Source organism: Bacillus cereus group sp. BceL062 (genome assembly GCF_051780025.1).
In the GTDB taxonomy this organism is placed as follows: Bacteria; Bacillota; Bacilli; order Bacillales; family Bacillaceae_G; genus Bacillus_A; species Bacillus_A toyonensis.
On record NZ_JBPWGY010000006.1, the window covers coordinates 1 to 115343 of the forward strand.

Consider the following 115343-nt stretch of genomic DNA (forward strand, 5'->3'; position numbering starts at 1 on the left):
ATTTACAATTAGTTGATGGTCTAGTTTCCTATTGCCTTTTTTAAGCTGTAATACTAGATTTAATAGTTCAAGTACTAAAATACCTACTTGACATCACACCACAGGTCTTTCCAATTTTAGCAAAAAAATAGGGACCTCTAATTAGAGGCCCCCCAAGAAGAGAGAGAAGTAAAAAGGAGTAAATAACATAACAAGCACATATGAGGATTCAAATCATATGATGAACGCTACATTATATATAAGCTATTGCTATATAACACTCAATCTTCTAAACCACGAGCTCTCGACTGGATAACGTCGACAATATTATCCCAGTAAGAAGGGTTCTCTTCCCTTTTCCATCAGCAACTAAACCTATGCAAATTAAAGTGATGATATTTTTCTGCATCATATATTCTTTTTATTTCCTTTTTAGGTCACCCATTAAACACGCATTTAAAAATTCAAAAACCTTCCAAGTAATGTGCATATGCACCACTGCGGTATAGAATTACTCTTTGTTTCTTAACAAAGATGCCATTTTTCTTTCTTGGAATCTTTTCAATCCCAATGCATGTATATAAAGATGGCCTGGAAATTCTTTTATCTTGTTATAGTTCAACTACAGTACTTCTTTGCCTGCCTCACAAATCAGCTTTTGTTACATAAATGATTCCATTGTCTTGATATCAGAATTAACATTAAACAATAGATTCAACCAGATCCTACCTCATTTTTCTCTCCATAAGCCAATGGGAGAAGAAACAAAATTATGGCTGCGGTTATACGAAGAAGCACTCCATATTCATCTATCTCACCAATTTTGTAAAAATAAGCCGTACCTATAACTCCCCCCAATGCCCATCCATAAAAGAAATATCTTAATTTCCATAAAGGTTGCTTGCAGCAGTCAAGAATTTCTTTTATTTCTTTTTTTAATGACTCAATAAATTTCTTCATATTTCATTTCTTCCTCTCTCTCCATTTACCATTTGAGCATAGTACTTATCTCCTGCTCCAGAAACTTCCCTCAAATATGCCATTTTAGCTATGAATTCGAAGAAAAGTCTCTCTCTCCAAAACTACTTAAATTATTTTTAATAATATGAACCTCATAAACTGATTGTTTATTTTGGATGTCAGGTCGTAGCTAATAATCTGTTGATTGTTGGCCACGTAGCAAGACACTTCTTTGTAGCAAAACATTACAAATTTTACTTCATATAGAATCTTTACGGATTCCACTATCTTGAGGTAGATTCACTACATCTAACCCGCACCATTACGTGTAGCCACATTTCACTACACAAATTGAGACTATATCACGCTTTTAAAGAGAAAAATGCCTCCTATTCGAATTTAAGAAACGCTCACCTGCTCACTTGAACCCTACTCATTTTGCCGAATTCCAATATCATTAATAACTTGTTTTTCATAATTAGATTCATAATTGTTTTTTCTGTGAGGATTTTTTAAATTTACAATTTCATCCATAACCATTAGAGCAAGGACAATCATTTGATTATTCATTTTGGTCTCACGTCTTGCTTCTCTCACAGGAGCGTTTGTAACATAACCTTTTTTAGAAGAAAGTCAAGATAAAAAAACAAGCCGAAACTCTTATCAGCTTGTTTTTTCATAAATATAGAATTATGCTGACTCAACGTCTTCTTGAACCTTTTCTCCTTGAGTCACTTCTTCTTCAATTTTTTCTTCTAACACAGTCTCATCCACTGGTTCTTTAACAACTGGTACTAAGTCAGCATTCGTTAAAATAGCTTTGTACATTTTCAATTCTTCCTCATCAATATGACGAAGTACGTAATCAAAGACATATGCATTTAGCTCTTTGCCTTCTAACTTATCAATAGCATTAACAAAGCTAACATAATTCCTTAAACGTTTATTGCTGTCATTCTTAGTAATAGACGGCAATAAAGTCAGAGCTGGAAGATATAACGTTTTATTCTTTAAAAGAACTAAAAGTTTATCAGCAATCTCGTTGTCCTGGTTAGTTGCAAGAACAGCTGACTTTGCTTCATTTGTAGTTGCACTAATTAAATTTTTGAATAACTCAATCGCTTCATCAATCTTCTTCATATAATTCATTTTCAACACCACCTCTCTACAATAACTTATTACAACCTTTCCTTTATTAAAAAATCAATACTAAACATGAACTACAGTTAGGAATTGTCCAAACAAGAATTTGACAATATACATTACTAAAGGTTGTTGTATACGTGTAAGAGAGGTGATAAAAATTGAAAAGTCAAAGAAAAGAATATGAATTTTCAGAAAAGTGGGTAGAATGCTTAAACTGTTCCCAAGAGTACGTAATCGAGTATGTAATTGATGAGCGAGATACAAAAGGTTGCCCCGTTTGTGGTTCTTATGCTCATGAAGATCCAGCAAGTGAATATAGCAATTGGAGCGCTTAAAAAATGATCGAATACATTGAAAACAATAATTCAGATAAACCACAAGTTAATATATATATCGGAGAAGACGAATGGGCGAACTATTCTTTTCAAAACAAGGTTCGATTATTGTATCGACTCAAAAACTCCGACAATTTACTAGCTAAACAATTGGTAAAATCTATTTCTTCATTAATAGAAGAAGAACAAAAGATGAGCGAGATTGATTACGAAGCAACAGTAAAACAATGTGAAGATACGATTGAATGGTTTGAATAAAAAATACGTACCAATATTACTTGATTTTTGAAGCAATTAGACCCTTCTTACCTTCACGTATATGAATAAACCAACAACAAACATCACAGATTTTAAATCCGGGTATAGAAATTATCTATGTTTTCTACAAAGAAAACATAGATATCCCGAAATAACTATTCCCATTTAAGACAACCTATTCCTAACAGACGAATTTAAACTGATTGGAAAGTTCATCAATTGAATCACACAATTATTGCTTGATGCAAATTATTAATTTTAAAATCAACAATAACAAAACAGATACTTCCTCTAAATTTCCCCTCAAACATAGTCTACGGGTAACTACTATTATCCTTTTTATGAACTATTCTAATCCAAGCTTGATTAATTCTTTTATTTTTACATTGCACAGATAAACATTTGTCTTTATATAGTGACGAGAATAAAGCAAAACGCCTTAAGGGCGTACTAAAAGGAGTTCGTACCGAAAAAAGCAGGTGAAGTTTCATGTGCAAACCTTGTCCCATGATGAACTACTGCGACGGATTACAAATTTAGCTCCAGATAAGGAGGTAGTCGCTGCATGACTCCGAATGAAATTGGCATTATCGAAAAGATTTTTGTTAGCATTACTGAGGGTGATAAACCTTTTATGGTTCTCTTTGCGATTATCATGCTATTTGTTATCTTTATGTCCATAAAGGTTATGGGATATGTTCGTAGTGTTAGTGATAGTCACAAGGAACAAATCACCTCTATGAATGAAAACATGAAAGAACAGCGTGAAGACCATTATAAAATGATAGCGGAAGATCGGCTTCGCTCTGACAATCGTGAAAGAGAATTATTCGTAAACTTAGAAAAGAACACCCAACAGCTTGAAGGTATTGCTACAACATTAAAAGAGGTACAATTCAATTTCACTAGCTTAGAAAACAAAGTCACTCAAAACTTTGATTATCTAGAGAAAGAAATTGAAAGTGTTAAGATTAAAGTTAGTAAAAAAGAAAACTACGAGTAATCGTGGTTTTTTATTATGCACAAATTATAAAATGCTTTAATACCAAATGGTTTGCATTCATTTTTCATCCCTTCTGGTATTACATTTTTTTAAGGTAATTAGAATAATAATTCGGGCAACCAATTATATTCATATGAAATTAAATATCTTCTTTTCCAAAATTACCTTGAATATGATCGTGTCCGCAAACTCAACGGCCTGCATTTATACAAAGAATTGTAATACTATATTAAGGATTTAGCTCAAATCCTATAAACAGGTTATACACTATTGTAAGATACGAAAGAAATACATCATCACCAGCATAATTAATCGATATGTAGATTGGAATCATTTAATAGATTCTTAAAAAATCCCCAAATACCTCGTATCTTGAGAAGGTATCATCTGGCATCTACTGTATACACCTGAAATAATTAATATCATTAGATTAACCATAATATGTTTTTAATTGACGTGTTTTCTTTTTATATGATGCTCTTATAGTACCACGTCAAATACACGTCTATATGTTATTTATGCTATGTTGGAACATAAACTTCTTCATCGAATTCAAAAATTTTAGTAACTGCACCAAAATGAGTTTGTTATCCATTACGGTTACATTTTATTTCGAAACCTCAAAGTCACTTCAATACACAAAGTTAATGTGCTTTAAACAAGCAAGTGTTATCAACTGAAAAGTATAAGTCAAATTCCTTTTCTAATTGTTCTTATCCCCACAATTTAATTTCCTTTTGATTAAACCTAGTATTTCTAGGCTGTCATTTCCCTAAATTTATTAACTCAGACGACCGCATCAATAACTATTTAATTAATACTTTTTATCTATTTAAGTAAAATTAATAAAAATGTTAGCGTTAAACACCGACAGCTGATAATCTTGTACCCACTCTATATGAAATCTGTATTTTTTCCACATCTTTCTTACTCTCCATAGCTAATTTATTTCTTATGAGCTCTTCTTGATCAAGTAATCTATTCAATTCAGAACGTTGCTTGTCAGTAAGTTTATCCAAATTCTCATTTATCCATATAGATTGCTTATTAGATAATGGGTGGAATAGACTTTTAAAAACGTGGCAACCACTACACCCCTCTTTACTTGACCAAGGATATGTGCCAAATTTTAAAAATTCTCCTCTAGTTGCAATTTCGTTATAGTTCGTTTTATTTTTTATTTTATATTTTTCAATAAGCTCATTGGCAAGTTCGCTATGCTTACCGTAATCACATTCATAGAAAATACCATCCGGTGCTAAATATCCCGATAACCCATATCTCATTTCTCTCATTTTCCTATTCCCTCTTGTTCTGTTAGTTTATGATTTTTCTACCATTTACGAACTGATGTTCTTATTATATAAAAAATAATAAGAAATTAAAACAAAATTTTGATATTTTTTACCAAATAAATAAAAATTTAAATTTCTTTTCTCTCTTTAATTTTAAGATGTTCTAAAAAAGGGAAAAACTCTATGAATACAAATTTTCTTAATCCTTTTGAAGCATAGTCTTCTTTACTGTGTCCACTATTTTAATTTCACAATAAGTAAAATATTTAAACCTATTACCTAAACATTTTATTACAACACACTCTGTTGGACTTGATTATAAAACACTGTGCTTTCTTCTAGTAAATTAACTTGTTCGCCTAACTTTTCAATTTAATAATTAAGAGGAACAAGCTCTTTTTGATTTTAAAACGTTACATTCTAACTTAGAGTTATACCAGAAATTCACAAACCTTATATTTTCCTCAAAATAAAAGAGAGACGTAAATACGTCTCTTTCTTTCAAGTATAGTTCATTTATAGTGAGGTACATATCAAGAAAGATAAGTCTTATACTCCTATAATAGGACTCAATAATTAAATTTTGAGACTTTCAAAAAGAGTTATGTAATAATTACCCCCCTTCTCTTAGGTACCTCTACTCTCCAAAAAATTCTCTGCTGGTGCAAATCTTGCCTCCAACAGTATGTCATTGATAACAAATCCAATATTGAATTCATCGTTTTCAAAATCTAAATAAATGGGTTTAGCTTTTAATTCTTTTTTAATATAGAGCTCATCCATATCTTCAATATTATCCTCTGTAAGTAAGTGTCTTCGATCTTTATTAGGTTCTAACACTGCTATGCCTATAGATGGAAAATACAAAAGAACATTAATTGAACCCACTTTAACATTTTCTTCGAACATTAAATGATAAAAAGAATTCTTAATGATCTCTATCGCTTCTTGCTTATTCATGACTAATTCCTCCCTCAAGCACTCCATCTTCCTTTATACCACATTTGCTAAAAAGCTAAAAGGTACCTTTTCTTATAAATGCTAAATTGAGCTAACTCACCTTTAAATATTTTAGATAATACTTTACACCCTCATTTCTAATGGTTCAAATTCTTAAAATAAGTTAGTCCAGGAAGGAATTATTGTGCTTAAATTTATTAACGTTTGAGGTGAAAAGTTATAGAAATGACAGATAACGACGATATAACCGTTTTGAATTAAGATTTAAAAATTCTCTTCTTAAAAACTCTCTAAAAAGAAAATACAGAAGAATTGAGTGAATTGAAACTCTTTTTGAGAAAATAAAAAAATATAGGACTGAGATAGAACCTATCTACACGATTAGTTAGCGTAAAATCTTTTATAGTACCGGTAAAGTAAAGAAATAAGACACTTCCTATAAAATCAGTTTCATCTATAAATTAAGAGATACAAAAAGTAAGAGATACAATGATTTCAGAGATGCTGTCTATGTTAGGTATTTGTAGACTTACATAAGGGAGGTGTGGTTGCTTGAAGATTTACCGTGGTAATATAGGGGTAGATTTATCTCTTGAAGAATTCTACAGACTTATAGTAGATGAAGAGAAAATTGATGACTTGCTCAACCTCATATATACATTGGAGATGGATGAAATAATGAACTATAATAGAGATGACATTCAAGCTCTTGAAGAAAGTCTATTCCAAGAAATTGCAGAGTACCAACGCAAACAAAATTCAAATGACTCAACTGCAAAAATGGAGTATATCTTAGCCCACTTAAAAAAATACGAGCGTTAAAGTTCCACAAGATGAATACATTCAATCTCTATTGTTTGAATGTACAGCAAGTTTGAAGTAGATTGGGGTAGAAATAGTCCAGCCCCTAGTTATAATCCCAAAAAATCATTTTTCAAATTACTCCAACAAATACTTTGCCACCTAAGATTAATGTATCTATATAATTATTATTTCTCACCATCAAAATAAAAAGACTCAGGATAAATTTCCTGAGTCTTCTCTTCTAATGGCCTTTGGAAAACTTAATATAAAAGATGTTACTCCATCTGCTGTGCCATGAACAGTTATTCGACCTTTATACAGATTCATTACTTCTTTAGCTATGGTCAAGCCTAAACCAGATCCTTGTTTTGAATTCCCCAAATTTTTCCCACGATAATAACGATCGAAGAGAAAAGGAATCTCTTTTTGATCAATAACAACCCCCGTATTGGTGATAGAAATATATACCATATTATCAGTTCTTTTAGAAATAGTATCTATTTTAACTATATTTGAATTCATTGAATACTTAACAGCATTATCAAGAATTGGATTCATCATTAAGAAAAAATGGTTCCTGTCTATAAATATCTCAACTTCTTCAGAATCATAGTCTGTCTCAAAAATAAAACTCGGATAGGTTTCTTGCTTAAATCTTAACAAGAAATTTACTAAATATTTCACGTCATAGTAATTGGCACTATCAATATTTGGGATTTGTTTCAAACGGGCTAGTTCCAGCGTAGTTGATATAATGGCCGTTCCTCTAATTATATTATCTTCAATAGCATTTAGTTTTTCAGCAACTAGTTTATCATCACTTTTTCCATATATTTTAATAACATCAACAGATTGTTTGATTGCCGTAAGATATGTCTTTATCTCATGCGATACATCTTGCATGGAATTAAGATTGTTTTGGACAAGCTCATGCATCCTGTCTAATACTGCATTAAAACGATGAACAATTTTTGATATTTCTTCTCCATACAAAGGATCTTCAATCCTTGTTTGATAATTATTATCTACTACATTTTCAAAACTTGAATCGATTGCACTTTGTAATGGTTTAAAAATAAATTTTAAACATACTAATACTGACACAACTGAAAAGAAGAAAAACCAAATGAACATATATAAGAAGTTTTCCATGCTATTAACCATTTGCATCTTCAAATTAGGTGTTATATCTTTTTTTATGATTATCGTGTCATAATGACCTTTATGTTTAAAAGAATGTAAAATCTCACCATATGCTTTATTTTTTTCATCAATATAAAAACTATAACTATCTTTATCAGCAGTAGCATCTAGTGATTTCATATGTGCTTTAATAGAATCAAAAAAGGTTGGGACGAATAAGGTCAGTATTTGAGCTTCAAACATACCAAATTTATCATTCTGTTCATACTCAGCTGCATAATGATAATCTTGTGCTCCTTGTTCACCCATGCGAATTTTCATTGATTCACCTGGATAGCTAATCTGCTTAAAGAACTCAGAATCAAGTTCCTGTGATGCACCTATTCCTGAAGAAACTATTTTGTCCTGTATTTTCTCTACCCTGGAAAACATAGATTCAAATTCTCTTTGAGTTGTTAGTTGTAGCTCATTATAAATAGAAAATAAATTGACTGGTATTGCTGAAACAAGAACAAGTATAAGGGTTAATAAAACTACTTGCACACGTAGTTTATCACGTTTCACAAAATTATTGAGAAATTTCCTAATCTTATTTCCCATTAGGTATCACCTCTCGATTCCTGATGCAAGGGTATGATTAATGTAAAAATGTTTTTGCCATCTTCATAACTCTTTACATGAATTTTCCCCTTATATAAATGCATCACTTTTTTGGATATTGTTAAACCCATTCCGAACCCTTTCATTGAATTTTCAATATTCTTCCCTCTGTAATATCTATTAAATAACTGTGGGATTTCCTCTTTTTCAATTTGAATACCCCAATTAATAATATCAATATATACATAGTTTGAATACTTACCTTCTCGAATATGAATGACTATCTCATTACTATGCAATGAATACCTAACTGCATTTTCAATGATAGGATTTAAGGCTAATACAAAATGTTCTTTATTAAAATGAATAATTGGCGAGCTTACATCATATTTACCAATAAAATCAAAATCAGGAAAAACCTTTTTTATATATTGTAGGTAATTCTCAATCATTTCTTTTACATCCCGAGATTTTGCAGCATCCATATAAATTCCCCGGTCTAATTTTGCAAGATCGAGAAATGTAGACATAACTTTTGTAATTTGTTCAATATTATCATCTATTGACTTTAATTTTTGTTCTACAATTAGTTTATTATTTGTTCCGTAAAATCGTAGCACATCAATAGATTGTTTAATTGAGGTTAACTTATTGTTTACCTCATGTGAAACATCCTGCATGGACTCTATATTAACTTCAATATTATTTTGCATTTGCTCGAGAATATCATTGATTTGATGCTGAACATTGCTTATTTCTTTTCCATAACTTTCCTTTATGTCTATTCTAGCCTTGTAATCCTTTTCTTTTAACTCCACAAATGATTTTTCAAGAGCTTTCCCAAAGAAGCGAAATACTAGGCCCAGCCCAAAATAGATAAATATACTTATAGCAATAATGAAATACAATAAGTAAATAAAAAATTCTTTTTGATATTTCTCTATTAGCTTTATAACAATTGGTGTTACGTTTCTTTTTACTATAATTGTTTCATTATTATCTCCATGTTTAAAAGTATGCTTATAAGTCATATAATAAAGGCCGTTTGTTTCATCGTTACGAATTGATATGTTACCTAATTTATTTATTTCTTTTTGATGTCTTTTAACTAAAGTTTCTATTAAAAAGGCTGCAAAGTATTTATCTACACTACTTATTGCTTCTTCGTTTTGTTTAATGTAGAAAGTGTATTCAGTGTTTTTTGCTGCAGATGAAACTTTTATTTCTTCACCTTTCAATAGAATTCCATCAAAAAATTCCTGATGTATCTTATCAACCCCGCCAATTCTCCACGCTTCATTTTCAATCTGAATCACCCTGTACTTGATATGACTAAACGCTTCTTCCCCATTTTTTAAAACAACAGAAACAAAAAATAGTAGCTGAATGGGTATTGTAATTAAGGTAACAGCAATGACTGCCACCGCCATTATCTTCATATGTAATTTATTATTTTTTATCCTTCTAGCAACTAGAGACTTCAAGAACATAACCCTTACCTCGAACTGTTTTGATTATATCAACATCAAGTGAATTTCTTAACCTACGGATATTTACTTCCAGAGTATTTGTTTCTTGAAGTTCTGAAGGATCATATCCCCAAATATTTTTATATAATTCTTCTTTAGAAATAATTTGTCCCTTATGAATGATGAAGTAATGTAATAATTCGAAAAGTTGTTTAGTTAAATGAACATGCTTACCCTCAACAATTACTTTGTGCGTTAATAAATTAATCTCAATATTACCGCATCGAGTAATTCCTCCGTTAGAAATATCGTTACCACAACTTCTTCTTAAAACTGTTCGGATTCTCGCAAGCAACACCGTTAAGTCATATGGTTTTGTTATATAGTCTTCTGCTCCCATATCTAAGCCTTGCATAATATCTAGCGGTTCGCTTCTTGATGTCAGGAGTAAATATGGAATTTTCTTTTTTTGATTCACTAACCTTGCAACTTCAAGGCCATTTGAAATACGAGTATTTAACTCTCCCACTGTTTTCTTTAACATGACATCTAATATCATTAAGTCATAATCATTAGATACAGCAGCATTGACTGCTTCATCACCAGTAGTAAACCAATCAATATGATAATTTTCGCTTCTTAAAATCATTTCAAGTGTGCTACCGATTTCAACTTCATCTTCAAGTAATAATAATCTGTACAATTTTCTCCCTCCCACAGGTCTTTTAAGTGCGAAATGTTTGAAAACAACGCAAAAAATCCCCTGTTAGAAGGCGAAATTAAGCAGTGAATTCATTTATCTTTCCATAATTTTTTTTGTACATAATGCAATTAATGTCTGTAAAAGGTACTACTTACGAGTAACGTTCAATCTTGTAAGTATCGTCCAAATTCCTCATATTATTTTTTAACCTTTATACGTGAAACACTTTTTATAACTACATGTACATTAACTTTTCTGCTTAAATCCTCTTTTAAAACTTGGAGTAATTCTACATTGTGCTTCATTTTCTCACTTTTGTCGTATTCCTAAAATTCTGCCCTACCTATTCAAGATTGAAAGCATACTTATAAATGTTTACACACTTCAATCATCTTTCACGACATATTTGCCACGAATGAATTTAATCCTACATTTAAGTACGTCATCGTATAGAAAAAATCTAATTAATTCAGTATTTCTGCCAATATAATCGATAGCTTTTTCTTATTTACATACCAATCTGAAATAGAAGCAATACTTTCATAATTCATTCTTAGTGAAACACCTAGCATACTCGGCATTTCAACTACCTGTTTTAAATGTTGGTTTAGGTCAAGTTCCATTTTATCTTTCAATTCTTCTGATGTATAGACTTTTATTTCATTTAGTCGAAAAACGTTTTCCTTCCTATTTATATTACATACTATACTCAACTGCCTACACTTTCACTTCGTTTAGAAGAGAAAATTCCTAAATAAAGATTTCTCTGGAATTCTAATTTATTAGACCATCTTCACAGTCCATGCGGTTAGAAACCTTATCGCTTCATTCTTTAATTTGAGACTTTGTCCAAATAATTTTCCATATATTAATGAATTCTAGCTACCTATACTAGCTGTTTATTTTAATGAGAAGATTCCTTCGTTCTTATTAGATTTGAAACCCAGGATACTGTTTAGTTTTTGAAAAAAAGTGTATTTGCATCCGCAATGTTGCAAATAGACGACTGAATCGCAATACTATCCACTTCTTTTTGCAAAATAAACACTTTCTTCATGGCAGAAAGTTTGTGAAAGCATATACCATATGTCAAATCTTTCCCTGTATCTTTGTATACGTTATCCCAAAGAGAATAGAAAGTGATTGAATATAACATGTAAATAGCCAACTATTTTATTAGTTACCAGTGCCTGTGCTTAATTTGGTTAGATACAAAATTTAGATACTTTATTGCGCCTCATTTCTTTCACCTCCATTTCGATATAGGTCTATTATACACCAAACATACATTCGGTATATAGTGCCACTTTATGTATGTGGAAAAATTAATATGGCTCCTGTCATCTCTTGTCCGAAACAAACTCATCTTCTCCTACTTTCTTCGCGTTCTTTGAGGAATGCATAAAAATGGCCCATCAAATAATACCATGGGCCATTTTTATAAAACTTTTTTAATTCTATTTTTCTTAATATAAAGTATTACGCTATTCATTGTACTTCTTTCAGTTTGTTTACTTAAATAATAGTTATACCAAAATTGCTTTTCCTTCTAATGTTCTCCTGATTTTCTCAGCAACCGTGCCCAATGATATCCATATCATCAACTAGTTAAGAAATTCTATCTTGATATCTCTTCGTCCAAAGTCATTCATTCTGTCAGCATCTGTCATATAAATGTCTACTATGTTTCCTTTTATAGCACCACCTCGATCTTCGACAGTGTAAATTCCGTTAATATATGGATAAGAATCACATGTAATTCTTACTCTTGTTCCCATTGGAACCGAGCGATCCATTGCAATCATACCTGGTTGTATTGTCTTACCTGAAGCTGTTATACCTGTAACTCCTGGCTCGTTTAATGTATAAGCAGTACCAATCCCCATAATCGTTCTAGAAACACTAGTATCTTTAGCAGTAGGAGGATCAGATTTGTCTGATGATGTTTTTTCAGGCATCACTGGCCTGGCAGATTCCTTCGCTTCGCGCAATTGCTTAGCTAAATCTGCATTCTCTGCTTGAAGTTTCTGATTCTCTTCTTGAGACTGATGTTTCCCCTCATTAATAGCTTCGTTTTCATTTTTTATTTCTTCTAATTCAATAGAAAGCTGTTCTGTATTAGCTGCAATTTGTTTTTTTTGTTCTTCTAATACTTTGTTGTTTTCATTCGCGGTTTTTAATTCTAGGACAGTTTGTTTATGGTTTTTCTCTAAGGATTTCACTTCTTTGTTTAACTCTTGAATCTCATAAAATTGAAATCCTACACCGCTAGCCACTACGGTTGCTGCCGTGACTTTTAAACAGTTCTGTATTATTTTTCCCTTTTTAATTTTTGTTTTCATTTTGAATCAAGTCCTCTCATTATTATATTTCTGTTGTTACAGTAGTGAGAAGGTTAGAAGTTTTTATAGAGAAGTAAAATAAAAAAGAGCCCTCCTAAAAGAACGGACTCTTTATACATTATTTTTATTCTTTAACTTCAGGAAACTCTTTCTTTTCGAACCACTGATGACGGCAAGCACGCTTTAAGCATGTATACTTAATCCTTGTTTTCCATTCATCTTTATATGCACGAGGATTTTGACACTCCGGGCATGTATTCTCGACGTAACGTTCTTTATATGTATTCCCCTTTGTCTTATGACCTCTTGATTGTGCATTATATGATACGATTTGTTTGTTCTCCATATAAACTACCTCATCCCTATGCAAAATTTGTAACAGTTGTTTTACCTTAAAAATTATTTACACCATAATATAAAATGTCCAAACAGAATATAAGCACTTACACTTGATTTTACAAGTGTTTATTGTAATTTTTTATTATTTTGATATTCTAAAAAATCATAGAGGATTGACAGCCGCTTTCCTTCGAGGGTTTGAACGAGTTTAAAATCATTTTTCACTGCCTCTACATTATAAATATCTCCAATAATGAAACGCTCGATATCTTCCATTATTGTGGCTAATTCCTTATGAGCAGTGCCGAATTTATCTTCAAAGTCTTTTGCAAACAGAATTGGAAATGAAGCATAAATTCGATTAAATTCATTAATCATATAACGATGAATATACAGCATATACTCCTTCATTTCCCGAATTTCTTGTAAACCAATAGATACAGCCCTTGATTCTTGTTCTCTATTAATAGGAGGTAATGGCATTTCACCTACAAACTCTTCCAACTTTTCATCTTTAATGGAAGGAGAAATATACCCCTCAGTTGATTTTTCCCTATCTTCATGCGATAAGATTTTTTTCCCTTCTGCTCTTAACAAGACCTCTTCTAATTTATCTCTCGATTGATAAATCACCGCATCATTCTCTTCTTTGTTGTTTACTAGTAGTTCACCAAATGTTTTTTCAAATATATTTGATTTATCTTTGTTTGACATTTTATTTGCTACTCCCTTGTTATATGAATAAGTATGGTGAATTCGGCTTCTTTCAGTAATATTATTAAAACCTACTACTCTTCCAACTGAACCTTGTCTAAAAATTATAAGCACATGGACATCTTTTTTAGATAGACATTCGCTCTTACATTTATTGTAAAATTATCCCATGGATATAATTACTGGTACAACTTAATTTTCCCATATTATACATAAAAAAACTAATTAAATTAGAATGAAGATTCTATGACATTTTATTTATTTACAAATAAATCTGATTATTATTTATAAAAAGAAAGCCATCATCATAAAGATGCCTGCCCTCTTCATTAATTATTTATTCCCACCACCAAGAAATACTACTAGTAATAGACATCTTAGTTGCAGCCATTGAAAGATTAAACATCATTTTTTTGAGCATTCGTTTTTACCTCCTTAATTGTTTTGTCAAACTGTTTTTCTGTCCGTTCTTTTCTTATGGAAAATATTAAAAGTAGAATAAATACTAAAGTTGAGCTAATAGTTAAAAATATTAAATTCAAATCAGTACCTTTTACATGTGTCATAAACATTGAAGCAGGTAGAACAATTGCCGCAACAAGAGAAATTCCTATCACTATATATTTCTCATATTTAAAACGTATTTTTTCGAAATCAAATTTAAAAGTCCACTCTTGAGAATAAAGAACAAATGCTAATAAAGCATAGCTAAAACCAGATGTAATATCCATTGCATAATTCCTCCAAATATGCTCTTTCAATTCAGAAGGACTAAAAAATCCAAGTGAAGCAAATATGATCATAATTTGAATAATAAGAGGTATAATGACACCTCCTGCAACAGTCACTACAAGTGCCCAAATAATAGAAAGCTTCTCTATAGCAGCTAAATAAAGGAAAGTTATCAGCATTCCTATAATCGGTACTAAATAACCAATACCTTCTTGTTTATTAAAGTAGATGGAGTAATTAATAATACTAGTCAAAAATGAAAGTAGAGAAATTATCGTAATGTTTCGATGGAACCTTAAACAGAATATAGCGCACATAATTGCATAACTGCCAATTCCCAAAATTGTTTGAGATAAAATAAACCAACCCAAGTTTGCTGAATTCAAATTTTTCACCCCTAAGATATAAAAACATATGCATTACACTCTAATAATTTTGCCATACTCCATTTTAAGATACCAATTAACTTTACATAAACATTCAATGAAATCATTGTCATCTTTCTAAACATTCTCACTAATTTATCTTTTCATTTTCCTCTTGGATTTTTCTTATTTCTTGATTGAATAATCTCACTAGATAAATAAAGTAAATATTTTTCATCAAAACGAAATAACGCAGTGGGGGCAATTTTCTCAAAACGCTTCAAATGTATATGTAAAAACAAATACTTAGGATTAATAATTATTTTTTAAAACGTGTATTTATAGCTTTTTTATCTTTTACCATTAAGTAATCCCGGGTTTTAAATCTCTATTTTTCTAAACGACATTCCCAGCCGTTTGCTTTTCTTTCTGGTTTCTTATTTCTAGGCCCTTCCTTGAGTATTCTTATAAAGCTGAATCTCTTTACATAATTTACAAATTGCTGCATTCTCATATTCGCCATTTGTTTCTTACTACACTTATGCAACTAGACCCAACTCCTGATCACAACGAGTGGTATACTTGTAGTTGGTAACATCCTCTTTCAGACCAGTGATAGTAACAACTCTAGATTTGTAACAAACAGCTTGGTATCTAGATGTTACTAATATATAATGATTCTTAACCTTAGAAGGTTTGCGGTATTTTACATCACGAGCAAGATCTCGATTAATTTGTATTACAACACGTTTCTTAGAAGCAGTTCTTTTTCCAACACGTTGCTTATACCTCCTGACGGCATGTTCTGTAATTATCATCTTGAGCTTCCCCTTTCGGTTATACAAAAATATTTTCTATCTAATTGATTTTCTATTAAATTTTCTTCACAACTCTCAATAGAAACGTAAGCAGTTAATTTGAAAACGTCAATAAGTCGGTAAAAAAATAAGACGAGCATTTAAGCCCGTCTTACAAGATGACATTATTCCTTAAGTTCTTTTGTCTTTGACGTTACCTTGTTATCATTTATCAATGTCAGCACTGATGCGATAAATGTAACAACAGCAGCAACTTCTGCTTCACCTAATACAGGTAAAGGTTGATAGCCTTTAGAAGTCAAATACTGATTCAACCAAGCTAGTACAAAGACGATAATTCGAATTAATGCCCCCTTATTATCCATTAAAACATCTTTAAACATATGCAACACCCCAAAAAAGAAGATATGGTACTTAATCACCATAACGAATTACAGAGATTAGAGCCATATCCTACTTTTTCTTCTCCCAACTTAAATCACATTTGCAAAATCATGTCCTTAAGGGAGAGTAAAGAAGTTCTATTATTGTTGCTATTTAGCTTTCACTCATTGGTGCATACAATTATCATAATTTACCTTAACCACATATCCAAGTTCCACAATTTTTAAATCCACTAATTTTCTCAAGGCTAGTAGGAATTTTTAATTGCTCGTAAGCTTCTATTAACTTATAAACTATATCCTCTAATACAGCTTCATCCCCTAATTTGAAATCCCTCTTTCAAACATCTCTTTAGAGTATTAAGCGAGGGATTTCAATGTAGCGGTTGTTAATATTGCTGTTGTTAATAATTTTAGGAAGCCAGGTTAGACCCTTTCATGTTCCTTATAATCATGATTAACTGGTAAATTTAAACTTGTATACATATATAAACCAAACAAGTGACTTACAAACATCTTAACCCTAGTACATTTACCTTTCTCCTTACTTTAGTTAAGGGTATTAACTCTAAAAAAGGGAGCCTCTTTCAAGGAGCTCTTGAACTAATTGGCTAAGACTTAACAATCATTCATGATGTTTGAAAATTGCTCCGGAGTCGTATGCTTAGAAATAGCGCGGATAAGACATGATAAGTTAGGTTGTTGTTTTGCAGCAAACACTGCTTGATCAATTACTTCCATATACCCTTTCCCTTTACACATACAGCAAAATCCTTTCTCCGTAATACCGGTGCTATCACACCATGAACATGAACGATTCTTTAGCATAGCTAACCCTTCCTTTCAAAAAATATATACTGAACGAATGGTCGTAATCCTCACTCTTTTATAGCAGGAATGTATTTTAGTTGACCATTCCGAACTGTCTAACATAGGAAAGTATGAATCTACTTCATTGAGTGTATTATGAATGCGCGTAGAATAAAGATGAGAAACTATTGGTAGGAACAATTTATATGTTTGCTGACTAACAATAACAACAATATCTTTATCCTTTAATTGTTCACCCCTAAATTGAATATAATCAAATCCTCCAAAAACAAAGTTTACATCTATTAAATAGAAATAATCTATTTTTAAAGGTATTGGACTCTCTTATAGGAAGTACTGTATTAAATCAATTTTTAATGTTTTGTGACTGAGTAAAAAAATTTTTATAATCCATAATAAATTTATCTTTCTTTGTTGATATGAAATGGGCCATATCATCTTTTAATCGACAAAACATTCTATTATCAAAACCAAGACTTATTAATTGTAGACATTAATTTTGCAATATTCATTTATTACCCTTCCCCGTTTCGTATTTTGTAACAAGTTCCTGTGCACGCAATAGAATTTCCACATCTTCATACAACTCAAACTGTTTTACGGGGTCCTTTTCATCCTTAGCACGTTTTTCCACCTTTTCAACAAGGCTTCCAAGATTAAAAGTTTTTTCTTGTTTCATAACTTGTTTAGTTAAATATTCATACTCTTCTATTAAGCAGTTGGATATTTGTTCTACAGATTTTTCATGCGATAAAGTTTGTCTATAAGAATTATAAAGGGTCATCGTAAATTGATGGAGCCCTTGTTTTAACTCCGACCGTAACCTTCTCTGATCACTCATATAATCACCTCCACCAATAAATAACCTACTTTAAAATGGTAAATCATCATCACTGATATTTATGTCACCAGTGAACATTTCAAAGTTATTTTGTTGTTGATTACTATTATTATCAAAGGTAAAAAATACAATGTTATTTGCGCGTAATTCCCAGTACGTAGTTTTATCCTTCTTAGAAGATTTCATTTTACCGATTACTTGCACAACAGAACCTTTCTTTTGGTATCTTTGTACCTTTTCACCCATTTTCCCCCAAACAGATACATTAAAGAAATCAGTAGTTTTTTTATCTCCATACCCATCATCTACTGCTACAGCAAAACGACAAACTGTCTTTTCACCATACGTATTACTCTCAGGATCACTAGTTAAGCGACCCGTAATTGTAATAATTTGATGCATAATAAATTACCTCCAACTAATGTTTAATTAATTTGGTAAAAATGTTTCATTTGCCACATAGTCATGAAGCTGTTTTAACAACAGAAATACAGCCGATTTAGTGGAGATTTTACTTTTCTTTAAAATCCTGTATAAAAACTTTACTTCTATTTATGACACGTGAAGATTGCATTTCTTCCCTATTTTTCTCTATAAGTTTATTAAAAGGAGACTGCTGATAGTTTATTTACTATCTTTTTGAAAGAAATACCTACATATTTCTATTAAAATATGATTATCATTAGTAGTGTCATGATTTATGAAAATAGAAGTACTCCTTAAACATTTCATGTTATAGTAAAATGTTTTTAATGAAACAACGTCAAACTGCTTTTATGAGTTGTTAATAAATAACTCCTCTCAAAATGTAAGCACTTAAAAATTAAAAATCAAGGTAAAAAAAGAGCTTTCCCACGTAGTTTTTTCTACACAAGTAAACTCTTTACATTAGGTGTATATAGTATTTTAAATATATCTAATCTGTTAATAGTACGAGTGAGAGAATAATCATAAGTTACCAGAAAGAACAGGTTACAAAATCGCGTAAACCTTACCAACTACTACCAACCTAGCTAGGAATCCTCTTCGACCATTAGTATATCTATCTGTAGTATTATCGTTACATTAGTTACCTAGTACTAATTCATAACCTAGCCAATAAATAATTATTGTATTTCTAGTCTTATAAACCCTTGGGACTAAGTTGCTTAAAAATGTTTTCAACTAATATCAAACTCCTTTTCGTTTTATTAAAAACAAACGACCCAAACGGTATTTTAATCCGTGCTACCGCATAGGCTATGCAGAGCTATAGAACTATAATTTTTTAAAATGACGAACTTGAACCTGTAACTCTGTGTGTGTAAGATAAGCGTTCTAACAGCTAAGCGGAGAAGAAATAATATTTAAAATCATAAGTACTTCTCTTTTATTTTCCGGTATTTACTTTTTATATTTAGATTAAGGGCTCCTACCACTCCCCTAATCTAGTATCGAATACTAGGTTCTTCTTCCTCACAGCGAAGACCATCCTAAAATCTATTAATTTAATCTTAAATATTTTTGCTAGATTATTAATAAAACCCTATGATCAAATAAAGTCAATAATAACTTTTAAATTATCTAAATAAAAAAGCAGACACAACATGTGCCTACTTTTTTGGAAATTAATATCTTGTTAGATTTGCATAAGTTAGAGAAACCCAACCATCATGCACTCTCGCCCATCCACCACTAATATCGTAGATATTCCACGTTTCTCCATTAGGAATAGTACGAATAATATCCCCATCTGTAGAAGATTGTGTACGAACGTTTAGATTTGCAGTAGTTGTAATTTTCCCAATTGGATCACGTTTTCCCGCTAGATTTTCTGGATTTCCATTAGAACTTCCTGCAGGAGTAAACTTAACATAAGCAGGACCTGCTGACACCCACTGGTTTCCTCCAACATTGTATAGACCATTAGATAGTCCCCAAGTTTGATACATTTCACCTTTTTTCACTGTCTTAACAACTCGTGAATCAAAGCTAGCAAATTCCCTTACATTAAGTTCTGGAACAAGAATCTCAACAACACCAATACCATCTGAAGATGGCGGTTGAGTTACTGGTGGTGCTATAGTTGCACCCGTACCAGTAAGTTCAGCTTGGACTGCTGCTAAGAAACTATTCCAGCGCCCTTCATCTAAGATACGGTGTGGACAATTCTTAACTGCTCTAGAATTACCATTTCGAACACCAATCTCTGTCCAACTCTTATGAGTACGCACACGATCAATTCCCCATCCGCGTTCTCGTAACAGTTGAGCGACGAATTTAATTGCTAAACTTTCAGCTTTTTCGTATCTTGGACCACCAGACAACGAGTAACAGATTTCAACACCGATAGATTTTCGGTTTCCATTCCCACTGCCATCTCCACAATGCCAAGCATTACGATTAACTGGAATACCCTGAATAACTTCAATATCATCTACTGCAAAATGAAATGAAACCTCATTGTTATTTCCAATCATGTAATTTATTTCGTTTTTTGCAGGAGCATCATTATATGTATTATGCACTGTAATATACTCTGCGTTCATAGAATAAGGAGCTTTGATTGGATATTTACTTGCAGCCACAAGATTTTGTATAACTGGAATGGCCATAGTCGTACACCTCCGTATAGATTAAAATGCACGACTAAATTAACCACTTCCTATTGTTAGTTCAAGGTTAAACTTAATCTACTTTATTGAGCGCTCCTAAATGAAGAGAACTGATATGTCTATTTTTTTCTGTACCGCACTGTTTTTACCATTTGTCTACTACACTATTTCCAGAAAACAAGGGTAGCCTTTTCCATCTTATATTCTCTTTAATACCAGGCTATTAAGCTAAACCTGCTACTACCTTATCTTCTACCACCTCAAAGGATAGTTTAAAGCCTTCTTCTTCAACTAAATAAGTAGCAAGTTCACTTAGGATATATGCTGTGTATTCGTGCTTGTACTCTACAGACTCTTTAAAACCTAACATATTTGCCTTTTTATAGAAAACAGAAGAAAATAGAATTTCGTAAACCTTAATTCCACTAGGGTCTAAGCAAACTGTTTGACTAGCAGCTCCGTCTTCAATAATTTCGTTAACAACTTCATCAAGGATACTTTTTATTTTTCCCTCAGTAGTCTTAGCAGGTCTTTGTTGTTCTACTTGATTTTTAATATTTGCAGCAAAATCTTCTTTGGTATTCACTTCGGATTGAGCCTTTATGTCTTCTACAAGTTTTTTGAAAGCAGCTTGTTCCTTGATGAAAGCTGCAAGATTAGCCTTTGGTTCTAATTTCATGTAAGGAATCATTACTGAAGAATCCATATCTACTTTCGCTACTTGTTCACGAATTTGTTTAGAAAGTTGTTGAGTTGAAATTTGAGAAGCTAATAAGCTAGCAAGAATTGGTTCTTGTATTGTTTTCTCTTCAGATTCAATTCCTACAATAGATAAGAGTTCTGTCAATAATGGATCAGTGAAAATACGAGAAATTACTTCGTTTATCCCTGCATGAGTTTCATTACCTTGTGGGTGTGAATTTAATACTGTTTTAAATTCTATTACCTCTCTTGGAGATGTTTCTAATAAAGCCTTTGCTACAGATTCAATGTATTCTTTAGCTAATGTTTTTTGCATAGTTAAAAATCCTCCTGTATTGTCTTAGTTTGCTTAGTTATTTGTTACTCGATTTATATAGCGTTCGCTATCTGCAATTTCAAAAATATGAAAATCCACTCTAGTTAAGAGGTGTTCATTAGTGTTTAAGAAATCTTCTTTTGTTTTTAATGTAATGCAATCTAATGTATAATTCCTCTAACTAGAAAACCAGATACGTGAGGAACAACTACATCTGGTACTGCATCCAGAACACTACCTTCTACCGGTCCTAATTCTTCTGTTGTCAATCTGTTCATATTCCTTTTGAATTCTTTAAGACTACAGACTGTATTTTATGAAGTGCATCAGCCCACCTCATCTTACCTCTTATTTTGAGTCGCTTTAAGAGGATTCGACGTTATATTTTTTTGCATGTACAAACAAAACCATTTGAGAACAAAAAGTCAATAGGTCAGAAGAAAATTGTACACTTGTAATTTTCATTAAATCAATAAGACGTTACCCAACGCTTTATTCTGGTAATAATTTAATTTCTCTCACTAACACACGAAAAGGTTCAAATCCATGTGAAACAATAATATCTGTATTTGCCCTTGATTTGAATTTACAATCTCTTTTTAAGGCAAACATTTTCCCACTCGCAATTACAACATCACCTTTTTTCGCACTGAGTTTCTGCCATAAAGTTACTGGTACCACAATTAATAGCTCACCAAAACCATCATTAAGTGTTACATAGACAATATTAGCACCCGCAGTATCACTTAGATTATTCATGTTTACAATACTCTGAATCTGTCCACCACAAACAATTTCCTTCTCCTGCATTCCACTAGATTTTAAATTGTAGGAGAATTCGCTAATATGAGATTTTAGTCTCTTCATTAGTTTTGCTGCTTCTAACACCTCCGTATTAGTGTCTACTAGTACATCTAGTTCGTTATTTACATAAATTTCTTTTAGTATATTTGTCATTTAAAAAATCCTTTATCACATAGTTTTTTGTTTTTTTAATAGATTAGATTATATTTTTATAAAGGAATACAGTAGAATCCACTAAAAATAAAAAAAGACCACTGATTCGATAAGTCAATTCTCATCCAATCAAAACAGGTCCTTTACGCTCTATTACTCTGATTAATAACTTCAAATATGCATTGAAAATTGCGAACAAATGCTAAATATGTCTTAATAATCAAGTATGTAATTACAGTCTACTTACTACATTAGTCAATCCCTCAATCACAGCAAGTTCGTTACTACACTTAATATGTCCCGAAGTACCATATGTTCTTTTACCATTGAAATATTTTCTAACATTCGTTCGTAACTCATTCAGCTTACCCTGCCAATAATAAAGACCTAATACTTCCTATTAGGTAATGATTTCAATTCTGTATAGATAATTAGAAAACCTTCACATACTAAGGATTGGTTAAAATCTTTATTGACAATACAATGCAAAACAATATTGCAATTGTTTCTAAAAACTTGGTATATTCTTCAAGAATTCGCCATACTAATCTTCACACTTAACTTCTCCCTTATGAATTCTTAATATATGTAATGTTGTATAACTAACAAAGTGATTAATTATATCTTTAACCCTACTAGTATTAGGAATACACTAAAATATTTCAGTTAAGTCGAAATTTTTTTCAAATTACTACACATGATTAGTAACTTTTATATTCAACTAGCTTCCTCGTACTCGATTTGTGCTTCTGGCTTTAAGTACATCTTCCGTTGTTCTTGCTTTCTTAAATGTCGTGGAAGGAACATCTTCGTACCGTTTAGCCCAAATGCAATCCTGTTCCAGTCTGTCAAGATAGTTGTTTTTAGCAACTTCGGATTTTGAAGAATGACATTGTATGCTTCACGTAACGTTAAGTCATCAAGATCAATCCCTTGTTCAGTAAGAAAATCAATTGTACTACCACGTTGAGTTAATAAGTCATCTAAACCGTTGTCTGTTAACGCTAACAAAGCTTTGAACTCAGTAAAAGTAAAACGATCTCGTACAATATGTTTATTTGTCGCCATTAAATCGTACTTGGCTAATTTTTCTGCAACCCTTTCTCCTTCTGCACTGTTAATTGTATAAATAGTAATATTAAGGCTTTTCAAAAATAATTCCTCCTAATGTTTTCTTAATGTAGGTAACATAAACAATTGATTTAAAAAATGCTAGTAATTTTATCAAAAGCACCACTTCATTTCAGAAAAAAATTGTAAACTTTAAAAACACAAGAAAAGTAGGAGCTTTAGCCCCTACTTAATTACAAAAACCATATCTCACTTAATTTTCCTATCTTTCAGATAAATGACATTATCGACATATTTCATTCATGTAACAAATAAAAATATATCCTATTTTGTTGAATAAACACTAGATTAACAAAGTTAATATTGTTTTTTAGTGAAAATAACATTTTTGTCATTAAATAACTAAAGTTAGTATTTGTAAAAAAGGTGATTGCAATCGCTATTTGTCCCTTGTATGATAAAACCAAGAAAAACAAACATCATTAAATTTGATTTGTCAATACCTTTTTGAGATATTTCATAGAAATTAACCTAAAAAATATGCTGCGATGTTCGCCACATCGAGCCTAGGACAAAATTTAAAAGTAAGAACACTTACATTTTCGTTTTGAGTCTAAAATTGGAATGCGTAAAATAATATTTCAATTTGTATTTGTTCTATTATGAAAATCTATCATCTTTAATAATACAAAAATACTACTCTTTACCTTTTTAATCTTTTGTCCTTTGCAAACTATTATACTACCAATGAATCTGGAGGCTTTTTTATGTTAAAAAAGAGAATTAATATAAAAGATATACCAAATGAAGAGTTCTACAAACTACCTAAAGTTTTCATTTGGAAAAAACAATATCGTGAGAATTTAAGTATCGGTGCGAAATTACTATACATGTTAATAAGAGATCGATTTAATTTATCTATATATACAACACAAATTTCAGTTGATAACGGAAACGACACGCCTGCCTTCGTAGATGAAAAAGGTGATATTTATTGTATTTTAGATAATCAAGAAATCGAATTCTCATTAAATATTTCAAACAAAACTGTTACGAAGTTCATGGAAGAGCTTATAGCTGAAGAACTTGTATCCACAGAATCAGTAGATGGAGGCGCTAATCGAATCTACTTGAATGAACCCGATCCTAGTGGAGCGTCATTAGCACATTTCCTAGGTGAAAAAGAATACTACAAACATGTTAAGATGCGTAAGAAAAAGAAGAAAGAACCATTAAAAACATTAGAAGAGTGTATAGCTACTGCTATAGATAAATACGGTGTAAAAAAAGTAGATAAGAAAAATTCCAGTACTAGGGAAGGAGAAATTCCAGTACCTAGTGGTGGAAAAAATACACCCCTTAGTGAGGAGAAAACTCCACCCCTAGGGGAGGAAAAAGTACATCCTAATAATATTTATTCTAGTTATCTTGACCTTAGTGAGATTTATCCCAACGAGAATGATACAAACCCAAATAAATCTTCTAAATCAAAAATAGATGAAGAACCAATAGAAGAACTTAAAAATAATATTGTTTTACAAAAAAATAATTATGCCTTATTAAATCCTATCCTTGAACAAGTTGGGATCTGTCCCGATCTAAAGGCAATTAATGTTGTGAAGAAAATACTTGCAGAAGCTGGAATTACAACATTCCACAAGGTAGATGTATTAAATGCAATAGGTAAACATGCTATGAACGTCAAAAAGTATTTATCCCAAGGCGAAGTAATTGAATACGAACCTGCATTTTTCGCTAATAATCTTGTAGACCGTATTAGAGAGAATACTCTTAAGCGTCAAAACGAAGTAAAAAAACTGAAAAAGATAGAAAACCAACAAACCCATGAAACCACTTTTCATTTTTCTTCTTACAATTGGCTTGAAGCAAATTAAAAAAGGGTTCAGTTGCAAAAAACATTTGATAGAAATATAGACCCAATAAAGCCTATTTAATGACAGATTATGACGCACTTCCAAATAACTTATGTATAAACCTAACTTCATTTTAAGTAGATTTCACCTATAAGTTAAGTTGGCTTTCATTACTTGCGTAACTTCAACGCCGTTCAATATACAAGTGGCTATTTCATACATCTTAAATTTCAATTCAGAACATACACATTTCTTAATGAAACAGAGGTCATATTTCACTATATTATTATAATATTTAACTTTAATTATTTATATACTTTTCTCTCCTCTAAACTCATGAATTGCTATAGGAAGAGTTCTTGTTCTATAGCAATTCAACAGTTGAGAAAATAAAAAGACACTTTTTCACAATCTTTAAGTAAAATTCTATATTTTAGACATACGTAAATAGACCTTCTCTTAGTGCATCTTTTATGAATTCACTGGAAGTTGCTCCGTTGATTTATTATTCCTCATTCAATTTTAAATACATTTTTAAAGCCTGCATTTCAAAATTGAACTTTTGTTCTTCATCAGAACAAAATATTATCTTTCCTTTATGTATAATTTGGACCTAAAGAACTGTTGAACTCTTTGATAAATCAACATATCAATATCTATATGAATCATATCTATCAACTCCTGAACTCATAAAACATTTAAAAATCCCTAAAGCTATGTTTCTTAAATATGCTATATCAATAACATTATCTCTCCACTACTTTTTTATTGTTAGGGATTTTCCCCCTTTGTTACATATTCTCCTTAACAAAAAAAATAATTTTAAGAAATTTTTAAAACCTCTTTATAAAAGAACGAATGTTCGTGTATAATAAGAACGAATGTTCTTTTGTTTTTTAAAAGAATTACAATGTACAATTATTTAATCCTACTGAATAGGGTCATCTTAGATGTCGATTTTCACATTTTTTATCATTTTAACCAAGATGACTCCTTCTAAAGAAAGCAACGATAAGGCTTCTAACCGCAAGGACTGTGGAACTAGCCTAATAAATTAGAGTTCGATAGATCTCTTTACTTAGGAATTCCTTCTTCTAAACGAAGTAAAAATGAGATAGTTCAAATCAGCAAGATACTGGCGAAACCATTCGTAGCACAACCATATCCTTAACAAACCTACTTCAAGAAGGAGAAGAACAAATTTTACTTTTTGATAATGTCACGCAAAGAGAACAAGAAATAAAGCTAACGAAAGTAACGGATGAAATACGCACAAAATTTGGAGAAAATAGCATATTAAGAGGAATTTCGTATACAAATAATGCAACAGCAAGATACAGAAACACACTGTTAGGGGGACACAAAGCATGAACAACGCTAATATGCAACAAGGCCTAGGAATGGTAAAATGGGCGCGATTCGCCGGAATTCGTGAAATAATCAAAGAGAAAAATAAAGTAGCATCTCCCATTTTAACCTCTGAAGAAAAAGAACTGATTAAGAACATGCTTTTATGTTCCTTATTGTCCGAAGAAGAAATACTAATTACATATTATGAAGACGGCTATTTACTTACTAACTATATGACCATCATCGATATAGATTCGCTAAATAGCGCTATCATATGTACGGATGCTTTTTATAATAAGTTGACACTACAATTTTCGGATATACTGGATGTAAAATAGAATAGATTTAAACGTTTGTATTGTTATAAAGGAGTGTATAAAATGCAAGGGAATCAGATAAGAAAGAACGCAGCAAGAACAGTTATTCATAATGATATAAATAACTATCCCTATTTAAATATACCTATGATTATCAATGAGAATGATGGAATAATTTACGAGGTTTTAAGCGCTGGTTTTCATAATAATGATGCAGTAGCAATGATAACAACTGACGGTTTCACTACAACTAGGGTAAATACACCAATCGTAACAGTAAAAAACGATGATAGTAGTATCCAAGTATTCCGTTTACCTTTAGAATTGGATTATTGGGTACTTTCATGTATGCGTGCTGCTTCAACAGGAAAAAATCCGTTCCCATGTAAAGTTGCTTTTGGAATCATTGATACTAAATGTCATGTGGAATTCAAGTAAAAAAGGAGTAAATTCATTTGTTCCTTTTATCGTTTTTGGGACAGTTATTTTTCTTAAGTTGATGGGCATGTAGCGGTATCCCTCACTATTATATCGTGTTTGCTGGGAAAACAGATGCTTATAATTCATACTTAAGAAAATGGAAAAAACTCGAAGTCTGAAGCATTAAATAGTAAGTATCAACTATACAATGACATTCATGGTCTATTCAGCGGACTTATGTTTATGGGCTTCTTCGTTGGAATTGCGTTCTTAGCAATGATGGCAAGTTGTCTAATGTTGAAAGTTTTGTCTGGCGCATCAAAAGATAGAACGCGTTATCAAATGCTTCATAAAATCGGTGTTCGTCGGGAATTGTTAACAAAATCGATTTATAAAGAGTTATTCTTCGTATTCCTATTCCCAGCAATTGTGGGTATTACGCACATACTAGTTGGCATGAACATGTTCAGTCCTCTTTTAGTGGATCCATACTATCGAATTTGGTTACCAATTGTTAATTTCATAGTGATTTACTATTTGATTACAGTTCAATTGTACTTCCGAAAGAAAATTAGTGTACAAGGTTTATATATACGAATAATCAATATATTCTGTCCCCATTTATTGGTCATTCTAAATGGGTGCAAAAAATTTCAAAATAATAAATGTCATAGTACTACGACCTGCGAATAATTGATTCTAGTGTAAAAGCTCTACAATTGTATCATTTATTTAAGAACAGACTATTTCAGTAGTCTGTTCTTTCTATTTTTCATACAAAACGGGGTTACTCTTATACAGCATATCGAACTCAGTATTTTTTCGAATATTCGTTTCCTCCTCAGGGGTAAGATCTACTAGTTTCGGATTTTTTTAGCTTATTTCTTGATTTCAATTAATTTCAACATATCTAATGACCATCCACTATTCTCGTTTGTCAAGATTTTTCATATCTCCGTATACTTCCCGAAGTTTTTGCTGCAGTATATCACGGTCCCATAACAGTACATTGGTACTCTTCGCCTGATTTTGTGCCTGTTTCGTGTAATAATTATTTGTGATAACTAAACCCCGACCTAAATTGTAGAACGCAATTCCAGCAATAACCTCTTGTACGGCCTTGTTTGGTACTTTATCACTATACCGCTTTGCCTGTATGCCAATATTTAACCCTTTTCTTCTCGCAATAACATCTATACCATAATCTCCCGAACTACTCGTTACCTCTGTCTTATAGCCCATATTTTGAAATAACTGTGCAACAAACTCTTCAAACTGATATCTATCCATTGCATCTATGACTTCTATTGTTACTGATTCATAATCTTCCACATCAGCTAAGAGATTGGATTCATAATTTTGTAGAATCTGCTCTTCTCCTTGTCATAGAATGGAATAACTCTCTCATCTTCATTTATACAATCAGAAGAGAGTATAAAATAAATAGAAATTAAAAACATGGTGAACATTTTTGATGGTTCAAGACTTTGAACAGATTTTTCTTCAGCATACGGAATATTTAAACCGTAATTTATATCCCGATAAATACCTAGTTGTTGTGAATCATAGCGTATACCAAACCCATTCATTCTCTTTAATTCTATTATCTCAGGTTCTTTTTCTGCATTAGAAAGTTGTATATACTCTATTTTTCTAGACAATTTATCTAGAAAAAGTACATGCTGCAAATCTTCACTTACAAATTCGAAGTCAAACTAAAAATCTGATAATACCTCTCTTGATTTCCGAAGAACATCCTCTTTCTCTTTAAAATATATTTCAATTCTTTCTTCTTTCGACAATTTATCTGGCTTTTTCCGTTTAAAAAATCCCCACACCCCCCTGCACAGTTTACATATACGCTAATACTTAATATGTATTATAAACGTTGAGATAAATGCTCTGCTATACAAATTAATTCAGGATGTAGTAAAGAGTACTGTATAAAACGCAAACAAAATAACCCCTACTAAAAATGAGAAGAGGTTGAAAGTATTGGCGTTAAATGAAAATAAAATTTTCCTTTTCACACTGGAAAAATGAGACTAAGGTGATTGAAAATATAAACTTTATTTAACATAAACTCTTCCTTCTTCAGTAAGTTTGATATTCAAGATAAAAACTTATATACGAACCTGAACTATTGTCCTTTTACAAATTCTTTTATTACAGATGCCACTTTTCCAATGATCTTCCGTATGTTATTTTGCAAACCACATTCTCTAAAGCCTTCCATTCTGCGGTAACAAATTCATATTTTTTATATAAAAAATGGAAAAAATAATATATAATTCTATTTATCTTTATATTGCGTTTTTAATTTAAAACTTATAGAGAAATGGCGGTGATTGATTTTATGTTTAATATTTCAAAGGGTGCGATGATAGATACAATAAACAATATGATTTACAACATTGCTCTTTATGTCTTTGTATTTATTATTTGCATGTGGATTTTAGTATGTATTGTTCGATTATTTGTAAGGGGATTATCTAGAGTAATACCAATAACGTATACACCTCCGTTGCAATCTAAAGAAAATGGAAAAAGAAAACAAAATAAAAAAAGGAGTGCGTCTTATAGAGTTCAATCAGTTGGAAAGAAAGCAAATACAAATAAAGTTGTAAATTCTGATTTGGATGATGAAGATGATTTTAACGACTACTATGACGACTACAGTTCCTCTAGCTATTATAACTCTTCTAATAGTTCAAGTTCTGAAAGTTCATATAGTAACTCCAATTATAACAGCACTTCTAGTTACAAAAATGAAGATTCCTCTAGGTATGATAGTCCTTCTTATAATTCTAGTTATAATAGTAACTCAGATGAAAATGATTACTAATAATATACTAACTTGCATGATAGTGCACAATCTATTTGTCATAAGAATGCACACAGCCATGTATTCAAAATATATTAAATTGCAACAATCATTTTGATTAGGAATCTTATCCATAACATTAAACTTAAGATGGTTCCATACGGAGAAAGGCGCCTTTGGTGTCTTTTCTTTGTAAGGATCAGTACCAAGCTTCTAATATATTACGTAAGAACTTGACGTTATTTTAAATCGCTCAAAAAATAGACAATGATTTTCACTTCCAACTTCACAAAACAATTTTCCCTTTTTGATTTGTACTATTTGACGATGTTCATGCAAATTGAATCAGTCTATCCACTAAACAAGAAATAATTCTCCAAGAGCTGAATATATCACTCAATAAAGCAATTTTTCATATAATTGATTTCTTGTTTCATCTAAACCTATATCCTTAGACTTCTACGCTTGAAGTATCCTTTACGGATAAAACATTCCTTCACTACTACGTCAATTAAATCTTTTCTTGCTGCAGTAGTTTTTCTAATTCATGAAGAAATGTATGAGTTTTCTCAACATCCTTTAAGGTATCCTCTAGGTTCTCATTTGCTACAAAATCTCTAATAGAATGGTTAAAAACCATTAACCTACCATATTTTTGCTCTATTTCTTTAAACCACACTTCTTTTTCCAAACGCTTAAAATTTTTACGAATGACTTTTTCCCTTTTTGAAGGGATGGACATAAAGAGTCCTCCTAATACATCACCGATTACATCTCCCATGTGAAACCCCCCTTTTTTATATTTTAACATTTAGAAAAAAACGATATATAGTAACATTTCCAATACACTTCAAATAATGGTTCGTTACCAATTAGAGTGAACGGTAGAACTTGCGTTATTGTTTTTTTCTTATCTCGACAGAATACGACATCACCATTTACCTTAATTTGGTATAATCATCTGTGGAATTTTACAATTTTTCAAAATGGAGGAATTAAACATGTTCAAAAAGTTGAGTACCATTGCATTAGGAAGTGCTTTAGCGATGAGTCTAGTTGCTTGTAATGATTCGTCAAACAAAACTTCTACAGAAAAGAAAGATGAACAAAAACAAGAGGCTAAGAAAGAAGCAAAACAAGACCAAAAACAAGAAACGAAAAAGGACGATAAAAAGAAGATAACGGTTGCCGATGTGGATACCATCAAAACTGGTGATCCTGTAACTGGTGAAGGCGGAGATAAATACGAGGATCTAGTTGCTAAATATGGCGAACCTGACATCAAATCTGATTCTACAAGTAAAAATATAAAAACGTATACTGCTAGTTGGAGTAAAAATGCAAAAGGTGGCACAGGAGCTAATTTCACCGTTAGTTTCATTGAAAAAGATGGTCAAAAGTTAGCAGTAAGTAAAACTCAAATAGGGATGGAATAAATCCTAGTCATAGAAATCATGGTTATGAGGAAAATCCTAAATCGTGATAAAACAAGCACTCGAATGGGTGCTTGTTTTATCATTTGAAAGTAATGAATCACTAGAAATCCCCACTTATTAACAAATGATTTATTCTTCTTACATTTACGACCATACAAAAAACATGTAGTACCCTGTATTTTACGTACTGGAAAAGCAAATCCATAGATACATCCTTTTCAACTTGATATGCTCTGTTCTCATAATATAATTCCATACTAGATATCTCTGTTTTAGATTCTTTATAAATAGCTTGATCCTTTTAATGATTAGATATTAAATCCCGTTTATTCTCATAAAGTTGTAATGGCGCAACCCCCATTCAACTTATTTATATATATTTTTAGGTTTAGTAAGCAAAAATAACAATTAAAAATAGATTCAAATTGAAAGAGGGGATCTAAATTATGTTTAAAAATGAGGAAGAGCTGCAAAAAGCTTTTGAAGCAGCAAAGGCGACCTTAGCAATTGAGGGATTGACTGTTACAAAGGAAATGGAGAAAGTCATAAAAGATAAGTTACGGGGAAAGATTACTATGGAGGAATTAATTAGTTTAGCAGATGCTATTGCCAGATGTAAATAAATAATCTTTTACTTCAAAATCTGTAACCTTGAAACCAGCTTTACATAAAAATAGTAAAAAACCATTTTGAAAGGAAATTTAACAACATGGTTTTTTACTTTAAAAATGAGATTTTCAGTTGCTACAAAATTGTAATAAGCACTTACTGTAAATTTGCTAATTGAACCTGGGAAAACACAGTAACAATTTTACAAACGATAAGATTTTGAAATTCCTCGTACCTCCCATTATTCATCAAAATTCATATCCCTTCAACGTTGCTATTCTGGATAATATTTCTTTCTTAACACATTTAGTTCTTCACCTAATTTTTCTACATCTGGTTTCCAATACAAAGAAACAATCGTTACTTGTTTTAAAGGAATCAGTCTTTCTGTTTTAACCAATTGATTTAATCTAGAACGAGTTATATTTAGTAACTCTAGTACCTCGGCAGACGTCAAAATATATTCATTTACAAATTGTTTAACATCTTCTCTTGTTCCTAATTCATGCATAATACGTCACCTACTTTTATAATCTGTTTTTTATCATTTCCGTAATCAAACTCTTTAGAACTAGATATTGAAAAAGAGCTTAAACCAGCTCTTTGGAATTCTAAGTGGATTCCAATTGCAGAAAATGGTGGCGGAGATTACCTTTGCATTGATACAGATCCATCTGAAGTTGGATTTTCAGGACAAGTTTTATACTATTACCATGACTGGGGAAGGCGTGCTATTGAGACAAAGAATATTTTTGCATTCATCGAAATTTGTTTAAAAGAAGAGAATTATGAATAAATGTACCTAAAGTAATGTGTGCTTTAGGTACATAAGAAAGGACATTACATATTAATTATACAAAATATGTAATGTCCTTTAATTTATTTTAGCCTTTTCATTTTAGGTCTTGAAAATTATAAATTCACACAATCTTTTTAAATACCATTTTATCCTAGTAAACAATCAACTTTTACAGATGGTACTTGATGCAATTTAATATTCAGATGAATAAGTTAGCAAGAGTTTAATTATGCCTCCCTTTTTTATATCATGTTCCGGCTATGTAAGATGTTCTGGGTCTTAAACATAATATAAAAAGGATCAAGAAAATGACCCTTTTTATTATTTTAAAACTTAGTTTGTAATGAAAAATTTGGTTTAAAAGAAATTTGTAATATACATTCGATAGTTGGTGAAGTAACAATTTATGTATGTCGAACAATTAAGATGGCTTACTACCATCCCTTGTCCGAAGCCAATTCACCTCCCAACTACTCACTTCGCGTTCCTTGAGGAAGGCGTCTTCTTGACAAAAATGATAAAATGAAGAGATGGGTACTTTATTTAGTCCGTAAGCCAAATATTCTAAACTATTTATACCCCTGTAAATCTTTTTTAATTACATCCCAGAGTGAATTATCTAGGCGTATCGGTTTACCCTCTTCGTCCCATTTTATTTTTCCTGTTCCCAATTCATAATTCATTCCCGTCCATGTGTCTTCACGGAATGCATAGAATGATTTATGCCAACCTTTTTGGTTGAAGATAGAAATAAGATCTTGCATGTATTGGCTAGCTCCTGGAACAGTACGGTTAATTCCAAACTCCTCTGCAATAATTCGATTAGATGGTACATGGTTTTTCTTAGACCATTGTTGGATTGGCTTCAAAAATTTCTCTAATCCTTGTTTATTCCACATTACAGGTTTCTCTAAATCTCCTACTTTTACTAATCCTGGATATTGATATTCCTTGTTTTGTTTTTCACCTTGGCTCGTTAATTCATATGGTTCATACATATGAAATGCGTATAGTGTTTTTTTATCATTTACTGGTTTTAAATATTTAAAGGCCCATGGAGTAGCATATAAACCCGAATCTAAAATAACCGGTGTTTCTTGGTCTACTTCACGTATGGAATTAATCACCTTTTGATAGAATCTGTTTAAATCCGCTGTCGTTCCCTTCACTTTTGCATACCATTTCTCGTAATCTTCCGTCCAAAAATCATTATATCTATTATTTTTAGCTGTTTCTGGATGTGGTTCATTTATAATATTATAACCAACCACCGCGGGGTGATCTTTTAGTTCGAGAGCAAGGTCCTTCCAAAATTGACTTGCTTGTTCTTGATACTTCTCTTCTTCCCATATTCTGTCGTCATTCTTGTTATTATTAAATTGACGCCATCGATCACCAGGTAAAGATAACATTGTAAGGACAACTTTCATTCCTTGCGATTGGGCAGCATCTAAATCCGCTTTTAATTTTTCTAGATCCTCCTTTACTAATCCCTGATAGTTATCTGCATTACCTATCAGAAAATCCTTTCCGGAAGTATCTGGTTTATCCTCAAATAGAAAATCTTTATCTTTTGCCCATTTATCAGGTGCTAAACGAACATATTCAACATTTGCTTCTCTTGCACTTTTATAGTTTTCAGGTAATGACGTACTATTCATGAAATTAGTACCCTTCCTTTTTGAATCCCAATAACTAATTTTTGAATCGCTCTTGTGATAAGTATCAGCTCTTACATTCATTTCCTGTACTCCAAAACTCATCATGCCTAATAACGCAACAATTGGCAAAAATTTTTTCACAACTTTTCCTTCTTTCTCTTTATATTTTTCACACATAACATACCTTTGTTTTGTTACAGGAATATGGCAATTTTCCAAAAATAAATTTTAAGTTTATAAGGTGGTAGTTCATTCATAAAAAAGAAAGAGACAATTAGAACGTTGCTTCATTTAAAAAAACAAAAAAGGAATCCTTGACGGATTCCTTTTTTTTGCAATGCACTCTTTTTCAATTGGTACATTTTGCACCTACGTTTAGTAGACCTCATAATTCCTATAAAATAAATAAGATTAAACAAAATTTACTGCATGCATTTTCATAAAAGTATATGAATCTAGAAATTAATACTACTAGGTTCACTTACAAAAGATTTGTGTTCTTTCACTAAGAATAAAACATCATACTCCTTTAAAATTTTACAAATATAATTAAGTATTTTTTAAACTCTCTCTTGAACATTCTATTAGTTGTTCCATAGCAATCTTTTGCGCATGTTCCTCACTATCTATCAAAGTCAATCCTTGTGATATATAACTCCAAAATTCATATCCACAATCCTCCATCCACCTATAAGCTTCTGTTGTATATAGACCATCCTTTCTTTTAATGATTTGAACCTTATAGTTTTTACTTGGAGAAAAAAACTCTTGTATAACCCGTTCCATTTATGCAATATCCTCCTAAAATAAGCGCTAGGCTTTTTCACCTAACCCTACTAATATATTTATCCATGTTTAATCAATCTCATACGGAAATCTTCATCTGCACTATAAAGTTGTAACGTATTTAAATCATAATTTTGTACCTGATATCTAAAACTCTCAGTTCTTTGAGCCTTATGACCGTTCTCAAGGTGAAAGTTATACTTTTGACCAAGTGTTCCTATCACAAACGGAGATAATAGTGCCCCTAAATTAATACCCATATAGAAAATACTGAAACCTGAATCACGACGAGTATCTGATTCACTATATAAATCACCAACAATACTAGATACATTCGGTTTTAATAACCCTGTTCCAAGTAATAAAAATACCATTGAGATAAATAACGTGCTAACCGTTCCTGGTAGAGCTAATATGAGATGACCGATCATAATTAAAACGCCACCCCAAAATATTGTTCTGCTTGAACCTAATAGGCGATCTGCAATCCACCCACCAATAATTCCAGACATGTAAACTAACGAACCATAGATAGCCATAATGGATGCAGCTGTAGCATGATCCATCCCTAGGCCACCTTTTGAAATGGAATAATACATATAGTAAAGTGATATTGCTCTCATTCCATAGTAAGAAAATCGCTCCCAAAATTCTGTAAAGAATAAAGTAAATAGTCCTTTGGGATGTCCAAAGAAACCATTTTGCGGAACAGTGCGAATGATATCGCTTTTGTTAAGCTTCTCCATACAAATGTACTCTTAATATACAGATATAGTGATTCTAATTAAGTATATACCAAAAATTAGAAAATTTAAACAAATATACATTTGTTTAATAATTAGATTTTTAAGAAAAAACAAACTATGTATTGTTTTTAATGATACTTCCATGTAAATTAATTAATATAGATATATTAATTAAAACGCTAATACTGTATAAATATAAATACAAATGTAGGAGGATTTATATATTGTCAATGAAAGCCGTTGCGATAGAAGAAATTTATCAAGAAATATTGGATGGAAAAAGGAAACGATTCCCTCCGAATACTTGGAAAGAAGATATGGATAATAAACAGGCCCGCAGAGTAATCACATATTTATTACATAGTATTTTAAAATGGAATAAGGAAGACATCAGAAAAAAGTGGAACACTCAATTACTTGTAAAATATAAACTACGAGGCTTACTCAAACATAGATACGAAAGTAGTCCTTTTAAAGCGATAAATGATTTATATCCAAGTGAGTTTAAAGAATGGGAGTTTGGTATGACTCCTTTAAATTTTTGGACGAAAGAAAAGGCATTAACCATTTTGAAATGGCTGATTGAAGAAAAAGAAAAGTTATCAAAAGAAAAGCTCTTACGGGTATATGGTAAAAGATGGTTAGAACGAAAGAAACTCGGTGCCCCCCTGGCGATGTATTGGAATAGCAGTCCTTTTGCAATGATTAACGATCTGTACCCCAGTCGTTTTAAAGAATGGGAATTTCTTATGACGCCCAATAACTTCTGGACAAAAGAAAAAGCATTAGAAGCATTGAAATGGACTATTGAAGAAAAAGAAAAATTAACTCCCGAACAATTACTGATTGTATACAATATAAAGTGGCTAAAGACTCACAGATTAGCGTCTACATGTCAATTAATGTGGGGGAATAGTCCATTTAAAATGATTAATGACTTATATCAAGGACGTTTTAAAGAATGGGAATTTAAAGTTACGCCTGTTGGCTTTTGGTCTAGAAGTAAAGCATTAGAAGCATTAAGGTGGACTATTGAAGAGAAAGAAAAACTAAACGAGAAACAGCTATTAAAAGTATTTAATCAAAGATGGCTGATAAAACAAAAGTTATGGACACCCTTAAAACGCTATTGGAAAGGAAGCCCTTATGAAATGCTTGTTGCTTTGTATCCAAATCGTTTCTCAAAAAGCATGTTAAAAGGGTATTTTAATAATTAAAAAGGAAGTTAAACATAAGTTTTTATAGCTTGCTGCCATCTCATTTGTAGAAAAGTCAGGGGGTACTTTTATTTTCCCTTTTTTTCTTAAACATGTTTACTATTTATAAATTAAATGTTGGTTTTACAAAACATACAAAATGTTAAACTTACAAAAGCCATTGATATCATGCGTAAATGCTGATATCAATGGCTTTTGGTATAGATATGTAGTAATCATTCTTTTAAATTATTAAAAGGCATAAACTCAGTTTTACTTTTTCCAAGTAATCTGTTCTTAAATTTATCTTTCTTGTCCATCTGTTTGATTGGCTTGGAACTCCATTTTTAATGCAATACTATCCCCTTGGAACACGTTTTGATCTGTGCCGTTGTCTTCAAATATAAACTTTATCCAAAACCAATCCATTTTCCCAGGTTTTAATCCCCCTGTTTCAGTCCACTTTGGATGAAATACTTTTTTGGAGGCAATCTCTGGGCTTTGTAATTTTAGTTCTGCAAGAGTTGTCTCGTATACAGGGCTTTTTTCAGGATCCCAATCCCAAAGAAATTGTACTTTAATATGTTTACCGAAATCTTCTGTAGTGTTATTTTGTTTTAAATCGTTTACAGTATAGTCTATTTTCATCATGAGATCTTTAATATCTAATGTACCACTATTTATTAAATTGAATTTCTTTAATATTTTGTCCCCAGGTTTTAAATTTTCTAAGTTAAGTGAAGTAGTTGGTTGCATAGCTAAATCCAATGTACCTGCAGCAAATGAATTATTTGTCACCACTTGATCGCTAAAATATGCATATGTTCCCCCACCAATTAAAGATAAACCAAGAGCGGCTGAAACCACTCCAACACCTAATTTTTTTTTCAATGACATTTTTTGTTCCTCCCATATCATTTTTATAATCTTTCTCCCTAGTCAACCGAAAAGGTTCCCGTAATACAGATATACCATGAATTGTGAAAATTTTATATTAAAAGAAGAAAATTCCTTATTGAGAAAATTATGTTATTATCTATCTCCTGTAAATGAAACGCCTCAAAAATAGAAATGCTAGATTTATAATTATCAAAACCTTTGCCAAAAACAATTTAATATTAACTGCCCTTTATAATTAGAATTATTTATTTCTTCAGGAGTATTTCAACACTTCAAAAGATACCATTTCCTGAACTGTTATAATATTCAAACATTAAAATTAAATATGTTGAGATTTGCTATATAATGAAATCAAGCCATATGTAAGATGGTTTCCATGTTACGAGTAATGAGATAGTTTGATTCACCTTTTATACATTGGCTGAAAAAGAACTTGTAGGGATTCCTACAAGTTCTTTTTGTTTTTCATTTTAAATAACCTACAATAGATCTTTAAAAGAAAATAAATATCTTAATTGAGGAAGTTTGTTATTGTGCCGTCTTCAACATGTTTTTTGAACTCTTTCCTATTAACCTTATTTGTTTGATACACTCTCTATACGGTGTTCAGCTGGGATACATGTAATTTTGACTTATAATTTGTATTTTATCTCCATTATCGTGTAACAAAAAGGTATTTTAATAATACTGTTGCGGATTATTTTTGATACCGTATTTTGTTACAGTAAATTCAACAGTTAGGATATTTCATATTTCCAAATAAAAAATGTAACAAAACACAACAAAAACAATATATTTTGTAACATTAGTTGGCGTGTTATAATGAATTATCGTTAACTTTAAGAGAACAAAATTTACATATAGGAGGAGTTTAAGTGAACTTATCTCATGAAAAAAAACTAAAATTGATGATGCATACTGTTACTTTATTATCTTTCATCATTCTCATTTTTTTTAGCATTACAATTTTTTATATACCCTTAATTTTTTATTTCATATTCAAATCAAAAGAACTTCGTATAATTGCTATTGAAACAGCTGTTTATCAGCTATTCACTTGGATAATTGTATTGATTTGGAATAATTTTGTAATGAGAATTTTAATGTTTTCTATGTTCCATTCCGATATGAATGCAAGTAATATGTCAATGATATTGTGGACAGCCCCATTTTATATAATCCTAATTATTTTATTAGTTTTCGGGCCTCTTAAAGGAATTTTACATGTATTAAAAGGAAAAGATTTCCATTATCCTGTTATCTCTAAATGGATTAGCAAGTAAAAAATCAATAACGAAGATTCCAGTAAATTATGGATTCTTCGTTATTTTGTATTTAGTATCTATTTATGAACTATAAACTCATATTTTGTGTTTTAATTCTAGTTGTGTTTATAATTAAGCTATTTTAATGAATTTGAAAGAATGACCTCTGCGTTTTCAATATATATTAGATTGCTACAAATATTAATTTTATAAGATAGAAGAAACCCAGACTCTTTGAAGAAGTTTAATCAAAATGTGTGGGTTTTCATTTTAGAATCCGTAATTTTTTATAAAAAAGATTAATCATTTTTCTGTGATCTTTCCTCCATTACAACGCCGTATCTTCATTTCTAGCTGACAGTTACTATTGACGAGTTATCTATCACTCTTTATTTTATATATACTTTTCTTTAACTTAGGCTTCTTATGTAATCTTACTCTGGTTCCATTAATATCAAAATCAATCTTTACTTCCTCCAAAGACTTCATTTTCTCCTTATTTTCTTTTTCTATTCTATCTCTTTCTTCTTTTCTCTTAGTCGCTTTGGGGCCAATTACGAATAAAATCAAGAAAATACTTACCATTACAATAAACGTAGTCACTAGTACCCCCCCCCCCCCTTTGCCAAAATCTCGTACAACAAAAACCTTTTTAATTTATTCCTCCTTCCCCTTATATAAACCAAGATTATAAATGTCGCAGTAAGGCCGGTACTAACAATGTCATTACAAATATAAAAATCGAACTATATCTCAAACTTGAACTCCATTTTCCATATTTGGGATGTTCAAATTTCTTATAAAGCATACCTAATGCTAGAGATATTAAAAACATTAATACAGCTGTCCCTAAAATTATAGAAGTAATTAAGCCCACCATATTACTCATAAAGGTTTGAAAATCAAAAGAACGTGTTGTCAACATTAACACTGGTAGAATCCTTATTAATAGAATGAGAATAAACGAACCTACTCCAAAATATATAGATCTTTTTTTCCACTTTATATGTTTAAACCATAAAGAAGCTCCAAAAACTAATAATGAAATTAAAATTACTACAGAAAGAATAAGGAAAATAACATCAAAAAATGCAGGCACACTCGCATGAACTGCACCATCTACTTTATTTCCCCCATCTTTTATTACATCACTGCCGCCATTAAACAAAGAACCAAGCCAGTCTACAATCCAATCAGTCATCCACGAAATATCGAATGGTAAATCTTCGGTTTTTGTTTGCGCAGGAGCAACTGAGTTGAAAATTTTCAAATTCTCCTCCCCCTTCATTAAAAATTCCCCCCTCTACTTTAAGTATATAAATTTCCTTAACCAAAACTAAGAAAGTATTAAATCATCCTTGATTAAATAGAAGAACCACACTTATGAATAGAAATTTCATTTGTTATATTTGTACACTCGCGTTTTGACAACTATCCGTTGCATTTAGCTTTGTCCCTATTTTGAAATAAGTAAAAAAGTACCCATCCAATTGTGATACACATAATAATTGGATGGGTACTTCATTACACATTCTTTATTCTATTTTTATTGATATAGACGAGGTTTATACATTTCATGGTGATACAAACTATAGTACCCAATTAAATAATTTTTAAATATTACTACGTAATTCAATCGATTTAAGAAAATAAAATTTCACAAACCTTTGATGATAGCTTCTTGGTTTATCGAATAGAACATATGTATAAAAAACGCAGCATAATATCGGTTTTTCTAACCTTGTAAACGACTTAATATATATCTTTGCGTATTTATGTCTTGGCGTTTTAATGCCGTTACTAATTCTCGATAAACATCTGATACAGGTAATGGTTCTCCATATATATCAAATAATCTTATACCGAACTTACTTAAAATCCGTATATTATTAAGATTCCTACTCTCTTGTGTATAACTAATAATATGGCGTAAATTAATCCCAAAACTTATCATAAACTAATGCTCCCTCTTCAATGTAAATAGATATGGATATACTTCTATTTATTTTCGAGGAATCCCTTGAAGCTTAATAAGCCCTATATATTTCTCAATACCATAACAGTATAAGCCTCTCTTTTTCTACTATAGTGCTACGCCACCTCTTATAAGAAGTATTCAATAGACAACAGTTAATAAAACAAAAAAAGCATTAACGAAACTTGTATTGTCTTAACTATACTTTTTCAAATTTAAAAGCATGGACATCATTAATATACAGAATATTCTGTATATTAATGAAAAAAATCGTAGTTAAATTTAATGTATCTATTTCCTGTTATTATCAGAATAAGCCTTTACAGAGAAATGGGGGATATTATGACTGTTCAAGAAAAAAGTAATAAGCAATTGATGGAATTATTACATGAATGGTATGAAGAAATTCGTTTATATCATGTAAAAGAAGCAAAACAGACATATCTACAAGTAAAAGAACGTTTAAAGGAAATAGAAACAGACCAATATGTATCATTCTATTATTCCCTACTGAATTTTAGATATAAAGTCTTGGTAGATGGAATGAGTATTACAAAAGATTCTTTTAATCAAATAGAAAAACTCCCTAATATCAAAGAGGAATTTTCATTTTTAGCTTACTATTATTATTTCTTTAAAGCAGTCCACTCTACAATTTTAGCAAATTATACTGAAGCGAAAACACACTATGAAAAGGCAGAAGAACTTTTAATTGATATACCTGATGAAGTAGAAAAGGCCGAGTTTGAGTATAGATTTTCAACTTACTGTTATCAATCTTATCAACCATTTGAAGCGATTCAACATGTAGTAAAAGCCAAAGAAATATACCGGAATCATGGAGGCTATGAAATTAATATTGCTTTATGCGACAATGTATATGGACTGGCTTGTATAGATTTAAGAGAATTTGAAAGAGCGGAAGAATGTCTCAATACGGTTATTGATGTTTTTAAGAAGTATGATGAAGAACAATTATTATTACGAGTACGATCCAATTTAGGCTGGTTATATAACATTCAAGATTTATATCCATTGGCGATTAGACAGAGTTCTGAAATTATAAATACTATACCGAACCATTTTAAAGCATTATTTGTCTTAGCAAGAGCATATTATAAATTAGAAGGCGTTGAAACAGCAAAAGCATATATCAAGCAAGGAATAAAGTATACAAATGAATCAGGAAATGAGGAATATAAGCATCGTTTCGCAGTTTTAAATGAACTAATCACAGAACTACCTAGAATTAAATTAGAAAAAGTAGTTACTGATGCAATTTCTTATTTTGAAAAAGAGGACATGTGGGATTGTGTAAAAGAATATGCAGAGATTTTAGCACTCCAATTTTACGAGGCAAATAATCATGTTAAAGCGAGCAAATATTTCTATATTAGTAATAATGCTGATAAGAAACATTTGAGAAAAGGAGCGTTAAAGTAATGAAAAAAATAAAAAAAGCGTTATTGAGTATGGTAGTAGTAAGTGCATTAGCATGTAGCATGATTAGTTTAAATGTATCACAAAACTCTTCGTTTAATGGTGGAGATACGCCAGCACCAACAAAACCGATTGTCTCTAGTGGGGTATCTATTGATTAACGAAATACATTTTTCTTGCTTTGGAAATCAGAAAATTCAGCCTCTTAATCCTTAAAAAATGTTGAATAAAATGGATAAAATATCGAACCCCTAGTCCGGAACATATTTGTTTCGGACTATTCACGTTCTTCTTTCAACTTTTCTATATAATTAGTTGATTGAGAAAAAGCACTGTTAAAATCTTCAGCAATGCTTTACGATTAGACGTAATATGATAATGAACGTCTAATTTTTTCTACTCATGAGTTCTGTAGACACATATATTTTTATTTTAACTTCAAGATACGCTCTATTTCCTTCAGACTTAACTTACTTGCTTTTGCAATAGTTTCAAGCGGTACACCAATTTCATGTATCCCTCGAATCATTTGCATCTTACCTTGCTCAATACCTTTTTCCATACCCTCTTGTTCTGCATTCGCTAGCTTTGCTTGTTCATCTAGAAGTAGTTTCTCTCGAGCTTCATATGCTGTTCGGAAAGAGGAATCATGGCTCATGTTTTCCCCATCTCCTTTTTCAAAATAAAGAGTACACCAATTCTTAAAACAACTTTTATGGCTGCTTTAATGAATTAGTGTCCTCTAGTTTTTTAGCCAGACTATATCTTATTTCTTTTTATTTCCAAAAATTAAAATTTTCAAAAACACCCCTACACATTTTTAACTTTTAATTAACTTGAAACATGTATTTTTTATAATTTTTATGCACCGATAAAATAAGCCCCATCATTATCATATTTGAAAATAGCGAACTCCCTCCATATGATAAAAAAGGTAGTGCAATTCCTTTTACTGGCATTATCCCAACAATCATACCAATGTTTTGGAAGATTTGTAGTGTTAAAACACTACTTGTCCCAGCACATAATAATGTACCAAACAGATTCTCTGCTGAATAAGCAATTATAGTTATTCGATATATAAGAAGTAACAAGACCAATACAACGATAGCTGCTATTATAAATCCACCTTCTTCAGCGATAGTAGCAAAAATAAAATCAGTATGTTTTTCAGGAATATATACACTACCTTGACCTAACCCTTTTCCATGTAATTCACCACTTCCAACAGCTAAAAGAGATTGTTGCGTTTGATATCCTTGATCTGCATTTTCAGCTGGATTTAGCCAACCTATAATGCGTGATTGTTGGTGCGGTTTTAACCTAGTAACTAATTCTTTAAAGAAAAAATCTGGATATTTTACATATATAAATATTAATGTAGATAATATAGTTACCGGGATGACTGTACAAAATGCAATTAATTTCTTTTGAATCCCTGACATAAATAAAATACATGCAATAGATGCTGCGTATAAGAACACCATACCTGTATCTGGTTGACTGTATACTAAAGCAATAGGAGGAATTGAAACTAACATAATTTTTCCGACCAATATGAAATCAGTTTTATATGTCCGAATCAAATATTTGGCGTTATGATTCACTACTAAATTGGCGACAAATATAATTAGTGCAATTTTGAAAAACTCCGACGGTTGAATTTGACCGATAACAGGAAATTGAAACCATCTTTTTGCTCCTAATTTAACGGGAGTAAAGGTTGACTCCGGTAGTATTTTTAATATAACAATTGCCACAGAACCAACAATATACAATGCCCAAGATAACTTTTGCCATTGATCCCAATCAATACTTGCAACAAATATTAACAGTACAAAACCAATTATATAGTTCCTACCTTGCTGCAATGCAAAGTTTGTGCTTCCATACTGACCAGTTTGTTGACTACTATAAATTGCAGCGGTACTAATAATACAAAACATACATAAAATTAAAATTAGTTTTGTATCTAGACTCCTTAATAATACTATTATTTTACTCATGAAACCCTCCTGTAGTACTCAATAAATTCCACGCTCCATAATAATTACTAGTACCCTTTTTATAAGATTTTTTGTTATTCAAATAAAAATTACATTATTATGTTATAACGCGAAATTTTATTTTATCTAAACTTTCTCTTAAGGTTTCACTTTAAATAGTTAAAGTAATAATAAGTAAATCTTAATTTTTCCTAAACTAAAATGAACAAGCCCTTTTTATCCCGAATTACTTTTCTTCTTTAAAACTTCCTCATTTCCTTTCGTTCCAAAGAACTTTTTAAAAGCAAAATCAATACGTAAATTTACTAATTTAGTGGACATGGATTTTCTCTCCCTGTCTATATCATTTCTTATTGTACATAAAAAAAGGTAGTACATTTAAACAGGCTCTTACGTTACCTCACATAAGAGCCTGCCTACATTGACAAAAAATTAATGGTTCTGAGCAAAAACAATTGCAAGTGACATCGTTTTTGTCCAGAACCTTTATTTTCAGCTATTCTTTTTCTGGCCAAATTTTCGCATTTGGTTCTAATAACCACTTGTGTTCTTCCTCCATGATGCGATCATTCCATGGATTATTCTCAAGATGTCGAATCATCCAACAAAAATACATTGCATATCCAGGTGCCGTTGCTTGCGGGTGGTCTAGCTCACCTGGAATTGTAATAAAACTATTATGTACAACGCGATAAGCATCCTCACCTACCATCGCACATCCAAATCCCTGTGGCTTGTTAAAGCGATAATAATATACCTCCGGTTGATCATGGTGATGCGGTGGGTAACTCGACCATCGTCCTGGATAAGAAATAACTTCTCCTACTACCATGTTAGAATATGCTGCATTATTATAGTCAAAAATTGTACGAATTACACGTTGCGCTGTTCCCTCCCATACTCCATCTCCAGCTACAACACTTTGACACTCATTTGGAGTATACAACTTTGACGCAAATTCTTGGTCATTATCTGTTTTTTGGACAAGCACTTCACTATCTGAAAGAGCAGTAATTGTAACCTTCACATTTTTAGCCACATGTAAACACCAAGGGTTTTCTTCAAAAACAGACTGCCTTTGAATAACTTTTTCCATTCCATCCCACTCTAAACGTATTGCCCCTTCTAGTAAAAGTACTGCCGTTTCATTCTTATTATCAAATAGCAACTCTTCTTTTCCATTAGACATCTTATATATGCCTATATCCATTAACATATCACTGCATTGACCGTTCATTTCTGTTAATACATTATACCCTTCATTTAATTCAGCTAATTTTCCTAACACGGCTTTCTCCCCCTTTTAATTAATGGCTACTCTATCATTCTCTATCTTTGTCAGCTAACTAAATTATGAGTTCCTTCTATTATTTAATGAAGAAAGCTTTTCTGGTTATGCTTTGTTTTCACTTCCGAATATACGCATATGATTTTTAACGTTTTCGTATGCGGCCCTAATAACATCCTGGTGGTATGTAAAGTAATCTGAATACGGAGTATTTAGAACGGCAGTGTTAACCGCAGCAATTACATTCTGAAACGTCGCTGTTGCTACATTAATTTTTCGAACACCATGTTGAATACATTGCTTAAAATTCTCTGGGCTAATGCCAGATCCACCATGTAATACGAGTGGAATACGAACTACCTCATTAATTTCTTGCAAGCGGTCTAATCGTAAATCAGGATTTCCATTGTACATACCATGCGCATTTCCAATTGCAACAGCTAACGCATCTACGTCCGTTTCTTCTGCAAATCGTTTTGCTTCTGTAGTGCTTGTCAGCAACATCTCAATATCTTCTGATCCGTCCTCACTACCACCAACTCTGCCAATCTCAGCCTCTACCGTCGCACCGTACTGTTTCGCAAGTTCTACAATTTCTTTTGTCTTTTGTATATTTTCCTCTAACGGATAGTGAGAGCCATCAAACATAACCGAACTAAAACCAATTTCTAATGTCTCTTGAATCTTTTCAAATGTCATACCGTGATCAAAGTGAACTGCTACTGGGACAGTCGCTTTTTTCGCCGCAGCTACCATCAAAGGACCAATCATATGAATTGGCGAATGATTCAAACGAACTTCCGCAATTTGTAGAATAAGCGGTGAACTTAACTCTTCAGCTGCTTTAATAGCTCCCATTACCATTTCCATATTAGCGACACTAAAAGCTCCAACCCCATAATTCTCTTGATTTGCTTTAATTAAAATATCTTTCATTTGAACTAATGGCATTACATACTCCCCTATTTCAATATTATTTATTAAATGTAAAACCAACCGTCACCTCTTTTTACCCCTTTTGTAAGAAGACATGTTGATTACCATACCATTTACTTAGGGATAATCTTAAAATGCTTAAATTACAGACCTGCTTTTTCTTGAATAAATTTTCGGGCTTTTAATGCGTATTCAAAAGGATTCGCTAAAGCTGGGTCTTGCTCTGCTTCTACCACAAACCACCCCTTATATTCAGAGTTTGCAAGAATAGTAAACACTTCATCAAATACAATTACGCCATCCCCGGGAACTGTAAATGCACCATTCTTCACTGCCTGTAAGAAGCTTAAATCTTTTTCCTTCACAGCATCTACTACTTCCTGGCGAATATCTTTTAAATGTACATGTTTAATACGAGGTAAATATTTTTTCAAAACATAAAGCGGCTCTTCTCCTGAAAAAACTAGATGACCTGTATCAAAAAGCAGTGATACAAGCTTTGGATCAGTCATATCCATTAACTTTTCAATTTCTGCCGTTGTTTGAACACCCGTACCCATATGATGATGGTATACAATATGTAGCCCCTTTTCCTGAGCTAATTTACCGAGGTGATGTAACCCATCCGCGAGTTTATCCCACTCTTCTTCTGTAAAAATAGGCTTGTTTTGAAATAGCGGTACATCCATTAAACCTTGAATACTATGCCCTTGCTCTGATACAACGATGACTTTTGCACCCATTTCATGCAAGAAATCTCTATGTTTAATAAATGCTTGTACCGTCTCTTCAAGCGGCTTCGTTGTCAAGAACATACTAAACCATGCGCTAGCAATCTCCAGGTTTCGTAATTCCAATGATTTTTTCAATACAACTGTATTTCTCGGATATTTATTACCTACTTCACTTCCATTAAATCCAGCTAGTGCCATCTCACTAATACATTGTTCAAACGTATTTTCTGCTCCTAACTCTGGCATATCATCATTTGTCCAAGCAATTGGTGCAATTCCAAGTTTAATCGTGTTTTCTTTGAACATCCCCTTGTCTCTCCTCTTCGCTAAATGTTATAGAGTTTCGCTAAATTCTCCTATCTGTTCGTTAAAAAGAGAGCTCCCTAAACAATATGCATGTAGATAAACAGCTCTCTTTGTGCCCTAATCTAATAAGATCTTGCCTTTTGCAAGTTACTTACTTTACTCTCATACGCTGCTTGTACACTTGGACTATTAGATACTTCTGCAACACCTACATGCCACCATGAATCGTATCCATTTGTCATTGTTTTTGGTAATACTTTAATATCAATCAATGTAGAAACTGTTTGTTTTTTCGCATCTATAAGCGCTTCCTGTAATTGTTCTATCGATGTAACGCGATACGTTTTTACGCCATATCCAGCCGCGCTAGCTGCAAAATCAATTTTCATAATTGCCCCGTCTAATTTACGAGTTTGCTGGTTTCGGTAGCGAAACTCTGTTCCAAAGCTCCCCATTCCGTTGCCCATTTGTAAGTTATTAATGCAGCCAAATCCAGAGTTATCAAACAATAAGACGTTAATTTTTTTGTTTTCTTGAAGACTTGTGACAAGCTCAGAATGAAGCATTTGGTAACTGCCATCCCCTACCATTGCATATACTTCCTTCGATGGTTCAGCTAGCTTTGCACCCAGTGCGCCAGCAACCTCATAACCCATGCAAGAGTAACCATACTCCATGTGATAGGTATTAGGTTTATTTGCTGCCCACATTCTTTGTAAATCACCCGGAAGACTTCCTGCCGCACCAACGATAATTGCATCTTCATCAAGTAATGTATTGATTTGTCCAATGACTGCGGTCTGTGTTAATTGTGTACCAAGTGCGTCTACATACTCATTTAAATTCTCATCGAAATGACCTTCAACTTCTGGTTTAAAATCTTGATCTGTAAAGCAAACATTATGTAGACGTGCTAATTCTTTTTCCCACGCCTCTTTTGCATCATCAATTTCTACTGTGTAACTAGATTGATACTCAATTGCTTGCAGTTCATCTATTAGGGCAAGAAGTGCTTCTTTTGCATCTGCTATCATCTTTAATGCATCAAGCTTATTCGCATGGAATTCTGAAATGTTGATATTTAAAAACTCAACCTCTTTATTTTGGAACAATTGCTTAGATGCCGTTGTAAAATCAGTAAATCTCGTCCCGATTCCAATAACAACATCCGCTTCCTTTGCAATTGTATTAGCTGCTAAATTCCCAGTTACCCCAATGCCGCCAAGATTATATGGATGATTGCTTTCTATCGCGCTTTTCCCAGCTTGCGTTTCTCCAAATGGAATGCGGAATGCCTCAGCAAACTGTTTCAGTTCCTCTGCCGCTTCTGCGTACCGTACACCACCACCGCAAATCATAATTGGCTTTTTCTTTTTCTTAATCATTTCCACCGCATCCGCTACACTGGCTTTTGTAGGTAGACGACGTTCAATACGATGAACACGCTTTTGGAAGAAGTAACTTGGAAAATCCCAAGCTTCCCCTTGGACATCTTGTGGTAAACAAATTGTTACAGCTCCTGTATCTGCCGGATTCGTTAAAACACGCATGGTTTGAATCATAGCTGTCATCAATTGTTCAGGACGGTTCACCCGGTCCCAATACTTACTTACCGCACGAAAAGCATCATTCGTAGAAATAGATAAGTCATGCGTTTGTTCAATTTGTTGAAGAACAGGATCAGGCTGCCTCGTTGCAAATACATCACCTGGAAGTAGTAAAACGGGAATATTATTTGCAGAAGCTGTTGCAGCAGAAGTAATCATATTTGCTGATCCAGGACCAACAGAAGAAGTACATGCCATAATTTGTTTTCTATGTTTTTGTTTTGCAAAGGCCATCGCAGCATTTGCCATTCCTTGTTCATTTCTCCCTTGATATACTTCTAATTCCCCTGCGTCTTCTTCTAAAGCTTGACCTAGGCCAACTACATTTCCATGACCAAAAATCGTAAAGATTCCCTTAATAAACTTTTGTTGCTTTCCATCAAACTCTACGTATTGCTGATTCAAAAATTTCACCAAAGCTTGCGCCGTTGTCATTCTAACAGTTTGCATATTGTTTGCTCCTTTCTATCTCTATCAGTCATTCTGCATATGAAAAAGGAGTATCAGGAATTTGATAGACTCCTAATACTTCCTTCTTATGTTTTACTACTTCTGTTACTTTCGCTTACAAGCAACTAGGAGATTCTACTTCTCTCTTAATGATTACTTTTCCCAACGAGATGTAAGCATTTTCTTTCTTGTATAAAACTCAACGCCGTCAGTACCATTCGCATGAAGATCACCATAGAAAGAGTCTTTCCAGCCAGAGAACGGGAAGAATGCCATTGGCGCTGGTACCCCAACATTCACACCTAACATGCCTGATTCAATTGTTTCACGGAATTGACGTACACTTGCCCCGCTATCCGTATAGATGCAAGCTCCATTTGCAAAGCGAGACTCATTCGCAATTTCAATCGCTTCATCTAATGATTTCACACGAACAATTGATAAAACAGGAGCAAAAATCTCATCTTGCCAGATTTTCATTTCTTTTGTAACATGGTCAAAAATTGTTGGACCAACGAAGTAACCAGCTCCTTTTACAGCTGTATCTTCGCGTCCATCACGAACTAATGTAGCACCCTGCTCTACACCTGAATCGATGTAACCAATTGTGCGCTCTTTATGGTTATCACGAATAACTGGTCCTAAAAATACATCTTCATCAAGACCATTTCCGATTACAATTTTATTTGCTTCTTCTACGAGTCTTCCAACTAATTGATCTGCAATTTCTTCTTCTACTGTAACAACAGAAGCAGCCATACAACGCTCACCAGCTGAACCAAATGCAGCACTAATAATTTGCTTTGTTGCTAGTTCAAGATTTGCATCATTTAATACAATGGAATGGTTTTTCGCACCTGCTAATGCTTGAACGCGTTTTAAGTTTTCTGTTCCTTTTTTGTATACATATTCTGCAACTGGCTGGGAACCTACAAATGAGATCGCCTTCACTAATTTGTGTTCAAGAAGACCGTTTACTACATCGTGAGCGCCATTTACTATATTTAATACACCTTTAGGTAAACCAGCTTCTTCAGCTAATTCAGCTAATTTTGCTGCTAGAAGTGGTGTACGCTCTGAAGGTTTTAACACAAATGTATTACCGCAAGCAATTGCAAGTGGGAACATCCAGCATGGAACCATCATTGGGAAGTTAAAAGGTGTAATCCCGCCTATAACACCAATTGGGTAACGATACATACCAGACTCAATACCTGTCGCAATATCAGGAAGCTGTTTTCCCATCATTAATGTAGGTGCACCCGCTGCAAACTCTACGCACTCAATACCACGAAGAACTTCACCGTAAGCTTCGTTATAACTTTTTCCGTTTTCAATCGTAATAAGTTTCGCTAACTCTTCCCAGTTATCTACTAATAATTGTTGATATTTAAATAGAATACGAGCACGTTTTGGCACAGCGGTTTTAGACCAAGATTTAAACGCTTCATTCGCTGCTTGTACAGCTTGTTCAACATCTAATTTTGTTGAAAGTGGTACTTGAGCGATTACTTCTCCTGTTGCAGGATTATATACGGCTTCCATCTTCGTTGAAGAAGATTCTACCCATTCGCCGCCAATGTAGTTTTTTACAATTTGTGCTATTTGTACTGTCATATTCATTCTCTCCCTTTTATGTAATGTAGAAGCGTACATAAGATACGCACTTACTTGATTACTCATTTATGATGTTTCTATACAATTTCCTCAGCCGTTTCCATGAATGCAGAAATCTCTGTCCTTGTTGGCATTGCATCCGAACAGCTATGTTTAGAAATAACGATTGAAGCAGAAGCGCCACCTAATCGCATCGCTTGAGGAATCTCAAGCCCTTGCATTAGGCCATAAATAAACGCAGAAGCATACGAGTCACCAGCGCCAAACGTCTTTAATACCTTTGTTTTAAAGATACCGCCTCGGTGTGATTGACCGTCTCTCGTATAAGCGATTGAACCATCCCCGCCGTGCTTAATTACGACGATTTTCGCATGATGAGAAAACCATCTTTCAGCCGTAACTTGGTCATTAGATTGTTCATAGTTTAATAGTTTTTCCATCATATCGAACTCTTCACGCGTTCCAATAATGACATCAGATTTTTCAGCCGCTAGATTGTAATACACAGCCGTTTCAGCTTCTGACTGCCATGTATACGGGCGGTAATCAACATCAAAAAATACGACTACATCATGCTTACGCGCATATTCTAGCGCTAAAAATACCGCCTCGCGAGAAGGACTTTTCGCTAAAGCTGTTCCTGAAATTAAGAGAGCTTTTGATTGTTTAATATAGTCCTCAGAAACTTCTGTTGGATCAAGATTTAAATCTGCGACATTGTCGCGGTACATTAAAATACTGCAATCTTCAGGGCTTTTAATTTCTGTGAAAGCTAAACCTGTCACTGCACCAGTGCAATCAATACATATCTGATCCGTATTAATATTGTTATCCTTTAAGTATCCTGTAATAAAGCGGCCCATTTGATCATCGGACACTTTACCGATAAATCCTGTTTGTAAGCCAAGACGCGCCGCACCAATCGCAATATTCGCAGGAGATCCCCCCACATACTTAGTAAATGTTCTTGTTTCTTCCATAGGACGTTGTGTTTCATTGGCATTTAAATCAACGCATAAACGTCCAACTGCAATTAGATCTAATGGACAATCTTCTTTAAAAATAAGTGGATTCATTGTTACTACCTCCCGTGCATTATGTAAAGGTAAATGATATGGTTAAAAAATTTTTATGACCATACGATTCACTACTCTTTAATTTTCTAGAAGTAAGCGCTCTCTTTATTGATTTAATGCAGGCTGTTTATGTTCAATTTGAACAGGTTTTCCTGTTAGTAATGATTCCTTCGCAGCCTTCGCAATTCGTTCTGCTTGTAGCCCATCATTACCACTGCAAATAACAGCTTGTCCTTCTATAATTGACTTTGTAAATTGTGTTACTTCTTCAATGTAAGCCTGTGTATAGCGCTCTAAGAAGAAATAAAGCGGCTTATCTTTTACAACACCTTCTGTTTTTGACACTTGCACAGTTGTTGGGCAACAATTATCAGCAGCGACCGCTCCTTTTTCACCAAACACCTCAAGACGCTGGTCATATCCATAAACAGCTTGGCGGCTATTATCAATTACCCCTAAAGCTCCATTCGCAAATTTCAATGTGACAATTGCTGTATCAACATCATTTACTTCCTGAATGGATGGATCAATTAATGTTGTACCATATGCAAATACTTCGACAACTTCACTATTCATCACATACCTAGCCATATCAAAATCATGTATCATCATATCCATAAACAATCCACCTGAAGAACGAACATATTCTATACTTGGCGGTTGTGGATCTCTAGACGTAATTTTTAAAATATGTGGGTGTCCCACTTCTCCTTGTTGAATAAGATCATAGACTTTTCTGAAGTTAGGATCGAAACGGCGGTTAAAACCTACTTGAAGAGATACTCCTTGTTCTTTTACTACTTCTAATGCATCTAATGTTTCTTCTACCGAGAAACTAACTGGCTTTTCGCAGAAAATATGTTTTTTCGCAAGAGCCGCTTCTTTAATAATTTGCGCATGTGTATTTGTTGGTGAACATATAAAGACAGCATCAATTTCTGGATCTGCTAATAAATCCTGATAGTTAGTTGTCAGAGTGGAAATCCCTTTATCCTCAGCCCACTTTTCTAAATGACTAATCACTACATCTGAAACCGCTTTAATTTTTACTTGTGGCATAAGCTGCAAATTATCAACATGCAGTTTCCCAATTCGTCCAGCACCAATAATCCCAATCGTTACAACATTCATATGATTTCTCCCTCTTTATTTAAATTTAAGAAACAAAATGGAAGTCTATAAGGTTTAGCACATCAAATTTAGTTAAGCGCTTTCCCTATTTTTCTTCATTATACACACTTGATTCTAAATTGAAAACATTTTTATTTTTTTGAATACTTTTCTTTTCATCCGAATTTCAAATTTCGTAAGTAAACGTACTACATCCATATACAAAGTAATAATTAGAAACAAATAATCAAAAATCTACAAATATATTCTTTTAAAATACTGATATAACAAAGAATACTAAGCCTTTTAAATAGTAAACTCCCATCTATAAGGTATTCCCTTCTTTTCATACTCACAATTATTTTAGTGTCCGATAAGTAAATAGATTGCCCCCTATGAAAGAAAGTTGTAAATTGTCAAAAAATTTCATTGACGACCTCATAATGTAAGCGTATACTTTTTTTATCAAAAAGAATTAAGCGCTTAACCAAAAATAATTTATCGGTGGTGGGAGAATGAACGCAATTGGTTCAAACAAAACATTTATGGACAAGATTGGTATCCCTTCTAATTTAACTTGGGGATACATAGGGATTATTGTTTTTATGATTGGGGATGGTTTAGAACAAGGATGGTTATCCCCTTATCTCGTTGAGAATGGCTTAACGCTAGAACACGCTGCTTTTCTGTTTACGATTTACGGAATTACTGTATCTGCTTCTTCCTGGTTTTCGGGGGTATTTGTACAAATGTGGGGACCAAGAAAAGTAATGACGTTTGGTTTAGTATCATTCATTTTAGGCTCCATTGGGTTCATCGGTATAGGAATTCAACATATGAATTATCCCGTTATATTACTTTGCTACGCTCTACGAGGATTTGGTTATCCCTTATTTGCTTATTCTTTCTTAGTTTGGGTATCTTACAGTACTCCTCAACAAATGCTTTCAAGAGCAGTTGGTTGGTTCTGGTTCGTATTCCAGCTTGGACTTAGTGTTATCGGGGCCTTCTATTCTAGCTATATGGTTCCTAAAATCGGGGAAATCGCTACTTTATGGAGCGCCTTAATTTTTGTTGTCGTCGGGGGATTATTCTCAATTGTTGTAAATAAGGACAAATTTAAAGCACAAACCGTAAGCTATAACAAATCAAGTGAATTACTAAAAGGCATTACCATCGCATTTGAAAATCCTAAAGTTGGTATAGGTGGTATTGTCAAAATTATAAATTCAGCCGCTCAGTTTGGATTTGTTGTTTTCCTGCCTACTTATATGATGAAATATAATTTTACGATGACTGAATGGCTACAAATTTGGGGTACTCTCTTCTTTGTAAATATGGTGTTCAATATTATTTTTGGTATTGTTGGTGACAAATTTGGTTGGGTAAATACGATTAAATGGTTCGGAGGAGTCGGTTGCGGAATTGTAACTCTTGCACTCTATTATGTACCACAAATGGTAGGACATAATTATTGGGCAATATTATTTGTTGCCTGTTGCTATGGAGCAACACTTGCCGGTTATGTACCTCTTACAGCTTTAGTACCATCTTTAGCTCCTGAAAATAAAGGAGCCGCGATGTCTGTCTTAAATTTAGGTTCAGGATTATCAGCTTTCGTTGGACCATTAGTAGTAACTGCTTTCATCAGTCCATTAGGTGTAGGCGGCGTAATGTGGATCTTTGCTGGCTTGTACTTCTTTGGCGCATTTTTAACTCATTTCCTTACTATTCCAAAGGAAAATGAGATGAAACAGGATTTAAATACGAAAAGCGGAGAGCAATTCTCAGTATAAACTCTAAATAAAAAGAAGGTCATCATAACTGCACATGGTTACGATGACCTTCTTTTCGTTACATTCAAGTAGGCTATTAAAAAAGTTTTCATGTAATATCCTTTACTGAGGACCTCTCTACTAACTGAGGAATAATTGTAATTTTTTGCTTAGCATGTTCTTTCATTTCCATCGTTTTTAAGAGTTGTTCAAACGTACAGGCTGCCATTTGTGTAATTGGCTGTTCAATTGTTGTTAACCCTGGATCTGCAATCTCAGCATAAATAGTATTATCAAATCCGATAATTGATAAATCTTCAGGAATTGAAAGCCCTTGTTTTCTTGCTTCATTCATAAGGCATATAGCAATTAAATCTGTACAAGCAAAAACAGCGGTAGGTCTGTTAGGCAAACTAAGTAATTCTTTACTAGCACGTTTACTATCTTCCACAGTAGAATAGCAACTAATGATAGCATCATCATCTAACGAAATACCTGAATCCGTAAGAGCTTGTTTGAAACCATTCAATCTCCCTAAGCTACTTTTTCTATCCTTCTCCATCATAATCGTTAAAGATGTATGGCCTTTCTGCGTTAGATAACTTCCAACTAGATAGCCTCCCCTCATATCATCAGTTGTCACAACATGAGTCGTGATGGAAGGATGATCAACGGTAAATAATACAAGTGGTAAATCTCGATTCACGATTTTTTTTACAAGTTTATAATCATTTAGCTCCGTTGCAATAATTATGCCATCTACTTGCTTTTTAAATAATAAATCAATGTATTCATGCTCACGTTTTGTTTGATGGTCTGTACTACATAAAATGAGTGTATACCCTGATTCTCGTGCACTATTTTCAAAAGCTCTTGCTACTTCAGCAAAAAAAGGGTTTGAGATATCTGGGACAAGTACCCCAATCGTATATGTTTTTTTACCTGTTAACGCTGCTGCTACACTACTTGGTTGGTAATCTAATTCATCCATTACTTTATTTACTTTGTTTATTGTTTTTTCACTAATACGCCCAGTTTGATTAATTACCTTGGATACAGTCGCTATTGATACACCTGCTTTTTCCGCAACATCATAAATTGTTGGTTTCACTTTGATTGTCCCCTCTTAATCATCTTTTTCTATATTTTATCATAAATATATTTTGCTTCTTGGTATACTCAAGGAAATCTTTTGAAATTTGTAGGTACTTCTATCTTTAGGAGTAGTTCCTCTTATTTAGGTAAAACCTTGTTTCAAGTGGATATTTCAACTTATAAACATACCCCTGTCTGAAAGGCTTTTTACAAGCAGCATTTTTCTATCTTTATGTTATCAATTTAAGATCCTTTAGCCTATTCTTTCTAACTTTAGGCTAAAGCTATCTTATTAGTTTAATAGGCATAAGGCTTTTTCCTCTTATCCTATATTTCTTATCACCCAATCTATCCATTTTCACGAATCACATATTATGGATACACGTATGCATTTTCTCTACCCTTTGCGTCATATTTCTTTCTTTTAATACTTCATCTACACGAAGTTGAATTATATCGCCACCTCGCTAAGGCCGATTTCGAACGAAGGGTTAGTTAAAAAAATACCTAGCCAACCATTATTTAAATCATGGCAGAAATTATCAAGCCACTTCTTCATCTTGTTATTTTTGATTTTACACGTTGTTATAAAGCAAAGAACTTCACCGGTAAGTTCCGTTAGGGATTATTAATACAACATAAAAGGAAAGTTTTTTAACTACCCCATTCACCTCTTAATATAGTATTTCGTTATTTCGATGACTTATTATAAATTATATTTCAAAAGAGATCAAATAATAGGTACAATAAAGTTAACGATGGATCTTCATGTTGATTTTTAAATTAGGGGATGAAAAAATGACAGATGAACTATATAAAACTAAAGCTGAAGTCCATAGTCATGGGCTAGAAGCTATTGGAAAGAGCCTTAGAGAAATTAATAATAATCAATCTCTTACTGGGGCGCACAAATCCGGTGCTGGTGATGCGTGGGAGACTTGGTTTGGTAAAGAAAAAGATAGCGATAGCGAACCAGATATGCGTAGTGCTGGTGTTGAATTAAAAGCCACCCCAATCAAAGAGAATAAAAATGGTACGTTAAGCGCAAAAGAGCGATTAGTTTTAAATATTATCAACTATATGGAAGTAGTAAAAGAACCATTTGAAACAAGCCACTTCTTACACAAAAACAACAGTATTGAACTTGCTTTTTATAGATGGAAACCTGAAACAAATAAGGATGACTTCATTATTACAGATGTTGCTTTATATGAAATGATGAAAAATCCTGTAGACTTCGCCATCATCAAACAAGATTGGCATATCATCGACGATTATATTAAGCAAGGACGAGCACATGAATTGTCTGAGCGTCTCACTACGTATCTATCTCCGTGTACGAAAGGAAAAACAGCCGCAGAATCTTTTCGAGATCAACCTTTTTCCGATATTCAAGCAAAACAAAGGGCATACTCTTTAAAAGGTGGGTATATGACCTATTTATACAGGACTTATGTATTAGGAAGAAAGCCTTCGCCAGCTATTGTTACTAATCCATTAGACCTGCAAAATCAATCGTTATTGGACATCATACTCGACAAGATAGAACCATATATTGGTAGAAAACGTGCTGATTTAGCTAGGGAATTTAATGTTAAAGATAATACGAAATCAACTAATCCAGAAATCATAAAGCATATGCTGGGTATTAAAGGTGCGAAAAAGGATGATTTTGGTCAAGAAATTACGAAAGCTAATATTAAACCTAAGACCGTGGTTGTCTATAAGGGGAAGAAGGAGCTCAAAGAAGAATTTAAAATTTTAGAATACAAATTTGATGAAGTTATCGAAGAAACATGGAAAGAATCGGAATTAAGAGAGTTTCTGCAAGATACTAAATTTTTGATAGTTGTTTTTGAAAACGATGGAGACGTTTTAACGCTTAAAGGTGCGAAATTTTGGGAAATGCCTGATGAAGATATTGAAACTTCAGTTCATAAAGTTTGGGAAGATACAATTCATAAGATTAAAACAGGTGTTGAGATTAAATGGACTCCCAAAAAAAGAACGACAAAATTTATCAATTCTTCTTTGCAGGATAAGTTGTTCAGTAAACTGTCAGCTAGCGAAACAGCATATTATGAAGGTAGTCCGTACTCTGACAAATTACCCGCAAAAATTAAATGGATTAATCGTCCGGATGATCAAACAGATTTATATTCTGACTACTACATGACTAAACAAGCATGGTGGTTAAACAAAGTATATATTTATAATCAGATAGCTGATTTGTTTGATTCTGAATAAACATCTCAAAGAGTCCTAATCATCAATAATTTAGTTCCAAATACTTCTTGTTCAGCACCACATTATCGGCGCTATCTTTTGCAGACCAAACTGTATTAGGTCCTGCAAAAATGGTACTGGCAACAGGAATACATCCAGGGGAATTGAAAGATATGGTTTGTTTTCCAGACAGAACGACTATAGAAGCTGTCGCAACATTAGAGGAAAAAGACTTAAGAACAGCCATCTTAAAAAAAACAATAAAGTTATTTAATTTTAAAACCAAAAACATGCATAACCCCGTTCTAAATTTAGGACGGGGTTAAAATATAGTTGCTTAATTTCGATATAAGATACTTCACTGTACTTAAAAGTAGAACAAAAAAGCGTTTGAAAATCTAAGTTTTTTTCAAAAATAGCGCCGATTGTTGAATATCATTCTTCTATTGAATAGTATCGTTGAACTGCGTAATACCTACTGATAATACTTAGAGTGTGATCATGGCCATGTATGCACCCTATTCTAGGAATAACCTGTAGAAGATGTATTCACTAAATTAAGCAGTACTATTGTACGAAAATAGTTCATTAATAAACTATTTAACAAAAATTAGTTACAATTTGCTTTTTTAATAAAATCTACCACTTCCTGAATTTTTGCTACTAGTTTTTTGGGCCTATAGCTCGAATTCCACCTCTCCCCAATATTCTTAGATATTTCCACTTTCTTCTGGACCATTTTATCCTGTATTTTATTTATTATTTCTTTCCTTAAATTTTCACTCTCTTCCTCTCTTTTATCTTTACATTTAGCACACCTATAATAAGTGTATGAAGAACAGTTCTTACACTTAACTCTTTGTGAAATAACTTCGTTTAGATCATTTTTGTCTAATTCATACATATCACTAAAATACACTTGAAAACCAATGTCGTTTTTGAACTTACCGTGAATCTCCTTTAGTGGAGCTACACTTACTTTTGAGTGGTTTTCACTCTTAATACCTTTAAGTTTGAGAACCTTTAGCATTAGACCTTTGGGTACATAATTCTCTATTTCTTTGCCGTCAGTTTCCCATAGCATAATATTTTCATTTTGATCAGCCTCATTTATAATTCTTTGAATACCTTCTTTCTTATTTTTATCATTTCTATTATCCTTATCAAATACTACTATTGCATACTGACTGAAGTTTATTATTTTAACTAATTCATCTACTCGCGATTCACTTAAACCTATACTATGATTTTTTATGTTAGATCCACCATACATTGCAAATGAATAATGAATATCCTCTTCCAATACTCCCTTATAACCCAATTTATTAATCCAGTTTCTTATATAGTAAATATCACTGGGTCCCTCTACCCAAATTGTAAGGTTACTCAATAATAAATGTGATGCTTTGACACCTAAATCATCTAAAATCTCATATCTATCTTTTTCCGTTATACCAGTTTGTATGGATGATATTCCTTGTTTATTTCGCATGACTCTTGCAATTGACCACTTACTATAATTTTTATCTAATAAAATGTGTGAATGAGTAGTAATAATCGTTTGAAAATATGAAAATTCACCTTCTAATATCCTATATAGGTTTGCTAATGCGCGTGCATGTAAATTAGTTTCTGGTTCCTCTATCAAAATAATTAAATCTTTTTTTTGTACTTTAGAATAAAAACAAAGAGTTAATAACATAAGTGCTTGTGCTACGCCAGAACCCATATTTTTCAGCTCATAATTATGCTGACCAGATGGAGTTTCAACTATAATCTTACTAATATCATCCCTTATGCTATAAAATTGCATTTTCTCACCAAACAAAATGTTCATCCATCTATCGAATTTGTCCAAAAACTCCTGCGTTATACTGTAATCATCATTATGAAATAGCCAATCTAACATATTAAAAGTAGTATTTCCATCAAATTTGTTAGAGTTATTTTTATTATTCATTTGATAAGGATTTCTATCGGTTGTTAAGTATGTTATTGATTGCAGAATCCTTTTAATAAAAAGGAAAGTTATTAAATTATTTTTATTCTGGAATTTTTTTGGTACGGAACAATTTTTCAGGTAACTTTTAGACATAAAATAATCTGTCTTATTTTTATCATGTACTATTGAAATCCACCGATATTGTATCTTTTTGGTAGACTTATACTCAATAAGCATATCTGCTTTAACGATATTATTTGCATCGAATTGCCATCGTTTATCTCTGGTGACAACCAAGCCTTTCCACCTTGTGTCTGTTTCAGAGTTAATGAAAACTCCAGTATATAATTCTGTTAATTCAAGCAAATACCTTAATAAGTTTGATTTACCAACATTATTAGGGCCTATAATTACAAAATGATTATCTATATCAATTTCGATGCCAGCATGATCAAACGACATCCAATTATCCAATTTGATTTTTTTAATTTTCATACTATTAAGTGCCAAAAAATCCCCTCTATATCCACTGTATTTTAACCATTTTAGTGTAAGCTGCTCCCAGATTCATTTATAGATTGATACTTCTGGTTATGAATTATTAAACTAAGATAAATAGTTATAAACCTTGCTAAACAGAAGAATTAGGTTCTGGTGCAAAAACTATAAGATTTATGTAACTAATCTCTGAAACTTGGACATACTGATACTAGTACTCTAAAAAGGACGTGATCAGTATGGAAAAGCAAAACCTATTCAAGTGGAAACATTATCAGCCTGAACTAATCTTATTAACAGTAAGGTGGTACCTACGATACAATTTGAGTTTCCGTAACCTGGTGGAAATGATGGAGGAAAGAGGATTATCCATTTCTCACACAACGATTATGCGCTGGGTTCATCAATATGGACCTCAATTAGAAGAGAAGGTACGACATCATCTAAAATCAACCAATGATTCATGGAGAGTCGATGAAACCTATATTAAAGTAAAAGGGCAATGGATGTATTTATATCGTGCCGTTGATTCAAAAGGGAATACCATTGATTTTCATCTAAGTAAATCAAGAGATAAACAAGCCGCCAAGTTCTTTTTCAAGAAAGCCCTGGCTTTTTCGTACGTTTCTAAACCTCGCGTGATAACAGTAGATAAGAACCCTGCCTATCCTGTAGCAATTCAAGCGTTGAAAGAAGAAAAACATATGCCTGAAGGCATCAAGCTAAGACAAGTTAGATATCTCAATAATATAGTGGAACAAGATCATCGTTTTATTAAGAAACGTGTGCGTTCTATGTTAGGGTTCAAGTCTTTTGGCACAGCTACATCCATTCTTGCAGGAGTAGAAGCTATGCATATGATTAAAAAAGAACAGATTGATTTACGGGATCAGTCTGTTCAAAATCAGAAAGAATTCATCCATCAATTGTTTGGGCTAACAGCATAAAATACAATTCTGCTCGAAATATATGCGCTATATTCTCTTTTATTTTATCTTTGCACCAGAACCAAAAAAACATCAATATAAAGCCTTGATATTTTCTTGACGCCTTGTGCTTTAAGCTGTGGTGTTGCCGCTAGTACTATCGACCCACTTCGATTCACATCACCCACTACGGTAAGTTTTGTATATCGTGAGTCTAATCCTCTTTTGATGCAACTGACTGACGCATAGAAGCTTCGCAAGTCTTCTGTTGTCAATAGTTTGTAAACTAGTTGTTTATTATTTGATTTGTACATTAAAGATTCTTTAACTGTTTCGGGAGTACTATTTCCTTTACACAAGAACTCAAAAAAGACTAAGTGATGATAGATCATCACTTAGTCTTCTTAAGTTTGAACGATTGCATAACATTTGGCACTTCTTCAGAAATGATTTTCTGCAAGTCACTCAATTGTTTTTCATTTCCTGGTTGCATTAATTCTGCGGACGGATCCATTGGTGTAATGAAAAAGTAAAGATACTCTGGCGATTGGTCCAAGAAATACATCCCTACTTCTTTATTCTTGTTAATGGTTTCAGTTATATCTCCTACATTCGTTTCTTTTAGAATAGTAACAATAGGTGAACTTAATCCTTTACCCAGATCGTATACAAGTGTAAATGATTCTTCCTTATCTTGTGCTGGTTGTTCTTTTCGGATGCTAATATGTTGTTTCCAATGCTCCGGTAAATCAATTTCAAATCCATATTTACCATTAGAATATGGTTCATTTTCAGAAGAAGGATGTTTTGTTGTAATCTCAGCTTGCGTGTTTGTAGGTTCATTTTCTTCTTTCTTATTTACTTCGTTATTTTGAGCAGATGTGTTTTTTTCATTACTTTTTTTAGGTATTTCTATATCTGTTAACTCAGATATTAATCTCTTTTTCGAACCCTCTAACATATATGTTTGGATTTTCCCTATCCCTTTTGCATAATAATGTAGGAATTTAGTATCTGAGTCTTTGTTTTGTTGCGTAATTTCGATACAATCCTCAAAATCTCCAGCCGGAGTTGAAATCTTCTTTTTTGTACCAGAAACCCAAAATTGGAATTCTTTAGATTTTATTTGCCATTGTATATAATCGGTGTTAATTTCCATGTCTCCGGCTTTCGACATCAACACTTTGTTTGTAGCTTCAACTCCACTATCAACACATACGGGATCGATTGATTTATCATCGAAATAACTGCACCGGTCTTTATACACCCTATTCCATTCTCCACTTTTTTCAACATTAGTTACTTTATCAATTTGTTTTATTCCTTCTTTACCATTTTCAGGTTTATAAGTACTGATTGTAATTATAGTTCCAACTGATTGCGGTATGTACTCTTTTACATTAATTTCTTTGACTTGTTCTTTAGTCACAACATTTTTTGAATCACATGCTGTTAATAACAATGCTATTAATATTAGTGCCGCTCCCTTTTTCATTAGTAGCATTACCTCCTGTGTGAAATAGCAATCTGGATTTCTTCGCATCACTTATCTTTTTTATTCTTCTTCACTTTATCAAGCTTTTCATAAAGTCTCTTTGTCTATGCTTTTAATGCTGCTAACTTTTCCTCAAAGTCCTTTTTCTTTTAGCTCTTTCTTGTTTTTGTAACTCTAAATCTTCTAATAGTGGAATGGTTTTAAATTCTTTTATTTCACCATTATCATCTTCATTTCTAAAATAAAATAGGCTCTCTCATATCTCTATAAATATATATTTGACGATTACTGTTGTCCCATGCTTACTTCTTCGTAAATTAATCCTATGCTTAGAATCACAAACAACAACATAATCATAATTATAGTTTATCAATCAGTGGATACTTCGTTATATAATATTTCTACGATTGATTATTCAGCTTCATTCTACAGTTTTACCTTACTTTAAAATTTGTCTTTTTATTTCCTAAATAATTCCCCGTACATATTTCAATAGAATTTCAATAATTTGCAACTTAAGCATTACTAGCTAAGTATCATACACCTCTATGATGACTAAAATGCCATTCAAAATACTTTGCATTATTCGAATTCCAATTTAAGCAAGACTTCCCTTCAATATTAGCGATATATTTATTTACTGATTGAGGTAACTGCTCTGTTTCTACGAGACTAACAATTTCCCCATCTAAAATAGATATATATCCTCTTTCAAATAATTCATCACAGCCAAACTTACACATAGGAATAGCAACATGTTCTATATCTAGCTTCTCTTCTAGAGTACACAACGCCCTTTTTTTAATATGAGCTGCTACAAGTAAATCTATCGGGAATTCTTCCCCACAAATCTCGCATCTACATGTCTTTTTATTAGCAAACAAATAACCTCGTAATATCCCTTGCTCTTTTCTTGCTTTACCTTTAATTTCACTATCCAAAGAAGCACTATGCTCCAGACCACTTATCACATCTTTTATATTCTGCTTTATTTCCTCTTTTGTGCTTGTTGGTGTATAGAGAGCACTATGGAAATCAAATGCCTCCATAATTATGTTACTCTTTTCTTGATCTAACACTCTAAAACCCTGTATTAAATTTCCTTCTCCATAATTTAACAATCTATTGAAAATACTTAAACTAATAGATTGATTCTTTACTTCATCTAAAAAATAAATATATTCCCAGCTTTCGCCATTCTCTGTCTCTCCCCATAGATGCTTTGCTAACTCTAGATTATGCATTTTATATGTAATCGTAGCAGAAACAAAAATTTGTTTATTAGCTGAAAAGAGCGCGACATCTCCTCTTTGAATCTTATCCCACTGTTTTATCTTCTGTGGGCTTTGAGTTATACCCCAATCACGAATAAGTCCATTTTTATAAATTTGAGATAAAACTTCAAAATCTTTTTGTTTCAAAAAAGATTTAATGGTAGTAATTTCAATTCCATTGTGCATTGTAGATTGATAATTAATTTGAGCTATTTTATTTATTCCTTTTTCTTAAAATCATTTAAAGCAGTTTTCATGATTTCTATATGATTATTCATTTTTATGGAGATTATCTATCTTTCCGTATAACCCATAAAGTTTACGCTGCAACATATCTCGGTCCCATAACAACACGTTGGTACCCTTCGCCTGATTTTGTGCTTGTTTTGTATAAAAATTATTTGTAATGACCATCCCTTGGTCTAAATTGTAATAAGCGATTCCAGCAATCACCTCTTGCACTGCTTTATTAGGGACCTTATCACTATATCTCTTTGCTTGAATTCCAATAGACAATCCTTTTCTTCTAGCAATGACATCAATGCCGTAGTCTCCTGAACTACTAGTAACCTCTGTTTTATAGCCCATATCTTGAAACAGCTGTGCTACAAATTCTTCAAACTGGTATCCATCCATTTGATCAATTCTTTCAAGTGTCACAGATTGTATATTTTCATCCTCAGCTAATAAATAAGATTCATAATCTTGCAACGTTTGCTCTTCACCCTCTTGTATTAACATGTTATATAGATTTTCATACAAATCTTGATATGTACCATTTACAGTGAGTTTGTCATTTTTTATTAAGAAGCACATGAAATTTGCTACATCTTCACGATTCTCTACCATTGCAAAATCTAAAGTATGGAACTTCTGTAAGCAACCCGTTAAGGTCATATCACCAACATTCTCGAAATGAACTCCATTATGTTGAAGGAAGGTTACTGAGAAATCATGTATTGCTAGCTTTACAACTTGTTCTCGTACAAAAACACCTACTAAAAATTCATCTCCCTCAAGATACTTTCTTTTTATAAGAAATTGGATGAAAGTTTCAATTTCTTCATCTATATTAAGCGTTTGATCTAAAATGTCATCTAAATATGTTGCATACATATCAGGCTTTACTTTCTTTTTATAAAATCGTTCGAATAGCGTTTGAATGGCAGGTGTAATTAAAAGAGCCTGTTCCCAAGGTTCCATCTGCTTTAGTTGCATCTGATCTAAAGTGGTCAAATACGTTCTTATATTTGATACAAACTCTTCATGACAGGAGTTATAGTGATATTCACCAAGTGACATATATCCCCCTTTTATGCGAAGTGAACGTTTTGTAAGGTTTGCCATCCAAGGTTCTTCAGGTAAGCGATATTCTTTATCCGAAGTGAAATTTTTACGGCTTGCCACATACAATTTATTATCCATAAAGACATAGAATTCTTCATTTATATGTCGAAAATCGAATACTTCAAAAAGTGTATGTGGTTGTGATTTCAACTCACTAATCCAATCGACAACCGCTTGCGGCATACCCCCACTATCCTCATCCTGACACGCAATCCCCTCAGGGTTTTCAATCATTTCAAGTTTTGTCATCAATGATCCTGTGTGAATAAAGAATGCATATTGAATTCTATCTATTAGATCATAGGGTAAGGAATTTGGTATTTTTACATTGTAAATTGAAAGAGCCCCGTTCTCATATGAATGAGCTTTACTTAATAATAAAGCTTCTTGCATGTCTTCTGAGTAATATTCCATTTTTAAAGCGTATTGAATAACTACATTCCAAAGTTCCCCTAAATTCTCTAGGGAAATGTATTCGATTTTGTGGTCAGATGGTACAAATGCGATATTCACGGCTTCGTTTCCGATTAAAAACTCTAAAGATGGAAGCTTTTCTTTATCCCATTTAATATCATTTGTTTTTAGATAATAAAGGATATCCTTACTGTCGTAGTTAATAAACAGTGTATTGTTATAAAAAGTTCTGAATTCACATGTTCTACTAAAAATCTCCATACACAAGTCCATATGATGAAGTACTTCCCGTACAATTTGTTGTTGTATGCTAGTATCCGTTGTTATCGATAGTTCTTCTATATCCGATTGACAAGGTATAACACATACTTCGTTATATCCATAATCTCGAATATTCAACTCGATTATTCGAGTTACTAAAATAATTATTTCTGGATTTTCTGTAGGTTCAAATGCTTCGTAGTTACAACCTATATATAATATTTCGTTCCTAAACCCTTTTATACACAAATCTATTTTGTGTGTATCTACATAATATCCGATATCTTGATGAAGGGAGAAAGGGATATACTCTTTCAATTCAAATAATAACCTAGTCAATGTCAATCTATTATCTTTCAAACGGTTCTGTTTCTTCAAAGCTCTTTCCCTTTTTTCCTCTAACCCATCAATGATAGATTTTAGTTCAGTAATTCTTGCCTCTTGTCTTGTTGCTTTTTCGTCTTCAATTAAACAATTAACTAGAAACTGATAGATGTTCTTTAATTCCTCGTGCTTTTCTAAATAACTAAACTCGGACGTTTCCTTATTATAAAAGGGAATGACAATCTCTTTCTTATCTACATACTCTACAGTATGTCTAAAATATAGAGAAATCACATACATGGTGGACATTGTTGTTGGTTCGATGCTTTTAGCGCACTCTTCTGGTTTATACTGATCTTCAAGACTAAAATATGAAAACCGTTCTATACCTATTTCACGTGAATCATAGCTTATACCTAATGCATCTAAATTGTTTAAAGCTAATATCTCAGGCTCTTTGTTGGTGTTAGCTAGTTGGACAAAGGCTATTTTTCTAGACTGTCGATCAATACATAGAGCATGTTGTAGATTTTCACTTACATATTCAAAATCGAAATAAAAATTAGAAATCAGCTTTCGCGCTTCTTGCAACATCTCCTCTTTCTTTCTTGCGAATCTCGTGAATTTATCTTCGTTTGGAAGTTTATCTTGCTTTTTTCGTTTAAAAAATCCCAACATAAAACATCACCACCTTCTTTATAACTTGTTATAAGCTCATACCTTATATGTATTATATATGTTAATGAGACAGCTCTACTATACATAATTTCATCGCATAATTAATTCTATAAACATATAAAAGAGGTTCTGGTGCAAAAATAAAATAAAAGAGAATAAAGCGCATATATTCCTAACGGAATCGTATCTTATGCTGCAAGTCCAAACAATTGATGGATGAATTCTTTCTGATTTTGGACAAACTGGTCCTGTAAATCAATCTGTTCTTTTTTAATCATATGCATGGCTTCTACTCCCGAAAGAATGGATGTAGCTGTGTCAAAAGATTTAAACCCTAGCATAGAACGAATTCGCTTCTTTATAAAGCGATGATCTTGTTCTACTATGTTATTCAAGTACTTTTGTTGTCTAAGTTGCATACCATCAGGTATGCTTTTTTCTTTTTTCAACTGTTCAATTGCTATAGGATAAGCTGGATTCTTATCGACTGTTATAACACGAGGCTTTGAGACATGAAAAGACTGCAAAGCTTTCTTGAAAAAGCGCTTTGCAGCCTTCTGATTTCTTGTTTTGCTTAGGCAAAAATCGATTGTGTTTCCTTTCGAATCAACAGCACGATACAGGTACATTCATTGCTCTTTTACTTTGATATATGTTTCATCGACTCTCCAAGAGTCATTTGTATGTTTGAGGTAACGTCGAATCCGTTTGTCCAATTCAGGACCATACTGATGAACCCAACGCATAATCGTTGTATGAGAAATGGATAAACCTCGTTCCTCCATCATTTCCACCAAATCACGAAAACTGAGGCTGTACCGTAGGTACCATCTCACGGTTAATAAAATAATATCAGGCTGATAATGTTTCCATTTGAATTCTACTGGTTTTTTCATACCGATACACGTCCTTTTTAGTTTAGTAGTATCAGTATGTCCAAGTTTACTAGATTTCTTGCACCAGAATCGATTTTAGGTACTGGTAATTAAATAACCATAAAGAGCAATACTAAATTCATCACTAGTATTGCTCTTTATTTTTTTTACAGCAAGTTTAATAGTTGTAATGTTTCATATTTTCAAATACAAACATCTCCGAAAAACAACGTCTGAAAAAAATGTATCTCTATGACCTATTTTTACAGTGAAAAGGTTTTATTAAGAAAATAAATTACCTCACAAGGTTCATACTTTCATACCTCCCGTGAATACAAAACTTGATTAAGCCTATCTATAAGTACCTGAGTTAGCATTATTTATCTCTTGAGGGACACCATATCAAAACATTGTACCTTTGAAACGAAAAGTCTGTTACATCTTTAAGCTTTGATTATTTTTATATAGTTTCTCTAACAATCTACTTCCTAAACGGAATTTTATTTTTTTCTTTAAACATAATGGTAAGGGTAGTATCCCTAGTTTTTTTGAATTTGAAAATAAACAATCATCTATTTGTCGCAACTTATGAATCAAGATATCTACTTTTTCTCTTTCTTTTTCAATCCTTTTTGCATCTACCATACTTTGATTATCAATTATGACGATAGGTGAATAAAAATTTAAATACAGATTTTCATTAGGAAACTCTTTTAATCGAATTTGATACTTGTCATCGAATCTATCTATAGATATATCTGTCTCATTATGAATAATTATAGAAATAGACTTAAGTTTTTTATTTAGTTCTTTCCACTTCCGCACAGAATCTTTATGTATTAAATAATTATTATATTTATCTATATTTTTCTTATAGGTAGTCACGCGCCCTCTCATCTTAGGAGCTCCAAACATTATTGCACTCACCGTTCTATGTGTTCCATCAATAACGGTAAAATAAACGTCATCATCTAGGTAATAATCGAATTCAGGGGGATTCCTTGTCATTTCATTTTCATAAAAATCGTGTTGGTATTGGAGACCATTGGTTATAAGGCTATCTAAATTTTCCATGATTTTTTTCCTTTGTATTCCAGTACGTCGTGAAAATACAGAAAAGAACAATGTGTAAATTGATTTTTTATAGGGAGTCACATCCGTACCAATCCCTATAATTTTATTTACATCAACACAAACAGTTTTTTTACTTTCACTTACTTTATCATAATAAAACTCATAATCACTCTTGCTTTGCATCACGCGATCTTTCATCAATTCTATATGTTCGTTTGAAATACCGTGCTTATTCATTTCTAAAATCCAATTTCTAATTTCAGACTCCATACTTTTTCACCTTTCCTTATTTAGTGTCCCGCCAACGTACTAACATAAAACCTACGCCTGGGAAAAGATGTATCTCTATGACCTATTTTTACAAGTATCTCGGCTGAACCCCATTTTGGCATTTGAACCAAAAATGGATTTTTTGAAACAAAAAGGACCAATTTGTAAAAAATTGGTCCCAGAAATTATTTGAAACGAATTTGAAGGTTTAATTTCATTAATAGGTTATTACCATCTTTATAAACATATCCAAAATCATGTTTTGAACGTGAAGCGGCTTCAAACCTTGTGTTTTTTAACAGATAATCTTGGAATTCATTTCTGTTATAAACGTGGTAGCAAACTAGTTCTCCATCCTTTTTGACAACAATATATCCTCCGTTAGCATCATAGATACCATGCCAGATTTCGTTTGGTTTCATTCCTAATGCTACATCTACTAAAAAGTTTTTCATTTTATAACGATAAAATGGATGTGTATTTGTTGTATCAAATCTGCAAGGATTTATATGTTCAATATGTTGCATCATATCTTCCATTGAGGAACTACATTCTCTTTTATAGTAATATTTCAGTAGTTCTGAAATAACAAATGGGAAGGAACTATCCATCATCTGTAAGTTAGATTTAAAAATATTATTTTCTAGTTTATCACATTCAAGTTGGTATCCCATTTTTTCTAGTTCTATGATTCTTTCGTAAGTACTACTATAGGTATTATTAATTCTTGCTATTTCCTCATCTGATAACGGAGCTTGTCCTGTAAATTTAAATGTAAAATTTGTAGCTCCTGATGCATTTAAAAGTGTTGCAGCACTGCCTAATTTTGATTTAATACTAAATCCTAGTTCAGGTTCAAATCCAGTTACTAAATCATGAACAACAAGAGTTATATCACGCTTTTTGTCTGAGCTTTCACTCATTTTAGAAATATAAATTGATTGTAAAAATCTTTCAACATCAAGACTTACAGGAAATGATCTTCCCTGACCTTCTTGTATATCTTTTAAAAGTTGTAAAGATTTATTTTTAAATTCTTCAACAGATAATTCTAAAAGCGTTTCGCTTGTATCTCCATGTACAATGCGGATTTTAAAGTCTTCAGGACAATCAATTGTCTCCTCATAGAGGTATTCATAATTAGTTAATTTTTTATTTAGAAGTTCAGAACGTAAAATTTTAATTAAAGGATAATAAATACTTTCCATCTTATTTAAATCTGAATCAGCAGCATATAATTTACCGTCTGCTAATAACTTTAAAACTGTATAAACTTCGCTCCATTCGCCCCTGTTAAGTGTAACCAATCCAATCTCCCCCGAATTATCACTAGAAGTTTGTTGCTCTGAAATCTCCATATTTTCATGGTCAATTCCTTCTAGAGTTCTATTTTTAAGTAACCTTTGGATCACTTCTTTTCCTGTTGCTTGAACTGCTGGTACAGCAACCGAATTTCCAAATTGTTTATAAGCCTGGGTATCAGAAACCCTTATTTCAAATTTGTCTGGAAATCCTTGCAAACGAGCCCATTCCCTTGGTGTCATACGTCTAATTCCTTCTTTATTAATTTCACCTTTTATATGGGTAACAGGGGTAAGGTCCTTTAATCTTTTGTCTACAATAAGATTTCGTTCTCTTCCCATACCACCAGTCACGATTGCGTTTGCTATACTTTCATCATCAATGACTTCATATCCAAATCCATTTCCAGCAGATGCATGTCTGAAACGATGGTTCCTAAGCGTTTCAAGTAGAGATTCTGATAAATAATACTTAGATGAAACTACATTTTCTTCCCTAACATCAATGAACGATGTTTTATAGTTCAAAGGAGTTGGGTACTTAAATTCATTAATATTTAGGTCTCTTCTAAATCCAACAATATATACCCTATCTCGCTTTTGAGGAACTCCAAAGTCAGCAGCATTAACTATTTCTGGATCAGGAACAAAATAACCTAAATCTTCCCTTAATGTATTTAAAATAACATTTATAGTTCTACCTCTATCATGACTTAACAACCCTTTTACGTTTTCTAAGAAAAAGGCTTTAGGTCTTTTTTCTCGTAGAATACGAGCAATTTCAAAAAATAAAGTTCCTCTTGTGTCATCAAATCCACCACGTTTTCCAGCTATAGAAAACGCTTGGCATGGAAACCCACCTACTAACACATCATGGTCGGGGATAGACTGTTCATTTATTTGTGTTATATCTCCAAATGGAACCTCACCATAGTTAAATTGGTATGATTGCTTTGCAAAAGAATCTATTTCAGAAGAAAAAACACATTTTCCTCCTAAATTTTCGAACGCAATTCTAGTTCCACCAATTCCAGCAAATAAATCGATGAATGTAAACTTAGGATTTTCTACATTTGGGAATGGTATATCCCAAATAATATTATTTAAATCAATATTATCTGGGATATATTTTAAAGCTACATCTGCATAGTAATCAGCAGCAGGATGTCCGTATGTTTGTAAATAATGTGTTATATACGATAACTTATCATCTTTATGATGTTTAGTAATATATAAATTTAAACTCTCCGCAATTTCTGAATATCTCATAACTACCACCTTAGTATTGTGTTTTGCATAAAGAAATTATATCATCTTCATAACTAATTTACGAAAATAACTACAAAGAAAATATAACCAAGGTATTATGGATGTTTTTACAAAGTCCCCAAAATAGTGGAATTAGCTTAATTCATTAGATATTTATACATCATGTTAAAAATACAACTAAACCAAATTTGAAACATGGCAACAAACTTTTATATATTTTTACACTTTTTTGGTTATTCCCCTTATTCGAGGGGATGGGCAAGCATACCCATTATTAAAATTAAGATGGTTCAAGTCGGAGGAAAGCACCTTATGGTGTCTTTTTTGGTTCTGGTGCAAAAAATACCCGATAGAAACATAGAATGTCAATTCCCTTTAAATTGCTAGCTTATGAAGCTATTCCAAACAATTTATGAATAAATTCTTTTTGATTTTGGACAGACTTTTCCCTTTGGAGAGTCTGTCCTTTTTTAATCATGTGCATAGCCTCTATCCCTGCAATAATTCGTTTAGCAGTTCGCAAGGACTTTAACCCAAGCATCGGGCGAATTCGTTTTTTAATGAAGCGATGATCCTGCTCTACGATATTGTTGAGATATTTCACTTGTCTTAGTTTGATGCCTTTCTTCTTTTAACTCTTAGATAGCGATGGGATAAGCTGGATTCTTGTCTACAGTTATTACACGAGGCTTAGAAACATGCGAAAAAGCCAAGGCTTTCTTAAAAAAGCGCTTGGCTGCTTGGTTCTCCCTTGATTCACTTAGATAAAAATCAATGGTATTCCCTTCTGAATCAACGGCACGATACAGATACAGCCATTGACCTTTGACTTTCACATAGGTTTCATCGACTCTCCAGGAAAATCATTGGTTGACTGAAGATGACGCCGTACTCGTTCATCTAATTCAGGTCCGTATTGATGTACCCAACGCATGACGGTTGTATGAGCAATAGATAGTCCGCGTTCTTCCATCGTTTCCACCAAATCACGAAAACTGAGGCTGTACCGTAGGTACCATCTCACGGTTAATAAAATAATATCAGGCTGATAATGTTTCCATTTGAATTCTACTGGTTTTTTCATACCGATACACGTCCTTTTTAGTTTAGTAGTATCAGTATGTCCAAGTTTACTAGATTTCTTGCACCAGAATCCTTTCTGCTCTAAATAGTGATATTCAAACAGAGGCAGTTAGTATATTAGAATCTATAAACATCCAAAATACTACTCTATCAGAAGTAGCTTCTACTACTTCACCGAACTCACTATAACTTTAAATAAAAGATAACCACCCGTGAGAACAAGTGGTTATCTTTTATTTAAACTAATTTTCTTTCCTAGACTCCTATACTACGTCCTGACATACATAATATTCTTAATAAATTACTAAAAACGCTCCCCAGAATAAACCTTCAACTATTCAACAGCCACCACCTCCGCTTGTTCCTCACAATCTATTAAAGACAGCCCTTGCGACATAGAACTCCAAAACTCATATCCACAATCCTCCATCCACCTATAAACTTCCGTTGTATACAAACCATCTTTTCGTTTTATTATTTGAGCTTTATATTGTTTACTTGGTGAAAAATATTCTCTCACAACTTTTCCCACATAAATTTCCTCCTAATAAAAGAACTGCTATCCCAAAGACAGCAGCTTCTTTAAATCGTTATAATTAAATATATAATAAAAATAAAAAACCGCTACAGTAAGCGGTTCTCATTCTTCTACCTCTATTCCCAGCTTATAAGCAAGCTCACACAAAGCTTTATTCCTCTTCCTATAGTAATCCGGCTGAGACATATTCAATAACCTACATATTTTTACCCAACTAGGATTCTCTTCCCTAGATAAGCTAACTCAATAAGCTGCTTATCCCACGAATTCAGCTTCTCTACACCTTTTCGTATTTCTTGAATATAGTTGACTCGTTCTAAAACCGTTTCACGCATGCCGATCATCTTACCATTTTGTACACGCTCTATATCTCTTTATTCTTTACTTGATAAAAATAAGTGATATTTTTCAAAGCTTGAAGTACATTCTTCTTTGTTAAGGGCAGGTAGGACAATATCCAACATACTCTCACTCTCACCATTTTCAAAAATGTATCCATTTTGTATAGATGTTAGCAAATTTGTTAGCACTTTTTATATTTCTTCCATTACACTTAGAAATAACATTTTCATTTATTTCATTACTTTCATATTTTTCTACATTTATACTAAAATTAATACTAGGACTCACTTATAGTAATAAAAACCCTTTATTTTTCAAATCATAATTATATAAGATTTTCTTTTGTTAATAAAATAAATTAAGATTTATTTAAAGGTCTTTATTAGTAAATAAATTAATCATTCCATCCTCTGAAACAATTACAATTAAACAATTATGCCCCTGTTTTTTACATCGATTTAAATATCTTAATGCCGAATTATAGCGTGCACCTCTTGCAATGTCCCCTACTTCGGTAGATGCTTCTCCATCTAGAATTACACCTATTGCATGACATTCCCCCTCAGGACTTAACAAAATAGCGCCATCTATAGATGTAAAATTTTTCGCGAATTCTACTGGAAACTGCTTATTATCTTGAAATAAAAACGCTTGATTAGATAATCTTCTTGTTTCTTTTTTTGCATGATCGGTAATAACTACCATCGTACCATGTTCTTGCTTTCTTGCCGCTTCTACAATCCTCCAAGTTACATCCGAAGAATATTCTTTAAAAATCGTATTAAATTTAGAATTATATTCATCTTGAGTAATAGGTGAATTAGGTAACCTTGGAACTCCATAAGAAACATTCATAATTCTTTTACCTATAGGCTGCTCCAAGTTCCATTTACCATGACTTTTAAATTTGATACAAAAATTATCATCCGTTAGGTCACTTTTAAAAACTTCACCAATCCCAAATATTTCATAACCATTGCAGAGTATATATAGATTCCCCCCTGATATCTCTAATAATTTCCTAATGGCATTAACTTTAAAAATTGACAATTCTATTGCTTTATCTAATATAAATTTCTTCTTTAACTTAATGTCCTTATTGGAACAAAAAAGTAATTGTCCATTATTCTCAGTACCTTCATACTTCAAAAGCGAAATACTATTAATAATCTCAAATAAATCAGTATCATTCCTCTTAACATCTTCTCCTAATGGTTTTACAAAATAACTTTCTAATGTTTTTCGGCCTTCCTCAACTAACTTTCTATTGATATAATCAGAGTTTTCTAGCAGAGAAATACTATTCAACGAATCAATAACTTTTTCTAGAAAAGGACTTTGATAAGAATTAAAAATTTTCTTATCAAATTCAGCTAACAATACTCGATACCCATCATTTTTATGTACTATCTCAATTGCCTTATATAAGTATTCATTCGAATCTTTTCTAGTTGACTTTATATAATCAATTATTACCTCTTCAATTTTCTTATAGAGTACTGGGACTTTTATAGTAAATTCATTTTTTGAGTCCTCTTGCATATTAATATGTTGATTTTTTAAAACAATATCAATTTGCTGAGAATATTTATTTGAAACAATACTTATTTTATTAAAATTTATTCTAGAACCATTCGATTTGTCGTTACTTGTAGAAATAGAAGCAATAATAATAGCTGGATTACATGGTAAAGAAATATCTCTACACAAGGATTTCATTGCTTTCTGAGGAACTTCTAACAAAGAATTATCAAATTTAGCATTTACCAAATTTAAATTATACATAAACATTCCACCTCCTAACAAAAATAATATTAGCAAGCCTAATATTATTTTCATTCCTTTTCTTTATGTTAATCTATTACAGTTTCATTAATCAGTTGAATACAACCCATTTATTACTTTATTCAATTTTCCATATAATATTGCTATCTATTAAATACCTACGTTTAAATAGTAAATAAGCTGTTAACACTAGCAACCAACTTTGATTTACATCCCTATTACCAAATAAAACTTATTTTCAAACCCATAATGTATAACCTACTTTCAATTCTAAATTACGCCTCAAATCATATCATATAAATATACAGAACAGAAGCAAATACCTTTATTATCCAGTATGTTTAGAATGAATTTAAACTTCACAAAAGAGCGTATGCTCGTATACAAATTACACGAGTCGGGAGAATTATCATAGAAAATTAAAATTAGGTACACCGCAGATACTAAGGCGGAGACATGGTGAAGCGGCAACCGTTCGACAGTATGCCGAAGCAATTCGCTAGAATCGGTAACATAATAGGTGGGAATACGATACCTAAACCAATTGTTTCAGATGCTATGAAGGAATAACTTGAATGTGGACTTATCCATTCCCAACAAACTCATGAGAAAATATTTACTTCACACTTTCGTGATGGAATAGTCCACAACATGTACATAAATGTATTACATATTGAACCGATGACGCGTACTTTATACTGTACAAACGCTTTCGGTTTGAATACTGATTTTACATTTAATGAATTAGTGAATATAAATTAAATTAAAAAAGCCGTCATTTGACAGTTCTTATTTTTACTTAACTTCATACCACCAATTACGTTTATCTAGATAGTCAGTGAATCCTTTTAATTGAGCATCACTAGTTGGATCAGTTACAGGGTAAATGTACCCATCACTTTTAAGATTTAAGTTACCAGTCATCTTAAGTGAATTTAAAGCTCCTACTACATCTTCTAAATTTTCTTTTCCGATTCCCCCTACCTCTACAACATTACGTTTTTGATTAGGTGGTTGGCTACTTCCAACTGTTTGTCTAGTTAAAGCAAAAACGATAGAATTAGCGATTTTATCAACATCCCATTTAGCCATATCAACATCATTATCGATGAATCCTAATTAGATAAGAATAGCTGGTGCTTTAGTTTCAGCTAATACATGTAATCTATTTTCACCGTAACGTCTTTCTTTCGCACTACGATTTTTCCAACCAATATCTTTAGCTAATTGTGCGAATGCTTTAACCGCTTAGTCCTTTTGATTCCAATAACACACTTCTACACCGTCAGCTGTTCCGTTGTACGCATTTAAGTGGAATGAAATAACAAGATCAATATCATGCGAATTACAGTTACGAACGATGTTATTTAAATTTTGCACTTGAGTTCTACCAGTCTCGTCTGTGTCATCGTAAACTGTATGCCCTAAGGTTCTTAATTTAACTGCAACTGCATCTTTAACCTGTCGATCCACTACATGTTCTTTTCTACTTCCACAATTTGCACCTTGTACGATACTATTGTGACCACCATGTAAACTATATTTACCCATTACTGAACATCTCCTTTGTTATTCTCATTTTCAAAGTTTGTTTCATGATCTGACCAAATACCTAAAGCAATACCAACAGATAATAAATAAGGTGCTAGTTCATCTAAGAAACTCTTAGCTTCTAGCACACCAAACTTTGTAAGCAGAAATCCAAGCAAAGAAAAAACGCAACCCATGTTTTCCAGTTGCGGAATCGTTTTTTTATATTATCTTTTGACATATTACATGCCACCTTTCATTAGTAATTCTAATAAACCTGCTAAAATTGCCCCAATGATGATGCGGAGAATCCATGTAGTATTGGCACTAATTTTATCTAGAAACTTATTTATATTTACAATATCCTTTTCGTTGACAGTGGTACGTGTTTCTAAGTTGCATATCCTTTTGATGTGACTTAATTTGTTGGACCTCTTGCTTTAAATCTTGAATTTCTTGCATTGGTTCAGCTCCTTTCAAAATAAAAAGAGAGACGATTGTCCGCCTCTCTTTGGGTTAATCTATAATTCTTCGCTTGGTATCAAACGTTTAACGGTAACTTTCCCTTCATGCAAGGTCTCCCAAAATGAATCAAGTTTCCCCTCGGCACCTTCATATATACCCCAATCACAAGATTGGTCGTTAACACTTTTATTACTATAATAGTACCTCGCCATTTCCTTAACTACCTCGTAGCGTTGAAACATACTTAAATCCATCCAACTCATATCTACGCTTATAGAATCATCAACATTTTCAATTTCCACTTCGTAAATATATTTCTTTTCGTACTCTTTTTTATATTTATTCGCGCTTTCTAAATCTGTTACTAAATAAACTGATTTTATACGAGAAGGTAGTACTGAAAATTCTTCAACTCTAACCTCCTCAAATATCTTTTCTTTCAAATAAAGTGCATAACCATCGTAATTACCTTTAAAGAAGTCTTCGTTGCATACAGTTTCTCCATACGTAGACCTTAATATCATACCCTTTTCTAATTTTTCATTTGAAACATGATAGAAAACTTTCAAACTATTCCCCTCCCATAAATAATATCAGGAATATCCTATCATGTTTTCATTCATTATATCTAATTATTATGTTGTTGGATTATTATTTTCTCCTTCAGCTAGTGGTGTAACTGGATCTGTCGGTTGATCTGGTTCTTTCGGTTCTTCTTTAATTAGAACAACTTCAAACTTTTGATAAATGTTACTGCCAATTAAAACAGTAGTTACACATGAACTATTTAGTTGTGCATTTAAAAATTTGATATCGAAATCAGCTTCTACAGGAATTTCAACAGACTGTCCATTTTTTAGTGAGACTTTTACTTTTTTAACAGCGTTGTCAACAATCTCATCGATAACTACAATTCTTTTAACGTCTAGTCGAGAGATAATTAGATAATCAAGAGGGTCCTTATAATCTATCCCACCCAATTTATAGGTAACACCCTTATGTGCCGTATGTATATTATCTAAATAAAAATCCTAATTTCTCATTTACAACACCAAGAAATTAGGATTTGATTACTACCAAATGCAAGCTAGATAAAATAAGATTGGACTTTGATGTATAATTGTTTTTATACTCAAAAAATCAATCGACATTAGAATCACCGGTTTTTTACATGTTTGTTACCTATTCATTGCAGATAAACTTAGCGATAAAATTCTAAAATTATTACCTTATACGACTATAGTCGACGGTATTATTCTCGCAAGGTCTCTTTCAATATCTCGGCAATTAGCAACACAAATTACCAACAGGATACAATGCAGAAGTTCTTAGAATTCTTACTTGTCCAACATCAGCTCCCAGTGGATCGGTAAAGCTTCCATTCGGCTCTGGAAGCAATTCCACTCCTAAGATACTCAATGGAGTGTCTTCCGGTAAACCAATATTTTCAAGTAAAGTTACTATCTCGCTTTGTTGCCAAAGTGTATGTCCTTGTATAGGGGCTTGTAAGTTTTGGCTTGCTTGACGATTTATAGCATAAGAAATATTTCCTGCACTCTGAATGTTAACACCTGTCATTTTCTGGATTTCCCTTACTTCTCTCCTCGAAAGTATTCGACCTAATCTCTTATCTAATTCAACATTTCTCATGGTACTACCGTCGGCCTGGTTGATTTGAGCATACAATACATACCAAATTTGAGTATTGGGCGGCAAGGCTTGAATGTTAGTTCCTTGTTGAAAGGCTTGTGCGTACGCCGCAGAAGCAAGAATTCCACTTTTTACGCGAAGCACATTACACCGTAGTGGAGGGCATGGATGTTGGACACCATCAAGCACAACAGGTGATCCAAACCTTGCTTGTGCTGTGCTCCAAAAGGGACTGATAGGTGTGCCTCTGTCATGCCCAACGCGAATTTCATACGTGTAAAAGCCAAATAATTCAGGTGAATCCGGATAAGTTCCTGGTGGTAAAGGTACCAGGTAATGGCGATCCGAGTCTTGCGCAGGTATAAGGCGCTGCATTGCAGTCATTCCAGCAAAGTCATCTGCCTGACCTGGAGATATAACTCGTATCAATTCAGGATTAAGCGACCATTGCTCATAGCCAGATGGTTCCGATAATGCCTGATAACGTTGTAACAACATCGGGTCGGCTGTCTTCGTAAGCACTCGAACAAAGTAGGCATCACGGTTGTCTATAGGGGCTTCCTCAAATTCTAGCCAAAGCATTTTTCGCCTTTCACCGGTACTAGCGTACCCTTCACCAATAGTATATGGACTAAGCGCTATTCCTGCCGAAATCACTTTTGGTATCTGCCTTGGTGGAATTGCAATTGGCAGATGATTTTGATATTCCCCTTCGAATGTATCTCCATTTTCAAACAGAACTGTTAAAAAGTATTCAACCTGAACTTCATAGGGTTTTTCATCCGTTCCAAGTGGTGGTTGGAATGCATCAATAAAAACAAAATGACTACTATCTCGATTCGGACTTTCTTCTTCTGCAATTAGCGGCGTCACAGCGTGCATCATCCTGACCTCTCCAACCAAATGCCTAGATTCGCTATACGAGTTGCCGTTAAGATGTATCTGCCTTTCAACTTTAAAAGTGAGGCCTGCAAAACCCTTCCATGTCCAGTCCCGATTGATTTCCCAATGAAGTACATTAATCCATTGATTAGCAAGTTCACTCGGCTCCATTAAAACCAAACTGCTGTTGTTTGCTGGTAAATAGTGTTTCAAGCCCTTTGAACAACCGAATATGCCCCGTTCGCCCGGCGGCATTAATAGAGTCGTATCATTTGCAACTAATCCAACTGCACCCGCAAGCCGCTGGACTAGAACCGGCAGAGATTGGTTTTGCAGGACTACAGCCGTAGGTTGGGTTTCCTGTTCTAAATTTGTTGGTTGCAAAAAAATAGAACGGATGATATCCTGCGGTGCTTGAGGTAATAGAAAATCGACTTCGGATGTGGCTAATTTATGCAACGTAATAGTTGAAATAGCTCCTAACCTGGAACGTTCGTTTCCAAAGTAGTCATAATTTTCTTCTCCTTCTGCCCTTAACTCTATTTTTACATCCCTTGCAGTTGGTATTGGTAAAGATCCGTCTGGATTCGGAGATGTTTGTACGCTTATATCAATATCTGACAGTAAAGCACAATCCGTAAATTTCAAATCCAACTCATACGGGCTGTTCAAATCTGCGGGAAATAATCGGGTTGTTTTGTACCACTCCACATACCCCTCATTGTCTTTTTCCAATTGATAAGGATCAAAATCAGGTACCTTCACCAAAACCCGAATGGATAAGATTGGCGTATCAATATCCGTCACTGAGGGGTCGGTAACATCGGAAACGCCAGGAACTCTGTTGCCTTTCTGGATAGCTAATAACTCCGCATAAACATTGGGATAAGCAGTATACAAAGCCTGCGGCAAGTCTATCCTAGGTCTGCTAATCGTGTAATGGTCCAGTGTCGCATTTTGCGGATTAGGATCTTGTTCGGGCCATCTTACCGGACCAGGTTGTACAAATCTTTTGAAATGAACATTACATACAGACGATTCGCCAGGTATTAACTGCTGATCATCAAGGACTGGACCTCCATTGGTTGTGTCTACCATACGTACCCGGAATTCGTATTTTTTTCCATATAGAAGTGGAACTTCATTCGCATCTTCCGATTGGTAGTATAAAGGTTTTACACGTTCTCTTCCCATTATCAAAAGCATATCATCAGGATCGGTTACTACCAACGAACTCCCTTTCCAACGGGTAAAATAGGATGGGAGCCAAAACTGTTCTTGAATAGTGGATGGGAAAACTTCAGTTCTTGATTCCCAAGTCATAGCACCAAAGTTTATACCTGCAAAAAGGAACTGATTGGTAGTCACTTTGCTTAATGAATGCCAATCAGTTTCTCCTGCTTCCCTCACATCTATACGGTAGCCAACTACACCCATTGGAGCTTCAGCTGGCACACTCATAGTTTCGGGTTCACAACCAATTTGACGATTTTGAGCAATCAGAATATCTTCATCATCCCAGGCTAGTTGAATCCCTTCTTCTCGAATGGGTGCTGGGCCGTTTCCTTCTTCCTCCAAATGGTTCCGGTATTTTGCTTGACCGCCGTGAACAATTTTTGCGAAACCATCATTGAAACGGCTTGCTTCCAGAAAGGCTTCATCGAAATTTCCGGGAAGCACTGTTATCGTCGGATCATCCACTACTGGGAACAGTACAGGCGTAAATAACTGCCGACTAACATCCGATTGGAGCGCAGGTATTCGGGTTCCAAACACCTTCAAAAAGCCAGCGGTATTTGTAAAGTTTCCGTAATCACTTGAAGTATCAAGGCTAATGAACAACCAGCCACCATTTTTAAGCAAATCGGTTGGATTGACTTGTACATTTAATTCATAAACTATTCCTATTTCCCGTGCGAGTCTTGGCTGGCGTAAGGCAAAAGACAACACTTCAGACCAACTTACCGAATCATCAATCAGCTTTGGTGTGGGAGGCTTTTTCGGCATACAATTCACTAAACAGGCATAGGTATCATCAGTAGATGCCAGCTTAGTTTTTGGTGTGACAAAAGCGAATGAGTTTGTATATGTACTCATCAGATGTTTTCGTACCATGAACTCCTGTCCTCGATCGGGAACTACTTTTTCTTTGATATTAAATTGAGCCGCCAACCCGTTGAAGAGTACATGACGATTTGCTGGCAAGGATGGCGTTAGGATTTCAGTCGTGTCCACCTCGCTAAAGCCCGGCATTTGTCCCCAATTTTTGGAGATAAATGCTTTAAAAACCAAGTTGCATTCCGCAAATGGGGGACCAAAATCCGCCCCAAATCCAAGCGGATTAAACGGGTTTCCATTCGGCATAACCAAAAGATGAACTGATAAAGTATTTGTTTTCGCATCCCATCGTTGAAGGTAGGGAGCAAGAGTTAATTTAAAAGGAATAGTTGCCATAATATTCTCCTTTACAGTTTTAACGTTGCTTGATACGGGTAAGAAACATTAATATCAATAACAAGAAATATGGAAACATTGATAGCAGCTTCACCATAAGCTTCAATTTCCCCAGCACCAAAATTATATACGCCATTTAAATCGGCGGATATATCGACATTCACTATATTTTTAACTTCTACTTTTGCCTCACACTTTACTAAAAAACCAACCTTTGCACTGTTATTTTCAACAGCGAAAACAATGCCGGCTGCTGCATATGCTTCAGCGTCAAAAGGTCCGATTTTTCCTCCTACGCCATAACCTACATATCCATCAACTTTAAGGGATTTCATGCTGTCCTTATTAAGATCTGGAAAAAATGGGACATTTGAACTGAAACCCACCTCTATATCACCACCATAAGTTATGAAATGAATTTTGCCGATTTTGCCTTGCAATTCCGCACCGAATTTTGTTTCAAAAGTTGTCTTCAATACCTTCGTATTTGGATCGAATATTTGCGAATCAACCCCAGCATTTCCAAATAGTTGTAAACTAAGATTTTCTCCTAAAGGTTTTTTAATAAGATTATCTGTTCTGAACTCCGTTTTTATCTTTACTTCATGATTAGCATTCGTCATTCCCAAATCAATATCATCCACATTTTCAGGGCTCCCCATCCCTGGTAAGAAACTAAGTGCATCTTGTATTTCCGGTTTAAGAAGGGACTGAACGTTTACCAATTTAGCTTGTCGAGTAGTTCCCGCACGTAAGCTAAAACGTGTGCCTGAAAACTTAGAGATACCGAGTAGACTAGTCCAAATAAAGAAGTTGTCTAGTTCGACACTCCAGTCATCGAAGTTTAAATCAATCTTTAGTTGCGATTGGTCGTACTCTATTGCAATCTGGTCGGACCCATCTTGTACCACCACCAAAGGGGCTCGAAGATTATTCAAATTTACGGGTGTATTCAGTTGAAATTTCCCTGTACCAGGCTGAATGAGTAACTTGTAATTAGTAGTGGGAAATTCGACTGCATTGGCAATCGGCGGAAAAACACCTTTGCTGGTTAGCATAGCAAAGGGATCTGCAAAGGCTGGTTTCAAGTTTGATGATATTTCGTTTGTGCCAGGTACAATAACCGGGCGGCGGTACAGAAACGCCTGCGAACCAGTATTCTGCATAAAGCCGTAGTCGAAGCGTGGCTGAGGCGCAAACAAATCAACAGGATCAGCAAAGCGATACGATCCGACGGGTCCATCAACGATCATCACATTACCTGAAGGTGGAAGCCATTTGTTTTCTATAAACAACGGCGTTCCTCTGGATACATCAGCGGTAACGGCTTCCTGTGGATCGGCAGTGTTTCCAGGTGCTGCCATTTTAATTACCGACCATGAGCCGTTGTTAGGTAAAGCAGGCTGCCCCCTAACTATTCCAATAAAATTAGGTGTGCCTCCATTATCTGCAACATCCACTTCAAATCGAGTTGCTCTGAACCTCAATCCAGAGTTACCTACGTTGAGCATGGTATCAATAGGGCCACCAATCGCACCTTGGTCGACAATCAGTTTTTGCAAAGCAGCTACTGAAAGTTCGATTGGAAGATTCGTCTTAGGATCAGGTTTAGGTTCTAACTGTATGAATCCCAGTATACCTTGGGAGAAAGTACTTCCATCCACCTGCCCATCAAGTTGAACATTAGCATCGAAATAAACAGGGGCCAATTCTATGTCGTTACCATTAGCAGGATCGTTGAACTTAATAATATTATCTGAGGCGGGGCGGATATTTTTTAAATCGAAGCAGCCTCTAAAAATTCCAGGACTAAATTGATAAGGATTATTAGGTATTTGCTTTGTTCTAAAATCAAATATACCTGCCTGCGTCGATTGCCAACCACTATCCTTGCGTATCATCCCGCCTCCACTTCTTCTTTCAATGACAACAGAGCGGGTTACGTTAGAACCCCAAGGGTATATTTTCGATATAAATTTCACTACCTCGAAAGCAGTACGACCTACCATTATTTTAAACTGCACTTTGCCAATGGAAGCTAATCCCTCTGGATTATCCCATTCGCTGAAATTGGATTCTCCATAGCCAGAAAGATTAAATCGGGTAACAGGTACGAATGGAGCGCAACCTGTATGCGAAAACTCATTATTAAATTGGGATTCAACGGACCCATCTGATTGATAGGTTGCGCCAAGCACACTAATACCCAACTCAGTACCCGTGAATAATTCGTATCCATTGAGTGTTTGCGCCATAAAACCTTCAAATCCCGGTGACCGATTATCATCCTTTCTTGGTCTCGGATTACCGGACTCCGCCATTAAGTTAATTTGAATGCCTCCTTGCATCCCTTTTTGCGGGAAGGCTGGCTGCACAATGTCTAACGAATCTGCGTTGCGAGAAGCATTATTTTGCGGTGAAAGTTGAAAAATGGTTTTCAAACCAAATGAAAGCGTCGTCAGTGCGGTAGCAGGGCTTCCATCCGTGAAACTTTTTTGAATTTGCCGAACCACAACATCAGGAATGATAGGGGCTAATTCTTGATTAAATCCTATAAGTCGTGTCGGCCCTCCGTCTGTCGCCGAGCCTAAATTTTCAGGAAACCAACCTAAAGCAGTATTTTGGTCTTCCGGCAACGTTCGTACAGGCTCCCACTGCACCTGCGGCACAGTGAAAGCATGAACCGCACTTAATGGGGTATTTACCGCCATTTCCTTGACCACAAAAGCTTTGTTCAATGACACTTCACTAGCGAATACTGTAGTGGCAAGCAAAGTATCTCTTCCCCTCATAAGCGAAGGACTTATCGAAACGCCAATCAAATCCATATTGGTGGAAACATCTAACAGTTTCCAACCCGACAATATTTCTTCAACTTGGTCAAACAAACCATCAATTTGATTTTTTTCCTCTCTTCGTTTCCCCTTTATTGCGTTTTCTTCTATTTTTTCAAGCGTTTCTTCATCTAACTGAACTGGAAGTGAATTGATAGTGGGCTTTTGGGACTGTTTGATGCCCACACCCAAAAACAAGGACAGATCGCCTTTGAAAGTGACGACTGGCTTGTCCGGTTGCTCCCAACTTGTTTGAGCAAAAACTTTCGAGGAAAATGTCCTCGGTCTGTCAATATTCCACCCTCCTTGAAGATTGCTGACATAAGGATCGGGAAGGATTGGCTTCCATTGGAGTAATCCGTGTAATAAGGTTATTCGTCCTTTTTCAATGCTGTTATGATTTGTTGCAGTCAATATACCTTCCAATACTAAGTCGGTTGGTTGAGAAACGACCATTAGGGCATTTTCCAAGGCAAGGGGTTTAAAAGGTTTTTTTAGGGCGCCTTCGTTGCCGAGCAGAGCGTTAATCTTAATTTCTGCCTTCTTATCCTGGAAGATAACCCATCCTTTCAGATCTTGCATAGTAATATGTGAACCTTCCGCAAATACTGGACGATCCGGTTGGATTTGTCCCATACAACTTACAAGCAGAGTTTCACCTTCAATTGCATGACAATAATAAATCAAAGGAAACACGTCTTGATAATTCAGCAATAGCGGAATACGGGCATGATTTTCTGATGAAATTTGCCAACATGAAAAATCCTGTTTGATTTTATTCGTAGAAGCAACATCAATAGTAGTCTTTTCACTGTACAGAAATAATGCTTGTGGATAAAGTAGAAGCAAAGTATCATGTAGTATTGCATTGGGTTGTTGCTCATCTGACCCAATCCATTTTGTTGATAATTCCGATGATAATTGTAGTCCCCACCCGCCATTATTTTCTGGTTCACCAAGCGTGGCAGGATTACTTACCCTAACAACGGGCAATGCCCAGAAGGCTTTTTTGATATCCGCTTTACCCTTAGCATCAAAAATACGACTTTGCGAAAAATCTGTAACCCATGTGGTTGGCTCAATTTCACAAGGTATAAAAATATGATTTAGTCCATGCGGATATTCTGCAGGCAAGGTAAAGTTTGAGAATTTTAATTTATTTCCATAACCCGTGAAATCCCCTTCAGTCGAGGTAATACCTTTCAGTTTACCGTTTTCCCACTCAAATGTAACTTCATTAGGATATTGAAAATCAATACTTTGCGCTGCCTTGCAGCCTTCAAAAGAAGCATTGTTTTTTTCTGATTGCACTAACTGGATTGTTAGTTTTCCTGTAAAGCTTCCTTCAAAATCCAAATATTGATCATTCCATTTATTCTTATTTGCTAAGGAAAAATCTCCTCCTTTGATATTAAAACCAAGATATTCATTATCACCTGCGTCATTCGTAAACAACTTACCTAATATCCAAATATACCCAGAATCCAAACTAACGGTTTGGGTACTCTCAAAAGTATCTAACCAGAGATATTCCTTTGCTTTTGAAAACAAAAAGTAAGGGATACTTCCATTTTGAGAACGAACTGTTAATTTGTCTTCGTAGTAATAAAAGTCAAACCATATAGAACGACCCTCCTCGGACAAAAATGGACCGATTTGTTCATCTCGTTTTTGATTCCATCTTATTTCGTCGAACGTCTGAATTGGATTGAACGGCAATCGAATATCTTCCATCTGTACTCCAACCACAGGTACTATATCTTCACCTTCAATTCGCCGAATGAGATAATTATCTTCTTTGTATAATTCCGATACTGCATACTTCCTAAACTCCTCAATTTTCGAATTTGAAGGAGTAAATTCTAATTCAGTAGCTTGTAGCATTAACGCTGATATATTTTGCCGATTATTACGCAAGTTGTAACCAAGTATTCGCCGAATGGTTTCCAGATACTCCTCATCCTCTGGCGAAAGTGATGACAAATTAGATGTTAGTTCAGCTAGTTTTCGGGCTATATTTTCTATCTTCATTTTTTTCTCCTTATTAAAAATATTTAATACGCATAATACAGTTTCACATATAAATTGTAATCTCCGCGCAACCATCCAACGAATTATTTCGTTGATGCGATATTCACCATTACTTAACTGTCTGAACTGTTTGACTCACGTTTACTATATTGAGCATATACAATGCAATAGCCAAGGGGTGTTATACTATTATTATTTCATTTTTTCGTATGAATTATTCAAAAATCCATAAGTTCCCCCTTGATATATACATATTTTTGTAGCAAGCTAATTTATAGTAGCTATCGAGAAAATAGATGAATTCAACGTTATCTGTTCCAAGTAGGCTAGGTGTCGGTCCGGAAAGGTCAAATAAGGTTACCACAGAACCAGATATAGATCCAAAGACGCCTTTTCCCATGAATCATATAATCAGATGCAATTAGCTTCACATTATTTTCACATACATATGAAGATGATTTCCCTTTTGGTGAATTAGGATTCACCTATGTATAACCAACTTTTCGGGTCCTGGTTACTGTAGATGTAACCTACGTCATTTAAGGCTTTTTCCAAGAATTTTCCCCTTATCCCATCCACATATGCTCGATATCATTTCCTCAGGCTTGGTCAGCTCATCTAAAATGGCCTTAACCATGTGCATTAGTTTTCACTTTCATTTAAGTTTACCCCATGCCCATCAAGAAAAAATTTTGAAATAACCCCAAAACGAAAATTTTATATCTCAACAGTTATTTATGAGAACTCAGCTCATTTTTTCTGATTTTAGGGTATTTTATTTTTTAGCTTGATGGCAATGTAGAGGGATTCCCGATTTTATAGTTCTTGTGTTTACTACCTACAGCAATACCCTTTTTGAGGTTTAGGTTAATGTGGTATATAATTATCAAAAATTCTAAGGAGTTATATATATGGTTAATATAAAAGTAATAGCTGAGGTTTTAAGGATAGGGTTACAAATTGGTTTATTTTCAAAAACTGAAGTAATTGAGTGGGCTGACCATACAATTGAAACATTAGATAGTCCTTCTAATGAAATTATAGAAGTTTCTTTATCCAGTAACGATAAGTTAGTTGATATTGTATCTAAATTAAAAAACATAAAAGGAACGTATGATAAAAAATTACCCGTAAAAATTATACTGGGACTGTTATGGAAGGAATTTACGATAAATGAAGAAAATGTATTGAAAATACAACCATATATATCTGATTTGATACATAATAATTGCTGTGAGGGATTCGATTATGTAGATGAACAGCTGTATAATTTTGATGAGGAAGTTAAATTAGCCGCAGATAATATATATGGAAATCTAGAAGATATTAGTCAAGAAATAAAAAGCTTTTTATCTCCCTATGAAGATTATAGTTTGTTCTTTCATTTCGAGAATACTCGAAAATATTAATTTGGTGGAAATTAGATTTTCACTAGATAGTGCGAATCAATTACAATCAGTAAAAACAGACCCTTATATAGATTTTAATTTTACTGATTGTAATTATCTTATATATACATATAATTGATTAGCTGTGACATGGTATGCATGCTTTACTTTTACTGCTGTGTACTTTGTATTAATAGGTTGAATTCATAATGTAGTAGATAAATATAACTATACAAAAAAATCTACCTAAATAAAAAATTTCACCACTCTCTACACCCTCCTATAATTCACCGAAAAACACCCCATGTATCCCCTTTTATTCTGAATTCGTACTTAGGATTTATTATCATACATTCCCTTTTATAATGGTGCCATGCTTTAAGGGAAGCCGTTTTTTAAAGATTGCTTCATTAGCCATTAATTATATCCAATACATTCAATCCATGAGCCAAGTAATCTAGCTCACCAGTTAAGTTGCATATAGGGCTAAAAATTCAGCTTTATCGCCTATTAGAATTTTATGGTACTTCTTTCATTTTTTCTCTAACCATTAGTGCACAAGCCCCTCTCCAAAATCTAAGATAATTATTTTTTTGATACAAGTTATAAATCGTCAATTTCAACTATATAGTTGAGAAGGAATGCATAAAAAAGGAGGAGGAAAATGATGAAATTTCAAGCAATATTACCATCATTAAAAAATTCTTGTTTTATCTTGATACTTTCATTAAGTATGTTAATTTTTACAATTCCAACACCAACTTTTGCACAATCCAATAACAATGTTACATCTGGAACAGATTACTATGTATCTCCGGCAGGAAGTGACCTCAACCCCGGCACATTAAATCAACCTTTCGCTACCATTCAAAAAGCTGCTAACGTCGCCACAGAAGGAAGCACAATCTACATAAGAGGCGGAATTTATAACCAAAAAGTACATGTAACTCATTCAGGATCCTCAGGAGCACCGATTACTTTTCAAAATTACCAGAATGAAAAGGTAATTCTCGATGGTTCTAAAGTCAAGTTAGAGGATGATGGATTATTTACCATAGAAGATAAAAATTATATTCAGGTAAAAGGATTAGAATTTCGCAATTTAAAATCAATGAAAGTTAACGAAACCCCTATTGGTATTTATATTACCGGAACAGGGAGTAATATCGAGATTAGAAATAATTATATCCATCACATTGAAACGAATGGTAACGCACATGGTATTGCTGTATATAGAACTTCATCTTATGCACAAAATAATTTAAATCATATTGTCTTAGATAATAACGAAGTAGCAAATTTAAAATTAGGACTTAGTGAAGCAATTGCTGTGAATGGGAATGTAGATTCTTTTGAAGTTACCAATAACAAGGTACATGATAACAACATCGGGATTGTTCTGATTGGACATGAAGGAGTATCTCCAGTAGCTGCTTTAGATCAAGCACGAAGTCGAGTTGTTCGTAACAATATCGTTCATCATAATTCATCTTTCAATAATACTCGTTATAATGAATATTCAACTGATGGTATTTATGTGGATGGTGGGAAGGAAATTATCATTGAGCAAAATCAAAGCTATGAAAACGACCTTGGTATTGAAGTAGCCAGCGAACATGCAGGGAAAAGTGCAAGTCAAATTACTGTTAGGGACAATACTATCTCCAATAATATAATGAGCGGTATTGCAATTGGTGGATATGACAACCAGCAAGGAAATGCCGAAAATAACACGATCACGAACAATATTATTTATAAAAATGACATAAAAGATCAAGAGAGTGGACAAATCGAATTAAATTATGATACCCGCAATAATGTAATTACCAATAACCATATCTATGCAAGTAATAGCCGTATTTTTATTAGCAATAATTTTAATAAAAACGCCGGAAACAAACTTGATTTCAATCATTACTATGGTGATTTCGATCAAAGTAATGGTTTGTGGCAATGGAAAAGAAAAACGTATAAAGGATTTTCCTCTTATCAAGCAAGTATGAATCAAGAAGGAAATGAACAACATAGTGAATTTAACAAATCCCCCCTTCATTCGAAGTAAACTTAAAATAAAACAAATCTACTAAAATACTTTATCTTCACCCAGTACCTCTCCCATAAAAAAATTATACAAAAATAAAAAATTGTAGTTTCGTTTTCTTTGAAGCTACAACTTTTCCATACGCATAAAAACATAGGCCTTACACTTTACATACAACTCTTTTCCCACAATAGAAAAAAGTACAATGTGTGATAAACCTCCTTTAGAGTGATATGGAATTGATGATAAAAAATAACGATTTCCCAATAACTTTTTCCTCCTTAAACAAAAAAGACAAACATCCGCCATGTTTCTGCGTAGGTTTGTCCTTTTGCAATCTGATTTTTTAGTATTGGATTACTTTAATTATATTACATAATTGACATACAAAATAAATACACTGATTATAAATATCTAATTAATAATTTAAAAACTACTTTTTCTCAATAATATCAATTGATACTTTATTATTATTAGTATAGATCTTTGCAAATTCAGTAGCATTACTAATAGGATTAATAGGTTTGTTATCTATTAAAATATCACTAAATGTAGCCCTATATTGGGTATTTACTTTAATATTTTTCGTTTGACTATCATCTTTTACTGCAATTGTAGATAACGCTTTCCAATTGTTAACTTTACTAATATTAGTATTCTTGATTTCAGAAATTAATCTTCCTGTATAGCCTTTTCCGTTTGTTCCCCAGTAGGTTGCCCTAGTGTTGCCATTTAAGTTTTTATAAATCGTAAGTTGGACTTCAGTTCCTGGTTTAAAGCCATTCAAGTTCGTAAACTCATCTTTCCCCTCAATATAAATAGGGTATTTATCTTCACCTACTTTCATATAGGGTTTCCAAACATTATATGTTTCACTATACAAAAATCCAATATCTGATTCCACCGGACCAGAAAAACCAGAATAAATATAAAGTTCGCCACCTTTCGCTTTAAGTGTTCCATTACTATTTTTGATTTCTGGTAATGTTACTTTGGTAGTTAAAACTGAACCTGTACTATTTAAGATTGCTCGGCCACCAATCCCTTTTTTAATTGGTTCCGCTTGGAGTGCCTTTACATATGAATGCGTTTTCATTTTATCGGCATTTACTTGAGTTATACCAATCCCCCCCAATCCACTAATTACCATTCCACTTACTAACGCAAAACCCATTATTTTTCTAAACTTTTTCACGATAAATCCTCCTCTTAACTTTATATATTACAATCCAAATATATCATACATTTTATTCCATGGGATTATATAACATTTTTATAAAATTTATACTTATTATTAAGAAAATTCGATCTTTAATCAAGTTTTTTGTTCAATAAAAATGTATTATTAACAAAATAGAACCGCATTCAACTAAACTTCTTTAATAATAAAGTCCATTTCAATTGAAATGGACTTTATTATTAAAGAAAACTTCTAATCAATTTTCCTATTACCAAATTTAGGAATAACTTTTTAACTATAATACTTCATGTTAAGGCAAATAGCTACTACAGAGCTTCCGATAAACCCTATTACAACATAACATGTGTCTTCCTCGGTTTCTTATTATTTAGCAAACTTATTGTGTAAATATTTCACATGTTTCTTTTCAATAATCTTATTGATAATGTTCACTCGCAATATAGTTTGATAGATATGTTTGATCTCTTCTTCCGTTAGTTTTACATTGGCATAGGATTCAATACATATTTTTAGATTGTTATAATATAAAACATGTTCACATTTAGAGCGAATATTCATTTTATTCGGACTTTAATTCAAGGTAGAATGCTACAATAGAGATACGAGGCAGCTCTTGCTTCACTATCCATTTGATCGCTTTCATATTTTTATAGTTTTGTCGAAATGGATTTTGAAAGGAGTGTTTCTTTCTAAAAATATATTGTGTCCACCTTGCTGCCCAAATGATCCTGAAGGTCATAGTAACGTAAAAATCATCTAATGTTTCCGACAGTACCATCAATTCCCAATCCTATTCTCACACCAGCAGAGGTAGAAAAATCTCTGCAAAGTCCTAAAGCTTTTTATGTTAAAGATTAATATAAAAAAGAGGACAAGAAAACTCTGCCATTACGATTTTCTCCCACTTCTCTACTTATCAAGTAACACAATGCAGGTAGAAAAGTATACATTTCTACTTTTCTACCTGCGCGTAGTTTGCAAAAAATCTTTACCAGAACCACCATTAGCTCATTTACATGATTATCGATATAGGAATTAGTTTTAAGCGTTAGATAATACAAATTCCATTTGCTGACTCTGTGTTTTAAATCCTAGTTTTTCGTAGAATCGTATAGCCTTCTTGTTAAATTCTAAAACATTTAATTCTACACTTGTTGCTTGTATTTCTTTAGCATACTCAAATGCTTTTTGAACTAATATTTCTCCTATTCCTGTTCCTCGACAGATTTCACTTACACCAATATTGCGTATAAAGAGAACTTTTCGTTCAACTAACTTAGGATTTTCGGATGGTTCTTTAATATCTAAGATTATGTAAGCAAGAATCTCTTTATCATTGTCCTCTACTACAAATATCTCAATGGTTGTATCGTTAAGCCATGTTTCGTATGCATTGCGATCCAAAGAAACTGAAGTTTTAGCATATATATCTGGTCTTCCTTCTATATGTAACTGCTGGACTTGTTTGTTTATATTTGATATCTCCCCAAAATCTTTTGAGGTAGCTAGTCTTACTGTAAAAGGTAAAACTTCATTAGACATCAGTACATTCCTCCTAATGTTTTATTGAAAATATACTTTTTTCAGTGGGTTTAACATAACGCATCATTATCGGTAGCAAGGGCAAGTTAGAATCCTACTCTCTCAAGGGAATTTCCTTGTTGTCACCAAAACTTCCACCACGAATTTTTCTTCTGCTTCGCAGCAACAACCTCATCCCGAAATTCCTGCATCTCACGTAGTGTTTTCATCAGAGTTTCATCCCACGCTTCTACGCTCTCTTTGATTTCCTCATTACTTTGCTTCGCCTACTCGCTTAATCATTCTTCCATCGCTACCATACCCTGATTCATCTCTTGCACCATAACACTGTATTGTTGATAAAGCTACTGCTGGATGTGGAATGGGATTAAGTCCGTTTCTTCGGATTCATCTGACTCCACATTTTGATTGGTGATTTCAAATCAATGCGCAATCATCTTCGCTACCTTCTCAAACGTCATGCCCTTTGTATTGACGTCTACCACGATTATCCTTCTTTACGGTGAATTTGTCTCGTTGCAAAACTTCCATGTACTTTCTAAGGGTGCTATCACTTATTCTTAGTCGTTTGTATACTTCAATAGCAGAATAAACAATCTCGTCCGTCATACCGTAACAACACCTCCTAGTGACACTATTCCATGATGGTTATAAATTTCCTGCAAATAAAAATAGCCCTGCAAACACAGAGCTATTTTCTTTGTATAACCTTCTTTTTATCTTTTAGTTATTGGTATAATGCTATCATATAAAAAGTGTGTGGTATCCCCTCGCTATCAAGTTTACAATACATTTTTCCTCAGAACGAAAATAACAACTAATTAGACACTTCGGCGCTACTTCAGAATCCTAAATTGATTGACATGCGACATTACCTATAAGAGACTTAATACTCCAACATACTCACAGTTTTATATCTCGAAGGAATAGAGTCCCTCTCGTTGATATGTATATCCAAATAAATTAAAATACAGATTACAAAAGGGGTACTTGTTGTTAAAAAAGTTATGGCAACAGTTTTAGGTTTGTTAATTGTAGCAAGTGGGTGCAGCTCAAAAGTTTATGATGAGCAAGTTGATTCAGGTAAAAAGGCAATAGAAAAAGGTGAATATGCAGATGCTGTTAACTCTTTCGAAAAAGCTGCAAAGGATAAATCAACAGATGAAATTCAGAAATACATTCGATTAGCAAATGATATGAAAGACAGTGCTACTGCATTAAAAGAAGAAAAATATGAAGTGGCAATTGCAAATGCTGAAAAAGTTACGAAAGAAAAAGCGGATGATAAAATATTCAAATCTGCAAAAGAACAAGCAGATAAAATCATCAAAACGGCTAAGAGTTCTCAAGAGCAAACAGAATCAACAAATAAAGAAATTCAATCGGGGAAAGATTTATTAAGCCAACAAAAATATGATGAAGCCTATCAAGCTTTCAAAACAATAGCTGATAGAAAAGAATCACCACAACTTGTAAGTGAAGCAACAACATTAATGAATGAAGCAATTACAGCGAAGAAACAACATGAAGATGAACAGAAAAAGGTAAGAAAAGAGAAAGCAGAAAAAGAACAAGCTGCGCAAGAAAAGAAAAAAGCGGAACAAGAACAACAAAAAACAAAAGAAGAAACTAAGAAACAGCAAGAGACAGTCGCAGATACAGGTGAAATAACTAAACACGAAGCTGAAGAACTTGTACGACGACAATTTAATTTCTCAGCAGATCTAGTAGTACAATATAATAACGACGATGAGAATGGTAATTTTGTTATCCAAGTGTATGAAGATCATCCCGATCATACGGCTACATTAGGATGGTTTGCTGTAAATCCAAAGACGAAAAAAGTTACTAAAATGCAATTATAATATTGAACAAAGAGAAACATTCGAATAAAAGACTTCTATTCCTTTACAGTGAAATAGAGGTCTTTTTCATTACAATGTGAATATTGTCAACTCATGTGCTCCCTCCCCCTTTCTATTGTCCCTGATTCCACTTGGTATTCCTCGAGGTCTCGATTTAGGTATATGACCTAGAAAAAGGAATTTTTCTTGTCTATACAAATTTAATTTTGATTTTTTTACAAGTTTTATTTGGATGGTGATTTACCTTACAAGATGGAATAACTCAACAGGTGATGATAATGATCATTTTGAAAAGTAACATTGGAGAATTATTAAAAAGCAATGCACTAAAAGGAAAGTGGATTGCACAGCAATTAAATATAAGCCCGAATCAAATAAGTAATTATGTAACTGGCAAGTCTTATCCTCCAGTAGACAGAGCATTTGAGTTAGCAAAAATATTCGATTGTAGAGTCGATGATTTATACGAGGTACAAAAAAAGACCCTGCTGATTAATTACTAGCAGGGTTTAGCACGTATTGAGGTAACGGATGTCCCTCAATGGATTCCATATACATTTCAGCCAATCTTGATCCATCGATTAGCTGCACATTCAGTTCTTCAGCATAGTGCTTCGCATTTTTTGAAAAACCACCTGTTGATACTACATAACCGCCTTTTGCCCCTTTTTTCGCGATGTTACTATGCACCAGAGCAATTGCTTTATAGGACATGTCGCTACACAAACACTTCACTTGGCCAAGATATAATTCACCGTTTACCGTATGTTCAAAGTCCACACCATAATCACCTGTGGCTACTGTAACTAATGCAGAACCACCATAATACTTTTCAATTACATCAGCAACAAATACTTCAAATTCCAATGGTGTTTGACGTATAAATACTGATGAGCACTTTTCATTTTCTAACGGCTTCATAAATCGATAATAAAGCCCCATTGCTAAAGTACGTTTAAACTCTTCATCTTTATTAAAACGCGCGATGAGCTGGTATAAATGACGGTCTTTTCTTCTTTTGTAGACATACCATGAAATGTAAAGTACTCCTGTTATGATTAGAAAAACATATAACATAGACACACCTCCATAGAGATAGTGTTTCTTACAAAAGTTACTTTTATCAATAAACTTTATGTAAAATTCCTTTTCGATATCTGATATACTAAATCTTGAATTTACAGTACATAGGGGGATAAAAATGGCAAAGTCAGCAAATGAGAACGAAGAAAAAAAACGCCGAGGGTGCGGATGCTTTGGGTGTTTAGGCATTATTATTTTATTAATTATTTTAATAGGTTCTTGTGCTAAAGGTTCAGATGATGATAAAACTGAAAAAGCTACTACTGTTACGAAGCAAGAGGAAGCAAAAAAAGCAACGGAAGTAAAAGAAGAAGAGAAAAAGAAAGAAGAAACTGAGCAAAAAAAACAGCAAGAACTTCAGAAGCAACAAGAAGAACAAAAGAAACAAGAAGCTGAACAAAAAAGACAACAAGAACTTCAGAAGCAACAAGAAGAACAGCAAAAACAACAAGAGTTAAAGAAACAACAAGAGCAACAAAATCAAAATAAACAAAAAGAAGCAATTCCTCAGCAAAAAACAAATCAAGCATCAGAACAAAATGGCACTTGTAATATTAAAGGTAATAAAAATAGTAAAGGCGAAAAGATTTATCATATGCCTGGTCAACAGTTTTATGATAAAACGAATGCTGAAGAAATGTTTTGTTCAGCAGCTGAAGCACAAGCTGCAGGATATAGAGCATCAAAAAGATAGCACTAAAAAACCGTCTCTATTTGAGATGGTTTTTTCTATTCACTTCTTCCCTCCTCACTATCTACACAAACTCCATATTACTGTCAAATCATGCCTCCCACTCTTCACATAACATGTACTAAAAAGAAGGTACATGCTTAATATGTCAAACTATTATTAAAATCGGTCACATAAGTGCTACCGGAAGAAGCGTAAAAAATGCGACTTTGAATGTCATTGTGGGCCTCTCTACCAAACCTATACATCAGGCCTTTATTCCGTAATACGAACACGGACTTCATTCAAGTTTCTGCACTTAATCAAACAGACGAACCGCAAACTGTAACTATAGCGGTACAGCATTACCAAAATACTTGCGATCGTGACGTATCCCCTTCTTATGGATGTTTTTGCTGAGAACTAGTTAACGACGGAGGTTCGGACGATGAAGTACGCAATGGTGACGACTCCGGGCGATCCTTTTACACCAGCCGACCCTGGATTTCCCGTCAAAATAAACACATGGGGCATTAACTTTGTGGGGGTGATTCAGCAAGGAAATACAGTGCTTCACCTGGAATTTGCAAGGTATCCAGATGATCCACACATTCCAGGTGTCCCCCTTTAACCTATAAAAAATAAGAGCTGTCCAATTAAGGACTGCTCTTATTTTACTTCACATACACAAAAGCTTCATTTGCTGTTACATAATATGTTTTTCCTTTACTATTGTGAACTTTATATTGTATTGAACTATCTACACTTACTTTCGCATCAATAGTAAACCCTAAAGCTGCATCTACAAAAACAGCCACTTCTTTATCCTGCCAAGATAGAGCATTGTAGAAACGTAGATTGTTAACTTTAGAAACAATGCGCTTTCCAACAATCGAAGAATCCACTGTGCTTTTCTTATCGAGTAGCAACAGATACTTCCGAAAGATATGAACTAAATCGTAGTAGGGGTTATATTCACAGCTGTAATTTTACAAGTTGAAATAGCAAACCTAACGGTTGTAGTTGGATTTATAGGTAATGTCCCTAGTACTATACCAAGTCCTGTTTGTTCCACGCTAAAATCTGCTGCAATAGAACCATTACTTGCTAAAAGACTTACTGTAGATCCGATAAACGCATCCAGTAATTGTCTAATTGGTCGTTCACGACATTCACACTCGCATCCTACATCGACGGGTGGAAGTAATGTTATAGGTGGTCCTGGTAGTAAAAAGCCTACCCCTGTTACATCAGAAATATTAACCACGAAGGTTGTGGTGCCATCTGTAACTGTAACTAAAAAATCATTCACGGAAGTGATAGTAAATAGAAAGAAAAGTGGGGGCGTGTTGGGTGTGTCTGCAATAGTGCCAAGAATCACAGTTTCTCCAATAAGTTGTTGTAAGACACTTTGCATAGGGAAAACACAACAATCACAAAGACAACCTTCAGCTGCTCCTGTCGGACCCGTCATCCCTGTTGGACCCGTTCCTCCCGTTGGGCCCGTTCCTCCCGTTGGGCCTGTCTCTCCTGTTGGACCCGTTCCTCCTGTTGGGCCCGTTCCTCCCGTTGGGCCTGTCTCTCCTGTTGGGCCCGTTCCTCCCGTTGGGCCTGTCTCTCCTGTTGGACCCGTGGGACCGGTTGGTAAAGTAAATGGTGGGATTGGGGGAAGTGTAGGGCCAATTAAATTTGGATTTAATGCATTAGCTTGAAGTATCCCATTTATTTTTTGTATTTCATTTTTATCAAACACATAACTACCTCCTATGAGTGTACTTCACTGTAGTAATACAGTTATCTTACATATACATAAACTTCATTTATCGTAATATAATATGTTTTCCCTATACTATTGTGCACCTTAAATTGTAGTGAATCGTCCACATTTAACTTCCCATCAATTGTCTCACACAGCTCAACATGAACGAATCTTGCATTTGCTGCCGGACCTGTGCCCCATGCTCGATATTTTATAGATACTATTTGAACCTTTTTATCCCAATAAACTGCATAGTGAACAAATGCTGACCGAAAAAAAGAGCATGCTCCAGGGATAAGCAAGAACAAAAAAAGATGTCCTAGTAACACCCCTAAGACATCTCCTTCATTTTATTTATCTTATACATAACTTATCTAAATCTTTAGACCCTATACAGCTCTAACAATTAAACAAACATTAAATATATCTTCTACCTAAAACATAGTATTATCATTAGCTGTCTCACTTGGAATCTCTTGAATTACATCCCAGTGCTCGACAATCTTTCCATCTTTTACACGAAATATATCCACTATAGCAACTCCCTTATCTTGAGAATTAGTACGAGAATGTACATGAAGAGCAACTGTATCTCCTTCTACTACTACACGTTTGATCTCTGCAGAGGAATTAGGATTTTTAACAAAATCCTCCTTAAAGAAATCCATGAAGGCTTTTCGTCCATCAGCAACAAAAGGATTATGTTGTTTATAATCTTCACTTACATATTTAGGAATAATATCGATATTATGTTTATTAAAAACTTCATTATAGAAATCAACTACCATCTTTTTATTCTTTTCATTTTCTGTCGCTTCTTTTGATACTGAGGCAACATTCTCACTCTTTATTGAGTTAGCTTTGTTATTACCGGTGGAAGCTTGAAATATCAAAGTCGACACAATTCCTAAAATAAACACAGAAATAATTATTACTATTAAATTTTTCTCTAATTTCATATATACCTACCTCTTTTACTTAAATAAGTTTTCTTCTATAAAAAGCTTGAAGAAGGAGAAACCTTCCCCAAAATGTAATGTCAGGAAAATTTTTTTATCGTTTTCCGACAGAAGACTCCTTCCTCAAAAATGTGAAGGTGTGAAACACCAATTTTAGGTGGGAGATGAATGTCGGTTGGCATAAGCCAACATGTTTGCTATCATTTACTTGTACAGATTGCTCTTCGAAAACTGAAGATATGAGGTTGGTTGCAGAAAAACGTTGCAACCGTAAAATCTTCAACGTTCTATCGCCCCATGCTTGCCGAAGTTGCGAAAACCAAGCTAAAGTAGGGAGTGTGGTGCGTCAACGTACAAGATACTTATGTTCTCACCGTAGGGACTACGGGTAGAGCCTGCTAAGATAACCGGTGGATACATCGGTGTTCGCAGGAATCTCCCACTTCAAAAAGTCCGTAAGGACGTTAAGTGGTGAGTAGTTCAACCTAACACTACTCCTTATACAAGATATGTTAGTAACAATTAACTCTACCTTAATACCTCATTAACAGTTGCACTGTCCACAATTTGAATAAACTTCTTAACCTTATCGTTCTCATCAAATTCATAAAGATGACAAAAATCTGCTATGAACGATTTCCCTGTAGCTGTATATGTTCCACTATATTTTCCATAAACGATAACAGTATTGTTATTAAATGCATAAATTTCATCTTTAGCGCTATAATTATCCCATTCCGTGCCAAGGCGTTCATGTACATTTTTCACTACTTCATCTGGACCTATATAAGTACCTGCATATGGAAACCCAGCAGCTTCTGTCCAAGATACATTTTCACTTAAATACGTTTTGAACGCATCCAATTTTCCTTCGCCAGTTAACACATACGTTTCATGTAATAGTTTTTGATATTTATTCATTGCATTAGCCCCAAGGCATTTCTTTTGTTACAACTTTTGCACTTAATTCTAATACACCTTTATTTGCATAACCTGGATATGCTGCTTCAAGTTTCGCTACAAAATCTTTTGAAGTTTTACTTTCCTCAGAAGCTTGAACCGCAGTTCTTAGGTAATCCATAGTTGCAGTAAGTGCCTGATTATTTAAAGATTTTTCAATTGATCCATGGCTAGGTACAATTATGTCAGCATGTAATGCTTGTAATACTTTCAAGTTTTCAATCCATGCCTCCATTGCCGCTTTTGAGCTAGTATCCGCTAAGAATACATGTATTTCGTTAAATACATCAATACCACCAATTAATAATTTTAGCTCTTTATTAAATAAGCTAGTTCTGTAATGATCTAAGCCTACTAGTTCAAATGTTAACCCTTGAAAATCAATAGCTTTTTCTTTAAACACTTGAGGTAATACTACGTTACTTGGTGCGTTTTCTCCTAGGGCGTCTTTCCAAACTTTTAATTTACCTAAGACAGAATGAACAATATGTTCAACAGTAGACTCTGTAGCATACGCTATTGCTTCTGGGTAAGCTGCTTTAATACTTTCTAATCCAAAGTAGTAATCAGGATCCCCATGAATGAGAAAGATTTTATCTAAAGATAAATCGTTTTTTTTCAGATACTCAACAATTTCTTTCGAATCAGACTGAGTAAATTTTGAGTTTATTAACAATGCATGTCCCGATTTCTCAACTAAGCTTGCAGTGACCATAAAACTTTTTTCGTCTGAACTAAACATCGTCAATTTCACATCTTTTTGATTTGTATCGATTGTTTTAAACATAGAATGTTATTCTCCTTTTGTTAAAGTTATTTACTAGTTAACATATTTTTATCTTGTTCCGACAGAAGCTCCCTCTTCAATTTACCTGAAAGTGTGATAGCATCAGCAAATAGGCGAGAGATGAATGTCGGTTTGCGTAAGCTAACATGTTTGCTACTATAGCTGATAGTAAAATTAAAATTGGACTCTTTTTAAAAATAAATTGAAACCGACTGTTATAAAAAGGTTTCAGTCCATCCAATTCTAGTCTTTTTTAAAACGTTAAATGTTATATACTGTAACTTAAAATTCATTAATATAAATTTTTAAAACGCGCTTCAATTTTATCTGGCGTCATTACCCCACCACCAATAGGAATAATTTGATTCTCCTTTTGTAAAAGTAATGAAGGATAACTATTAACACCAAGCTGTCGAACTTTATTGAAATCATTTTGGACATCTATTAGTGTTTCTTGAGCGTTTAAACGCTCTAGCACTTGTTCAGGGTCCAAACCATGCTCAATTGCGATCTTACGATATGTTTCAGGATCACTTAGACTTTGTCCCTCAAAATAAAACGCTTTTTGCATAGCCGAAGTGAATTCTAATAAACGGTCTGGCGCTAATGAGCGTAATGCCGAAAAACCAATTGCAGCATCTTTCGAATTCATTTTAAAAGTACCTTCTTCCACCAATTTTTGATATGAAGGACCAAATTCTGCACCTGTAAGTTGATTAATTCTTTTATTTCCCTCTTCTATATATGAGAAGTTTTTCATTGGTAAATTATCTAAAAATAACCCTCCACATAAAACTGTTAATGGTACTTCAGTGTGTTTTTTGTAAAATCCTTTAATACTTTCTGAAAAGCCATAGCACCATCCACAATATGCGTCCCATACGTAAATAAGGTTATCTTGTTTCGTCTCCATTTAAATCTCCTACCTTTATTTTTATTATCCAGCTCAGCTAACTTTTTGGTTTATATAAGTACATCTTTTTATACCTTGTTCTTTTTGAGATACCTTACTATATTCCCCAAAAACTAATATTTCCAAAGAAAGATTAACCAAGGTTTTTAACAAAAGATAACGTTGCACATTATTGCCCAGTATTAGAAATTACTAAAGTTAGGATTATGCATTAATTTGAATGCATTAGTAACTTTCTACACCGGGTGGCAACGTGTGTACCACCATTCTTAATTAAATATATAAATCATATTTTTATTTTAAGCAGTTATTAGTTGTAACTAGATTGATTACAGCTTTATGTAACCATTCTAGTTACAACTAATATAGAAGTCAATTCTTTTTTTCCGAAAACATTAAATTTCTATCCTAATGTTTCCAGAATTCTAGCATAAAAAACTTTCTTCTTGTTCTTAAATCTTTCAAAAAACTTAGTAGAGCCCTTAAAAAATATATGCTACTGCGTTGATAAGAAGCTATGTTATCCATTACCCCTGTATTTTCTACAGGGTCTTTATTGATTAGTTTTATTTTTAAATCGTTTATCACCAGCAATAAATTCCCAAAAAAGCTTTTTGTTACATTTTTTAAGTATTCCATGCCGAACATGATGGTTAACAACATATAAATAGTGTTAACTATCTTAATTGAATATTAGTAATAGTAAGTCAAAATATTATCAATTTACTATATATTACATATGCGTAAAAATAATAACATAAGATTTTTCAAATCTTTCACCTAATAAAGATTTGAAATTAGCTCTTCATTACTCTCCTTACTGTTAATATGCCTGGAAAAAGGACCCCATAGGGTTCTTTTTCTGTTCATAATATAAAATCTTATGTTATGAACAGAAAAAAGAAGAGGGATCTCTCTCCTCTTCACCAATAAAATTGAACATATTTAAAATTAAGGAAGGGTATACATTCATCAAGAGATGAAAGGAACAATAATAGTTCATCTAGTGAATTATAACATAAATCCCCCCTAACAATAGATAATATTAACATTTATGGGATATTTGTGACACAATTATTAAATATCTTAATATAACGAATAAAGGATAAGTGATCCGACAGATAGGTGGATTTTATCCTTTATAAACTCTAAGCTCATTTGCAACTCTACTCTTCTAAAAACATACCAATACTAAAATTAATTATTTGGATAATATTATAGTGGAGATGGAGATCTAATTGCCTGAAAGCTTGTCATAAAACTACTGGAAGAACTTGCTGGAAATACTCGGCCATTATCAAGTGCCAAAATGAAAACTTCTACCCTGTCTTTTGCTTTTAATTGAATAATGGTATTTACCTCTATGATTAAGGTCCCCATTCCTGACACAAAAAGTTCATTATTTGTCGCTACAAGAATATCATTTACATGAATACTTAATATTACTAAGCTATTTTTGGTTAAATTTTCAGGGTTAAAGGCTGCATTTGCGCTAACAGTATATACGCCTCCTGATTTTGGAACAAACGTTGATGGTAATTCATATTCCTTCTTTAAGTCAAACTGTACATTCATAAACATAAGTTTTAAAGGGAACGATGCAAAAACCGGCTGAATGAAGCTTGCTAGAGCCCTAAAGCCAGATGCTTTTGTACTGTCTGCCATAAAAATCACCTCCTCTTTATTTTCATAGTATTCACTACTTTACTTATTGATTGATATTAAAACCTATTATTTGCTTTTTAATTAGTAGTTTCATGTTCAATCAATCTAAAAAACCAGTGATTTCAGTACGTATGCATGAAATCACTAGTTTTTTTGTAGGTTATCTAGCATTCTATTTTACAGATTATAAAAAGGTATGAACTTAGTTTTACTTTTTAAAGATGAACCTTCCTAATAAAAAATCACATATTAACAAACTATACACCTGAATGTGATTATTTGTTAATAGAGTTATCTATTTCATTTAACAGAATTAGTATCTCTTTTACCACATGTTGATCAAATTCTTGTTCTCTATCTTCATCATGTGTTCCTTTATTTAAATAATTCCATTCTAATGAATGCATATTATTTTTTGCTAAAATAGTATCTAATAAAGAAATTAATATTAACCACCCTTTATAATCGGAATTTTTTATTTATTTATACTTATTTTTATGTATTAAAAGGTACACCTTTAGGGAGTATAACTAAGCTACTAAAATCCCCATTTCAAAAGGTATAAATAATATTTTTGATACACTGTAAAAGTTATGTATACCTTTTGATCTTTTCTAATAATGTATCATTTACATCTACTATTGAATAATACCCCACAATTCCGTCAAAACTATAAATAACCAAGTCTCCAATTCCCCTGGAGCTGAGCAGTTAGTTCAATCTAACTGCTCTTTTTCTTTTTATCGTCACCTTTCCATTGCACATCCATATGTTGTATAGAGATATCTCCTTTTAAATTGTCATTGATGCCTCTTTCAATTCCTAATACACATGTTAAAAAGAGCACTTTACAAAAGTGCTCTTTTTACTTTGCCAGCCACTGAACCTATAATAAAGTGAGATTTTAACTTATGAATAACTTACGGAATCCTTTTCAATAATACGAATAGATTGGTAACAGCCAATCTGTATCCATAATGAATCTCTGATTTTCTTGAATTTTCCCTGAGGCAAGGTAGCTATTTTTTAGCTACCTTCTTGTATGAACTTCAAACATATGCACATACTATTAACGGAATGCTTGAATCATTGTCATTGAAAATGTTCAGCACTTCCGCTCCTTAAGAGAACAGTCCACGCAACTGTTCTCTTTTTTATTTTATTTTTCTATAAATATCAAATGAAAAAGCATAAATATCTCCTCAACGATCAATAGCATTGCAACATTCTCAACGTTTCCTCAACAATTTTTCAATATTTTTTATGGACAATAGCACACTTTCTCAGCAGTTTTAATATCTTAATATTAAATACTGCAAGGAGGTATTGAAAATGACTTGGTTTATTATCTTAGGATTTTTGCTTATTTTAAGTATATGCGGTTTTCATGCACATAGTATTCATATCATTTTCAAAATAGGTTCAGATACAAAAGCTGTGCCAAGTTGGTCTTTTGTTAATAGAATAAACTTCCAAACATTTAAAGAATTATTGAACTACCCCCACTTTCACTACATTTAGAAGTGGGGGATTCCTAAGTAAAGAGTTCTATCGAACTCTAATTTATTAGGCTATCTCCGCAGTCCTTGCGGTTAGAAGCCTTATCGCTTCATTCTTTAGATTGATACTTGCGTTAATATCCCTATCATGATGTGTACTACAAGAAGGGCAGTCCCATTTACGTAGGTTTAGATTTTTAACGTCTTTGTTTTGATATCCACAACAAGAACATAATTGGCTTGAAGCAAATGTTTTCGATACGACAATGACTTGTTTGCCGTACCATTTTGCTTTATATTCCAACATGGTTCGAAACTGTGACCATGATACCTCACTAATTGCTTTTGCTAACTTATGATTTTTTAACATATTCGATACTTGCAAATCCTCTATACCGATAACATCGTGGTTTTTGATGATTTCAATCGAGATTTTGTCCAAGTAATCTTTTCTAGCATTCGTCATGTATTCATGAATTCTAGCTACTTTTACTCGTTGTTTATTCCATCGAGAAGATCCTTTCATTCTTCTAGAAAGAACACGCTGTGCTTTTGCCAACTTCTCTTCTAATGATCGAAAAAACTTCGGGTTTTTATAGGTTGTTCCATCTGACAAAATGGCGAAATCTTTTAGTCCCACATCCATTCCAATGTAAGAATGTGTTTTCGGAAGTTCTTGCATTTCTGTTTCGACTAACAATGACACAAAGTATCTGCCAGAAGGGTTCCGTCTAACTGTAGCATTTACAATACGTCCCGTTATTTCACGACTTTTAGCAAATCGAATAAGACCTAGTTTTGGCAATTTTATTTTGTTTCCTACTACGGAAATGTTTTCATTTGTTTGTTTTGTGGTGTAAGATTGTACGTTGTTCTTCTTAGATTTGAAACGCGGGGCGCTGTTTTGTTTTTTGAAAAAGCGTGTATAAGCATCCGCAAGGTTGCGAACAGACGACTGAATCGCAATACTATCCACTTCTTTTAGCCAAACAAACTCTTTCTTCATGGCAGGAAGTTTGGCAGAGCATGTACCATATGCCAGACCTTTTCCTGTTTCTCTGTATGCATTATCCCATAGAGATAGGAAGTGATTGAATACAAAACGAGAACAGCCAATCGTTTTATTGATTAGGGTCGCTTGTGCTTTATTTGGATAGATACGCAATTTATATGCTTTATTGATCATCATTCGGTTCACCCCCATTTCGATATGTGTCTATCATACAACAAACATACATTCGATAGGTAGTGAAATAACAGTTTATGTATGTCGAACAATTAAGATGGCTTCCTGCCATCCCTTGTTCGAAGCCAATTCATCTCCCACTTACTCACTTCGCGTTCCTTGAGGAAGGAGTCTTCTTGGCTAAAATGATAAAAAGACCGAATAAGGATAAACTCAAAAGCCTTACAATAGGAGAACTTGTTATTCCTTTAAGTTTCTTTAACAGATTATTTAGCAAAACATTAATTTTTCTATTCCTATTCTTTTATTCCCAATACTTAAACTAAACGCAATATGAGATGAGTTAATGGATAAAAGTTGCTAAGCGTAGCAAACAACCAACCGACTATTATGAACTGGAACCAAAAAGTTAAACACAAACTTAAGTGCCATTTTAATGTGAGTCCGGTATTGTACTGGACTCATTCCTTTTAACCTCGCCTTAATTCTTTTGTGATTATAAAAATTTATATATTTATCTAACTTAATTATATAATGTTATATACTTCGAATTCTTTAAGCTAAATTACTTTCGCTCAGATGTGTTCTGTAATTTCTTCTCTTTTTGAACTAAGGCCTTTAACTTTTTTAAATAATTAATTTCCATACGTAAACGTTCATTTTCTTCTTCTAATGCTTCTATATCCCCTTCAATAGTTGCATTACTTAACTTAGATTTTGTATTTTCCATAGCTGGACCCCCTTTCTTCTTTTCATATAGGAAATCCACGCCTTTTAAATAAAATATTTCCTTCCACCTACGAACCAATAAACTCCTTAACAAAAACTGTTTATTTATTTCATTTATCGTCATTCTATTTCTAAAAATTTCAGATACATCCTTTGAAAAGTCCTCTTTGTATTCATTCCATATTTATCTCTCGCAAATAAATCGTAGTACATCTTATATCCAACACATTTATAGGTCTTAATGGTATTTTTAACAAAAGCTTCTTAAATTTAAATAGACATACCACTTTAATCTGTCAACTCCATCTATATTTATAAATATGAAACACCTAATATATTTGACATTTCAATGACTTATAACAGGAAAATATATACATCCAATGAATCCTGATGTATCTTTGCTTTGTAAGTCATAGTTAGTTGGCCAACTTTCAATGCAATTTAACAATAAAAAGTAAGGGGGACCTAAAATGAATCAAGTATTAAAGAAAAGTAAGAAAAAAATGATGTATCTATTTGGTTCACTTCTAATTTCTCTATCAATGTTTTCAACTACAAGCTTTGCAGCTACAGAAGGTGCTGTAAAAAGTGTTACAAATAGTAACTATACCGGGATTGCAGCTGATATAAATCTACCAAAGTCAGTTGTTGTTAAGGATGGATATGTAAATTGGTATTTAGGTATTGGAGCATCTAAAGTTGAAGGTGGTATTTCAAAAACACCAAGTGGATATAAAGTATTTCTTAATTCAGGATATAATGAATCAGGTCAAAACAGTAAGTATTGGAATACACAGTATGATACATCAATTAAAGATGGGGATCGAGTAAATCTTAAATTAGTTAATAACGGAAATGGTACAGTTACTATGTATGTAAATGGAAGCCCTAGATACGCAAATCAGCCTGTATATGGTACATTTTCTCAATACGAACCAGTAAAAATGGTTCAGGGTGTTGAAGATACTGGACGTAATTCTTTTAGCCAAGCTAGCTTTTCAAACGTCCTTCTAAGAGCAGATACATCTGGATCTACCTATAAAAATTGGAACAGTTCAATTTCTTCTTCATTTTCCAGACACGATACTTATGGTAACAATTTCACAGTATATTCACAAGTACCATTAAGCGCAAGTTTACGTTAAGTATGCTATTTGCATAATAATGTTTTTGAGAAAAAAGTAGCTGTACTTTTGTGCAGCTACTTTTTATATGCAATAAATCAGTAATAGATATTCGAGCTGCAATAAATGCCCCTTTTATACTTTGGCTTCCTCGAATTTAATAACACTTTATCGCGTGCCCTATCATTAAACTTAACGTATCGAGATTAACCTTCTACTTACTTCAATATGTTTTACCATTATTGGATTATACCTTCTAACGATTAAGATAACCACAATATGTACACGCATTAGGAAATAAGAATCATAATATAGAGCGTTGCCACCTAATTGTATGTTGTATCAAAGAAGACAAGCCTTTCAAACATGATTTTCTTATTAAAAAGCATAGGTTCTAAAAATCTTTTTAAAATACGGTATGTAATCAACTTTATAAATCCCATGAAAAAACACATAATTTTTGATAAAGGAAGTGAAGTACTTGTTACCGTGCCAAGGTACGTGCAATCAATATGTAGATTTTGAGGTTTTAATTACAGCTCCTGAAGAATATATAATTAATGATACGAATTACACCGTTGCCGTTACATGGAATACAGAGCGATTCAAATGTACATTTGAACCATGCACACTGCAAACACCGAACCCTTGCCTACTACAAACCAATTCACCAGATGCTTCCTATCCAGTACACAGTGTTCGTATATATGGCGTACTATTTCTCCTGTTCAAAATCAATATGGACAAGGACCAGCAGCTTTTTCTAAATGGCACAAATTATCCATTAATGAGATTGTTTTTTACACAACTGATTCTAATTGCTGCTTTAATTTTAGTGGGTTTAAACTTAAGAGTTTAACAGTCACACCACAAGATGAAAATACATTTATCTTAAATGGAACCCTTTCTCTTTCACCTAATCAACCCGTAGCATTGCTAGGAAACAAAACAACCAATGAAATCAATATTATTGATACAGCACAACAACTATCCACAGGAACGATTTCCATCAACAATCCAGCAGACGCTACATTTACACCTGATGGGCAATTCATCTATATTGCTCAGCCGGAACAATATACAGTTACAATTCTTAACTCCGTTGACTATACCGTAAATACAGTAATAACAGTTGGAAAATCACCTATAAGCATTGCAATATAAAAACTCTACCAAATCACTAAAGGAATCTCCTTTCCCCTATCGAATTATTATAGAGGAAAGGAGATGTATGCATGGAAATCCTAGGACTAGATACCCGCGCATTAGCGACGTTAGGTGCACTTGAATACACAAATCGTCGCAATAAATTAATAGACGACTCAGAGAATAGCATATACGAGTGTAAAGAAATGAAAGAAATACTTCAATCACTTCCTAAAGAGAAACGGATTGAGGTTCTTGAGAATCAAGCATACTTTGAAGCAGTGGCAAAGATGATTGAACAAAACAATTTAATTCTTTTAGAACAGATGAAAGCTTTACAACTAATTCAGAAATAATAAACTAATGATTAATTAATTTTACATATATTCCTATAATAAATGTACCTTTATCTATACAACCAGCCCCTACTTTTCAGGGGATTTTGATAAGTTCTATTGAAAATAAATACGTAGACCTTATTTAATTACACTTCTTTGAAATGTACAGAAATTATATGAGCAATATTTTCTTATCTACACAGTAATTCTTACAAAATGAAATTATTATATATAAATAAAAAAGTTCCTTACTTTATAAAAGGAACTTTTTTTGCATATTATTAACCTACAAACCTAAAATTTCTACAATCCGACGAGCTTTAGCATTTCCAATATAATAATATACTTCTAATCCTTTTCTTTCTGTATGGAGTACAGTTCTTCTCAATTTTGATAATTGCTGTGAAACAGTAGATTGAGGGAGCCTTATTATTTCCGTTAACTGTGTAACATTGTATTTTTTATGATGCATTAATTCATTTACAATTTGTAATCTTACTGGATGAGCCATAACCTTTAACAAATCTACATTCTCTTCCGAAATTTCTTTTATATCCCAATCATTTTTTAATGCTATCATTTCACATTCCCCTTTATTATTTATTTCTATTTTCCTATTATCCTTATACATAGTACTTATAGATGAATACCTTTTATCCTGTTGAGAAAATATTTCTTATCTGCTTTGTAGCCTAAATAAGAGATTATTTTTACAAAAATAACAATAATAAATACTATTTAAACCAAAATTAAACCGAATTTAATTAACAGAATATTCCGTCTTATATTGAAAAATGCTGTTTGATAGATTTTAATAGAGGAAAACTCTGCTATGATACTAATTGCTATATAGTATCTATGGAGAGGATGAGACTGAACAATGAATGTTCAATTAAAGGGACACGAACAAATAAATCATTTATTAAATGAATGGTATCAGGAAATTAGAGCCAGACATGTAGATGCCGCTCAATTACTGAAACAAGAAATTGAAAATAAAATCCAAGATATAGAAGAAAATCAAACCATACTATTATACTACTCACTTCTTGATTTTAGACACCAATATCTAGTTGATAGTTTAAGTATTTCTAAAGATAGTTTTAAACAATGTGATGCTTACGAGACTCCTACAGATGACTTCCTTTCATACTATTATCACTTCTTTAAAGCAATACATTCGAATGTTACGGGTAATCATAGTCTTGCAAGAATACATTTTGATAAAGCTGAAAGTTTATTATCAACAATACCTGACGAAATTGAATACGCTGAATTCCATTATGAATTGGCTGTTTTCTACTGTCATACACATAAATCGATCTTATGTATTAATCATGTTATGAAAGCTAAAGATATCTTTTCAAAACACATGGGATATGAATTAAAAGTTGCTTTTTGCAATAACTTATACGGGCTGGCATGTACTCATTTAAGAGAGTGGGAATTAGCCGAAGAACATTATATTTCAGCGATGGATGCATTCCAAAAAGAAAATTTAGAATACAATATTTTAATTGTCCGTCACAATCTAGGATTTATGTATGCTACACAAAACCTTTCTGAGTTAGCATTACGATATTTATCTGAAGTTAATCAAAAACTACCAAGTGATTATAAAGCTTTATTTATTGAGGCAAGAGAACATTATAAATTAGGAGAAAACCAATTAGCTCAAGAGCTAATTGAAAAGGGACTACAACTTTCCACTCAGTTATGTATTGAAGGTTATATACATCACTTTAATATTTTAGAAAAAATGAACCTTAATAGTTGTGCAAGTGATGTAGAAAAAGCCATTTTAGAAGGAATTTCTTATTTTGAACGCGAAGAACTATATGAGTATATAAATGAATATACTGAAAAATTAGCAACCCAATTTTATAAAGAAAATAATCATGTAAAAGCAAGCTATTACTTTTATGAAGCTAGCAAAGCCAGTGAAAAAAAGTTTAAAAAAGGAGCATTAAAATGAGAAAATTAGCGGTTAGCTTACTTGGTATCTTAATTGTTGTCACAGTAACTTTTGGATCGAGTTCTTCAACAGGTACTCAAAGTACGGTAAATATTATCAAATATTCACATGGACATACTGGATAAGAAAAGGAAGGATTACACCTTCCTTTTCCTTGTATATTCCCTTTATAAGCCCATTAAAATTGTGGATATCAAAACAAAGACATTAAAAATCTAAACCTGCGTAAATGGGACTGCCCTTCTTGTCGTACTCACCATGATAGGGATATTAACGCAAGTATTAATCTAAAGAATAAAGCGATAAGGCTTCTAACCGCAAGGACTGCGGAGATAGCCTAATAAATTAGAGTTCGATAGAACTCTTTACTTAGGAATCCCCCTCTTCTAAATGAAGTGAAAGTGGGGATAGTTCAATAGTCTAAGTATGAATTATAAAGTATGTTCGTTTAAAATTGTCACAATATAATTTTATATTAGACGTTTTTAATTACTCGTGAAACATTTGCAAACGTTTTAACCGTTATTTATAAGATAAATACCCCCTCTAAATATAAGATTTACTTATTTTAGATTCTTTCTCTCATAGTCATAATGTCGAATAAAGTCGAATTTTTATATTTTTTCTTTATTTTCTGGTTGTAAACGTTTTATTTTCATGTTACCATCTTAATCAAACATTAGATGGTAATAAAACTTAAAGTATTTCTTTCCCTTAGAGACATATAAACGTTCGGTAATACCATGAAAATAAGGCCAAAGAAATATGAGTTACCTGATAAAAGATTTAATAGGATTTTTACCACCTTAATTTTCTGTTAATTCAGAATGTACAACTTTAACATTTTGTCCCTAAACAAAATTTAAATTTAAGTGTGGTAAACTCAAAAAGCTAAATCACCCACCCAAATTAATAAATGATATATCCTATTATATCTAGCGATCAGTCATGAGAAATAGATTTCTTCCTAAGAAAACTTAGCCCATTAATATAAAGTGTCTGAATTTTTATCTTTATTACCATCTATTGTTGATAACATATTTACCAACTATAAAAAAGAACCTATTGAAGGTTCTTTTTTAATATAATCATTAGCATTTCAATTATTGATAATCATTGGTGATAAATAAATTATGGATGAAGCGCTCGTGCCATCGCATCAAAATAATTCTGACTGGCACGCTGACTCACTTCGGCTTCAGGCACAAGTACTTCAAAGCAGTGGAAGCAGCCTGGATAGAGATGAAATTCAACATCTACTCCTGCTTGTGCAAGTCGTGTTACATATTCAATGATTTCATCTCGGAATAAATCGAGTTGACCTACACATGTATAAGTTGGCGGTAGTCCCGCTAAGTTGTCTGCTCTCGAAGGTACGGCATAGGGAGATGGTTCGTTAGTATCGTTCTCCTTGCCCAAGTACATACCCCAAGCCGTCAAATTGTTTGCTCTATTCCATGTTGCGTTGTCTTCTATAATCTCGTAGC

General features: G+C 33.2%; 95 protein-coding genes and 21 pseudogenes (1 of these 116 running past the window's edge). 34 read left to right on the forward strand and 82 right to left on the reverse strand.

The window, feature by feature from the left end:
* Positions 1-693: 693 nt before the first annotated feature.
* The 3 genes from ACS2MN_RS15175 to ACS2MN_RS15185 form a co-directional block, all read right to left on the reverse strand.
* Positions 694-939, reverse strand: a complete 246-nt coding sequence (locus ACS2MN_RS15175; protein ID WP_098000095.1) for a hypothetical protein — start codon at positions 937-939, stop codon at positions 694-696.
* Between the two features lie 429 nt (positions 940-1368).
* Positions 1369-1509 carry a hypothetical protein gene (locus tag ACS2MN_RS15180; protein WP_176546839.1) on the reverse strand — a complete coding sequence of 47 codons (141 nt, stop codon included), beginning with the start codon at positions 1507-1509 and terminating at the stop codon, positions 1369-1371.
* A gap of 120 nt (positions 1510-1629) precedes the next feature.
* Entirely contained in the window at positions 1630-2088 is a 459-nt protein-coding gene (locus ACS2MN_RS15185; protein WP_198130970.1) for a hypothetical protein, read from the reverse strand.
* A gap of 155 nt (positions 2089-2243) precedes the next feature.
* Here ACS2MN_RS15185 and ACS2MN_RS15190 point away from each other — a divergent pair, with 155 nt between their 5' ends.
* From ACS2MN_RS15190 to ACS2MN_RS15200, 3 genes are all read left to right on the forward strand, one after another.
* Positions 2244-2420 carry a hypothetical protein gene (locus ACS2MN_RS15190; RefSeq protein WP_000842045.1) on the forward strand — a complete coding sequence of 59 codons (177 nt, stop codon included), beginning with the start codon at positions 2244-2246 and terminating at the stop codon, positions 2418-2420.
* Positions 2421-2423: 3 nt separating this feature from the next.
* On the forward strand, positions 2424-2678 hold the full coding sequence (locus ACS2MN_RS15195; RefSeq protein ID WP_098000093.1) for a hypothetical protein: 255 nt from the start codon (positions 2424-2426) through the stop codon (positions 2676-2678).
* Between the two features lie 565 nt (positions 2679-3243).
* Positions 3244-3681 (forward strand): hypothetical protein, encoded by a 438-nt coding sequence (locus ACS2MN_RS15200; protein WP_097881409.1) that lies wholly within the window; start codon positions 3244-3246, stop codon positions 3679-3681.
* A gap of 860 nt (positions 3682-4541) precedes the next feature.
* Here the strand turns inward: ACS2MN_RS15200 and ACS2MN_RS15205 are convergent.
* A complete protein-coding gene (locus ACS2MN_RS15205) occupies positions 4542-4976 on the reverse strand; it encodes a hypothetical protein (RefSeq protein ID WP_001208833.1) in 435 nt (144 codons plus the stop codon).
* Between the two features lie 627 nt (positions 4977-5603).
* Entirely contained in the window at positions 5604-5936 is a 333-nt protein-coding gene (locus tag ACS2MN_RS15210; protein WP_001041141.1) for a hypothetical protein, read from the reverse strand.
* A gap of 552 nt (positions 5937-6488) precedes the next feature.
* On the opposite strand from ACS2MN_RS15210, the gene ACS2MN_RS15215 reads away from it, so the two are divergent.
* A complete protein-coding gene (locus ACS2MN_RS15215) occupies positions 6489-6758 on the forward strand; it encodes a hypothetical protein (protein WP_198130808.1) in 270 nt (89 codons plus the stop codon).
* A 195-nt stretch (positions 6759-6953) separates the two neighbouring features.
* On the opposite strand, the gene ACS2MN_RS15220 is transcribed toward ACS2MN_RS15215, so the two are convergent.
* From ACS2MN_RS15220 to ACS2MN_RS15310, 19 genes and pseudogenes are all read right to left on the reverse strand, one after another.
* Positions 6954-8483, reverse strand: coding sequence for a sensor histidine kinase (locus tag ACS2MN_RS15220; RefSeq protein WP_098806132.1), 1530 nt, complete (start codon positions 8481-8483; stop codon positions 6954-6956).
* Positions 8483-9973 (reverse strand): sensor histidine kinase, encoded by a 1491-nt coding sequence (locus ACS2MN_RS15225; protein WP_346994593.1) that lies wholly within the window; start codon positions 9971-9973, stop codon positions 8483-8485. The genes ACS2MN_RS15220 and ACS2MN_RS15225 overlap by 1 nt, the downstream gene beginning before the upstream one ends.
* On the reverse strand, positions 9948-10655 hold the full coding sequence (locus tag ACS2MN_RS15230; RefSeq protein ID WP_098806134.1) for a response regulator transcription factor: 708 nt from the start codon (positions 10653-10655) through the stop codon (positions 9948-9950). Before ACS2MN_RS15230 ends, ACS2MN_RS15225 begins: the two co-directional genes overlap by 26 nt.
* 464 nt (positions 10656-11119) lie before the next feature.
* Complete coding sequence (locus ACS2MN_RS15235) at positions 11120-11368, reverse strand: hypothetical protein (protein ID WP_346994594.1); 249 nt, start codon at positions 11366-11368, stop codon at positions 11120-11122.
* Positions 11369-11578: 210 nt separating this feature from the next.
* Positions 11579-11842, reverse strand: a pseudogene (locus ACS2MN_RS15240) (hypothetical protein); the annotation flags it as partial.
* A gap of 417 nt (positions 11843-12259) precedes the next feature.
* Positions 12260-12931: a 3D domain-containing protein gene (locus ACS2MN_RS15245; protein WP_327906910.1), complete on the reverse strand. Its 672-nt coding sequence runs from the start codon at positions 12929-12931 to the stop codon at positions 12260-12262.
* Positions 12932-13121: 190 nt separating this feature from the next.
* A complete protein-coding gene (locus ACS2MN_RS15250) occupies positions 13122-13343 on the reverse strand; it encodes a hypothetical protein (RefSeq protein ID WP_000428645.1) in 222 nt (73 codons plus the stop codon).
* 119 nt (positions 13344-13462) lie between these two features.
* Positions 13463-14164, reverse strand: a complete 702-nt coding sequence (locus ACS2MN_RS15255) for a hypothetical protein (RefSeq protein ID WP_346994595.1) — start codon at positions 14162-14164, stop codon at positions 13463-13465.
* A 284-nt stretch (positions 14165-14448) separates the two neighbouring features.
* Positions 14449-15177, reverse strand: a complete 729-nt coding sequence (locus ACS2MN_RS15260) for a hypothetical protein (protein WP_225989755.1) — start codon at positions 15175-15177, stop codon at positions 14449-14451.
* Positions 15178-15686: 509 nt separating this feature from the next.
* Positions 15687-15965 (reverse strand): hypothetical protein, encoded by a 279-nt coding sequence (locus tag ACS2MN_RS15265; protein WP_098806138.1) that lies wholly within the window; start codon positions 15963-15965, stop codon positions 15687-15689.
* A gap of 164 nt (positions 15966-16129) precedes the next feature.
* Positions 16130-16330, reverse strand: a complete 201-nt coding sequence (locus ACS2MN_RS15270; protein ID WP_227069120.1) for a phage holin — start codon at positions 16328-16330, stop codon at positions 16130-16132.
* 636 nt (positions 16331-16966) lie between these two features.
* Complete coding sequence (locus ACS2MN_RS15275; RefSeq protein WP_000916955.1) at positions 16967-17176, reverse strand: hypothetical protein; 210 nt, start codon at positions 17174-17176, stop codon at positions 16967-16969.
* Between the two features lie 15 nt (positions 17177-17191).
* Positions 17192-17359, reverse strand: coding sequence for a hypothetical protein (locus tag ACS2MN_RS15280; RefSeq protein ID WP_346994596.1), 168 nt, complete (start codon positions 17357-17359; stop codon positions 17192-17194).
* A 328-nt stretch (positions 17360-17687) separates the two neighbouring features.
* On the reverse strand, positions 17688-18020 hold the full coding sequence (locus tag ACS2MN_RS15285) for a hypothetical protein (RefSeq protein WP_098820951.1): 333 nt from the start codon (positions 18018-18020) through the stop codon (positions 17688-17690).
* A 30-nt stretch (positions 18021-18050) separates the two neighbouring features.
* Positions 18051-18422, reverse strand: a complete 372-nt coding sequence (locus tag ACS2MN_RS15290; protein ID WP_346994597.1) for a single-stranded DNA-binding protein — start codon at positions 18420-18422, stop codon at positions 18051-18053.
* A gap of 1205 nt (positions 18423-19627) precedes the next feature.
* Positions 19628-20614 carry an N-acetylmuramoyl-L-alanine amidase gene (locus ACS2MN_RS15295; protein ID WP_098806142.1) on the reverse strand — a complete coding sequence of 329 codons (987 nt, stop codon included), beginning with the start codon at positions 20612-20614 and terminating at the stop codon, positions 19628-19630.
* Positions 20615-20837: 223 nt separating this feature from the next.
* Positions 20838-21632 carry a hypothetical protein gene (locus ACS2MN_RS15300; protein ID WP_001172955.1) on the reverse strand — a complete coding sequence of 265 codons (795 nt, stop codon included), beginning with the start codon at positions 21630-21632 and terminating at the stop codon, positions 20838-20840.
* 492 nt (positions 21633-22124) lie between these two features.
* Positions 22125-22589, reverse strand: a complete 465-nt coding sequence (locus tag ACS2MN_RS15305) for a DNA-binding protein (protein ID WP_098806144.1) — start codon at positions 22587-22589, stop codon at positions 22125-22127.
* Positions 22590-23306: 717 nt separating this feature from the next.
* Entirely contained in the window at positions 23307-23741 is a 435-nt protein-coding gene (locus ACS2MN_RS15310) for an ArsC/Spx/MgsR family protein (RefSeq protein WP_000838805.1), read from the reverse strand.
* Positions 23742-24427: 686 nt separating this feature from the next.
* Here ACS2MN_RS15310 and ACS2MN_RS15315 point away from each other — a divergent pair.
* A complete protein-coding gene (locus tag ACS2MN_RS15315; protein ID WP_098806145.1) occupies positions 24428-25555 on the forward strand; it encodes a replication initiator protein A in 1128 nt (375 codons plus the stop codon).
* 484 nt (positions 25556-26039) lie between these two features.
* On the opposite strand, the pseudogene mntA reads toward ACS2MN_RS15315, so the two are convergent.
* A pseudogene (mntA, locus tag ACS2MN_RS15320) lies at positions 26040-26285 on the reverse strand (type VII toxin-antitoxin system MntA family adenylyltransferase antitoxin); the annotation flags it as partial.
* Between the two features lie 371 nt (positions 26286-26656).
* Here mntA and ACS2MN_RS15325 point away from each other — a divergent pair.
* The 4 genes and pseudogenes from ACS2MN_RS15325 to ACS2MN_RS15340 all read left to right on the forward strand — a co-directional run.
* A pseudogene (locus tag ACS2MN_RS15325) lies at positions 26657-26905 on the forward strand (DNA repair protein); the annotation flags it as partial.
* Positions 26902-27222: a YolD-like family protein gene (locus ACS2MN_RS15330; protein WP_346994598.1), complete on the forward strand. Its 321-nt coding sequence runs from the start codon at positions 26902-26904 to the stop codon at positions 27220-27222. The pseudogene ACS2MN_RS15325 and the gene ACS2MN_RS15330, both read left to right, overlap by 4 nt.
* 42 nt (positions 27223-27264) lie before the next feature.
* Positions 27265-27639, forward strand: a complete 375-nt coding sequence (locus tag ACS2MN_RS15335) for a hypothetical protein (RefSeq protein WP_098000087.1) — start codon at positions 27265-27267, stop codon at positions 27637-27639.
* Positions 27640-27734: 95 nt separating this feature from the next.
* Positions 27735-28179, forward strand: a pseudogene (locus tag ACS2MN_RS15340) (ABC transporter permease); the annotation flags it as partial.
* 366 nt (positions 28180-28545) lie between these two features.
* Here the strand turns inward: ACS2MN_RS15340 and ACS2MN_RS15345 are convergent.
* Positions 28546-28911 carry a restriction endonuclease gene (locus ACS2MN_RS15345; protein ID WP_346994599.1) on the reverse strand — a complete coding sequence of 122 codons (366 nt, stop codon included), beginning with the start codon at positions 28909-28911 and terminating at the stop codon, positions 28546-28548.
* A 47-nt stretch (positions 28912-28958) separates the two neighbouring features.
* A complete protein-coding gene (locus ACS2MN_RS15350; protein ID WP_346994600.1) occupies positions 28959-29309 on the reverse strand; it encodes a hypothetical protein in 351 nt (116 codons plus the stop codon).
* Positions 29310-29965: 656 nt separating this feature from the next.
* Here ACS2MN_RS15350 and ACS2MN_RS15355 point away from each other — a divergent pair.
* Positions 29966-30466, forward strand: coding sequence for a hypothetical protein (locus ACS2MN_RS15355; RefSeq protein WP_232353611.1), 501 nt, complete (start codon positions 29966-29968; stop codon positions 30464-30466).
* Between the two features lie 490 nt (positions 30467-30956).
* Here the strand turns inward: ACS2MN_RS15355 and ACS2MN_RS15360 are convergent, their stop codons facing one another.
* Positions 30957-31226, reverse strand: coding sequence for a hypothetical protein (locus ACS2MN_RS15360; protein ID WP_098147094.1), 270 nt, complete (start codon positions 31224-31226; stop codon positions 30957-30959).
* 220 nt (positions 31227-31446) lie between these two features.
* Here ACS2MN_RS15360 and ACS2MN_RS15365 point away from each other — a divergent pair, with 220 nt between their 5' ends.
* Both ACS2MN_RS15365 and ACS2MN_RS15370 read left to right on the forward strand, forming a co-directional pair.
* The gene (locus tag ACS2MN_RS15365; RefSeq protein ID WP_098147092.1) at positions 31447-31881 is read left to right on the forward strand and encodes a hypothetical protein; all 435 of its coding nucleotides are present in this window, start codon (positions 31447-31449) and stop codon (positions 31879-31881) included.
* 446 nt (positions 31882-32327) lie between these two features.
* Positions 32328-32504: an antitoxin VbhA family protein gene (locus tag ACS2MN_RS15370; protein WP_179862561.1), complete on the forward strand. Its 177-nt coding sequence runs from the start codon at positions 32328-32330 to the stop codon at positions 32502-32504.
* Positions 32505-32764: 260 nt separating this feature from the next.
* Here the strand turns inward: ACS2MN_RS15370 and ACS2MN_RS15375 are convergent, their stop codons facing one another.
* Complete coding sequence (locus tag ACS2MN_RS15375) at positions 32765-33001, reverse strand: DNA-binding protein (RefSeq protein ID WP_098147091.1); 237 nt, start codon at positions 32999-33001, stop codon at positions 32765-32767.
* Positions 33002-33049: 48 nt separating this feature from the next.
* Between ACS2MN_RS15375 and ACS2MN_RS15380 the strand changes: the two are divergent.
* Positions 33050-33286 (forward strand): annotated as a pseudogene (locus ACS2MN_RS15380) (SMI1/KNR4 family protein); the annotation flags it as partial.
* Between the two features lie 572 nt (positions 33287-33858).
* Here ACS2MN_RS15380 and ACS2MN_RS15385 read toward each other — a convergent pair.
* The 3 genes and pseudogenes from ACS2MN_RS15385 to ACS2MN_RS15395 form a co-directional block, all read right to left on the reverse strand.
* Positions 33859-35127 (reverse strand): glycoside hydrolase family 5 protein, encoded by a 1269-nt coding sequence (locus tag ACS2MN_RS15385; protein ID WP_346994601.1) that lies wholly within the window; start codon positions 35125-35127, stop codon positions 33859-33861.
* A 372-nt stretch (positions 35128-35499) separates the two neighbouring features.
* A complete protein-coding gene (locus ACS2MN_RS15390; protein ID WP_098147088.1) occupies positions 35500-35736 on the reverse strand; it encodes a hypothetical protein in 237 nt (78 codons plus the stop codon).
* Positions 35737-35912: 176 nt separating this feature from the next.
* Positions 35913-36482 (reverse strand): annotated as a pseudogene (locus ACS2MN_RS15395) (peptide MFS transporter); the annotation flags it as partial.
* Between the two features lie 224 nt (positions 36483-36706).
* On the opposite strand from ACS2MN_RS15395, the gene ACS2MN_RS15400 reads away from it, so the two are divergent.
* Positions 36707-37699, forward strand: a complete 993-nt coding sequence (locus ACS2MN_RS15400) for a DUF4046 domain-containing protein (RefSeq protein ID WP_000061878.1) — start codon at positions 36707-36709, stop codon at positions 37697-37699.
* Between the two features lie 282 nt (positions 37700-37981).
* Here ACS2MN_RS15400 and ACS2MN_RS15405 read toward each other — a convergent pair whose 3' ends face one another.
* The gene (locus ACS2MN_RS15405) at positions 37982-38575 is read right to left on the reverse strand and encodes a TasA family protein (protein ID WP_346994602.1); all 594 of its coding nucleotides are present in this window, start codon (positions 38573-38575) and stop codon (positions 37982-37984) included.
* A gap of 878 nt (positions 38576-39453) precedes the next feature.
* Here ACS2MN_RS15405 and ACS2MN_RS15410 point away from each other — a divergent pair.
* Positions 39454-39861 carry a hypothetical protein gene (locus ACS2MN_RS15410; protein ID WP_061530375.1) on the forward strand — a complete coding sequence of 136 codons (408 nt, stop codon included), beginning with the start codon at positions 39454-39456 and terminating at the stop codon, positions 39859-39861.
* Positions 39862-40218: 357 nt separating this feature from the next.
* On the opposite strand, the gene ACS2MN_RS15415 is transcribed toward ACS2MN_RS15410, so the two are convergent.
* The 3 genes from ACS2MN_RS15415 to ACS2MN_RS15425 form a co-directional block, all read right to left on the reverse strand.
* Positions 40219-40446 carry a hypothetical protein gene (locus ACS2MN_RS15415; RefSeq protein ID WP_098147083.1) on the reverse strand — a complete coding sequence of 76 codons (228 nt, stop codon included), beginning with the start codon at positions 40444-40446 and terminating at the stop codon, positions 40219-40221.
* 85 nt (positions 40447-40531) lie between these two features.
* The gene (locus ACS2MN_RS15420) at positions 40532-41131 is read right to left on the reverse strand and encodes a hypothetical protein (RefSeq protein WP_061530373.1); all 600 of its coding nucleotides are present in this window, start codon (positions 41129-41131) and stop codon (positions 40532-40534) included.
* Positions 41132-41578: 447 nt separating this feature from the next.
* Entirely contained in the window at positions 41579-41797 is a 219-nt protein-coding gene (locus tag ACS2MN_RS15425) for a hypothetical protein (protein ID WP_346994603.1), read from the reverse strand.
* Positions 41798-42160: 363 nt separating this feature from the next.
* Here ACS2MN_RS15425 and ACS2MN_RS15430 point away from each other — a divergent pair, with 363 nt between their 5' ends.
* Both ACS2MN_RS15430 and ACS2MN_RS15435 read left to right on the forward strand, forming a co-directional pair.
* Complete coding sequence (locus ACS2MN_RS15430) at positions 42161-43261, forward strand: hypothetical protein (protein WP_346994604.1); 1101 nt, start codon at positions 42161-42163, stop codon at positions 43259-43261.
* Positions 43261-43419 (forward strand): Phr family secreted Rap phosphatase inhibitor, encoded by a 159-nt coding sequence (locus ACS2MN_RS15435; RefSeq protein ID WP_346994605.1) that lies wholly within the window; start codon positions 43261-43263, stop codon positions 43417-43419. The genes ACS2MN_RS15430 and ACS2MN_RS15435 overlap by 1 nt, the downstream gene beginning before the upstream one ends.
* A 266-nt stretch (positions 43420-43685) precedes the next feature.
* On the opposite strand, the pseudogene ACS2MN_RS15440 reads toward ACS2MN_RS15435, so the two are convergent.
* The 9 genes and pseudogenes from ACS2MN_RS15440 to iolG form a co-directional block, all read right to left on the reverse strand.
* Positions 43686-43922, reverse strand: a pseudogene (locus ACS2MN_RS15440) (Rpn family recombination-promoting nuclease/putative transposase); the annotation flags it as partial.
* A gap of 163 nt (positions 43923-44085) precedes the next feature.
* Positions 44086-45264, reverse strand: coding sequence for an FtsW/RodA/SpoVE family cell cycle protein (locus tag ACS2MN_RS15445; protein ID WP_346994606.1), 1179 nt, complete (start codon positions 45262-45264; stop codon positions 44086-44088).
* Positions 45265-45760: 496 nt separating this feature from the next.
* Positions 45761-46552, reverse strand: coding sequence for a 5-deoxy-glucuronate isomerase (locus ACS2MN_RS15450; RefSeq protein ID WP_346994607.1), 792 nt, complete (start codon positions 46550-46552; stop codon positions 45761-45763).
* 105 nt (positions 46553-46657) lie between these two features.
* The gene (locus ACS2MN_RS15455; protein ID WP_346994608.1) at positions 46658-47503 is read right to left on the reverse strand and encodes a class II fructose-bisphosphate aldolase; all 846 of its coding nucleotides are present in this window, start codon (positions 47501-47503) and stop codon (positions 46658-46660) included.
* 128 nt (positions 47504-47631) lie between these two features.
* Positions 47632-48528 (reverse strand): myo-inosose-2 dehydratase, encoded by an 897-nt coding sequence (gene iolE / locus ACS2MN_RS15460; RefSeq protein WP_346994609.1) that lies wholly within the window; start codon positions 48526-48528, stop codon positions 47632-47634.
* Between the two features lie 122 nt (positions 48529-48650).
* Positions 48651-50585 (reverse strand): 3D-(3,5/4)-trihydroxycyclohexane-1,2-dione acylhydrolase (decyclizing), encoded by a 1935-nt coding sequence (gene iolD / locus ACS2MN_RS15465; protein ID WP_346994610.1) that lies wholly within the window; start codon positions 50583-50585, stop codon positions 48651-48653.
* A gap of 153 nt (positions 50586-50738) precedes the next feature.
* Positions 50739-52202, reverse strand: a complete 1464-nt coding sequence (locus tag ACS2MN_RS15470) for a CoA-acylating methylmalonate-semialdehyde dehydrogenase (protein ID WP_438894717.1) — start codon at positions 52200-52202, stop codon at positions 50739-50741.
* 77 nt (positions 52203-52279) lie between these two features.
* Complete coding sequence (iolC, locus tag ACS2MN_RS15475) at positions 52280-53278, reverse strand: 5-dehydro-2-deoxygluconokinase (RefSeq protein WP_346994612.1); 999 nt, start codon at positions 53276-53278, stop codon at positions 52280-52282.
* A gap of 105 nt (positions 53279-53383) precedes the next feature.
* Entirely contained in the window at positions 53384-54409 is a 1026-nt protein-coding gene (gene iolG, locus ACS2MN_RS15480; RefSeq protein WP_001103665.1) for an inositol 2-dehydrogenase, read from the reverse strand.
* Between the two features lie 494 nt (positions 54410-54903).
* Here iolG and ACS2MN_RS15485 point away from each other — a divergent pair, with 494 nt between their 5' ends.
* A complete protein-coding gene (locus tag ACS2MN_RS15485; protein WP_346994613.1) occupies positions 54904-56184 on the forward strand; it encodes an MFS transporter in 1281 nt (426 codons plus the stop codon).
* Positions 56185-56272: 88 nt separating this feature from the next.
* On the opposite strand, the gene ACS2MN_RS15490 is transcribed toward ACS2MN_RS15485, so the two are convergent.
* Entirely contained in the window at positions 56273-57274 is a 1002-nt protein-coding gene (locus tag ACS2MN_RS15490; RefSeq protein ID WP_346994614.1) for a LacI family DNA-binding transcriptional regulator, read from the reverse strand.
* Between the two features lie 782 nt (positions 57275-58056).
* On the opposite strand from ACS2MN_RS15490, the gene ACS2MN_RS15495 reads away from it, so the two are divergent.
* Entirely contained in the window at positions 58057-59505 is a 1449-nt protein-coding gene (locus ACS2MN_RS15495) for a Sau3AI family type II restriction endonuclease (RefSeq protein WP_346994615.1), read from the forward strand.
* 68 nt (positions 59506-59573) lie between these two features.
* A pseudogene (locus tag ACS2MN_RS15500) lies at positions 59574-59810 on the forward strand (pyrroline-5-carboxylate reductase dimerization domain-containing protein); the annotation flags it as partial.
* 284 nt (positions 59811-60094) lie between these two features.
* On the opposite strand, the gene ACS2MN_RS15505 reads toward ACS2MN_RS15500, so the two are convergent.
* Positions 60095-61936: an ATP-dependent nuclease gene (locus ACS2MN_RS15505; protein ID WP_346994616.1), complete on the reverse strand. Its 1842-nt coding sequence runs from the start codon at positions 61934-61936 to the stop codon at positions 60095-60097.
* A gap of 227 nt (positions 61937-62163) precedes the next feature.
* Between ACS2MN_RS15505 and ACS2MN_RS15510 the strand changes: the two genes are divergently transcribed.
* Entirely contained in the window at positions 62164-62871 is a 708-nt protein-coding gene (locus tag ACS2MN_RS15510; protein WP_346994630.1) for an IS6-like element ISBwe3 family transposase, read from the forward strand.
* Positions 62872-62948: 77 nt separating this feature from the next.
* Here the strand turns inward: ACS2MN_RS15510 and ACS2MN_RS15515 are convergent.
* The 11 genes and pseudogenes from ACS2MN_RS15515 to ACS2MN_RS15565 form a co-directional block, all read right to left on the reverse strand.
* Positions 62949-63164, reverse strand: a pseudogene (locus tag ACS2MN_RS15515) (damage repair protein); the annotation flags it as partial.
* A 77-nt stretch (positions 63165-63241) separates the two neighbouring features.
* Positions 63242-64345 (reverse strand): hypothetical protein, encoded by a 1104-nt coding sequence (locus tag ACS2MN_RS15520; protein WP_346994631.1) that lies wholly within the window; start codon positions 64343-64345, stop codon positions 63242-63244.
* A 536-nt stretch (positions 64346-64881) separates the two neighbouring features.
* Positions 64882-65805, reverse strand: coding sequence for an HNH endonuclease (locus tag ACS2MN_RS15525; RefSeq protein WP_346994632.1), 924 nt, complete (start codon positions 65803-65805; stop codon positions 64882-64884).
* An 84-nt stretch (positions 65806-65889) separates the two neighbouring features.
* Complete coding sequence (locus ACS2MN_RS15530; RefSeq protein WP_346994633.1) at positions 65890-68643, reverse strand: restriction endonuclease; 2754 nt, start codon at positions 68641-68643, stop codon at positions 65890-65892.
* A gap of 188 nt (positions 68644-68831) precedes the next feature.
* Positions 68832-69539, reverse strand: a pseudogene (locus tag ACS2MN_RS15535) (IS6 family transposase).
* A 414-nt stretch (positions 69540-69953) separates the two neighbouring features.
* Positions 69954-70862 (reverse strand): hypothetical protein, encoded by a 909-nt coding sequence (locus ACS2MN_RS15540; protein ID WP_346994634.1) that lies wholly within the window; start codon positions 70860-70862, stop codon positions 69954-69956.
* Positions 70863-71047: 185 nt separating this feature from the next.
* Positions 71048-73432 carry an HpaII family restriction endonuclease gene (locus ACS2MN_RS15545; RefSeq protein ID WP_346994635.1) on the reverse strand — a complete coding sequence of 795 codons (2385 nt, stop codon included), beginning with the start codon at positions 73430-73432 and terminating at the stop codon, positions 71048-71050.
* Positions 73433-73820: 388 nt separating this feature from the next.
* A pseudogene (locus tag ACS2MN_RS15550) lies at positions 73821-74516 on the reverse strand (IS6 family transposase).
* 333 nt (positions 74517-74849) lie between these two features.
* The gene (locus tag ACS2MN_RS15555) at positions 74850-75047 is read right to left on the reverse strand and encodes a hypothetical protein (RefSeq protein ID WP_346994636.1); all 198 of its coding nucleotides are present in this window, start codon (positions 75045-75047) and stop codon (positions 74850-74852) included.
* A gap of 108 nt (positions 75048-75155) precedes the next feature.
* Positions 75156-75421 (reverse strand): annotated as a pseudogene (locus ACS2MN_RS15560) (DUF1492 domain-containing protein).
* A gap of 343 nt (positions 75422-75764) precedes the next feature.
* Complete coding sequence (locus ACS2MN_RS15565) at positions 75765-77180, reverse strand: DNA integrity scanning protein DisA nucleotide-binding domain protein (protein WP_346994637.1); 1416 nt, start codon at positions 77178-77180, stop codon at positions 75765-75767.
* A 585-nt stretch (positions 77181-77765) separates the two neighbouring features.
* On the opposite strand from ACS2MN_RS15565, the gene ACS2MN_RS15570 reads away from it, so the two are divergent.
* Positions 77766-77942 carry a YolD-like family protein gene (locus tag ACS2MN_RS15570; RefSeq protein WP_346994703.1) on the forward strand — a complete coding sequence of 59 codons (177 nt, stop codon included), beginning with the start codon at positions 77766-77768 and terminating at the stop codon, positions 77940-77942.
* Between the two features lie 33 nt (positions 77943-77975).
* Here the strand turns inward: ACS2MN_RS15570 and ACS2MN_RS15575 are convergent.
* The 7 genes and pseudogenes from ACS2MN_RS15575 to ACS2MN_RS15605 all read right to left on the reverse strand — a co-directional run bounded on the left by ACS2MN_RS15575 (position 77976) and on the right by ACS2MN_RS15605 (position 89026).
* A pseudogene (locus ACS2MN_RS15575) lies at positions 77976-78731 on the reverse strand (N-acetylmuramoyl-L-alanine amidase).
* A pseudogene (locus ACS2MN_RS15580) lies at positions 78731-78951 on the reverse strand (hypothetical protein). The pseudogenes ACS2MN_RS15575 and ACS2MN_RS15580 overlap by 1 nt, the downstream one beginning before the upstream one ends.
* A gap of 1 nt (position 78952) precedes the next feature.
* Positions 78953-79172 (reverse strand): annotated as a pseudogene (locus ACS2MN_RS15585) (hemolysin XhlA family protein).
* A 59-nt stretch (positions 79173-79231) separates the two neighbouring features.
* Positions 79232-79744 carry a DUF2441 domain-containing protein gene (locus tag ACS2MN_RS15590; RefSeq protein ID WP_346994638.1) on the reverse strand — a complete coding sequence of 171 codons (513 nt, stop codon included), beginning with the start codon at positions 79742-79744 and terminating at the stop codon, positions 79232-79234.
* Between the two features lie 66 nt (positions 79745-79810).
* Positions 79811-80155, reverse strand: a complete 345-nt coding sequence (locus ACS2MN_RS15595; protein ID WP_346994639.1) for a hypothetical protein — start codon at positions 80153-80155, stop codon at positions 79811-79813.
* Positions 80156-80462: 307 nt separating this feature from the next.
* Positions 80463-84161 carry a hypothetical protein gene (locus ACS2MN_RS15600; RefSeq protein WP_346994640.1) on the reverse strand — a complete coding sequence of 1233 codons (3699 nt, stop codon included), beginning with the start codon at positions 84159-84161 and terminating at the stop codon, positions 80463-80465.
* 11 nt (positions 84162-84172) lie between these two features.
* Positions 84173-89026, reverse strand: a complete 4854-nt coding sequence (locus tag ACS2MN_RS15605; RefSeq protein WP_346994641.1) for a hypothetical protein — start codon at positions 89024-89026, stop codon at positions 84173-84175.
* Positions 89027-89937: 911 nt separating this feature from the next.
* Here ACS2MN_RS15605 and ACS2MN_RS15610 point away from each other — a divergent pair.
* Entirely contained in the window at positions 89938-90435 is a 498-nt protein-coding gene (locus ACS2MN_RS15610) for a hypothetical protein (RefSeq protein ID WP_346994642.1), read from the forward strand.
* A 646-nt stretch (positions 90436-91081) separates the two neighbouring features.
* Positions 91082-92476 (forward strand): right-handed parallel beta-helix repeat-containing protein, encoded by a 1395-nt coding sequence (locus tag ACS2MN_RS15615; protein WP_346994704.1) that lies wholly within the window; start codon positions 91082-91084, stop codon positions 92474-92476.
* A 412-nt stretch (positions 92477-92888) separates the two neighbouring features.
* On the opposite strand, the gene ACS2MN_RS15620 is transcribed toward ACS2MN_RS15615, so the two are convergent.
* The 4 genes and pseudogenes from ACS2MN_RS15620 to ACS2MN_RS15635 form a co-directional block, all read right to left on the reverse strand.
* Complete coding sequence (locus ACS2MN_RS15620) at positions 92889-93650, reverse strand: YrpD family protein (protein ID WP_346994643.1); 762 nt, start codon at positions 93648-93650, stop codon at positions 92889-92891.
* A gap of 369 nt (positions 93651-94019) precedes the next feature.
* Positions 94020-94374 (reverse strand): annotated as a pseudogene (locus tag ACS2MN_RS15625) (nuclease-related domain-containing protein); the annotation flags it as partial.
* A 323-nt stretch (positions 94375-94697) separates the two neighbouring features.
* Positions 94698-95198, reverse strand: coding sequence for a GNAT family N-acetyltransferase (locus tag ACS2MN_RS15630; protein WP_346994644.1), 501 nt, complete (start codon positions 95196-95198; stop codon positions 94698-94700).
* Positions 95199-95320: 122 nt separating this feature from the next.
* Positions 95321-95807, reverse strand: a pseudogene (locus ACS2MN_RS15635) (DUF3967 domain-containing protein).
* 398 nt (positions 95808-96205) lie between these two features.
* On the opposite strand from ACS2MN_RS15635, the gene ACS2MN_RS15640 reads away from it, so the two are divergent.
* Positions 96206-97063, forward strand: coding sequence for a hypothetical protein (locus ACS2MN_RS15640; protein WP_346994645.1), 858 nt, complete (start codon positions 96206-96208; stop codon positions 97061-97063).
* Positions 97064-97341: 278 nt separating this feature from the next.
* Positions 97342-97566 carry a helix-turn-helix transcriptional regulator gene (locus ACS2MN_RS15645; protein WP_346994646.1) on the forward strand — a complete coding sequence of 75 codons (225 nt, stop codon included), beginning with the start codon at positions 97342-97344 and terminating at the stop codon, positions 97564-97566.
* Here ACS2MN_RS15645 and ACS2MN_RS15650 read toward each other — a convergent pair.
* A complete protein-coding gene (locus tag ACS2MN_RS15650; protein WP_346994647.1) occupies positions 97556-98140 on the reverse strand; it encodes a restriction endonuclease in 585 nt (194 codons plus the stop codon). The genes ACS2MN_RS15645 and ACS2MN_RS15650 overlap by 11 nt on opposite strands.
* Before the next feature lie 124 nt (positions 98141-98264).
* On the opposite strand from ACS2MN_RS15650, the gene ACS2MN_RS15655 reads away from it, so the two are divergent.
* The gene (locus tag ACS2MN_RS15655) at positions 98265-98840 is read left to right on the forward strand and encodes a sunset domain-containing protein (protein ID WP_346994648.1); all 576 of its coding nucleotides are present in this window, start codon (positions 98265-98267) and stop codon (positions 98838-98840) included.
* 424 nt (positions 98841-99264) lie between these two features.
* Complete coding sequence (locus ACS2MN_RS15660) at positions 99265-99447, forward strand: hypothetical protein (protein WP_087949435.1); 183 nt, start codon at positions 99265-99267, stop codon at positions 99445-99447.
* A 43-nt stretch (positions 99448-99490) separates the two neighbouring features.
* On the opposite strand, the pseudogene ACS2MN_RS15665 reads toward ACS2MN_RS15660, so the two are convergent.
* The 7 genes and pseudogenes from ACS2MN_RS15665 to ACS2MN_RS15695 all read right to left on the reverse strand — a co-directional run.
* Positions 99491-99736: pseudogene (locus ACS2MN_RS15665) on the reverse strand (N-acetylmuramoyl-L-alanine amidase); the annotation flags it as partial.
* A 32-nt stretch (positions 99737-99768) separates the two neighbouring features.
* Positions 99769-100883 (reverse strand): annotated as a pseudogene (locus ACS2MN_RS15670) (exosporium leader peptide-containing protein).
* Between the two features lie 126 nt (positions 100884-101009).
* Positions 101010-101534 (reverse strand): nuclear transport factor 2 family protein, encoded by a 525-nt coding sequence (locus ACS2MN_RS15675; protein ID WP_346994649.1) that lies wholly within the window; start codon positions 101532-101534, stop codon positions 101010-101012.
* A gap of 528 nt (positions 101535-102062) precedes the next feature.
* The gene (locus tag ACS2MN_RS15680; protein ID WP_053446117.1) at positions 102063-102455 is read right to left on the reverse strand and encodes a nuclear transport factor 2 family protein; all 393 of its coding nucleotides are present in this window, start codon (positions 102453-102455) and stop codon (positions 102063-102065) included.
* Between the two features lie 4 nt (positions 102456-102459).
* Positions 102460-103281, reverse strand: a complete 822-nt coding sequence (locus ACS2MN_RS15685; RefSeq protein WP_346994650.1) for a cytoplasmic protein — start codon at positions 103279-103281, stop codon at positions 102460-102462.
* Between the two features lie 292 nt (positions 103282-103573).
* A complete protein-coding gene (locus ACS2MN_RS15690; protein ID WP_098805737.1) occupies positions 103574-104194 on the reverse strand; it encodes a DsbA family protein in 621 nt (206 codons plus the stop codon).
* A gap of 1215 nt (positions 104195-105409) precedes the next feature.
* Positions 105410-105859 (reverse strand): ABC transporter permease, encoded by a 450-nt coding sequence (locus ACS2MN_RS15695; protein WP_098134346.1) that lies wholly within the window; start codon positions 105857-105859, stop codon positions 105410-105412.
* A gap of 1332 nt (positions 105860-107191) precedes the next feature.
* Between ACS2MN_RS15695 and ACS2MN_RS15700 the strand changes: the two genes are divergently transcribed.
* Entirely contained in the window at positions 107192-107380 is a 189-nt protein-coding gene (locus ACS2MN_RS15700) for a hypothetical protein (RefSeq protein ID WP_098805735.1), read from the forward strand.
* A gap of 45 nt (positions 107381-107425) precedes the next feature.
* On the opposite strand, the gene tnpB is transcribed toward ACS2MN_RS15700, so the two are convergent.
* The 3 genes and pseudogenes from tnpB to ACS2MN_RS15715 form a co-directional block, all read right to left on the reverse strand.
* Entirely contained in the window at positions 107426-108547 is a 1122-nt protein-coding gene (tnpB, locus tag ACS2MN_RS15705) for an IS200/IS605 family element RNA-guided endonuclease TnpB (protein WP_346994651.1), read from the reverse strand.
* Positions 108548-108982: 435 nt separating this feature from the next.
* A pseudogene (locus ACS2MN_RS15710) lies at positions 108983-109066 on the reverse strand (IS3 family transposase); the annotation flags it as partial.
* Between the two features lie 43 nt (positions 109067-109109).
* The gene (locus ACS2MN_RS15715; RefSeq protein WP_180250215.1) at positions 109110-109274 is read right to left on the reverse strand and encodes a hypothetical protein; all 165 of its coding nucleotides are present in this window, start codon (positions 109272-109274) and stop codon (positions 109110-109112) included.
* Positions 109275-109743: 469 nt separating this feature from the next.
* Between ACS2MN_RS15715 and ACS2MN_RS15720 the strand changes: the two genes are divergently transcribed.
* From ACS2MN_RS15720 to ACS2MN_RS15730, 3 genes are all read left to right on the forward strand, one after another.
* Complete coding sequence (locus ACS2MN_RS15720; RefSeq protein ID WP_098805733.1) at positions 109744-110418, forward strand: hypothetical protein; 675 nt, start codon at positions 109744-109746, stop codon at positions 110416-110418.
* 603 nt (positions 110419-111021) lie between these two features.
* The gene (locus ACS2MN_RS15725; RefSeq protein WP_257209457.1) at positions 111022-111561 is read left to right on the forward strand and encodes a YncE family protein; all 540 of its coding nucleotides are present in this window, start codon (positions 111022-111024) and stop codon (positions 111559-111561) included.
* Positions 111562-111632: 71 nt separating this feature from the next.
* Positions 111633-111899: a hypothetical protein gene (locus tag ACS2MN_RS15730; protein WP_000404246.1), complete on the forward strand. Its 267-nt coding sequence runs from the start codon at positions 111633-111635 to the stop codon at positions 111897-111899.
* Positions 111900-112167: 268 nt separating this feature from the next.
* Here ACS2MN_RS15730 and ACS2MN_RS15735 read toward each other — a convergent pair whose 3' ends face one another.
* The gene (locus ACS2MN_RS15735) at positions 112168-112461 is read right to left on the reverse strand and encodes an ArsR/SmtB family transcription factor (RefSeq protein ID WP_098805732.1); all 294 of its coding nucleotides are present in this window, start codon (positions 112459-112461) and stop codon (positions 112168-112170) included.
* A 300-nt stretch (positions 112462-112761) separates the two neighbouring features.
* On the opposite strand from ACS2MN_RS15735, the gene ACS2MN_RS15740 reads away from it, so the two are divergent.
* Both ACS2MN_RS15740 and ACS2MN_RS15745 read left to right on the forward strand, forming a co-directional pair.
* The gene (locus ACS2MN_RS15740; protein ID WP_097953831.1) at positions 112762-113856 is read left to right on the forward strand and encodes a Rap family tetratricopeptide repeat protein; all 1095 of its coding nucleotides are present in this window, start codon (positions 112762-112764) and stop codon (positions 113854-113856) included.
* A gap of 185 nt (positions 113857-114041) precedes the next feature.
* A pseudogene (locus ACS2MN_RS15745) lies at positions 114042-114197 on the forward strand (zinc ribbon domain-containing protein); the annotation flags it as partial.
* A gap of 790 nt (positions 114198-114987) precedes the next feature.
* Here the strand turns inward: ACS2MN_RS15745 and ACS2MN_RS15750 are convergent.
* A protein-coding gene (locus tag ACS2MN_RS15750) for an alpha/beta hydrolase (RefSeq protein WP_098805731.1) crosses the window boundary here: on the reverse strand, positions 114988-115343 show its 3' portion. The gene runs 583 nt beyond the window's last position; only the last 356 of its 939 coding nucleotides appear in the window; the start codon falls outside the window, past its right edge; the stop codon is at positions 114988-114990.

What these genes read in the sequence shown, in the direction of transcription:
- ACS2MN_RS15445 (WP_346994606.1), bottom strand. Translation starts at nt 45,264, where the DNA reads ATGAGTAAAATAATAGTATTATTAAGGAGTCTAGATACAAAACTAATT.
- ACS2MN_RS15725 (WP_257209457.1), top strand. Translation starts at nt 111,022, where the DNA reads ATGCACACTGCAAACACCGAACCCTTGCCTACTACAAACCAATTCACC.
- ACS2MN_RS15510 (WP_346994630.1), top strand. Translation starts at nt 62,164, where the DNA reads ATGGAAAAGCAAAACCTATTCAAGTGGAAACATTATCAGCCTGAACTA.
- ACS2MN_RS15700 (WP_098805735.1), top strand. Translation starts at nt 107,192, where the DNA reads ATGACTTGGTTTATTATCTTAGGATTTTTGCTTATTTTAAGTATATGC.
- iolD (WP_346994610.1), bottom strand. Translation starts at nt 50,585, where the DNA reads ATGCAAACTGTTAGAATGACAACGGCGCAAGCTTTGGTGAAATTTTTG.
- ACS2MN_RS15330 (WP_346994598.1), top strand. Translation starts at nt 26,902, where the DNA reads ATGAACAACGCTAATATGCAACAAGGCCTAGGAATGGTAAAATGGGCG.
- ACS2MN_RS15525 (WP_346994632.1), bottom strand. Translation starts at nt 65,805, where the DNA reads ATGCACAATGGAATTGAAATTACTACCATTAAATCTTTTTTGAAACAA.
- ACS2MN_RS15290 (WP_346994597.1), bottom strand. Translation starts at nt 18,422, where the DNA reads ATGCATCAAATTATTACAATTACGGGTCGCTTAACTAGTGATCCTGAG.
- ACS2MN_RS15690 (WP_098805737.1), bottom strand. Translation starts at nt 104,194, where the DNA reads ATGGAGACGAAACAAGATAACCTTATTTACGTATGGGACGCATATTGT.
- ACS2MN_RS15365 (WP_098147092.1), top strand. Translation starts at nt 31,447, where the DNA reads ATGTTCAAAAAGTTGAGTACCATTGCATTAGGAAGTGCTTTAGCGATG.
- ACS2MN_RS15385 (WP_346994601.1), bottom strand. Translation starts at nt 35,127, where the DNA reads ATGTGTGAAAAATATAAAGAGAAAGAAGGAAAAGTTGTGAAAAAATTT.
- ACS2MN_RS15730 (WP_000404246.1), top strand. Translation starts at nt 111,633, where the DNA reads ATGGAAATCCTAGGACTAGATACCCGCGCATTAGCGACGTTAGGTGCA.
- ACS2MN_RS15485 (WP_346994613.1), top strand. Translation starts at nt 54,904, where the DNA reads ATGAACGCAATTGGTTCAAACAAAACATTTATGGACAAGATTGGTATC.
- ACS2MN_RS15305 (WP_098806144.1), bottom strand. Translation starts at nt 22,589, where the DNA reads ATGACAAATATACTAAAAGAAATTTATGTAAATAACGAACTAGATGTA.
- ACS2MN_RS15660 (WP_087949435.1), top strand. Translation starts at nt 99,265, where the DNA reads ATGAAGTACGCAATGGTGACGACTCCGGGCGATCCTTTTACACCAGCC.
- ACS2MN_RS15470 (WP_438894717.1), bottom strand. Translation starts at nt 52,202, where the DNA reads ATGACAGTACAAATAGCACAAATTGTAAAAAACTACATTGGCGGCGAA.
- ACS2MN_RS15720 (WP_098805733.1), top strand. Translation starts at nt 109,744, where the DNA reads ATGAATCAAGTATTAAAGAAAAGTAAGAAAAAAATGATGTATCTATTT.
- ACS2MN_RS15285 (WP_098820951.1), bottom strand. Translation starts at nt 18,020, where the DNA reads ATGAGTGATCAGAGAAGGTTACGGTCGGAGTTAAAACAAGGGCTCCAT.
- ACS2MN_RS15225 (WP_346994593.1), bottom strand. Translation starts at nt 9,973, where the DNA reads ATGTTCTTGAAGTCTCTAGTTGCTAGAAGGATAAAAAATAATAAATTA.
- ACS2MN_RS15270 (WP_227069120.1), bottom strand. Translation starts at nt 16,330, where the DNA reads ATGGATAATAAGGGGGCATTAATTCGAATTATCGTCTTTGTACTAGCT.
- ACS2MN_RS15600 (WP_346994640.1), bottom strand. Translation starts at nt 84,161, where the DNA reads ATGGCAACTATTCCTTTTAAATTAACTCTTGCTCCCTACCTTCAACGA.
- ACS2MN_RS15180 (WP_176546839.1), bottom strand. Translation starts at nt 1,509, where the DNA reads ATGAATAATCAAATGATTGTCCTTGCTCTAATGGTTATGGATGAAATT.
- ACS2MN_RS15615 (WP_346994704.1), top strand. Translation starts at nt 91,082, where the DNA reads ATGAAATTTCAAGCAATATTACCATCATTAAAAAATTCTTGTTTTATC.
- ACS2MN_RS15335 (WP_098000087.1), top strand. Translation starts at nt 27,265, where the DNA reads ATGCAAGGGAATCAGATAAGAAAGAACGCAGCAAGAACAGTTATTCAT.
- ACS2MN_RS15680 (WP_053446117.1), bottom strand. Translation starts at nt 102,455, where the DNA reads ATGAATAAATATCAAAAACTATTACATGAAACGTATGTGTTAACTGGC.
- ACS2MN_RS15675 (WP_346994649.1), bottom strand. Translation starts at nt 101,534, where the DNA reads ATGAAATTAGAGAAAAATTTAATAGTAATAATTATTTCTGTGTTTATT.
- ACS2MN_RS15370 (WP_179862561.1), top strand. Translation starts at nt 32,328, where the DNA reads ATGTTTAAAAATGAGGAAGAGCTGCAAAAAGCTTTTGAAGCAGCAAAG.
- ACS2MN_RS15655 (WP_346994648.1), top strand. Translation starts at nt 98,265, where the DNA reads ATGGCAAAGTCAGCAAATGAGAACGAAGAAAAAAAACGCCGAGGGTGC.
- ACS2MN_RS15360 (WP_098147094.1), bottom strand. Translation starts at nt 31,226, where the DNA reads ATGGGAGATGTAATCGGTGATGTATTAGGAGGACTCTTTATGTCCATC.
- ACS2MN_RS15565 (WP_346994637.1), bottom strand. Translation starts at nt 77,180, where the DNA reads ATGTATAATTTAAATTTGGTAAATGCTAAATTTGATAATTCTTTGTTA.
- ACS2MN_RS15295 (WP_098806142.1), bottom strand. Translation starts at nt 20,614, where the DNA reads ATGGCCATTCCAGTTATACAAAATCTTGTGGCTGCAAGTAAATATCCA.
- ACS2MN_RS15540 (WP_346994634.1), bottom strand. Translation starts at nt 70,862, where the DNA reads ATGGAGTCTGAAATTAGAAATTGGATTTTAGAAATGAATAAGCACGGT.
- ACS2MN_RS15605 (WP_346994641.1), bottom strand. Translation starts at nt 89,026, where the DNA reads ATGAAGATAGAAAATATAGCCCGAAAACTAGCTGAACTAACATCTAAT.
- ACS2MN_RS15530 (WP_346994633.1), bottom strand. Translation starts at nt 68,643, where the DNA reads ATGTTGGGATTTTTTAAACGAAAAAAGCAAGATAAACTTCCAAACGAA.
- ACS2MN_RS15695 (WP_098134346.1), bottom strand. Translation starts at nt 105,859, where the DNA reads ATGGCAGACAGTACAAAAGCATCTGGCTTTAGGGCTCTAGCAAGCTTC.
- ACS2MN_RS15545 (WP_346994635.1), bottom strand. Translation starts at nt 73,432, where the DNA reads ATGAGATATTCAGAAATTGCGGAGAGTTTAAATTTATATATTACTAAA.
- ACS2MN_RS15630 (WP_346994644.1), bottom strand. Translation starts at nt 95,198, where the DNA reads ATGTCTAATGAAGTTTTACCTTTTACAGTAAGACTAGCTACCTCAAAA.
- ACS2MN_RS15275 (WP_000916955.1), bottom strand. Translation starts at nt 17,176, where the DNA reads ATGCTAAAGAATCGTTCATGTTCATGGTGTGATAGCACCGGTATTACG.
- ACS2MN_RS15175 (WP_098000095.1), bottom strand. Translation starts at nt 939, where the DNA reads ATGAAGAAATTTATTGAGTCATTAAAAAAAGAAATAAAAGAAATTCTT.
- ACS2MN_RS15610 (WP_346994642.1), top strand. Translation starts at nt 89,938, where the DNA reads ATGGTTAATATAAAAGTAATAGCTGAGGTTTTAAGGATAGGGTTACAA.
- ACS2MN_RS15430 (WP_346994604.1), top strand. Translation starts at nt 42,161, where the DNA reads ATGACTGTTCAAGAAAAAAGTAATAAGCAATTGATGGAATTATTACAT.
- ACS2MN_RS15250 (WP_000428645.1), bottom strand. Translation starts at nt 13,343, where the DNA reads ATGGAGAACAAACAAATCGTATCATATAATGCACAATCAAGAGGTCAT.
- ACS2MN_RS15740 (WP_097953831.1), top strand. Translation starts at nt 112,762, where the DNA reads ATGAATGTTCAATTAAAGGGACACGAACAAATAAATCATTTATTAAAT.
- ACS2MN_RS15420 (WP_061530373.1), bottom strand. Translation starts at nt 41,131, where the DNA reads ATGAAGGGGGAGGAGAATTTGAAAATTTTCAACTCAGTTGCTCCTGCG.
- ACS2MN_RS15495 (WP_346994615.1), top strand. Translation starts at nt 58,057, where the DNA reads ATGACAGATGAACTATATAAAACTAAAGCTGAAGTCCATAGTCATGGG.
- ACS2MN_RS15435 (WP_346994605.1), top strand. Translation starts at nt 43,261, where the DNA reads ATGAAAAAAATAAAAAAAGCGTTATTGAGTATGGTAGTAGTAAGTGCA.
- ACS2MN_RS15425 (WP_346994603.1), bottom strand. Translation starts at nt 41,797, where the DNA reads ATGATAAGTTTTGGGATTAATTTACGCCATATTATTAGTTATACACAA.
- ACS2MN_RS15640 (WP_346994645.1), top strand. Translation starts at nt 96,206, where the DNA reads ATGGCAACAGTTTTAGGTTTGTTAATTGTAGCAAGTGGGTGCAGCTCA.
- ACS2MN_RS15375 (WP_098147091.1), bottom strand. Translation starts at nt 33,001, where the DNA reads ATGCATGAATTAGGAACAAGAGAAGATGTTAAACAATTTGTAAATGAA.
- ACS2MN_RS15205 (WP_001208833.1), bottom strand. Translation starts at nt 4,976, where the DNA reads ATGAGAGAAATGAGATATGGGTTATCGGGATATTTAGCACCGGATGGT.
- ACS2MN_RS15210 (WP_001041141.1), bottom strand. Translation starts at nt 5,936, where the DNA reads ATGAATAAGCAAGAAGCGATAGAGATCATTAAGAATTCTTTTTATCAT.
- ACS2MN_RS15200 (WP_097881409.1), top strand. Translation starts at nt 3,244, where the DNA reads ATGACTCCGAATGAAATTGGCATTATCGAAAAGATTTTTGTTAGCATT.
- ACS2MN_RS15195 (WP_098000093.1), top strand. Translation starts at nt 2,424, where the DNA reads ATGATCGAATACATTGAAAACAATAATTCAGATAAACCACAAGTTAAT.
- iolC (WP_346994612.1), bottom strand. Translation starts at nt 53,278, where the DNA reads ATGAATCCACTTATTTTTAAAGAAGATTGTCCATTAGATCTAATTGCA.
- iolG (WP_001103665.1), bottom strand. Translation starts at nt 54,409, where the DNA reads ATGAATGTTGTAACGATTGGGATTATTGGTGCTGGACGAATTGGGAAA.
- ACS2MN_RS15735 (WP_098805732.1), bottom strand. Translation starts at nt 112,461, where the DNA reads ATGATAGCATTAAAAAATGATTGGGATATAAAAGAAATTTCGGAAGAG.
- ACS2MN_RS15520 (WP_346994631.1), bottom strand. Translation starts at nt 64,345, where the DNA reads ATGAAAAAGGGAGCGGCACTAATATTAATAGCATTGTTATTAACAGCA.
- ACS2MN_RS15390 (WP_098147088.1), bottom strand. Translation starts at nt 35,736, where the DNA reads ATGGAACGGGTTATACAAGAGTTTTTTTCTCCAAGTAAAAACTATAAG.
- ACS2MN_RS15315 (WP_098806145.1), top strand. Translation starts at nt 24,428, where the DNA reads ATGTTAAAAAAGAGAATTAATATAAAAGATATACCAAATGAAGAGTTC.
- ACS2MN_RS15645 (WP_346994646.1), top strand. Translation starts at nt 97,342, where the DNA reads ATGATCATTTTGAAAAGTAACATTGGAGAATTATTAAAAAGCAATGCA.
- ACS2MN_RS15265 (WP_098806138.1), bottom strand. Translation starts at nt 15,965, where the DNA reads ATGATAATTACAGAACATGCCGTCAGGAGGTATAAGCAACGTGTTGGA.
- ACS2MN_RS15405 (WP_346994602.1), bottom strand. Translation starts at nt 38,575, where the DNA reads ATGTCATTGAAAAAAAAATTAGGTGTTGGAGTGGTTTCAGCCGCTCTT.
- ACS2MN_RS15345 (WP_346994599.1), bottom strand. Translation starts at nt 28,911, where the DNA reads ATGGATAGATATCAGTTTGAAGAGTTTGTTGCACAGTTATTTCAAAAT.
- iolE (WP_346994609.1), bottom strand. Translation starts at nt 48,528, where the DNA reads ATGTTCAAAGAAAACACGATTAAACTTGGAATTGCACCAATTGCTTGG.
- ACS2MN_RS15715 (WP_180250215.1), bottom strand. Translation starts at nt 109,274, where the DNA reads ATGGAAAATACAAAATCTAAGTTAAGTAATGCAACTATTGAAGGGGAT.
- ACS2MN_RS15300 (WP_001172955.1), bottom strand. Translation starts at nt 21,632, where the DNA reads ATGCAAAAAACATTAGCTAAAGAATACATTGAATCTGTAGCAAAGGCT.
- ACS2MN_RS15455 (WP_346994608.1), bottom strand. Translation starts at nt 47,503, where the DNA reads ATGCCATTAGTTCAAATGAAAGATATTTTAATTAAAGCAAATCAAGAG.
- ACS2MN_RS15650 (WP_346994647.1), bottom strand. Translation starts at nt 98,140, where the DNA reads ATGTTATATGTTTTTCTAATCATAACAGGAGTACTTTACATTTCATGG.
- ACS2MN_RS15220 (WP_098806132.1), bottom strand. Translation starts at nt 8,483, where the DNA reads ATGGGAAATAAGATTAGGAAATTTCTCAATAATTTTGTGAAACGTGAT.
- ACS2MN_RS15185 (WP_198130970.1), bottom strand. Translation starts at nt 2,088, where the DNA reads ATGAATTATATGAAGAAGATTGATGAAGCGATTGAGTTATTCAAAAAT.
- tnpB (WP_346994651.1), bottom strand. Translation starts at nt 108,547, where the DNA reads ATGATGATCAATAAAGCATATAAATTGCGTATCTATCCAAATAAAGCA.
- ACS2MN_RS15685 (WP_346994650.1), bottom strand. Translation starts at nt 103,281, where the DNA reads ATGTTTAAAACAATCGATACAAATCAAAAAGATGTGAAATTGACGATG.